This window comes from Pseudomonas kairouanensis (genome assembly GCF_004682055.1).
Classification (GTDB): domain Bacteria; phylum Pseudomonadota; class Gammaproteobacteria; order Pseudomonadales; family Pseudomonadaceae; genus Aquipseudomonas; species Aquipseudomonas kairouanensis.
In genome coordinates, this window is sequence record NZ_QUZU01000010.1 from 57489 (window position 1) to 172596 (window position 115108).

The window sequence follows — 115108 nt, forward strand, 5'->3', positions numbered from 1 at the left end:
AGCGGCGGGCGGCGGTGGTCTGAGCCGGGTTTTGTGGTGAGGCTGCTGGCCTCATCGGGAGCAAGCCCCCTCCCACCCTGACGGTGTTCACAAATCAAAATCTGTGAATGCCGTAAATGTGGGAGGGGGCTTGCCCCCGATAGGGCCAGCACAGCCACACAAGCATTCAAGAAGGTATGAAGATGTCCCAGCCAACAAAAATCACCATCGCCAACACCCCATTACGTTGGCAGGACGTAACCGCCGTCGCCCGCCACGGCGCCGCCCTCGAACTCTCGGGCCAAGCCTGGGCCCGCATCGACAACGCCCAGGCCATCGTGCAGCGCATCGTCACCAGCGGCGAACGCGCCTACGGCGTCAACACCGGCCTGGGTGCGCTGTGCAATGTCTCGCTTGAGGGTGAACAACTCAGCCAGCTGTCGCGCAGTACGCTGCTGAGCCACGCCTGCGGCGTCGGCCCGGTGCTGAGCGACGAGCAAACCCGCGCCATCATCTGCACCGCCATCATCAATTACAGCCAGGGCAAATCCGGCCTGCATCCCCAGGTGGTGCATGCATTGCTGGCGCTGCTCAACCACGGCATCACGCCGCAGGTGCCGTCCCAGGGTTCGGTGGGTTATTTGACCCACATGGCCCATGTCGGCGTGGCGCTGTTGGGTGTGGGCAATGTGAGTTACCGGGGCCAGATCGTTCCGGCGCAACAGGCCCTGAGCGCCGAAGGCTTGCAGCCGGTGGTGCTGGGCGCCAAGGACGGCCTGTGCCTGGTCAACGGCACGCCGTGCATGACCGGCCTGAGTTGCCTGGCCCTGGCCGACGCCCATCACTTGTTGCAATGGGCCGACGTGATCGGCGCCATGAGCTTCGAAGCCCAGCGCGGGCAAATCGACGCGTTTGACGAAGAAATCATCGCCCTCAAGCCGCACCCCGGCATGCAACACGTCGGCATCAACCTGCGCGCATTGCTCGACGGCAGCGAAGTGATTGCCAGCAGCAAGGGCATCCGTACCCAGGACGCCTTGAGCATCCGCTCGATCCCGCAGATTCACGGTGCGGCCCGCGACCAGGTGGAACATGCCACGCGCCAGGTCGAGACCGAACTCAACAGCGCCACCGACAACCCACTGCTGCTCGGCACGCCGGACAACTACCGCGTGGTGTCCCAGGCCAACCCCCACGGGCAATCGGTGGCCTTGGCAGCGGACATGCTGGCGATTGCCATGGCCGAAATCGGTTCAGTGGCCGAACGCCGCCTGGACCGCCTGATCAACCCTCACGTCAGCGGCTTGCCGGCGTTCCTGGTCAGCAACCCAGGGGTCAACTCCGGGATGATGATCGTGCAGTACGTGGCCGCGTCCCTGTGTGGGCAAAACCGCCAGTTGGCGCAACCGGCGGTACTCGACAACTTCGTCACCTCGGGCCTGCAGGAAGACCACCTGAGCATGGGTACCAACGCCGCGCTCAAGCTGCATCAGCTGTTGGCCAACGTCACCCAGATCCTCGCCATCGAGTACTTGCTGGCGGCCCAGGCCTTCGAATTCTTGAAAGACCAGCGTTTCGGCGTCGGCACCGACCGCGCCTGGCGTTTGCTGCGTGAAGTGGTGCCGGCCTATGAGCAGGACCGTTGGTTGGCGCCGGACATTGCCGCCGCCGCCCAACTGCTCAAAGACACCCCATTACCGAATTTGCACTGAACAATAATCACAAGGAGCACGAACGTGACTGCGCTTAATCTGATCCCAGGCCAACTGAGCCTCGCCCAACTGCGGGCCATCTACCAGCAGCCCGTGACCCTCCGCCTGGATAGCAGCGCCACGGCGCAGATCGACGCCAGCGTGGCCTGTGTGGAGCAGATTCTCGCCGAGAACCGCACTGCCTACGGCATCAACACCGGTTTCGGCCTGCTGGCTTCCACGCGCATCGCCAGCGAAGACCTGGAAAACCTCCAGCGCTCCCTGGTGCTGTCCCACGCCGCCGGTGTGGGTGAGCCCATCAGCGACGCGCTGGTGCGGTTGGTCATGGTGCTCAAGGTCAACAGCCTCAGCCGTGGGTTCTCCGGCATTCGTCGGCAGGTGATCGACGCATTGATCGCGCTGATCAACGCCGAGGTGTACCCGCACATTCCGTTGAAAGGTTCGGTGGGCGCTTCCGGTGACCTGGCGCCATTGGCGCACATGTCCCTGGTGCTGCTGGGCGAAGGCAAGGCGCGCTACAAAGGTGAATGGCTGGAAGCGACCGAAGCGCTGAAAGTCGCAGGCCTTGCGCCGCTGACCCTCGCCGCCAAAGAAGGCCTGGCGCTGCTCAATGGCACCCAGGTGTCCACCGCCTACGCCCTGCGTGGCCTGTTCGAAGGCGAAGATCTGTTTGCAGGTGCCCTGGCTTGCGGCGGCCTTACAGTGGAAGCCGTGCTGGGCTCGCGCTCGCCATTCGACGCACGTATTCACGCAGCACGCGGCCAGCGTGGGCAAATCGACTCGGCAGCCGCTTATCGTGACCTGCTGGGCGAGAGCAGCCAGGTGTCCCAGTCGCACCAGAATTGCGACAAGGTGCAAGACCCGTATTCCCTGCGCTGCCAGCCGCAAGTCATGGGCGCCTGCCTGACCCAGTTCCGTCAGGCCGCCGAAGTGCTGGTGGTAGAGGCCAACGCCGTGTCGGACAACCCGCTGGTATTTGCCGCCGAAGGCGATGTGATCTCCGGCGGTAACTTCCACGCCGAGCCTGTGGCCATGGCTGCCGACAACATGGCGCTGGCCATCGCTGAAATCGGCTCCCTGAGCGAGCGCCGCATCTCGCTGATGATGGATAAGCACATGTCCCAACTGCCGCCGTTTCTGGTGGGCAATGGTGGGGTCAACTCCGGCTTCATGATCGCCCAGGTCACCGCCGCCGCCCTCGCCAGCGAGAACAAGGCGCTGGCCCATCCCCATAGCGTCGACAGCCTGCCCACTTCCGCCAACCAGGAAGACCACGTGTCCATGGCCCCGGCTGCGGGCAAGCGCCTGTGGGAAATGGCCGAGAACACCCGTGGCATCCTTGCCGTGGAATGGCTGGCCGCCTGCCAGGGCCTGGACCTGCGCGAAGGCCTGAAGACCTCGCCAAAACTGGAAAAAGCCCGTGGCATCCTGCGCAGCAAAGTTGCGTTTTATGACAAAGACCGTTTCTTCGCACCGGACATCATCGCCGCCAGCGAACTGCTTGCCAGCCGCTGCCTGAGCGACCTGGTGCCAACCAACCTGCTGCCTAGCCTATAACCTTGTAGGAGCGAGCTTGCTCGCGAAAATCTCAAGACCGCCGCGGGGTGTCAGGCTCCCTGCGTCATCGTTGACGTTTTTCGCGAGCAAGCTCGCTCCTACAGGGGTTAATCATCACTAACGGAGGCGTGGATGAAAACGCTTTGGCAACACTGTCACGTCGCAACGATGGCGAGTGGTACCTACTCGATCATCGAGGATGCCGCCTTGGTTACCGCAGGTTCGCTCATCGAGTGGATCGGCCCGCGCAGCCAAGCCCCTACGGCGGATTACACCCAGGTGCATGACCTGCAAGGCGCGTGGGTCACTCCCGGCCTGATCGACTGCCACACCCACACCGTGTTCGGTGGCAACCGCAGTGGCGAGTTCGAACAACGCCTGCAAGGTGTGAGCTATGCCGAAATTGCCGCCCAGGGTGGCGGTATTGCCAGCACCGTGCGCGCCACTCGCGCAGCAACGGAAGATGAACTGTTCGCAAGCGCCCACAAGCGCCTGCGCAGTTTGCTGCGCGACGGCGTGACCACGGTGGAGATCAAATCCGGCTACGGCCTGGACCTGGCCAACGAACGCAAAATGCTGCGGGTGGCGCGCCGTCTCGGCGAAGCGCTGCCGGTGAGCGTGCGCGCCACTTGCCTGGCGGCCCACGCGTTACCGCCGGAGTACAAGGACCGTGCCGACGACTACATCGAGCACATCTGCAGCGAAATGCTCCCCGCCCTGGCGGCCGAAGGGCTGGTGGATGCGGTGGATGCGTTCTGCGAATACCTGGCGTTTTCCACCGAGCAGGTGGAGCGGGTGTTCAAGGTGGCCCAGCAGCTGGGGCTGCCGGTGAAGCTGCACGCCGAGCAACTTTCGTCGCTGCACGGCTCCAGCCTGGCGGCGCGTTACCAGGCGTTGTCGGCGGATCATCTGGAATTCATGACCGAAGAAGACGCCATCGCCATGGCCGCGTCCGGCACCGTCGCGGTGTTGCTGCCAGGGGCATTCTATTTTCTACGGGAAACCCAGCTGCCGCCGATGGATGCTTTGCGCAAGCACGGTGTAAAGATCGCCATCGCCAGCGACCTCAACCCCGGCACCTCGCCGGCCTTGTCTGTACGCCTGATGCTGAACATGGCCTGCACCCTGTTCCGCATGACCCCGGAGGAAGCCCTGGCCGGTGCCACTCAGCACGCAGCCACCGCACTGGGCATGGGTGACACCCATGGCTCGCTGGAAGTGGGCAAGGTTGCGGATTTTGTCGCCTGGCAGATCGATCGCCCGGCCGATCTGGCGTATTGGCTGGGCGGCGAGCTGGATAAACGCGTCGTGCGCCATGGCGTCGACGTCTGTGTATAAGGAGCATTGCTGTGGATAAGGTTCTGACATTCAAACAAGGCCGCGTACCGCTGCTGATCAGCATGCCCCACGCCGGCCTGCGCCTGACGCCTGCGGTGCAGGCCGGGCTGATCCCCGAGGCGCAAAGCCTGCCGGACACCGACTGGCATATCCCCACGCTATATGACTTTGCCGACGAACTCGGCGCCAGCACCTTGGCCGCCGAATACTCACGCTTTGTGATTGACCTGAATCGGCCATCCGACGACAAACCGCTGTACACCGGCGCCACCACCGGCCTGTACCCGGCCACGCTGTTCGATGGCGTGCCACTGTTCAATGAGGGCCAGGTGCCCAGCGAGACCGAACGCGCCAGCTACCTGCAAAAAATCTGGGGCCCGTACCACCGCACCCTGCAAGAAGAACTGGCACGGCTCAAGGCCGAGTTCGGCTACGCCTTGCTGTTCGATGCGCACTCGATCCGCTCAGTGATCCCGCACCTGTTTGAGGGCAAGCTGCCGGACTTCAACCTTGGCACCTTCAACGGCGCCGCGTGTGATCCGCAATTGGCCAGCCAGCTGGAAGCCATCTGCGCCCAGCATCCGCAGTACACCCATGTGCTGAACGGGCGCTTCAAGGGCGGCCATATCACCCGCCATTACGGCGACCCAGCGCAGGATATTCATGCGGTGCAGCTGGAGTTGTGCCAGAGCACGTATATGGAAGAGGTCGAGCCGTTTCGCTATCGCGAGGATTTGGCCGCGCCTACCCAGGTGGTGTTGAAGCAATTGCTGCAAGGCCTGCTTGCGTGGGCTCACCGCAGATATAGCTGACGGTATAACAATCAAAATGTGGGAGCGGGCTTGCTCGCGAATACGCAGCGTCAGCCACCGAATCTGTCGGCTGGCACACCGCATTCGCGAGCAAGCCTGCTCCCACAGGGGACTGCGGTGTTTTCAAAACTGGGGAAAGCGCTCAAGGACATGCTCATTGCACAATTCGGGTTTATAGTGCCAGACGGCAAAATAATAGACGTCCCCCCAGGGATGAACTCGACCCCCTACGGAGCGCGCAATGCAGACTTGGTACCCGCAGATCAAACCCTACGCCCGGCACGATCTGGCCGTCGATGACACCCACACCCTGTACGTCGATGAAAGTGGCTCCCCCGAAGGCTTGCCCGTTGTATTCATCCACGGTGGCCCTGGTGCCGGTTGCGACGCCCAGAGCCGCTGCTATTTTGACCCGAACCTGTACCGCATTGTCACCTTCGACCAGCGCGGCTGCGGCCGCTCCACGCCGCGCGCCAGCCTTGAGAACAACACCACCTGGGACCTGGTCGCCGACCTTGAGCGCATCCGCGAACACCTGGGCATCGACAAATGGGTGCTGTTCGGCGGCTCCTGGGGTTCCACCCTGGCCCTGGCCTATGCGCAAACCCACCCTGAGCGTGTGCATGGCCTGATTGTGCGTGGCATCTTCCTGGCGCGCCCGCAGGACATCGAATGGTTCTACCAGGCCGGCGCCAGCCGCCTGTTCCCGGACTACTGGCAAGACTACCTGGCGCCCATCCCGTTGGACGAACGCCACGACATGGTGGCGGCCTACCACAAGCGTCTGACCGGCAACGACCAGATCGCCCAGATGCATGCGGCCAAGGCTTGGTCCGGCTGGGAAGGGCGCATGTTGGGCCTGTGCCCGAGCCCGCAGCATGTGGAGCGTTTTTCCGAGCCCCAGCGTGCCCTGTCCATTGCGCGGATCGAGTGCCATTACTTCACCAATAACTCGTTCCTGGAGCCCGACCAGCTGATCCGCGACATGCACAAGATCGCCCATCTGCCTGGCGTAATCATCCACGGCCGCTACGATATGATCTGCCCATTGGATAACGCCTGGGAATTGCACCAGGCCTGGCCCAACAGTGAGCTGCAAGTGATTCGCGAAGCCGGCCATGCGGCGTCCGAACCCGGTATCACCGATGCCTTGGTGCGTGCGACCAGCCAAATGGCCCGTCGCCTGCTCGACCTGCCGCCCGAAGAAGCATGAAGGGCCTGTTGCAACGGGTGCGTGGCGCCCGGGTCGAGGTCGATGGCGAAATTGTCGGGGCCATTGACCAGGGTTTGCTGGTGCTGGTGGCCGTGGAGCCTGCGGACACCCCGCAGAGCGCCGACAAACTGCTGCACAAGCTGCTTAACTACCGGGTGTTCAGCGACGACGAGGGCAAGATGAACCTCTCGCTCAAGGACGTGGAGGGTGGTTTGTTGCTGGTGTCGCAGTTCACACTGGCGGCGGACACCAAGAGCGGGTTGCGGCCAAGCTTCACCACGGCGGCCCCGCCGGCCCTGGGAGCGGCGCTTTTCGACCATCTGTTGTTACAAGCGCAACAATCCCATGGCAAGGTGGCGTCAGGGCGTTTTGGCGCGGATATGCAGGTGCATTTGGTCAATGATGGGCCTGTCACCTTCCTCTTACAGACGTGAATGTATTAAAAACGACTTTTAATGCCTAAAAACGCAGGGTTTCGCTACAAATACTTCGTTGACCCTGATGCGTTGTCTCGCGGGCTACTAGATAATCGCGCGCTACGGGGATCAGCGTTGTTTGGTCCATTTTTGACTTAGGTAGAGTCTTGTCCGACAACCATTGGGGAATCATTTTGACCCACGGGAGTCGGAACATTGCTCGCCAACCTGGCATATAGATAGCTGGCCGTTGGTTTTTTGATCTGTTTTCGGCGAGGGTTGCTCGTGATTGTTAGTCCCTGTAATGCACCAAAATTGTCAGCCAAACGGTTACGAAACGTACTGGTGACGGGCTCCGCCCTGTTTTGCCTGTTCGGCGCGGGTCAACTGTGGGCATTCAGTCTGGATGATGTGTCGGCCAAGGCCAAAGAGCTGGCCGGGCAGAAATACGAAGCTCCGCGCAGCAATCTGCCGAACGAATTCCGCGAAATGAAGTTTGGTGACTACCAGAAGATTCGTTTCCGCACCGAAAAAGCCGAGTGGGCCGACCAGGACACGCCGTTCAAGCTGTCCTTCTATCACCAGGGTATGCACTTCGATACACCGGTGAAAATCAACGAAGTCACCGCCACCAGCGTCAACGAAATCAAGTACGACCCGACGCGTTTCGATTTCGGCGATGTGAAGTTTGATCCCAAAGCCACCGAACAGCTGGGTTATGCCGGTTTCCGTGTGCTGTACCCGATCAACAAGGCCGACAAGCAAGACGAAATCATGACCATGCTCGGCGCCAGCTACTTCCGCGTCGTCGGCAAGGGCCAGACCTACGGGCTGTCCGCCCGTGGCATGGCGATCGACACGGCACTGCCGTCGGGCGAGGAATTCCCGCGTTTCACCGAGTTCTGGATCGAGCGTCCAAAGCCGGGTGAGAAGCAACTGGTGATCTTCGCCCTGCTGGATTCGCCGCGCGCTACCGGCGCCTACCGCCTGACCCTGCGCCCTGGCTCCGACACCATTGTCGACGTCAAATCCCAGATGTACCTGCGCGACAAGGTCAGCAAACTGGGCGTTGCCCCGTTGACCAGCATGTACCTGTTCGGTGCGAACCAGCCCTCCAAGGTGCTGAACTACCGCCGTGAGCTGCACGATTCCAGCGGCCTGTCGATCCATGCCGGCAATGGCGAGTGGATCTGGCGCCCACTGAACAACCCTAAACACCTGTCGGTCAGCAACTTCACCGTGGAAAACCCGCGTGGTTTCGGCCTGCTGCAACGCGGCCGTGATTTCAGCCACTATGAGGACCTGGACGACAACTACGACAAGCGCCCAAGCGCCTGGATCGAGCCTGAAGGTGACTGGGGCAAGGGCACCGTCAACCTGGTAGAGATCCCGACCGCCGATGAAACCAACGACAACATCGTTGCGTTCTGGAGCCCGGAAACCCTGCCGGAAGTTGGCCAGCCACTGGATGTGGCCTACCGCCTGCACTGGACCATGGACGAAAAAGCCCTGCACCCGGCCGACAGCGCCTGGGTCAAGCAGACCCTGCGTTCTACCGGTGACGTGAAGCAGTCCAACCTGATCCGCCAGCCAGATGGCAGCGTGGCCTACCTGGTGGACTTCGAGGGCCCGTCCCTCAAGGGCCTGCCGACCGATGCCCCGGTTCGCAGTGAAGTCAGTGTTGGCGACAATGCCGAACTGGTCGAGAACAGCGTGCGCTACAACGAACACACCAAAGGCTGGCGCCTGACCCTGCGCATGAAGATCAAGGACGCAGGCAAACCGACCGAGATGCGTGCCGCGTTGGTCCTGGACACCACCAAGCCAGAGCCTGAGAAGGTTTCCAGCCAAGTGCTCAAGGCCGACAAAGTGCTGGCCAAGCAACACGAGAAACAGGCCAAGAAAGACGCGAAAGACAAGGACGCCAAGCAGCCAGAAGCTGCCCCAGCCACACCGGAGCCGGAAAAGACCGAACACGTCCTGACCGAAACCTGGAGCTATCAGTTGCCTGCCGATGAGTAATTCTCAAGCCACGCCCGAGACTCTGTCCGAGTACCTGGCGCATCTACCGATGACCGCTGAGCAGCGCGCCGAGTTGGCGGGCTGCACATCCTTCACCGAGCTGCACGAACGCTTGTCGTCGTCGACCTTCGATGCACCGACCGACGCCGCCCAAGCGTCGGTTGGCCGTCGGCTGACTCTCAACAGCGCCGAAGAGCTGCAGGACGCCGAGATGCTTGCGCTCGACGCCGCAGGTCGCGTGTGCCTCAAGGCCACGCCGCCGATCCGTCGTACCAAGGTGGTGCCCGAGCCTTGGCGCACCAATATCCTGGTACGCGGCTGGCGCCGGATGACCGGTCGCACCAACCCGCCCAAGCCTCCCAAGGACGAGCGTGTATTGCCGGCCGCGCGCTGGCGCACCGTGGGTTCGATCCGCCGTTACATCCTGCTGGTGCTGATGCTCGGCCAGACCATCGTTGCCGGCTGGTACATGAAAGGCATCATGCCGTACCAGGGCTGGTCGCTGGTGGACTTCGACGAAATCCGCAACCAGACCCTGCTGCAAACCGCTACCCAGGTACTGCCTTACGCCCTGCAAACCAGCATCCTCATCATGTTCGGGATCTTGTTCTGCTGGGTGTCGGCGGGTTTCTGGACGGCCTTGATGGGCTTCCTGGAACTGCTGACCGGTCACGATAAATACCGGATCTCCGGTAAAAGTGCCGGTGACGAGCCCATTCCCAAGGACGCCCGCACTGCGCTGGTGATGCCGATCTGCAACGAAGACGTGCCCCGGGTATTCGCCGGTCTGCGTGCGACGTTTGAGTCGGTTGCTGCCACGGGGGATCTGGACCGCTTCGACTTCTTCGTGCTCAGCGACAGTAATGACGCCGACATCTGCATCGCCGAACAGCAAGCCTGGCTTGACGTGTGCCGCGAAGCCGGTGGTTTCGGCAAGATCTTCTATCGCCGCCGTCGCCGTCGCGTAAAGCGCAAGAGCGGCAACCTCGACGACTTCTGCCGTCGTTGGGGCGGTGACTATAAGTACATGGTCGTCCTCGACGCCGACAGCGTGATGAGCGGTGAATGCCTGACCAGCCTGGTGCGCTTGATGGAAGCCACGCCGGATGCCGGGATTATCCAGACCGCGCCGCGTGCGTCGGGCATGGACACCCTGTATGCGCGCATGCAGCAGTTTGCCACCCGTGTGTATGGCCCGCTGTTTACCGCCGGCCTGCACTTCTGGCAGCTGGGTGAATCCCACTACTGGGGTCACAACGCAATCATCCGCATGAAGCCGTTTATCGAGCACTGCGCCCTGGCCCCGTTGCCAGGCAAAGGCGCGTTCGCCGGTGCGATTCTCTCCCACGACTTCGTTGAGGCCGCGCTGATGCGCCGTGCCGGCTGGGGCGTGTGGATTGCCTACGACCTGCCGGGCAGCTACGAAGAACTGCCGCCGAACCTGCTGGATGAACTCAAGCGCGACCGTCGCTGGTGCCACGGCAACCTGATGAACTTCCGCCTGTTCCTGGTCAAGGGCATGCACCCGGTGCACCGCGCGGTGTTCCTGACCGGCGTGATGTCCTACCTGTCGGCGCCGTTGTGGTTCCTGTTCCTGGTGCTGTCCACGGCCTTGCTGGCGGTGAACACGCTGATGGAGCCGCAGTACTTCATGGCGCCGCGCCAGTTGTACCCGCTGTGGCCACAATGGCACCCGGACAAGGCAGTGGCGCTGTTCTCCACCACCATCGTGCTGCTGTTCCTGCCTAAACTGTTGAGCATCATCCTGATCTGGGCCAAGGGCGCCAAAGAGTTCGGCGGCAAGTTCAAGGTGACCTTGTCGATGCTGCTGGAGATGCTGTTCTCCATGCTGCTGGCGCCGGTGCGGATGATTTTCCACACTCGTTTCGTACTGGCTGCATTCCTCGGCTGGGCCGCGACCTGGAACTCGCCGCAGCGTGACGACGACTCCACGCCATGGAGCGAGGCGGTCAAGCGCCACGGCCCGCAAACCCTGCTGGGCTTCCTGTGGGCACTGCTGGTGGTGTGGTTGAACCCGAGCTTCCTATGGTGGCTGGTGCCTATCGTCGGTTCGCTGATGCTGTCGATCCCGGTATCGGTGATCTCCAGTCGGGTCAAGTTGGGCCTCAAGTCCCGCGACGAGAGCCTGTTCCTGATCCCCGAGGAATACAACCCGCCGCAGGCATTGCTGTCCACCGAGAAGTACACCCACGAAAACCGTTGGCATGCGCTCAATGACGGCTTCGTGCGTGCGGTGGTCGACCCGCAGCAGAACGCATTAGCCTGCGCCCTGGCGACCTCGCGTCACCGTGAAGCGGAGCCGATCGAGTACCTGCGTGTGGAGCGTGTGCGCCATGCCTTGAAGGTCGGCCCTGCCGGGCTCAACAACAACGAACGCGTGGCCTTGCTCAGCGACCCGGTGGCCTTGGCGCGCCTGCACGAGGCAGTCTGGAACGAAGGGCATCCTGAGTGGCTCGCCGCTTGGCGTGACTCGATCAAGTCCGACCCGCACGCGCCTTTGCTGCCGTTGCAACCGTTGACGTCCCAGGCCCAACTGGCCTGATTCAGATGCCTCCGAAGGTTCTCTTCGGGGGCATTTTGAACGCTGGTCCTACAGCGTTTTCTACCCCTTCCTGTAAGACTTAACTCATTGTTATTTCGAAACAAAAGACCTTTGTTCGAAGCGTTTTGCCGTGCCTGCGGCTGGGTTAGCATCGCCCCCCAAATCTGACTCGCCACGGGGGTATTCATGATCAAAAGGTGTTGTTTGGCACTGCTGCTGGGCGCTGTCCCATGGCTGCATGGCGCATCGGCCCATGCGGGTGCACTCGACGATGCGGTCCAGCGCGGCGTGCTCAAAGTCGGCACCACACCGACCTACGTGCCCTTTGAGATGACTGACAAGCAAGGCCGCATCGTCGGCTTTGAAGTCGACCTGCTGCACGCCATGAGCCGCGCGCTGGGGGTGGAGCTGGAATTGGTGGCGGTGCCCTACACCGAGCTGTTGCCTGGGTTGAGGGCGAACAAGTTCGACCTCATCGGCAGCGGCATGACGGTTACACAGGAACGCAACCTCAAGCTGAATTTCAGCGACTCCTTTATCGTGGTTGGCCAGACCGCGTTGCTGCATCCGAGCCTGGCCGGTAAGGTCGCCAGCATCGAGGACCTGGATAACGCCGGCTACCGGGTTGCCACCATCGAAGGCACCACCGGCCAGGCAGCGGCGCAGCGGTTTCTGGGGGCCGCCCGGCTGAGCAGCTTCGCCACGCCGGAAGAGGGCGTGCGCCAGGTGGCGAGCGGCAAGGTCGACGCGTTTATCCATGACGCGCCCTACAACCTGATCGCCGCAAGCCGGCCGGAAAACAGCCAATTGCTGGCACTTGAGCAGCCCTTCACCTACGAACCCCTGGCGTTCGGCCTTAAAAAAGGCGATTACGACAGCCTCAACTGGATCAACCACTTCCTCAACCAGGTGGCCCAGGACGGTACCTACGATCGGCTCTATGACAAGTGGTTCAAGGACACCGCCTGGTTGGCGGAGGTGGACTGAAATTCATAACTTCTTACACATCAGTCAATTGGCGGCTCGGGCTGCCCAGGTGTCTACGGCTGCGCTTTGCTGCACAGTTGTAGGGCTTTTCCGACATACGCTGATAACAAATACCCGTGAAACCTTTGTGACCGGCAACGAGTGGGTTAGGATCGCACCCCGAAATGGTGCAGCCCTAATGCGCGCCGACCTCATAAGAATCGTTCAGGGGACTTGATGATGAAAAAGTATCTTTCGATGCTGCTGCTAGGCGTCACTGCACTGGTCGCTGCCAATGCGGCCCAGGCCGGTGCCATCGACGATGCGGTCAAGCGCGGCACGCTCAAAGTCGGCATGGATCCGACCTACATGCCGTTTGAAATGACCGACAAGCGCGGCGAAATCATCGGTTTCGAAGTCGACATCCTCAAGGCCATGGCCAAGTCCATGGGCGTCAAGCTGGAGCTGGTGTCCACCGGCTACGACGGCATCATCCCGGCCTTCCTCACCGGCAAGTTCGACATGATCGGCAGCGGCATGACCCTGACCCAGGAACGCAACCTGCGCCTGAACTTCAGTGAACCCTTCATCGTGGTTGGCCAGACCCTGCTGATCCGCAAGGACCTGGAAGGCACCATCAAGTCCTACAAAGACCTGAACGACGAGAAGTACCGTCTGACCTCCAAGCTGGGCACCACCGGCGAGATGGTCGCCAAGAAACTCATCTCCAAAGCCAAGTACCACGGCTACGACAACGAACAGGAAGGCGTGCTGGACGTGGTCAACGGCAAGGCCGATGCCTTTGTGTACGACGCCCCTTATAACGTGGTCGCCGAGAAGAAAGTCGGCAACGGCAAGCTGGTGTTCCTCGAAGAACCCTTCACCTTCGAACCCCTGGCGTTCGGTTTGAAGAAGGGCGACTACGACAGCATCAACTTCATCAACAACTTCCTGCACCAGATCCGCAACGACGGCACCTACGATCGTATCCATGACAAGTGGTTCAAGAGCTCCGAGTGGCTCAAGGACATGGAATAAGGCTGATCAAAACCTGTAGGAGCGAGCTTGCTCGCGAAGATCGTCAACGATAACGCGGGACATCTGACACTGCGTGGCGTTCTCAGGTTTTTCGCGAGCAAGCTCGCTCCTACAAGGGCGACACATTCCGAGAGTTGAAATGAAACAGAAAAAAGCCCAATGGCCCTGGCACCTGCTGACCGTGGTCGTGCTGGTCGGCCTGGCTGGCGCCTTGTACTACGCCACCTCGTTGATGTCCTACGAGTGGCGCTGGAACCGTGTGCCGCAGTACTTCGCCTATCAGGCCGAAGTGTCCCAGCGGGCCGAGGATATCTCCACCGTTGTTGAGCTGGTGCGCAAAGGCGACGTGGCCGAAGTGACCTTGCGCAACGACGCAGGCGCCGAGCAGAAGCTGGTCGTTGCCGACAACAGCCTGCAAGTGGCTCGCGGCGACGATGTGGCCGAGGGCGATGTAGTAGGCGTGACCCGGCATTGGGCGCTGGGGCCGTTGATGTGGGGCTTGTGGACCACGCTGTGGTTGTCGGTGGTGTCGGGCATCCTGGGGTTGGTGATCGGTCTGGCAACGGGTCTGTGCCGTCTGTCCAGCAACCCGACGCTGCGGGACCTGTCGACGATCTACGTCGAACTGGTGCGCGGGACGCCGCTGCTGGTGCAAATCTTCATTTTCTATTTCTTCATCGGTACGGTGCTCAACCTGTCCCGGGAATTCGCCGGGATCGCCGCGCTGTCGCTGTTCACGGGTGCCTATGTAGCGGAAATCGTACGTGCCGGTGTGCAGTCCATCACCCGTGGCCAGAACGAGGCAGCCCGCTCCCTGGGCCTGAGTGCCAGCCAGTCGATGCGCCATGTGGTGTTGCCGCAAGCGTTCAAGCGTGTGCTGCCGCCCCTGGCCGGGCAATTTATCAGCCTGGTCAAAGACACCTCGCTGGTGTCGGTGATCGCGATTACCGAACTGCTCAAAAGCGGTCGCGAAGTGATCACCACCTCGTTCTCGCCCTTTGAGATCCTGTTCTGTGTGGCAGGCCTGTATCTATTGATCAACCTGCCGCTGTCGAAAATGGCCAGCCGGCTTGAGCGGAGGCTCGCACAAAGTGATTGAAGTCCGCGATCTGGTAAAAGTCTTCGACACCCGTGGCCACGTGGTGCGCGCGGTCGACCATGTGACCACTCAGGTGGCCAAGGGCGAAGTGCTGGTGGTGATCGGCCCGTCGGGCTCTGGCAAATCGACCTTCCTGCGCTGTCTTAATGGCCTGGAAGAGTTCGATTCGGGCTCGGTGAGCATCGACGGCCTGCAACTGGCCGACCCGAAAACCGATGTGAACGCCTATCGCCGTGAAGTCGGCATGGTGTTCCAGCACTTCAACCTGTTCCCCCACATGACCGTGCTGGAAAACCTGTGCCTGGCGCAAAAAGTCGTGCGCAAGCGCGCCAAGAAAGAACGCGAGGCCAAGGCCCTGGCACTGCTGGAAAAGGTTGGCATTGCACAGAAGGCCAATGAGTTTCCGTCACGGCTCTCCGGCGGCCAGCAGCAACGGGTGGCGATTGCCCGTGCCCTGGCGATGGAGCCCAAGGTGATGCTGTTCGATGAGCCCACCTCGGCGCTGGACCCGGAAATGGTCGGCGAAGTCCTGGACGTGATGAAGACCCTGGCCCTGGAAGGCATGACCATGGTGTGCGTCACCCACGAAATGGGTTTTGCCCGTGAAGTGGCCGACCGGGTGCTGTTCTTCGATCACGGCAAACTGCTTGAAGACGCGGCCCCGGCCGAGTTCTTCGATGCGCCCAAAGACCCACGGGCCCAGGCCTTCTTGCGCCAGGTTCTGTAACCCTCCCTCGCAGCCGGTACAGCGTTTGAGCTGACCGGCACCAGGCACGCCCACGCCTCAGAGCCGGAACTTACCCACCAGCGCCTGCAGGTCGGCGCTCAACCGGGTCAGTTGCGCACTCGCCGCCGCCGTCTCCTCACTGGCGGCGGCGGTCTGCTCGGACACATCGCGCACCTTCAACACACTGCGATTGATCTCTTCGGCCACCGCGCTTTGCTCTTCGGCGGCAGCGGCGATCTGCGGGTTCATTTCCTGGATGATCGATACGGTGCGGGCGATCTCGGCCAGTGCGTCGCCTGCATCGCGGCTCAGGCTTACGCTGTTGTCGGTGAGGTTGCGACTGCTGTCCAGGCTGCCCGCCACCTGGCGCGTGCCGTTGTGCAGGCGCTGGATCAGCCCCTCGATCTCCTCGGCGGACTCCTGGGTTCGTTGCGCCAGGCTGCGTACCTCGTCGGCCACCACGGCGAACCCCTCGCCGGCGCTACCGGCACGCGCGGCTTCGATGGCGGCGTTCAACGCCAGCAGATTGGTTTGCTGGGACACTGACTTGATCACGTCCAATACACTGCCGATCTGCTCGGTCTCCAACTGCAACGCCGCCATGGCCCGGCTGGACAGCGCCATTTCATTGGCCAACTGGCCGATCTGCTCTACCGCACGCGTCACCACCTTTTCCCCTGCGTCCGCTTGTCGATCCGCTTCAGTGGCGGCGGTCGAGGCCTGTTCGGCGTGCTGCGCCACTTCCTGGGCGGTGGCGAGCATTTCATTCATCGCCGTGGCCACTTGATCGGTTTCTTCCTTTTGCCTGTTGATGCCACTGCGGGTTTGTTCGGTGACGGTGGATAACTGTGTGGCCGCACTGGCGATCTGTCGGGCACTGTCGCCAATGCCGCTGATGAGTGTGCGCAGGTTGCCGGTCATTTGCCCGATGCTCTGTTGCAGCCGGCCCAACTCGTCGCGGCGTTCAACCTGGAGGTCGTGGCTCAGGTCGCCTTTGGCGATGCGATTGGCGGCTGCCAGCGCTTCGCGCAGGGGCACGGCGATTTGCCGGGCGATCCACCAGGCCGCCAGTATGCCCAGCAGCAGTGCGCAGACAGTAACGCTGACGAGCAGCGTACGTGTGTGGCTTGATTCATCCGCGCGCTTCTGCGCTTGGCCCTGGCTTAGCAGATCGCTGTGGTCCAGCAGCTCGTCCAACTGTCGTTCAAAAAGGTTTTGCACGGTTTCGGTATTGAGTTGGGCGTCCTTGAGTTTCACCAGCTGTTCGCGGAACTTCGACAAGTCGGTGTTGAGCAAGGTCGCATCCACCGGTAACTGTGCGACCAGTGCCTGTGTGCTTTGCAGACCTGCCAACGTCTTGTCGACTGCATCGGCATAGTCTTGCAGTGACTGAGCCGCCCATGCGGGGTTCTGGGCGCCCTCATCGGCACGCTCCATGGCATGGCGCAGGTCTTCGATGGCATCCAGGGCTTTATGATCGTCTTGGTCAGGCAATTCGCTGGCAAGTTGCGACAGGGTATCGCTGGCCTGCAGGAACAGTTTCTTGATTGGCCTGCGGATGTTTTCCCGTTGCTCGATCAGGGGGGGCAGCTGCGCGAGTGCGGACCTGAAGCCTGCGACCAAACGGATTGAATCCTGCACGCGCTGCAAGTCGACCGGGTCTCTGAGGTGGCTCGCAAGGTAGGCCAGTTGGCCGTCTATCGTCTCGACGTGCTTGCCGATCTTGCCCAGGCTGGCGGTGTCCGCCAGCGTGCGATACACGATACGGTCGGCCCGCATGGCCTCGGCCCCTACTGCGAGGGATCCAAGGATTGTCAGGTTGCTTGATCTAAAAAGCGCTGCATTCAAAGCTTGCCAGCCAGTCACTGCGATGGCGAGGCTGAGTATCAGTACCTGGCCGAATCCCAGGGCAAGCTTGAAGCGTACGCTGACGTTGTCCAGCAGGCGGGTCAGCCGAGCAAACATGATTAACCTCCAAATCTGAATTAGCGTTTCGCAACGAAGGAAACGTTAATTCGATTTGGCGCCATGCCGGGCTGATAACTACGTAGGAAATTTCACATCTTGCTGGTTAGATGCGGAAGCGTCCTACCAGTGTTTGTAGGTAAACTCCCAGGCGCGCCAGTTCGGCGCTGGACGCGGCGGTCTCCTCACTGGCCGAGGAGGTCTGTTCCGACACATCACGTACGTTCAGCACGCTGCGGTTGATCTCTTCGGCCACGGCGCTTTGCTGCTCGGCGGCGGTGGCGATCTGCGAGTTCATGGCCTGGATCGTCGAGACCGTACGGGTGATATTGCCCAGCGCGGCTCCGGCGCGACGGGTCAGCTCCACGCTGCTGTCAGTGAGGCCGCGACTGTTGTCCATGATGGTCGCCACCTGCTGGGTACCGCTTTGCAGGCCGACGATCAGTTCTTCGATCTCTTCGGTGGACTTCTGGGTGCGCTGGGCCAGGCTGCGTACCTCGTCCGCCACTACCGCGAAGCCGCGCCCGGCCTCACCGGCGCGTGCCGCTTCGATGGCGGCGTTCAGGGCCAGCAGGTTGGTTTGTTGAGCCACGGACTTGATCACATCCAGCACGCTGCCAATCTTGTCGCTCTCGCGCTTGAGGTCGCCCATGGCCACCGTGGAGTTGCCCACTTCCGTGGCCAGGCGTTCAATCTGGGCGATGGCCTCACCCACCACCTTGTCGCCTTCACGGGCTTGCTGGTCGGCGGCGACTGCTGCTTCAGAGGCTTCCTCGGCGTTGCGCGCCACTTCCTGCACCGTCGCGGCCATCTCGTTCATGGCGGTGGCCACCTGGTCGGTCTCGACCTTCTGGCTGTTCACGCCGGCACTGGTTTGCTCGGTGACGGCCGACAACTGCTCGGCGGCGCTGGCGATCTGGGTGACGCCGTCGCTGATGCCCCCGATCAGTTCGCGCAGGCCCACGCTCATGCTTTGCATGGCTCGCTGCAATTGGCCCAGTTCGTCCTGGCGCGTGGAGTTGAGGTTGTGGCTCAGGTCGCCCGAGGCGACGCGTTCGGCTACTTGCAGCGTCTGGTTCAGCGGAATGATGATCTGGCGCGTGATGGCCCACGCGGCCACCAGGCCGAAAACCAGCGCCAGCACGGTGGCCAGTAGCAAAAGTTGCTTGGCCTGGGCGGCATCGGTGTCGCGAACCACGGTCTGGGAGAGGGTCAGTTTTTTACTGCGATCGAGCAAAATATCGCCCTGCGCGGCCATGATCTTCAAGGCGGCGGCACTGGCCACCTGGGAGTCACGGTATTGGCTGACGGCCGCACGATAGGCCTGTAGCGAAACGCTGGCCTGCTGCAGGTTGGCGGCGTATTGCTCCGGCAGTTGGCCGCCCAGCTCGGCAGTCTTTTTCAGGGCGTTGTCGATGGCGTCCAAGGCTGGTTGCTCAGCCTCGGCCCTGCCGCTGTAGGTGTAGCCGCGCACCTGGAAGCGCGCTTGCTGGATCAGCTTGCTCAGATCGACCACGTTGTTGAACGCAGTGACGCTGTCCCCTTGCAGCAGCGATTTTTCGACTTCACCCACCTTCAACACCGCGTTGTCGGCGGTATCGCCCAGCTTGCTGCGCGCGTTTTCACGGTTGGCGCCGGCCTGGACCATGGCCTCGAATGCCCGTCGGTATTGGTCGATGGCGACCAGTTGGTCATCCACCAGGCGGTTACCGTCGGGTTGCTCGATCATGGCATCGGCGGTTTTCAGGCCGTTTTCAAGTTGCGCCAGCAGCGCATTGACCGCCGTCGGGCCCTGTTCGCCTCGGCGCATTTCGTAGTCCAGGCGTGCGATGCGCAGGTCTTTGGTCAGTTCGTTGACGCTGGAGATGAACCCCAGTTTGTCACCTCGGCTGATGACGCCGCTCAGGCCGCTCCAGCCGGTGAAGGTGATCATGAGTGTGAGCAGCAATACCAAGCCAAAACCCACGCCCAGCTTGGATTTGACGCTGACATTCCCCAGCTTTTCGGCTAACCAACGATACATGCTGCAAACTCCCCTGGAACAAGGCTTGGACTTATTCAGAGCTTATCGGCAGCGTAGGTTGGTTCTGTAGGAATCAGGGCGAAAAGTGGGGGTGATGTGCCCTGTCTCCCGACCTGGCACAGCTCCCACACAAGCGAGTTCCCACATGGGGTTTGGATTGGTGTTAGAAGAGGCGGGCGAGCAGGGCGGTGACGGCGGTCTCGACTCGCAAGATACGTGCGCCCAGTTGCACCGGCTGCATGCCGGCCTTGGCCAGCAGGTCCACTTCGTAGGGAATCCAGCCTCCCTCTGGGCCAATCGCCAAGGTCACCGGTTCATCCAGCCCACGGGGGCAGGCCGGGTAATCGCCGGGATGGCCGATCAAACCGAGGGTCCCTTCGACCATGGCCGGTAGGCGGTCTTCTACGAAAGGCTTGAAGCGTTTTTCGATCACGATCTCGGGCAGTACCGTGTCCCGCGCCTGTTCCAGGCCCAGGATCAGTTGCTCGCGAATGGCGTCAGGCTCCAGGAACGGGGTTTGCCAGAAGCTTTTCTCGACCCGGTAGCTGTTGACCAGTACCACTTTGGGCACGCCCATGGCGGCCACAGTTTGCAGCACCCGGCGCAACATTTTCGGGCGGGGCAGGGCCAGCAGCAGGGTCAGGGGCAATTTGGCCGGTGGAGGCTGGTCGAAGCTCACTTGCAGTTCGGCCTCACCGCTCTCCAGGCGCAGCAGGTGGGCATTACCCATCAGCCCGCCGAGGCGCCCGACCCGCAGGCTGTCACCTACGGCGGCGCGGTGGACTTCCTGCATGTGCACCAGGCGCCGGTCGCGCAGCACCACACGGTCGGCCGCGATGAAATCGGCCTCCTCCAGCAGCAGCAGGTTCACGGCTGGGTCGCTGGCGGCTGGTCGTCGTCGGCGGGTTGGTCATCCGGGTGTTCGCCGCGCTTGCTGATCAGGCCGCTGAACAGGATGCCAATCTCGAACAGCATCCACATCGGCACGGCCAGCAGGGTCTGGGAGAAGATGTCCGGCGGTGTGAGGATCATGCCCACCACAAAGCAGCCGATGATCACGTACGGGCGGATCTTCTTCAGGTACGCCACGTTGACCACGCCGATCCACACCAGCAGCACCACGGCCACCGGGATTTCGAAGGCCACGCCAAAGGCGAAGAACAGCGTCATCACGAAGTCGAGGTAGCTGGTGATGTCGGTCATCATCTCCACGCCGGCCGGGGTGGCGGCGGCGAAGAACTTGAAGATCAGCGGGAACACCAGGAAGTAGGCGAACGCCATGCCGGTGTAGAACAGCAAGATGCTCGACACCAGCAACGGCACCGCGATGCGCTTTTCATGCTTGTACAGGCCCGGTGCAATAAAGCCCCAGATCTGGTGCAGGATCACCGGAATCGCCAGGAACAGCGACACCATCATGGTCAGCTTCAGCGGCGTGAGGAACGGTGACGACACATCGGTGGCGATCATCGTCGCGCCGGCCGGCAGGTACTGGCGCAGGGGCGTGGAGACGAAGGTATAGATCTGCTGGGTAAAGGCGAACAGCCCGGCAAAGATGATGAAGATGGCCGCTACGCAACGCAGCAGGCGGGTACGCAACTCGGTGAGGTGCGAGACCAGCGGCATATGCTGGTCGTTTTCCGGTTTATCAGCGCTCATGGGGCTCGCGGCGGCAAAGTAGGGTCATGGGGAGCAGGCGGCGCGACGGGCGCCGGTGCTGGCTCGGTAGGCGCGGCGGGCGTGGCTTCGACGACGGGCGCCGGTGCGATGCTGTGCTCGGCCACGGGCGCCGCCGGTTTTTCCGGTTCTTGCACCGGCGACAGAATCTTCCGGGCTTCCTGCTCCAACGACAGAATGTGTTCGTTGTGCAGTTGCCGGCGAATCTCGTCGGCGCCGATTTCCCGTTCAACTTCCTGTTTGATGGCGTTGAAACTGCGTTTCAGGCGCCCGATCCACAGGCCGGCCGTGCGCGCGGCACCGGGCAGGCGTTCCGGCCCCAGTACCAACAGGGCCACGAGGCCGACGAGCAGCAGTTCAGAGAAGCTGATACCAAACATTAGTCAGTGCTCACGAGTCTTTGCGGGTCGGCTCTTCGACTTTTTCAGCCTGCACGTCGAAGGTGCGACGCTCAGTGATCGGCTGGGCGGCCTGCGGGTGCACCGGTTGAGCCGGTGGTACTGGGCTGGCGGCAGGGTCGGCCGGTTTTTCATCATCGTTCATGGCTTTGCGAAAGCCCTTGATGGACTCGCCCACGTCAGTGCCCAGGTTCTTGAGTTTCTTGGTGCCGAACACCAGTACCACCACTACCAGAATGACGATCCAGTGTTTCCAGTCAAAAATGCCCATGCTGCAATTCCTCTGTGAAAGTTAGTCAGGTAGTCGGGCGCGAGGCCTTTTCGGCGTGCCCGGACAGGCCAAAGCGACGGTCCAGTTCATCCAGCACTGCCTGTGGATGCTGCCCCAGTTGGGCGAGCATGACCAGGCTGTGGAACCAAAGGTCTGCAGTTTCGTAGATCACGTCGCTGCAATCGCCGCTGATTTGCGCGTCCTTGGCGGCGATGATCGTCTCGACGGATTCTTCGCCGAGCTTTTCCAGAATCTTGTTCAAGCCCTTGTGGTAGAGGCTTGCGACGTAGGAGCTGTCGGCATCCGCGCCCTTGCGCTCTTCCAGCACCTGGGCCACGCGGTTGAGGGTATCGCTCATGTTCAGTGTCCTGCCGAGTAGATGGCGTGCGGGTCTTTGAGCACCGGCTCCACAATCTTCCATTCGCCGTTTTCGAATACGCGATAGAAGCAGCTGTGACGGCCAGTGTGGCAGGCGATGCCGCCGATCTGCTCGACCTTGAGGATCACGACATCGCCGTCGCAGTCCAGGCGCAGTTCGTGCAGGGTCTGTACGTGCCCGGACTCTTCGCCCTTGCGCCACAGTTTGCCACGCGAACGTGACCAGTAAATGGCGCGCTGCTCAGCGGCAGTCAGGCTCAGGGCCTCGCGGTTCATCCAGGCCATCATCAGCACGCGCCCGGTCTTGTAGTCCTGGGCAATGGCTGGCACCAGGCCGTCACTGTCCCACTTGATTTCGTCCAGCCAGTCTTTCATGTTCGGCTCCGGCAAATTGCGACAGTGTATAACCGGATTGGCTATCGACGCACGATCAGATAAACACCCACGGCGACCATGATGCCCGCCGGCCAATGGCCCAGTTGATTCAACGGCCCGCCAATCGCCAGCATCACGCCACCCACCAGGTGCGCGGCACCCAGCAGGCGCAGGAACCAGTCGTCCTTGCGCCTGTGCCACGGCGGTGGCGGATCCTTGGCATGGGGTTGGGACATACGCTCCAGCAAGTCGCGGGTCATATTGGCCAGGTGCGGCAATTGTTCGAACTGGCTGTGCAGGTTGCCGATCAGGGTTTTCGGGCTGACCCGCTCGCGCATCCAGCGTTCCAGGAACGGCTGGGCGGTGTTCCACAGGTCCAGGTCCGGGTACAGCTGACGGCCCAGGCCTTCGATGTTCAGCAGGGTTTTTTGCAGCAGCACCAACTGCGGCTGTACTTCCATGTTGAAGCGGCGCGCGGTCTGGAACAGGCGCATCAGTACCTGGCCGAAGGAAATGTCTTTCAGTGGTTTTTCAAAGATCGGCTCGCACACCGTACGAATCGCCGCTTCGAATTCATTGAGCTTGGTCTCGGCCGGTACCCAGCCCGAATCGATGTGCAACTGCGCCACGCGGCGATAATCGCGCTTGAAGAAGGCGAACAGGTTGCGTGCCAGGTAGTCCTGGTCTTCCGGGGTCAGGCTGCCGACGATGCCGCAGTCAATGGCAATGTACTGCGGGCTCCAAGGGGTCACGGTGCTGACAAAAATGTTGCCCGGGTGCATGTCGGCGTGGAAGAAGCTGTCGCGGAACACCTGGGTGAAGAAGATCTCTACGCCGCGCTCGGCCAGCATCTTCATGTCGGTACGCTGGTCGGCCAGGGTGGCGAGGTCGGTGACCTGCACGCCGTAGATGCGCTCCATCACCAGCACCTTGGGGCGGCACCAGTCCCAGTAAACCTGGGGTACATACAGCAACGGTGACCCTTCGAAGTTGCGCTTGAGCTGGCTGGCGTTGGCGGCTTCGCGCAGCAGGTCGAGTTCGTCGTAGATGGTTTTTTCGTAGTCGGCGACCACGTCCACCGGGTGCAGTAAACGCGCATCGGCGCTGAAGCGCTCGGCGGCGCGGGCGAGGATGAACAGCCACGCCAGGTCCTGGCCGATGATTGGCTTGAGGCCAGGGCGAATCACTTTCACCACCACTTCTTCGCCGGTCTTCAGCTGTGCCGCGTGTACCTGCGCTACCGAGGCCGAGGCCAGCGGGTCCACGTCGAAACGGCTGAACACCTCGCTGATCTTCCGGCCCAGTTGCTCCTCGATCAGTTTCATCGATTGTTGGGAGTCGAACGGCGGCACGCGATCCTGCAGCAGCATCAACTCGTCGGCAATGTCCTCAGGCAGCAAGTCGCGGCGCGTGGAGAGGATTTGCCCGAACTTGATGAAGATCGGCCCCAGGTCCTGCAGTGCCAGGCGCAAGCGCGCGCCACGGCTCAGCTCCAGCTTCTTGCGCGGGAACCAGCGCCACGGCAGCACATAGCGCACCGCCAGCAGGAACCAGGGCAACGGCAGGGCGAACAGCAGGTCATCGAGTTGGTAGCGGATTACGACGCGCTGGATACGAAACAAACGGCGGACGGCAAGCAGCTTCATGCGTTATCGCTTGGATCAAGGGAACGGCTCAGGCGCTCGAAGCGTGCCTCAAGGCGTTCCAGGTCGATTTTGGCCTTGTCGAGTTCACGAAAGCGCGCTTGCGCTTCCCGTTGCCCGACCAGGGTGCGCGATTCTTCGCTCAGGTATTCGGCAAGGTTCTGGTTGAGGCTGGCGAACCCTTGCTGGTACCAGCGTTTGCGGCTGTGCAGGTGCCCGCTGATCAACTGGGTGGCCACCGGGCCGATCCAGCGTGACAGCTCGTATTCCCAGTCCAGCTCCAGGTCTTGCAGCACGGCGGCCAGGTCCATCAGCACCGAGCTGTCGCCTTCCAGCTCCACTTCGGCGCTGTGCAAGATTGCAGTCTTGTTGCGGCTCAGTGCCAGGTGCAGCAGGCTCGATGCCGGCGCACGCAAGGTGCAGTCGGCCTCGGCGGCCCATTCGCTGGCCAGTAGCAGGCCTTCATCGCTGGGCAGGATAAACAGCTGCAAGGCGGGGCTGCGGCAGTCCACGGCAATGATTTTGCCGTTGAGGTGCGCAAGCCGCGCCAAGGCCGTGCTGTCCAGGCGCAGTACACGGTTGAGGCCGTGCTCAACGCTGGCGAGAAGACCGGCGAGCAGCATCAGGGCTTGATGCCGCGGTGCAGGGCGACGATGCCGGAGGTCATGTTGTGGTAGGTCACGCGGTCAAAACCGGCGTCTACCATCATGGACTTGAGGGTTTCCTGATCGGGGTGCATGCGGATCGATTCGGCCAGGTAGCGATAGCTCTCGGCGTCATTGGTGATCAGCTTGCCCATCAACGGCATGAAGGCAAAGGAGTAGGTGTCGTAGACCTTGGACATCAGTGCGTTGGTCGGCTTGGAGAACTCCAGCACCAACAGGCGGCCACCCGGCTTGAGTACGCGCAGCATGGAGCGGATCGCGTCTTCCTTGTGGGTGACGTTGCGCAGGCCGAAGGCAATGGTGACGCAGTCGAAATGGTTGTCGGGGAACGGCAGCTTTTCAGCGTCGGCCTGGACGAATTCGATATTGCCGGCCACGCCTTTATCCAACAGGCGGTCGCGACCGACCTTGAGCATGGAGCCGTTGATATCCGCCAGCACCACCTGGCCGGTAGGGCCGACGAGCTTGGAGAACTTGGCCGCCAGGTCGCCGGTGCCGCCGGCGATGTCTAGCACGCGGTTGCCGGTGCGTACGCCTGACAGTTCGATGGTGAACCGCTTCCACAGGCGGTGCATGCCGCCGGAGAGCACGTCGTTCATCAGGTCGTACTTGGCGGCTACGGAGTGGAACACCTCAGCGACTTTTTCCGCCTTTTGGCTTTCCGGGACGTTCTTGAAGCCGAAGTGAGTGGTGGGTTCGGCATCGCTGCCTTTGCGCTGATCAGTCATATCGCTGTCACCAAAAGAGAATGCGGGACATGATAATCCCCAAGGCCTGCTTTGTCTTGGCAAGGCTGCAGGTAAGATGGACGGCCACCGAGACCTTTTGCCGCATCGAAGGTATCCAAACCGCTATAAAGAGGAGTCATTGCAATGGCCCGTATAACCGTTGAGCGTGCGCATTCGCTGGGTAAGGAAGGTGCACGGGAAAAGGCCGACAAGTTGGCCGATAAACTCAAAAGCCAATATGGCCTGGAGTCGTCGTGGTCTGGCGATACCTTGAACCTCAAGCGTTCAGGAGTTAAAGGCACGGTACTAGTGGCCGATGATTCGCTGCGCATCGATGTGGAACTGGGGCTGTTGATGTCGGCCATGAGTGGCACTATCAAGTCCGAAATCGAGAAGGCCCTGGATAAAGCGCTGGCTTGATCGTTGTGTTCTAGGGTGCCGATTCTAATTTTTCCTCCTACTTTGTGCCCAAGCCCTCAACTCCTGTGGGCCGTTCCTCCCCCCTTTCCTGTGTGAGGTGCACCATGGCTAAAGTTATCCTGAAGAAAAAAATCGACGCCCAGACCACTGCCCTGAGTGACGTTAAATCCTACGCCCGCAAGATCTGGCTCGCGGGCCTGGGGGCTTACGCCAAGGTTGGCAGCGAGGGCAGCGACTACTTCAAAGAACTGGTTAAAGCTGGTCAACATGTTGAAAGTAAAGGTAAAAAAGTTGCAGTTGAACAACTTGATGCCGCCAACAGTCAGATTGACCAAGTAAAGAGTAATGTCTCCTCCGTCAAAGGTCTGGTAGAAGTTCAGCTGGATAAAGTTGAAAAAGCTTTTGATACTCGCGTTGCAAGTGCCTTGAATCGAATCGGCATTGCGTCTAAACATGACGTGGAGACACTCTCTGCTAAGCTCGAAGAGCTGACGGCATTGCTCGAACGTGTCGCGCGTAAACACTAAGGAGACATCGGGATGGCTGTTAAAAAGACTACTCAGAAAGAAGGCAGCTCGTGGGTCGGGGAAGTTGAAAAATATTCCCGTAAAATCTGGCTTGCTGGTTTAGGCGTGTACTCGAAGGTTAGCAGTGACGGCGGCAAGTACTTCGAGACCTTGGTCAAGGACGGTGAGAAGGCCGAGAAGTTGACCAAGAGCACAGTCGGTAAAAAAGTCGAAGCGGCCAAGGCAACTGCCGGCTCCGCCAAGTCGAGCGTTTCTGACGCTTGGGGCAAGTTGGAAGAGACGTTCGACAAGCGCCTCAACAGTGCTATTTCGCGACTGGGCGTGCCTAGCAAAGCCGAACTGAAGACATTGCACAGCAAGGTCGACACCCTGACCAAGCAAATCGAAAAACTCACCGGCGCCAAAGTGACTGCTGTGAAAACCGCCGTTGCCAAACCGGCTGCCAAGCCTGCCGCTAAAACCGCAGCCGCCAAACCAGCGGCCAAAACCGCCGCCAAGCCACTGGTAAAAGCCGCCGCCAAACCGGCTGCAAAAGCAGCGGCCAAGGCCCCGGCTAAGGCTGCCGCCAAGCCTGCTGCCAAAACCGCAGCGGCCAAACCGGCCACCAAGCCTGCCGCAAAACCTGTGGCCGCTAAAAAAGCTGCCGCCAAGCCGGCGGCTAAACCTGCTGCCAAGCCAGCAGCCAAGGCCGCCGCTAAACCTGCTGCCAAGCCGGCAGCCAAAACTGCAGCGGCCAAACCCGCTGCCAAGCCTGTCGCCGCGAAACCGGCTGCCAAACCCGCCGCCGCGAAGAAGCCTGCGGTAGCGAAGAAGCCTGCGGTAGCCAAGCCAGCCACCGAGCCAACGCCAAGCGCTTCCACCGCCAACTCGGTGTCCGCGCCGACGCCAGCGGCTGTGACCCCGACTGTTACGCCGGTAACCCCGACGCCATCCAGTCAGTCCTGATTTTTTCGGGATACAAAAATGCCCGGCCTGTAGAGGTTGGGCATTTTTTTGCCTATGCGCTGCAGGACCATATCAGTTGTATGTGATGGAAACAGTAACAGCGCTGGCCAGCGTACCCTGGGTAACTGCGCCTTCGGATTTATGGTAGGCAGCTTGCAACGGTAGAACAGCTCTGTTGCCGCTTGTGGCAACCGTGCGACTGCGTTCTTCGGTAGTACCATTGGCGGGGATGGTTGCGCCAGATCTTAGCCAAAGCGCCGTACCGTCTGAAGTGCCCGTATTGGTGAACAGCAAGCCGTTGCCAGGCGAGGGCGTTCCGGCGAACAGGAAAATCACGTTTCGGATGTCCGACTCGCAATCGGCCGATATGTTGAAATCCAGCTCGCCCGCATAGACGGTTTTGTCGAAGTCTGAAACTTTAACCGTTGGTAATGTGATGGTGCGGTTCTCGTCTCCGGCGGCCAGATTGCAGGTGCCTGCATTGACCTGGCCGACAAAACGCAAAGTGCCTGTCGTAGCAGCCTGGACTGCTGTGCTGGCAAGGCCCGCAGTCATCGCGAGCAACAGTGGCAGGTGTTGTAGTTTCATCAGGTTTTCCTCGCGGTTTCAGTTGTAGGTGATGTTGACCGTGGCGGTACTGGCCAATGTGCCTTGGCTGACCGTGCCGTTCTTGTGATAGGCCGCGCCGAGTGGCAATACCGCGCGGTTGCCGGAAACAGCGACTGTCCGTGTGCCGTTGTTACTGAGGGTTTGTGAGGTACCGCCGATGCGTGAGTAGAGCCAAAGACCCAACCCTCTCGCCGAGCCGGTATTGGCAAAAAGTGAGGTGTTGCCTGTAGCGGGAGTGCCGGTAAACCGGAACGTCACATTGGTGGCGTCGCTGCAGTTCGCTGTGAGCTCGAAATTGCGCGCACCTGCGCTGACGGCATTGTTGAAAGCGCTGACTTTCACCGTGGATAGCGTAATGGTGCGGTTGACGTCGCCGGTAGCTAAGTCACAGGTGGCTACCGGGTTGACGAAGCGTATCGAATTATTGAGCCGTTTCTGAATACGACCCCTGCTTCCATCCAAGGAAGAGTCCTGCAAGTTTCCAGCAGACAATGTCCCAGTGGTTACCTGCCCCATCTTAAAAAATTCCGCCCGCATTGTGGTGATGTGGTGTGTGTAGGTGCTGTTTGAAGGCCATGTCTTGCTTCCATTTCGCAGTGACACGCTATAGGGCGACTCGTAGTTGTCGGCTTGTATGATCCTCATCCCGATGCCAGGCACATTGGTGTGATAAATCTCCCCTCCTGGCGCCGATGAGCTTGATGAAAACCGCCCGGTCCACGTTTGGAACATGCCGGTGCCGCAGCGAAATACCAGGCGTGGAAAAGGGCCGTCAAATGTCCTGCTGGTGATCATCCCTCCAACAGGGAGGGATTTTGGAACAGTGATGGTGCTTGGGAAGGTGACGCCATATTGAACATTCGGATAAGAAGAGCACAGGGCCTGAGCGGTGATTGGCAGTCCAAGACCTAGCAGTGTCGAACTGAACTTTATTGTCGGTTTCATTGTTCATATCCATTGTGTGACATGTATGGCCCTCACTCGCAGGAGGCTGCGGCGCCCTGCCATCAGCCCTGTGTTGTCAGTTGTAGGTAATGTTGACTGTGGCGGTACTGACCAACGTGCCTTGGCTGACCGTGCCGTTCTTGTGATACGCGGCGCTGAGCGGCAGCACGGCTCGGTTGCCGGAAACCACCAGGGTGCGAGTGCCGCCATTGCTGATCGTGGCGGGCACACCGTTGATACGTGAGTACATCCACAGCGCCACGCCGCCCGCCGAGCCAGTGTTGGCGAAGAGCAAGGCGTTGCCGGGGGCTGGCGTGCCGGAGATGCGGAAGGTTACGTTGGATGCTTTGGCACAGTTCGCCGTCAAGTCGAAGTCGCGCACACCTGAGTAAACATCGCTGTTGAATGCGCTGACCTGTACATCGGGTAGCGTAATCGTTCGGTTGACGTCGCCCGCGGCCAGGTCGCAAGTGGTAGCCGGGTTGACGAAATTGACCGAGTTGTTCAGCAGTATGCGTTGAACGTTATTTCCCGAATACTTGTTGTCCCAGAGGTTGCCTGCAGGGATCGTCCCACTTTGGACGGGCCCGATTTTGTAGAACTCCGCCTGCATGTCGACCACGTTATGGATATGAGCCCCTGGGGCGAGTGGCGTATTAGAGCTCTGCAGCGAGAAAACATGCTTGGCTCCACCCTGGAAATGGCCAGAAACCCGCATGCCGATCCCCGGTACATTGGTGATGTAAACGCCGTTGATGCCCGGTAGGGATATGTGTGAGGTATACCGCCCAATACTCGTGTTCCAGGTGGTGCCGCTGCAGTTCATTATTACGATTGGAAAGTTGCCGCCAAAGGGCCGACTGGTGATCAACGCACCCACTGGCAAACTGTCGGCCACGCTGATGGTGGCTGGAAAGGACACGTTATTGACTGCGTTGGGGTATCGGTCACAGGCCGCTTGCGCCGCGATCGGCAGGCTCAGTACCAGCAGTGTCGATATAAGTTTTATTGAACGTTTCATCTTCAGTCCTGCAAACGTAAGTCACTGTCGCAACGACCTGCATCCAGAAGGCGCAGGCGCTCGGCGGTTTCAGAGGCGGGCTTCTCACCCACGTCATAGCTCAACCGGCATGTGGCGCTGGCTCCGCCGCCCCACTTGACGGTCAACTCTCCCTGCGGTCGCGCCACGCGCACAAACGCCTTGCCGCCCTGGCCGACGATGCCCACGCTGTTGCCGTCTTCATCGAACACATCCGAGCCAAACGGCATAGGGCTGCCATCCTCACGCAGTGCTGTGACCAGGAGGGCCTGGCCGCTGACGGTGTCGAATTGCAGCTTCACCACCGAGCCCGCGCGCGGTGCGACGTTTTGCGAGGCGGTCTTGAGCTCCACGTCAACGGAGAGGTCTTTGGGGTCTAGCTCAACCACGTTCTGGCGATAGGGCGTCAGGTATGGCACTACGGCATAGCCGCTCTTGCCCACCTGGGCGCTGTGATTGCCATTGATCCGTGCACCCTGGGCATCAGGCGCCTGGACGATGCCGATGGTGTCGCCCAGTTCCGGGGCAAAGGTCACACCGCCGGCGTGGGCCACGATACCTCCAGTGATGCCAAGGGAAGTCGCCCGGTAGTCACTGCTCTGCCCGTAGCCTGCGGACAGCACGCCAAGACTGGCCTGGTACTTCATATCGGCGCTCATTGCATTTCCGCTGCCTTGGGTACGGCTGCCCCCCAGCCCGTAGCTGAATTCGCTGCGCTCGCCCAGGGTGCCACCGAGGCTCAGGCGTTCGCCGCTGATTTGGCTGCCGCGAAAGGCCGTGGTGGTCAGGGTTGGAGAGCGTGCATCGGTGCCCAGCGGCAGGCTCACGCTCAGTTCCACTTGCTTGTCGACCCTGTCGCTCAGCAGATCCGTGGTGCGCTGGGCGCTGAGGGTGTAGTTCATGCCTTTCCAACTGCTGGTATAGCCTGCGGTGAAGGTCACGTTGCCGCTCGCACGGTTCCAGTAGTTTTGTGAGGAGCCGGTGAGGTACACCGAACCGTTGCCAAGGCTCTGGTTGAGGCTGATGTCCATCCTGTCGCGGATGCGCGACAGGTTGTCCAGGCTGCGTCCCTCGATGGCCAGGTCCCGAACCCGCGCCGCATCGCCGATGCTCAGGAAGCCTTCGGTGGAGTAGCGATAGGCACCAAGGGCAAAGTGGGTGCCGGTATCGGTGAAGTTCTTGCTGTAGCGCAACTGCACGCTTTGTCCCTGGCGGGAACCGTAGCCCGGCAGGTAGGCGTTGGAGTTGGTCAGGTCAAAAGACAGTGCGCCATACGGGGTATTGAATGCGGTGCCCAGTAACTGCGAGCGATAGTCTTCGCCCACCACCGCTCCGGTGTAGCCGGTCAGCAAGTTGCTCAGACCGTGCTGGTAAGTGGCTTGCATCAGCTTGGGCGGATTGCTCAGGCCAATTTCGTCCAATAGGCCGAAGCTCATCGAGTAACGGCTATGGCCTGCACGCAACAGGTTGGCGTTGGCGGCAAACGGCACGATGAATTCGCGTTGGCGGCCATCGGCTTCGGTTACTGTGACGGTCAGGTCGCCGCCGTAGCCCGTGGGGAACAGGTCGTTGAGTACAAACGGGCCGGGCGCCACGTTGACTTCATCCAGCAATACGCCACGCTGGCGCACGGTGACCCGAGCATTGGTTTCGGCGATGCCACGCACGACAGGGGCAAACCCGGTCTGGGAATCCGGCAGCATCCGGTCATCACTGAACAGGCTGGCTCCGCGTAGGCGCACGCTGTCGAACAGCTCGCCGGGGGTGTAGATCTCGCCCATCACCAGTTGTGAGCGCAGCGGGCTTATTTCGCGTTGTAGATAGGTGCTGCTGCTTTGATAGCCCGAGCCGACTTCTGTCTGGCTGAAGCTGCCGTTGTGGCGCCAGTGCCAGTCACCCAGGTTGAGGCCGGTGTTCAGGCCCAGATAATGGGAGTTGCTGGCGCGGCCGCTGGTGCGGGTTGCGAAGGTGTTGGCGTTATAGCGCACGAAGGCGGCATCAACTCCGCTATCCCAGTACTTCGGGTCGACATAGCCACGCGCCTTGCGTGTGAGGTAGATCTGCGGCACCTGGAGGTCCAAGCGGTTTTCGCCTGAGTCAAATTGGCTGCTGGCACCTGGTAGATAGGTGGCTATATCGGCGCAGCTCTCAAACGGCGATGAAAGCGGCCCGCCTGTGTCGGCGGCTTGCTGTTGCGCCGCGTCCAGGTCAACGCCAACCCGCAGCAACGCCTCGCGCTCAAGGCACATTTGCGCGGAGTCCTTGCCTTGCACGGCAATGAAGGACAGGGTTTCGCGGCCAAGCCACTGGCCGTTGAGGTAGACCTCGGAGCGATAACTGCCGGGTAGCACAATGTTGCCTTTGCTGAATTTTGAAACATCGACCTGCTGGCCCCCTTCACCATCCGGGAAGAAGGCTGGGTTGAACTCGACGTTTTCGACCGCATGGGCACTCATGGCCTGGGCGCCGCCTAGCAGCAATAGGCAACGCGCCGTAAGCGTCAATCGAGGACGTGTCAGGGACCAATTTCTTACGCTGGCGGGCGTGTTCGGACTCATGTTTACCATTTCCAAAAAAGGTGCTGTCGGAATTCGGGCAAAGGGAAGCCCTGCCCTGAAAAATGGGCATCAACTGAACGTGTGAAATAAGCGCGTAACGGGTGGGCGGCGGTTGTCCGTCAGGTCTCGTCGGCTATGTCGAAAGCTTTGTGCTGTGAGACGTCTTTACTCCAAAGTCATCGAGTGTTTCGAACTCCACGGTGGCTTCCTTACTGGGTGGCGATTTAAGACTGGGCAGTTCAAATCGGCTGCGCCCGCCGGGTACCACCATGTTTTCAGCGCTGGAGCTTGCGGCCTTGCGGGCGTGACGCTGTTTTGAGTCCAGGACTTCGACCTGCTCGAACGTTACGTGATAAGGCGTGGGGTTATAGACTTCCAGCACTTGACCCTGCGCGGCGGATTCGCGACGCCACTGTAATTTCTCGGGGGCTGTTTCGATTCCGTAAGGCAGATTCGACGGCCGGAAGAACAGCTTTATTCGGGAGCGGAAGGCCAGTTGCAACTGATTGCTCTGTTGGGCGTCCTGCGCTTGTGCCGGCACTTCCAGCAGATTGAACCAGAACAGGCTTTCTTGTTTCGACGGCAAGGTTTCGCCTGTATACGCCAGGCGCACGACCTGTTGCTTGCCCGGTTCCATGCGGAAGATCGGCGGCGTGGCGATAAAAGGGGGGCCGACCACGTCCGGTGTTGAGTGCTCGTCGCCACTGTCCAGCCATGTCTGGATCAGCACCGGGGCCTGGTTTTTGCTTTCAAGCCTGACCGTCACCTCCTTGTCGTTTTGCGGGTAAATAATCCGCGTGCTGTTGATCACAACGCTCGCATGCGCCGCAACGGCACCCAACAGCGCAAGCGCCAACGTCATGAACTTGATTGATTGATGTGAAATGTAATTGGCGTTCATACGACGGTCATCGCTCGGCGGGAGGGGTTAAGTCAGCCGAGTGGCGCACACGGGCACCGTAGTCGCTGACGGTGGTGAACTCGACTTGGGGCTTGCCGTTGGGACGATTACGCAGTTGGGGTAATGCAAACAGCTTTACGTCACCCGCCGGCATCATCAGGCTGTCATTGGGCTCCTGGTTTGCGGCTTTGCTGAACCGTTTACCGTCGCTCAGCAAGTCCACCGACGTCAGGGAAATGTGGTATGGCGTGGGGTTGGTCGCTTGCAAGGCAAACCCTTGGTTGTGACTCACTAGCGCCCACTGCAGTTTTGCCGGGGCGCTGCCCACGGGGTAAGGCAGTTTGGACGGACGTAGGTACACCCGTATGCGGGTCCGAAATGCCAGTTCGATCAGGTTGTTTTGCTCGCTGCCGGCAGTAACCGGTGGTATTTCCAGCACGTTGAGCCAATACAGGCTTTCGCGGTCGGCTGGCACGGGCTCGTCGGAATAGCGCAGGCGCATCGCTTGTTGCTGGTAGGGCTCAATGCGGAAGATCGGCGGCGAAAGGGTAAACGGCGTTTGCGCTGTTGCTGGCGTCGAACGTATGTCACCCGTATCCAGCCAGGTTTGTACCAATGCCGGGCGGTCGCCTTTGTTCTCCAGTCGCACGACGACCTCCTGCTGGTCGGCAGGGTAGATCACTCGGGTGCCGTAGATGATGACGCCTGCATGGGCGGGAAGCGCTTGCAGCAACAACAGTCCTAAGCCACAGGTCGCAAGCGCGAGGCAGGCCAATTTTTTCATAGTCGCGAGATCTCATCGAATCTGGGGAAGGGCCCGCGCAGTTCGCGCAGGCCCCATGCAGGCTAGGCCTGCTGGTGCAGGCCGGCTTGCCCCTTAATCGGCGTATACGACGGTGAAGCCGACGCGGGTTTTGATCAACCCTTCGGTGGCTGGCGCAGTTGCGTAAAACTGTGCAGCCAGTGGGATGACGGCCTGGTTGTCGGCGATCACTACCCCTTCGGATTTTTCGGTGTAGACGTGAATCGGCGAGCCGTCACGGTTAGTCACCTCTACCTGGACGTTCTTGGCGTTGGTGGTATCGGACGGATCATCGTAGCCATCGATGTTCAAGCGGCCGGTTGCCACGTCAATGGCCGGGCTGGTTGGGTCGAACAGAACCATAGCGGTTCGGCCGTTGGTGCAACTGCCTTGGCCTGGCCCACCCACACGAATGGTGAAACCGGTCAGGTTGGCGCGATCACCTGGGTTTGCCAGGCGCGAGGCGGAGACGCTCGCCAGGTTGACGTCCTTGACCACTGCACCCGTGCCTGGTGCAACGCCTTCGACGGTGCAAGTCGTATCGTTTACCTGTCCGGAAAAGTTGATGTTGCCGTCAATCGCTGCATGTGCCGATTGCGATACAGCAGCGGCCAAGGTAAGAGCTGCCGCAACAGTGGAAAGCGCATTGAATTTCATAGTATTTCCAGTCGTGAGTTATCGGTATGACCCGCTCCGGCTTGTGATAGGCCCTGGCTCGATAATTACATCGAGGGCCTCAGCCAGGCGGGAAGGCATATTTGTCTATGTGCGTGTTTATTGCCTATAGAGAAGTGACGAGGTTTATCTCGTGATTACTCGAAAATTGCTCATTTTATAAAAATAGTTGCATTGACTTTGAGGTGTAAGATGTTGCTGTAAGACTCTCCTGAAAGAGTCAAGCTTGTTGTTTTTCTGTATTGATACTCGGGATTGGCTGGGATATACCGTGTTCATAACTATTAGAGGTTGCTTGGGTTAAGCGGCATTCACTTGTGCGGGTCTATTGATGCTTACTTCAATTTCTAATGTGCACACGGTCATGTTGTTGGACGACCATGAAATGGTTCGGCAGGGGATCGAGTTGGGCCTGAGCAAAGAGGCGGACCTGAGCGTGGTCGGCTCATTCGGCACGGCCAGGGAGTTGTTGACGGCACTGGCCAGGCAGCCTGCGGACGTCGTGGTGATGGACTTTGTGCTTGGGCCGTCCGACATCGATGGTCTGAGCTTGATCCAGGCGCTCAACAGACGGTTCAGCACTTGCAAGTCTGTGGTTGTCTCCTCCCATTACACCCCTGCAACAGTTTCGCTGGCACTGAAGGCTGGAAGTTGGGGCGTTTTGGGCAAGACCCAGAACCTGACTGAGTTGATCACGGCGATTCGGACGGTAGCCCAGGGCAGAATTTACCTGCAGCCTTGTATGTTGCCGGGGTTGCAGGCCTCGCAGCCAATGTTTGATGTGGCCACTGTCCAGTCGAGGGTGCAGCTTTCCTCCCCCGTGCGTTTGAATGCCAGCTTGACGCCAAAAGAGCAGGAAGTGTTGCGCTGCTTTCTCGATGGCATGTCCGTCAACTCAATTGCGGCAAAGTTCTCCCGCAGTGCAAGTACGATCAGTACCCAGAAACAATCGGCTTATCGAAAGTTGGGTATAAAGTCTGACAGCGAGCTGTTCAAATTCACTCAGCAGTTCGGTGATCCGGGATGAGGTTACACCTGTAAGACATTTTTCTTGGTGTTGTAGGTTAAGTAGGATTATCTAAATAGCGCAATGCTAAACGCTCAGTTGCCTGCCGTGCAGGCAGCAGTAGATGCGGCGCGACCAGCATCATGATCTGGTAGACCACCACCTGCACTTCGCCTTCGCGGTCGAGGATCCGCTGGTAATCCAGGGAGAACAGCAGGGTCAGGGTGATCTGCTCCACCAACTGCCCAAGCGCTTGAGTGTCGCTGACCAACTGACCCGCAGCCTTGAGGCGTGCCAACAGTGACGCCAGGGTGCGCTTGAGCGCCGTGAGCAGGTTGCGAATGCCCTTGGCCAGCTTCGGCAGGCGCCCCGCCAGGTTGGACAGGTCCTGGAACAGAAAGCGGTAATGGGCCATGCGCTCGACGATCAGGTGCAGGAACAACCAGTAGTCCTGTGCCTCCAGTTGAGCATCCGCCGGTGGATCGAGCAGCGGTGCCAGTTCGTTCTGGAACCGCTCGAACAGCCCAAGCACCAGTGGTTCCTTGCCATGGAAGTGATAGTAGAGGTTGCCGGGGCTGATCCCCATTTCATTGGCCACCTCCATGGTCGACACGTTGGGTTCGCCCTTCTGGTTGAACAACTGCAGGGCACATTCAAGGATACGGTCGCGGGTCTTCATCCAGTCTTCTTAAAGTGATCGTTGAGCTCAACGCACCCGCACGTAGGTGCCGGGCGCCGCTTCCATCGGTGGGTAATTCTGGTTGCCCAGGGCGGTGAGGGTTTCGCGCTGTACGCCCGAGCGTTGCTGGATCCACTCCAGCCACTGCGGCCACCAGCTGCCCTCGACGTGATTGGCGTCGTAGTACCAGGCGCGCGGGTCGCTGCTCAGCTTGGGGTTTTCGACGTAGTTGGCCTTGGGGTTGCCCGGCGGGTTAAGGATGCTCTGGATATGCCCGCTGTTGGACAGCACGAAGCGCTTGTCCCCGCCCAAAAGTTGTGTGGAGCGGTACACCGCATCCCACGGCGTAATGTGATCGTTGATCCCGGCCACGCTGAAGCTGTCCACCGTGACCTTCTGCAGGTCGATGGGCGTGCCGCACACTTCCAGGCCGCCAGGATGGCTGAGGGGGTTGTGCTTGAAGAAGTCCAGCAGGTCGCCGTGCAGCGCGGCGGGCAGGCGCGTGTTGTCGTTGTTCCAGTACAGGATGTCGAAGGCCGGCGGTTCCTTGCCCAGCAGGTAGTTGTTGATCCAGTAGTTCCAGATCAGGTCATTGGGGCGCATCCAGGCGAATACCTTGGCCATGTCGCGACCGTCCAACACGCCCTGCTGGTAGGAGCGGCGCTTGGCGGCTTCCAGGGTCTGCTCGTCGGCAAACAGGGTGGCGGGGCTGTCGATCTGGCTGTCCAGCAGGCTGACGAGGTAACTGGCACTGGAAATACGTCGCAGCTGACGCTTGGCCTGCAAGTGGCCTTGCAGCGCGGCGATGGTCAGGCCGCCGGCGCAGGCGCCCATCAAGTTGACCTCGCGCGCCCCGGTGATCGCACGGCACACGTTAAGCGCTTCTTCCAGTGCCGCAACGTAGGTGGACAGGCCCCACTCGCGGTGGCGCACATCCGGGTTGCGCCAACTGACCATGAACGTCTGCAGGCCGTTTTTAAGGGCAAACTGTACAAAGCTGTTGGCGGGGCTCAAGTCGAAAATGTAGTACTTGTTGATTTGCGGTGGCACCACCAGCAGCGGCTTGGCGTACTGCTTTTCGCTCATGGGCTTGTACTGGATCAGCTCCAGCAACTCATTGCGAAACACCACCGAGCCGGGGGTGGTGGCAACGGTCTTGCCCACTTCGAAGGCGTGCTTGCTCACTTGACGCGGCAGGCCGTTGTTGTGCAGCAGGTCTTCGACCAGGTTGCTCACGCCGCGGACCACACTGTTGCCCCCGGAGTTGAGCAGCTCCTTGATGGCCAGCGGGTTGAGCAGGGTGTTGGAAGGCGAGACCGCATCATTGAGCAGAGAGAAGGCGAAGTGCGCACGGGCGCGGTCATCGGCGTTCAAGGAGAGATCGTCGATCCAGTGACGGGTCTGTTTTTGCCAGCTCAAGTAGGCTTGCAGGCTGCGCCGGTAAAACGGGTTGAGCGTCCAGGTGGGGTCGATGAAGCGGCTGTCCTTGGGATTGGGCTCATGCACGGTTTCACCCAGCAGAACGCGGCCCAGTTGGCCGCTCAACGCCCACGCATGGCGCGCGGTATGCACCGGGTTGCGCAGGCCGTGAACCGCCACACTGCGCAGGGTCGAGAGCAAATCCCTTCCTCTGAGGCCGGTGATTGCGTTTTGCGCATTGATGAACACAGCCGGGGCGGGCGCCGGGTTCGTCACGGGTCTTTCTCGCATGAGCCAACACTCCTTCGTCAAGCCATCAAACAGGCACGCCAATTCAGAACCATAGTCGGTTCCTGGCAAGTTGCGCGGCGGTGTGGTCCTTACACGGCCGGGCGCGGATGAATCACCGCACGCATACGCTCCTCTTCCAAAAACTTCATGATGATCGGCGCCACGGCTTCGGCCCGTGTAATCAGGAACAGATGGCCGTCATCGATGATGTGCAACTGCGCATTGGGAATGCGCCAGGCCAGCATGCGCATGTTGATCAGCGGGATCAGCGGGTCGTCGTCCCCCGCCAGCACCAGGGTGGGCTGGCGGATCTTGTGCAGCCAATGGATGCTGGTCCAGCCAAGCCCTGCGAACAGTTGCCAGTAGTAACCCAGCTTGCCGGCCGAACGCACTTTGCTGGCGTGGTCGGCGGCAAGGTTGGAATCGCGACGGAACGAGCCGCCATAAATCATCGGCGCAATGCGCACCACATGGGACGGTTGGATATAGCGGCGTGGGCTTGCCATCAGCCACAGCACTTTTGGTTTGCCCGGCACCATCACCGCGCCTGCCGCCGTGGCAGCCAGGATCAGTTTTTTGCAGCGCTCCGGGTAGTCGTAGGCAAATTGCTGCGCCAGGGCGCCGCCCCAGGACACTCCCACAGCGTTGACCTGGCCGTAGTCCAGGTAATCGAGCATGCGCGCAGTGAGCTTGGCCAAACCGGGGAAGCGATAGGGCCGTTTGGGCGTGGACGAGCCACCCACGCCCGGCACGTCGAAGGCAATGACCTCCAGGTCCGGATCCAGGGCCTGGACGAACGGAAACACCAACTCAAGGTTGGCGCCGATGCCGTTGAAGATCAGCAGCGGCGTCAAGTGAGGCTTGCCCGGGCGCACCGCCGTGCGGATGGTCTGGCCATCCAGGTCGATGGTACGGAAGATGAACGGTTGCGGCATGGGCCTACCCTGCAAAATGGCGCACTAATTCCCTGTAGGAACTCGGTCAGTGTGGGAGCGGCGGTGCGACGATTCGACTTGCTCGCGAAGGCGGTCTGTCAGCAACAGATGTACTGACTGACCCAGCGCTTTCGCGAGCAAGCCCGCTCCCACATTTGACCGCATTCCAACTACAAAGCTGTGTTTCGCTTAGCGTTCGTGTACATAGGTGCCGGGTGCCGCTTCGGCTGCGGCGTAAGTCTTGTTACCCAGACTCGTCGGCGCCTTCTTCAGCTTACCGGCCCGCTCCGCCTGCCACGCTTGCCAATGCAGCCACCACGAATCGGTGTGCTTGGTGGCATTTTCCTGCCATTCCAGCGGTTTCGCCGTCAGGCTGTCACTGGTCTGATAGCGCGCCTTGGGGTTGCCCGGCGGGTTGAGGATGCTCTGGATATGCCCGCTGCTGGACAACACGAACTCCACCTTGCCCCCAAACAATTGCGCCGATTTGTAGCAAGACTGCCATGGCGTGATGTGGTCGTTGGTGCCCGCCAGGGAATAAATGTCTGCGGTAACCTGCTTGAGGTCGATGGGCGTGCCGCACACTTCCAGGGCATTGGCGCGCACCAGCGGGTTGTTCTTGAACAGTTCAATCAGGTCGCCGTGGAACGCGGCGGGCAAGCGGGTGGTGTCATTGTTCCAGAACAGGATGTCGAACACCGGGGGTTCATTGCCCAGCAGGTAGTTGTTGACCCAGTAGTTCCAGATCAAGTCGTTGGGGCGCATCCACGCGAATACCTTGGCCATGTCGCGGCCTTCCAGCACACCGGCCTGGTAGGAGTGGCGCTTGGCCGCCTCCAGGGTCTGCTCATCGACGAACAGCGCCACCTGGGTGTCCAGGGTGGTGTCCAGCACGCTCACCAACAGGGTCAGGGCGTTGACCTTCTTTTCCCCCAGCGCGGCATAGTGGCCGAGCAGGGCGGTGCAGGTAATACCGCCGGAGCAGGCGCCGAGCATGTTGATGTCTTTGCTGCCGGTGATGGCGGTCACTACATCCACCGCTTCCTTGAGCGCCTCGATGTAGGTCGACAACCCCCACTCGCGCTGGGCCTTGGTCGGGTTGCGCCAACTGACGATAAAGGTCTGCTGGCCATTGCGCAGGCAAAAGCGCGCCAGGCTCTTATCCGGGCTCAGGTCGAAGACATAGAATTTATTGATCTGCGGCGGCACCACCAGCAGGGGGCGCTCGTGCACCTGTTCGGTGATCGGCTTGTACTGGATAAGCTCCAGCACGTCGTTGCGAAACACCACCGCGCCTTCGCTGGTGCCCAGGGTCTTGCCCACTTCGAAGGCGCCCATGTTGACCTGGCTGGGCATGCCGCCGTTGTGCACCATGTCCTTGGCCAGGTGGGACAGGCCGTCCAGCAGGCTCTTGCCGCCGGTTTCAAAGAAGCGTTTGACCGCCGCCGGGTTGGCCGCGCTGTTGGTGGGGGCCATGGCTTCGGTCATCAGGTTGATCACGAAGTGGCCGCGGCTGATGTCCTGGTCAGACAGGTTGCTGTCGCCGATCCAGTCATGCAGTTCCTTGCGCCACGCCAGGTAGGTTTGCAGGTAGCGCTTGTAGAGCGGGTTCTGGCTCCAGGCCGGGTCATGGAAGCGGCGGTCGTCGCTCTCGGGCACCAGTTGGGATTTGCCGAACATCACGTTCTTCAATTCGACGCCAAAGTGGGCGACGTGCTTGACGCTGTGCAACGGTTGCTTGATGGCTTGGGTCAGCACCATCTTCGCCGAGGCGAGTAAATCCTTTTTCCGTAACGCGATGATCGGGTTGAGCCCCAGGGTGTTTTCCGAGGCTTGGCGTTTCAAGTCATCGTTGTTCTTGTTACTCATCTACGACGCTCCATTGTCCGAAAGACGAGTACCCGTTACCGCTGTGCATCAAATCTCGATACACAACACAAGCCAGGTACTGCGACTCGGGTGACCGTTGATACCGCATCGTCAAATGCAGGGAACTTGCCAGTTCCATTGGTTACCCGAGTTTAATTTTTTTCGCAAGCGGGCCAATCGTTGGCCACGAGACTGGGCATTCAAGCAGATGAAATTAGAAAATGCCCTCTAAAGAGCAAGACGCCTGGGCTAGAGCATCAGCCGCACGACCGACTCGCTCGGATCGCGGGTTTTACCAGCGGCTTTGAGTTCGGCCAGATAATCGGCCCACAGCGCATCCTGACGCACGGCCAGCTGGTAGAGGTAGTCCCAGGTGAACAGTCCGCTGTCATGACCATCGTCAAAGGTCAATTTCAGTGCGTACTGGCCAGCGGGCTCGATCTTGGTGAGCCGGACGTTGAGCTTGCCGAATTGCAGGATAGGCTTGCCGTGGCCCTGTACCTCAGCGGAAGGCGAGTGGGTGCGCAGCAGTTCAGCGGGGAGTTGGTACACCTCGTCGGGCCCGTAGGTGAGGCCGAGGGTGTTGGAGGTTTTGTGCAGGTTTACAGCAGTAGGAAATTTGGACATTGGAGATAACCCTGAAGAAACCGGCGTAAAAATGTGGGAGGGGGCTTGCCCCCGATAGCAGTGTGTCAGTCAGCATATCTCTATCTGACAGACCGCCATCGGGAGCAAGCCCCCTCCCACATTAGAGCAAAGCAGTTCTGCGTGTGGCTTACAGAATGTAGCGCGACAGATCTTCGTTCTGCGCCAATTCGCCCAAGTGGCTGTTGACGTATTCTGCGTCGATCTTGATCACTTCGCCATTTTGCGCCCCAGCCAAATCGCCAGCACTGAAGGACACTTCCTCCAGCAACCGCTCCAGCAAGGTGTGCAAACGACGCGCACCGATGTTCTCGGTCTTCTCGTTGACCTGCCAGGCAATCTCCGCCAAACGCTTGATGCCGTCCGGCTGGAACTCGATCCCCAAGCCTTCGGTTTTCAGCAGCTCACGGTATTGCTCGGTAAGCGAAGCATGCGGCTCGCTGAGGATGCGCTCGAAGTCGCCTGGGGTCAGCGCCTTGAGCTCAACACGAATCGGCAGGCGGCCTTGCAGCTCCGGCACCAGGTCGCTTGGCTTGCTCAGGTGGAACGCGCCGGAGGCGATAAACAGGATGTGGTCGGTCTTGACCATACCCAGCTTGGTGTTCACCGTGCAGCCTTCGATCAGCGGCAGCAAGTCGCGCTGTACGCCTTCGCGGGACACATCGACGCCACCGGAGTTGCCACGCTTGGCCACCTTGTCGATCTCGTCGATAAACACGATGCCGTGCTGCTCGACCGCTTCGAGGGCCTTGGCCTTGAGTTCTTCCTCGTTCACCAGGCGCCCGGCTTCTTCGTCGCGCACCAGCTTCAGCGCGTCTTTGACCTTGAGCTTGCGGCTTTTCTTCTTGCCCTTGCCCATGTTGGCGAACAGGTTCTGCAACTGGCTGGTCATTTCTTCCATGCCAGGCGGGGCAGAGATATCGACGCCGGACACTTCGGCAACTTCGATTTCGATTTCCTTGTCATCCAGCTGGCCTTCACGCAGGCGCTTGCGGAACAGCTGACGGGTGTTGGAGTCGGAGGCCGGTGCGGCGTCTTCGTTGAAGCCCATGCGCGCCGGTGGCAGCAGGGCATCGAGGATGCGTTCTTCGGCAGCGTCTTCGGCGCGGTGGCTGACCTTGGTCATTTCCTGCTCGCGCAACAGCTTCAGCGCGGCGTCGGCCAGGTCACGGATGATCGATTCGACATCGCGGCCCACATAGCCCACCTCAGTGAACTTGGTGGCCTCGACCTTGATGAACGGTGCGTTGGCCAGCTTGGCCAAGCGACGGGCGATTTCGGTTTTACCGACGCCTGTAGGGCCGATCATCAGGATGTTCTTGGGCGTCACTTCAACGCGCAGTTCTTCGGGCAGTTGCATCCGGCGCCAGCGGTTACGCAGCGCAATGGCAACGGCGCGCTTGGCATCGTCCTGGCCGATGATATGGCGGTTGAGTTCGTGGACGATTTCGCGGGGAGTCATGGACATAGTGTTTGGCGGCCTCAAGCGGGAATAAGCCTACGGCTTACTCGGCGAGGTCCTGCTCCTCAATGGTGAAGTTGTGGTTGGTGAACACGCAGATATCGCCGGCGATGCCCAGGGCAGTCTCGACGATCTCACGGGCCGACAGGTCGGTTTTCTTCAACAGTGCGCTGGCGGCCGCCTGGGCGTAGCCACCGCCGGAACCCATGGCGATCAGGCCATGTTCAGGCTCAACCACATCGCCGTTACCGGTGATGATCAGGGATGCGTCTTTGTTGGCTACGGCCAGCATGGCTTCCAGGCGGCTGAGGGAGCGGTCGGTGCGCCATTCTTTGGCGAGCTCGACGGCGGCACGTACGAGGTGGCCCTGGTGTTTTTCCAGTTGGCCTTCAAAGCGCTCGAACAGGGTGAAGGCGTCGGCGGTAGCGCCGGCAAAGCCCGCGAGAACCTGGCCGTGGTACAGGCGACGCACTTTCTTGGCGTTGCCTTTCATCACGGTATTGCCAAGGGAAACCTGGCCGTCGCCGCCCATGACGACTTTGCCGTGGCGACGTACTGAAACGATGGTGGTCAAGGGGAGAGTCTCCACGCAGCGGGGCGAAAATGCCCTGATGAAAACTCATATGGGGGTGGCGGGGGGGATTTCAACCGTAGGGGCAGTATGCGGACGAGTGGTGTTTATAGGTCTTACACCTTTTCAAGAGCACCACAAAACCAAATGTGGGAGGGGGCTTGCTCCCGATGGCAGTGGATCAATCAGCACATGTATTGGCTGACACACTGCTATCGGGAGCAAGCCCCCTCCCACATTTGATCCAGGTTGGCTGAAGGTCAGCGGCTCTGGCGTTGTTGTAACAACAGGTTGCTAAAGCCCGCGCCGGCCAATTGCTTCTGCGCCACGGTCAACTGTTCACGGTTGCTGAACGGCCCCACCAACACGCGATACCAGGTCGCGTCCTTTACCGTGCCAGACTCCACCGTCACCGCCTGGCCCAGCAAAATAATCTGCGCCCGTACACGATCCGCATCTGCCTGTTTGGGGAACGAGCCCGCTTGCAGGAAGAACTTGGTCACCGGAGCTGCCTTGGTTTCTGCAACAGGCGGTGCTGGCGGTGGGGTGATGCCGGCCAGCGCGGCCTGCGCACGTGCCGTGTCGATCTTCGCCGCTTCCGCAGGGGTAACCGGTGTGGTTGGCACTTGCGGCGTCGGCAGGGTTTTCTCCGGCACGGCGTCAGGCGGCACGATCACTTCCGACTCCGGCAGCAGCGTGTAGAAGTCGTATTTGGGCTTCACCGGCGCTGTCGGGCTTGGCGTGGTCTTGTTGGCTTCGGCCATTTTCGTGGCTTTCTGCTGCTCCTGTTTGACCCGTTTGACGTCATCGCCCTTACCTGGGTCCAGCTTCATCAAGAACACGATAAATGCACCGACCGTAAGGCCGATGGCCATCCACAACCAGCCCGGAATCGGTTTCTTCGCTGGGGCCTGGTAGCGGCTGGCGCCGCGCTTGGGTGCAGGTTTTTTCTTGGCAGCCAACTTACATACGCTCCAGGGTTTCCAGGCCCAACAGTTCCAGGCCTTGCTTGAGGGTGCGACCCGCCAGTGCGGCAAGGCGCAGGCGGCTTTGCTTCTGGGCTTCGTCGTCTGCGGTCAGGATCGGGCAGTTCTCATAGAAGCTGGAGAACAGGCCAGCGACTTCGTACAGGTAGGTGCACAGGATGTGCGGCGTGCCTTTCTCGCCGACGCTGTTGAGCACTTCGCCAAATTGCGCCAGCTTGGCCGCCAGTTCCTGTTCGTGCGGGGCATCCAGCACGATCTGGCCCTGGACCTCGCTGAAGTCCTTGCCCAGCTTGCGGAACACGCCGGCCACACGGGTGTAGGCGTAGAGCAGGTACGGCGCGGTGTTGCCTTCGAAGTTGAGCATCAGCTCGAAGTTGAAGCTGTAGTCGCTGGTGCGGTGCTTGGACAGGTCGGCGTATTTCACCGCGCCAATGCCCACCACGCGGGCGATGTTGCGCAGGTCGGCTTCGGCCAGTTCCGGGTTCTTTTCCTTCACCAGGTTGTAGGCACGGTCCTGGGCTTCATTGAGCAGGTCGATCAATTTGACGGTGCCGCCGTCGCGGGTTTTGAACGGGCGGCCATCCGCGCCGTTCATGGTGCCAAAGCCCATGTGTTCCATGTGCATCGGGTGGGTGATAAAGCCCGCGCGACGCGCCACTTCGAACACTTGCTGGAAGTGCAGGGCCTGGCGCTGGTCCACGAAGTACAGCGCACGATCAGCCTTGAGCACGCCACTGCGGTAGCGAACGGCCGCCAGGTCGGTGGTGGCGTACAGGTAGCCGCCATCGGCCTTGACGATGATCACCGGCAGCGGCTCGCCGTCGGCGGTCTTGAATTCTTCGAGGAACACGCACTGGGCGCCGTTGCTTTCCACCAGCAGGCCTTTGGCCTTGAGGTCGTTGACCACGTTGATCAGGTCGTCGTTGTAGGCGCTTTCGCCCATCACATCGGCCATGGTCAATTTGACGTTGAGCAGCTCGTAGATTTCCTGGCAGTGGGACAGGGAGATATCACGGAAGCGGCTCCACAACTCCAGGCATTCCTTGTCGCCGGCCTGCAGCTTGACCACCAGGCCACGGGAGCGGTCGGCGAATTCTTCGGATTCGTCGAAGCGCTTCTTGGCGGCGCGGTAGAAGTTTTCCAGGTCTGACAGCTCATTGCTGGTGATCGGGTTTTCTTGCAGGTAGGCCATCAGCATGCCGAACTGGGTACCCCAGTCGCCCACATGGTTTTGGCGGATCACGGTGTCGCCGAGAAACTCCAGCACGCGCGCTACGCCGTCGCCAATGATGGTCGAACGCAGATGGCCGACGTGCATTTCCTTGGCCAGGTTCGGTGCCGATAGATCGATGACCACGCGCTGGGTGCCGCCGGCCTTGCGTGCGCCAATGTTCGGGTCGGCCAGGGCCGCATCCAGGCGCGAAGCCAGGGCCTGGGTGTTCTGGAAGAAGTTGATAAAGCCTGGGCCGGCGATTTCAGCCTTGGTGACGCTCTCGTCGGCCGGCAGGGCGGCAATGATTTTTTCCGCCAGGTCGCGCGGCTTCATGCCCGCAGGCTTGGACAGCATCATCGCGATGTTGCTGGCGAAGTCGCCGTGGGTCTTGTCGCGGGTGTTTTCCACCTGGATCGCCGGCGTCAGGCCTTCAGGCAACACACCTTCGTTGACGAGTTGGGTGAGGGCTTGTTGGATCAGCTGGCGAATGGTGTCTTTCATGGTGTTCTCTTTGTGCCGCAAGCGGCGGCGCGCGATGCGCAGGTGGAAAAACTGGGCATTATCCGTGGCGAGGGCGGGCTTGCCAACCGTTCCGGACCTGCGGGGCTCATGTAGGAGCGAGCTTGCCCGCGAAAATCGTCAACGATGACGCGGGTTTGCGGGTGATACGTGGCGCTCTCGGGTTTTTCGCGAGCAAGCTCGCTCCTACAGTGTGGGGTTTAGTACAAATCTACCGGGTCCACATCCAACGACCATCGCACCTGCCGGCCGCTGGGCATTTGCTCCAGGGCAAGCAACCAGCTACTTAATAGCCGATGCAATGGTGCGCGGGACGTCGCCTGCAAGAGTAGCTGAGCGCGGTAGCGGCCAGCGCGACGTTCCATGGGGGCAGGCACCGGGCCGAGCAATTCGATGCCGGTGAGGCCCAGTTCGCCGAGTAACCCTTCGGCAGCGCTGCATGCCTCGTCGAGAAAACCTTCCGCTTGCCCCGGTTTGTGGGCTTCGGCCCGTAGCAGCGCCAAATGGGAAAACGGCGGCAAACCGGCGGCGCGACGCTCACTCAACGCCTGTTCGGCGAAGGCAAAGTAGCCTTGTTCTGTCAGTTGGATCAGCAGCGGGTGGTCGGCCAGGTGGGTCTGGATAATCACTTTGCCTGGCTCTTCGGCGCGGCCTGCGCGGCCAGCAACCTGCACGATCAGTTGCGCCATGCGCTCGCTGGCGCGGAAGTCGCCGGAGAACAGGCCGCCGTCGGCATCCAGGATCGACACCAGGGTGACCCGTGGAAAGTGGTGCCCCTTGGCGAGCATCTGCGTGCCGATCAGGATGCACGGTTGGCCTTTCTGGATGGTGGCGAACAGTTGGTTCATCGCGTCTTTGCGCGAGGTGCTGTCACGGTCGACCCGCAGCACCGGATAGTCCGGGAACAAAATGCCCAGGCGTTCTTCCGCCCGTTCGGTGCCCGCGCCCACCGGTCGCAGGTCCACTTTGCCGCATTGCGGACAGTGCCGCGGCACCCGTTCCACATGGCCGCAGTGATGGCAACGCAGTTCGCCGTAGCGTTGGTGCACGGTCATGCGCGCGTCGCAGCGCTCGCATTCGGACATCCAGCCGCAGTCATGGCACAAGAGCGTCGGCGCAAAGCCGCGGCGGTTGAGGAACACCAGCACTTGCTGGCCAGCGGCGAGGGTCTGGCCGATGGCTTGTTGCATCGGGCCGGAAATGCCGCTGTCCAGCGGGCGGCTTTTTACGTCCAGGCGCAGGAAGCGCGGTTGTTTGGCGCCACCGGCTCGCTCGTTGAGACGTAGGAGGCCGTAACGGCCGGTGTAGGCGTTGTGCAAGCTCTCCAAGGACGGCGTGGCCGACCCCAGCACGATCGGGATGTCTTCTTGGCGTGCGCGCACCAGCGCCAAATCGCGGGCGTGGTAGCGCAGGCCTTCCTGCTGTTTGTAGGAGCCGTCGTGCTCCTCGTCGATGATGATCAGTCCGGGGTTTTTCATCGGGGTGAACAGCGCCGAACGGGTGCCGATAATAATGTCGGCCTCGCCGTCCCGTGCCGCCAGCCAGGACTCCAGGCGCTCACGGTCATTGACCGCCGAGTGCACCAGGGCGATGCGCGCATTGAAACGCTGCTCGAAGCGCGCCAGGGTCTGCGGGCCCAGGTTGATCTCGGGGATCAGCACCAGCGCCTGTTTGCCAGCCTGGAGCGTTTCGCGGATCAACTGCAAATACACTTCGGTCTTGCCGCTGCCGGTGACGCCGGCCAGCAGGAACGCGTGGAAGCTGTCGAAGCCTGCGCGTATCGCCTCATAGGCGGCGCGTTGCTCGGGGTTGAGCGGCAACTCCGGTTGGGCCAGCCAGTGTTCGTGGCGTGGGTCGGGGGCGTGCTTGCGGATTTCCACCTGCACCAGGCCCTTGGCGAGCAGCAGGTCGAGGCTGTCTTTGCTCAGCATCAGCTTGCTTAGCAGCTGATGGGCCACGCCGTGGGGGTGCTGGGCGAGCGTGGCCAGGGCTTCACGCTGGCGCGGGGCACGGGCGATGCGCGGGTCGTCCAGGCGTGCATCGGGGGCCATCGACCAGAAACGTTCCTGGCGTGCTTCGGCCAGCTCGCCCTGGCGCAGCAGCACCGGCAGCGCCCAGCTCAGGGTGTCGCCCAGGCTGTGCTGGTAATACTGGGCGGTCCACAGGCACAGCTTGAACAGCGCCGGTGGTAGCGGCGGGGTGGCATCGAGCATGGCCAGGGCGGGCTTGAGCTTCTCGGCCGGCACTTCGCTGTGGTCGGCGACTTCCACCAGGATGCCGATCATTTCCCGTCGCCCAAACGGCACCCGCACACGCATGCCCGGCTGCAACTGCGCCCGCAGCACGCCGGCCGGGGCCCGGTAGTCGAACAGGCGGCGCAGGGGCGAGGGCAAGGCTAGGCGCAAAATGGCGTCGGGCACGCGGGGGGTCTCATCTATAAAGGCAGGCGGTGGCGCAGGGGCGGGAGCCTAGCAGACAGGGGAGGGCTTGGGGTAGCCGATGGTTTTCTGATGAAAGGACGGTTCGCACCCTTAGCGCCGCTTGCGTGATTAAAAAGGTCTGGTAGAATCCGCGGCCTAATTACGTGCGGTATTCGACAATAGTGTCGAGTGGCGGCACGCTAGCCCGAGGAAGTGCCATGAAAGCCGATATCCATCCAGCGTACGAAACCATCGAAGTAACCTGCAGCTGCGGCAACAAGTTCGAAACCCGTTCGAACCTGTGCAAGCCACTGGGTACTGACGTATGCAACGAGTGCCACCCGTTCTACACCGGTAAGCAGAAGACTCTGGACACCGGCGGCCGCGTACAGCGCTTCGCAGATCGCTTTGGTGCTTTCGGCAAGAAGCCTGCTGCTACTCCAGCAGAGTAAGGCTCAAAGGCCTTATGGGCTTTTGCAAGCTGTTGAAAAAGGCGTCCCTTTGGGGCGCCTTTTTTGTGCCTGGGATTTGGCTCGCGCCAGCCCAGGCCCACGTGTTTTGCCCGGCACCGCCGTCCCTGGCCCAGGTGGAGGTGCAGCGCGTGGTGGATGGCGACACGGTGCGCCTCAAGGATGGCCGCAGCGTGCGCATGATCGGCCTTAATGCCCCGGAAACCGCCAAGAAAGATCGGACGGATGAACCCTATGCCGTCGCCGCCCGCCAGCGCCTGCAGGCGTTGATTACGGCCAGCGGCAGCCGCGTTGGCGTGGTGCCGGGTCGTGAGAGCAAGGACCGTTATGGTCGAACATTGGCCCATCTCTACGGTGCCGACGGCGAGAATCTTGAAGCGCGGCTCTTGGCCGAAGGCTTGGGGTTCCAGGTGGGCGTGGCGCCCAATGTCGATCTTGTCACTTGCCAACAGGCTGCCGAAAACAGTGCCCGTAAGGCGCGGTTGGGTCTGTGGCGGCAGTCGCCGGTGCAAAACGTGGCGCAGCTCAAGCAGTCCGGCTTTGCCCTGGTCAGCGGCCAAGTGAGCAAGGTTGAGCGCAATCGCGGTGGGATCTGGATCGAATTGCAGGGTTCACTGGTATTGCGCATCGCTCCCGACTTGGCCCGTAAATTCGACAGCGATTTGTTGAATGGCCTGCAAGGCAAGACCATCGAGGCGCGTGGCTGGCTACAGGATCGCGCCAAACGTGGCGGCATAAAAAACGGCCAGGCACGCTGGTTGCTGCCAATCACCGACCCCAGCATGCTCAAATCGACGAATTAATAAAAAATTGTAGACATTTTTTTATTCGATTGTGAACAGTTGAGCCCTTGTATCCCGTGGCCTTAGACCAAAGTACGTCGCTTTGGGGCCTTGACACCGGTGACTACCCAGTCTTGTAGGGACTTTGCGACACGCGTATCCTCGGCGGTCCGTCGACCAACAGTAAAAGCGGAATGCCGATATGTCTGATTTGAAAACTGCCGCTCTCGAATATCATGCCAATCCTCGTCCAGGAAAGCTGAGTGTAGAGCTCACCAAAGCCACCGCCACCGCCCGCGACCTGTCGCTGGCCTACAGCCCTGGCGTGGCCGAGCCCGTACGTGAAATCGCCCGCGACCCTGAGCTGGCGTACAAGTACACCGGCAAAGGCAACCTGGTTGCAGTGATTTCCGATGGCACCGCGATTCTCGGCCTGGGTAACCTCGGCCCATTGGCTTCCAAGCCAGTCATGGAAGGTAAAGGCGTGCTGTTCAAGCGCTTTGCCGGCATCGACGTTTTCGACATCGAAGTCGACTCCGAGAGCCCGCAGGCTTTCATCGACACCGTCAAGCGCATTTCCATCACCTTCGGTGGCATCAACCTGGAAGACATCAAGGCACCTGAGTGCTTCGAGATCGAAAAGGCCCTGATCGAGCAGTGCGACATTCCGGTATTCCACGATGACCAGCACGGCACCGCGATCGTTACCGCTGCCGGCATGATCAACGCCCTGGAAATCGCTGGCAAAACCCTGTCTGACGCCAAGATCGTCTGCCTGGGCGCCGGCGCTGCGGCCATCTCCTGCATGAAGCTGATCGTGAGCATGGGTGCCAAGCTCGAGAACATCTACATGGTCGACAGCAAGGGCGTGATCCAGTCCGAGCGTACCGACCTGAACCAGTACAAGGCGATGTTTGCCCACCCGTCCTCCAAGCGCACCCTGGCTGACGCCCTGGACGGTGCAGACGTGTTCGTTGGCCTGTCCGGCCCGAACCTGCTGAGCGCTGAAGGCCTCAAATCCATGGCGGCCAACCCGATCGTGTTTGCCTGCTCCAACCCGGACCCAGAAATCTCGCCGGAACTGGCTCACGCCACCCGCAGCGACGTGATCATGGCCACCGGCCGTTCGGACTACCCGAACCAGGTCAACAACGTACTGGGCTTCCCGTTCATCTTCCGTGGTGCCCTGGACGTTCGCGCCAAGCGCATCAACGAAGAGATGAAAGTGGCTGCCGCCAACGCCCTGCGTGAACTGGCCAAGCTGCCGGTGCCTCAGGACGTGTGCGACGCCTACGGTGGCGCCAAGCTGGAATTCGGTCGTGAGTACATTATTCCGAAGCCAATGGACAAGCGCCTGATCACCCTGATCTCCGATGCCGTGGCCAAGGCCGCTATCGAAACCGGCGTGGCCACCCTGCCGTATCCGAAGAACTACCCGCTGCAAAGCGTGGATGATGTGTTCAACGGCTAAGCCGTTGTAGCGCACCAACAAAAAGCCCCGGCTCTTGCGAGTCGGGGCTTTTTGCTGTGGGGCCATTTACTTGGGCTTGGCGTAGATCCAAATGTGGGAGCGGGCTTGCTCGCGAAAGCGGTGTATCAGTCGCCAGTTACGCTGACTGACACTCCTCTTTCGCGAGCAAGCCCGCTCCCACACTGGATCTGCATTCAGGCGCAGATCGCGTTAGAACAAATCAATCGGCGCTGCCTCGTCTGCCGGTAGCGGGCTGCCCGGTGCCACGCCATTGCCCAGCTCATTGACCGACGGCGGGGTGTCTTCGCTCTTGAACAGTTCGAAGTACGCATTCGGTGTGCTTGGCGAGGCTGCACGGCCGCTGACCGGGTCGATCCGCAGGCTGAGGATGCCTTCGGGCTCAGGTTGGGTGTGCAGGGGCTTGTCCTTCAAGGCTGCGCCCATGTAGCTCATCCAGATCGGCAGCGCGACGGTGCCACCAAACTCGCGACGGCCAAGGCTTTCTGGCTGGTCGTAGCCGGTCCAGACGGTGGTCACGTAATCGGCGTTGTAGCCGGAGAACCAGGCGTCCTTGGACTCGTTGGTGGTACCGGTCTTGCCGGCGATGTCTGCGCGGCCCAGGGCCAGAGCGCGGCGGCCGGTACCCTTCTTGATCACATCCTCAAGGATGCTGTTGAGAATGTAAGTGGTGCGGCCATCCACCACGCGTTCGGCAACGGCCGGTGCCTGGGGTTCGGTTGGCGTGGTGGTGTTCGCGGTTGGCGCTGCACCCGGCGTCGGCTCGATGGTGATCCCCCCATTGCTCGGTGCGGCCAGGCCGTCGGTGGCGGCTACGCCGTTGACCACATCGCCCGGTACCCGTGGCGGGTTGGCGGTGAAGAGGGTATCGCCATTGCGGCTCTCGATCTTGTCGATCAGGTACGGCGCGATCTTATAACCGCCGTTGGCAAAGGTGCTCCAGCCCGTGGCGATCTCCATCGGCGTCAGGGTCGCGGTGCCCAGGGCCAGGGACAGGTTGGGCGGCAGGTCTGACTTGTTGAAGCCAAAGCGGGTGATGTAGTCGATGGTCTTGCCCACGCCCATGGCCTGCAGCAGACGGATCGACACCAGGTTGCGCGACTTGTACAGCGCCTCGCGGATGCGGATCGGGCCGAGGAAGGTGTTGGTGTCGTTCTTAGGTCGCCAGACTTTATCCAGGTACTCATCGACAAACACGATCGGCGCATCGTTGACCAGGCTGGCGGCGGTGTAGCCGTTGTCCAGTGCGGCACTGTAGATGAATGGCTTGAAGCTCGAACCCGGCTGGCGCTTGGCCTGGGTGGCGCGGTTGTAGTTGCTCTGCTCGAAGGCAAAGCCGCCCACCAGCGCGCGGATTGCACCGTTCTGCGGGTCGAGGGAAACCAGCGCGCCCTGGGCCAGCGGCACCTGGCTGAACTTGAGGCTGTCGTCCTTCTGGCGTTGCACGCGGATCAAGTCACCCACCTGTGCCACATCCGACGGCTGCTTGGGCATGGGGCCCATGCTGTTGGTGTTCAGGAACGGGCGCGCCCATTTCATGCTGTCCCAGCTCACACGGGCTTCACCGGTGCGGGTCAGGACCTGCACCCCATCTTTGCTCACCTGGGTGACGATGGCTGGCTCCAGGCCGCTGATGGTGCGTTGCTTGCTCAGTTCTGTGGTCCATGCGCTCAGGGTCTTGCCCGGCAGGCGCGATTCAGGGCCGCGATAGCCGTGACGCTGGTCGTAGGTGACCAGGCCTGAATGCACTGCGTTATTGGCGAAGTCCTGCAAGTCGCTTGGCACCGTGGTGGTCACGCGGAAGCCCTCTGTGTAGGCCTCGCTGCCATAGCGGCCGACCATCTCGGCGCGAGCCATTTCGGCAATGTAGGGCGCGTTCACTTCCGGCGTCGGTACGTGGTAGCTGGCGTTCAGCGGCTCGGCCACTGCACTTTCATAGGCGGCCTGGTCGATCTTGCCCAGCTTGTACATGCGCCCCAGGATCCAGTCGCGACGCTCTTTGCTGCGCGCGGGATTGGCCAGGGGGTTGAAGCGCGAAGGGGCCTTGGGCAGGCCGGCAATCATGGCCATCTGCGCCAGGCTGGCGTCACGGATGGACTTGCCGTAGTACACCTGGGAAGCGGCCTCGATACCGTAGGCGCGGTTGCCCAGGTAGATCTTGTTCACGTACAGCTCAAGGATCTCGTCCTTGGTCAGCTGGCGTTCGATCTGCAGGGCCAGCAGGATTTCGGTGGCTTTGCGCGAAAAACTGCGCTCGCTGGTGAGGAAGAAGTTCTTCGCCACCTGCATGGTGATGGTGCTGCCGCCCGATTGAATGTGGCCACTTTTTACCAGTTGTGTAGCTGCGCGCACCAGGCTGCTGGGGTCCACGCCATAGTGGTTGGCAAAATTATCGTCTTCGGCCGACAGCAGGGCACTGATGAAATTAGGCGGAATATCGGCAAAACGGATCGGTGTGCGGCGCATTTCGCCGAACTCCGCGATCAGTTTTTCGTCGCTGCTGTAGACCCGCAAAGGAATCTGCAACTGGATACTTCTGAGGGCCTCTACGGAAGGTAAACCCGGACTAAGGTAGAGGTAGGCACCGCTGAGTACGAGCAGCAGCCCGCAGAAAATCGCGACAATGGAGTACCCGAAAAACTTCAGCAGACGAATCAAGGCTTTTGGATTTCCAGAGAAAAGAATGAGTTAGGCGTCGGGGCATGCATGGCAAACGATGGATCAACCCGAGCGGCAGATAAAAAGCGGGAAAAAACGCTGGGCATTAAAGCATTTTTCGACTTGGGGCGTCATTCGCGGCTCTCCAACATGTCGACCGAATGCATGGCGCCCAGCGGCAATCAGGCGGTATGACAGGCAAAGTTTTAGGGAGTTTTATGAGAAAGGGATTTTTCACGGGAAAAACCGACACCGTCGTGGGTGTCGATATCAGTGACACGGCCATCCGGTTGGTGGAGTTGGGCCGTTGCGGCAGTCGTTACAGCATCCAGGGTTTCGCCTCCCAGGCGCTGCCCGCCCACGCAGTGGTCGATGGTGCGTTGCTGGATCTCGACAGCATAGGGCGCACCCTGCACACAGCATGGCCTCGGCTGCAGACGTCGGCCCGTGGCGCGGCGGTTGCGGTGTCCGGGCCTTCGGTTATTACGCGGGTTATCGAGATGTCGGCTGGGCTCAGCGATGATGAAATGGCCTGGATGATCCAGTCTGAGGCGGACCAGTACATTCCTTACCCGCTGGACGAAGTCGCCATCGACTTTCAGGTTCAAGGGCATTCGGCTCAGGACCCGACGCGAGTCGAGGTGTTGCTGGCGGCTTGCCTGAAGGCGCATGTGGAATCCAGGGAGGCGGTTTTGGCCTTGGCGGGGCTGGTGCCGAAGGTGGTCGACATCGAAGCGTTTGCATTGGCGCGTGCTTGCCGTCAGGATTTCGCCAGCTTCACGCCGAGCCATCGTGTCGATGGTGCACAATGGGCAGTGAATGTCCAAGGGATGGGAGTTGCTTGCGGGTTGGCCCTGAGGAGTTTCGCTTGATGACACGAATCAACCTTTTGCCTTGGCGCCAGGCGCTGGCGCAGCGGCGGCGCAAGTATTTCCTCGCGTTCTTGCTGGCGTTCGCTGGTGTGGCGCTGGCTGCCGTGTGGCTGGCGGATCAGGTGATCGACCAGGCGATCGATCGGCAAGTCACGCGTAACAGTCATCTGGATAAAGAAGTCGCCGTTCAGGATGCGCGGATCAGGACCATTGACGATCTGCAGGTGCAAAGCCAGCAACTGGCGGAGCGCATGAAGGTTGTGCAGGACCTGCACGATGGCCGTTCGTCCGGCGCACAGCTGCTGGATCAGCTGGCGCGCACCGTGCCTGAAGGTGTGCATTTGCACGAAGTGGTTGCCAAGGGCGATACGGTGAGCATCAGCGGCAGTGCCGAATCCAGCCAGGACATCGCCCAGCTGATGCGCCGCCTGGAAGCCTCCGAAGGTACCCGCGCCACTCGGCTGCAGCATGTGCGTACCGACAGTGTTCGCGGTAACAATGAATTTCAATTGACGGTGCGCCAGGGAGAGTCCTCCGAGGTTCAGCCGTGAGCCTGCCCGGGCTCACACTTCGCACACTCATTCACCGCGCTGCAAAATGGCCGCTACCTGGCAAGGCCTTGCTGGGTTGTGCGCTGGCGGGGGCGGTGTGGGTGGTCGGTGAGGGGGTGTATCTGAGCCCTTCACGGGAACGGTTGCAGCAGGCCGAAGCGCGCGAAGCTGCCTTGCAGCAGCAAATTGCGCAAAAGGCAGCCCAGTCTGCCGGCCTTGAAGCGCGTCACCACCAGTTACTGGTGATGCGGGAGAAGGTCGACGCGCTGTTGCAGCAATTGCCGGGCGAATCCGAAATGCCGGGCTTGCTGGAAGATATTGCACGCCTGGCTCTGGCCAATGGTTTGCTGGTCGAGAGCGTCACACCCCTGCAGGAACAGCCTCAGCCGCTCTATACCGAGCAATCGGTGCAGATTGGCGTGGCAGGTGCGTATCACGACCTGGCGATGTTCGTGAGTGCGCTGGGTGGCCTTGCACGAATCACCACGACACACGATGTTGCCCTGCGGCCAGATGGCAAGCTGCTGCGCCTGGATTTACTGGCCAAGGTCTATTGGCATGGGCGGCAGGACAGTGGGAGGCGCAAGCGCTCTGTGCAGCCTCTCTCCTTCACCTACGATTCGTCCGGCCTGCGGGACCCGTTCCTGCTGCATGCCTTGCAACCCGACCATACGCCTGGCCGCCCGGCCACTGCGCCAGACCTCAGCAGGCCGCGTGGCGTGCTGGAAAGCCTGGCGGTGGAGCAATTTGAAATGGTCGGCACGCTGTCCCGTGGCCTGCACACTTTCGCCCTGTTGCGCGCCGCCTCCCAAGTGCATCGCCTGGCAGTCGGTGACTACTTGGGGCTGGACCACGGTCGGGTCACGGCCATCCATGATGGCTATGTGGAACTGGTCGAACTGTTCCCCGATGAACAGGGCGCGTGGCTGGAGCGCCCGCGGACCCTTGTGTTGAACGTCAACTCATAACGGAAGCAAAACAATGAAAAGGACTTTCTCGTCCTTCGGTGTAGCGCTATGGATAGCGCTTTCGGCACCGATGGCTGCTGCTGTGCCCAATCGCGTCGACCTGATCCATCTGCCGCCGCCCGACACTACGGTGGCGGGCGTCTATGCCGGTGGCCCGATGAACCTCAATTTCCAGAACATCGAGTTGCGCACGGCGTTGCAGCAAATCGCCGATGTGGCAGGGCTCAATCTGGTCGCCGGTGACGATGTACAGGGTTCAGTCACCCTGCGCCTGAAAAACGTGCCCTGGGACCAGGCGCTGGACCTGGTGCTTCAAGCCAAGGGCCTGGATAAGCGGGTCAAGGCCGGCGTGTTGCTGGTGGCGCCCGCCGAGGAGTTGGCGGCGCGTGAGTTGTTGCTGTTGGAGTCGCGCAAACAGGTGGCCGAACTGGCGCCCCTGCGCCGGGAACTACTGCAGGTCAACTACGCCAAGGCGGCGGACCTGGCCAAGCTGTTCCAGTCCGTGACCGGCCTGGAGGGCACCACCGATGAGCGCGGTTCGGTGGCCGTGGATGACCGCACCAACAACATCATTGCCTACCAAACCACTGAGCGGCTGGAAGAACTGCGGCGCATCGTGGCGCAATTGGATATCCCGGTGCGCCAAGTGATGATCGAGGCGCGGATTGTGGAGGCCAATGTCGATTATGACAAAAGCCTGGGGGCACGCTGGGGTGGACGGATCAGTCGTGGCAATTGGAGTGCGGGGGGTATCAATAAACCCGTGGCTGAGGGCACCGAACCGCCGGAAAGCCCGTCCAGTTCTCCGTTTGTCGATTTGGGGGCGATTACCGGCACGTCCGGCCTGGGCATCGCCTACATCACCGACAACCTCTTGCTGGACCTGGAACTGACCGCCATGGAAAAAACCGGCAACGGCGAAATCGTCTCGCAGCCCAAGGTGGTGACGTCCGACAAAGAAACGGCGCGGATACTCAAGGGCACCGAGATTCCCTATCAGGAATCCAGCTCCAGTGGCGCCACTTCGGTGTCGTTCAAGGAGGCTTCGTTGTCCCTGGAAGTCACCCCGCAGATCACCCCGGACGACCGGGTGATCATGGAGGTCAAGGTCACCAAGGATGAACCCGACTACCTGAATAAACTCAACGATGTGCCGCCCATCAAGAAGAACGAAGTCAACGCCAAAGTGCTGGTCAAGGATGGCGAGACCATCGTCATTGGCGGGGTTTTCTCCAATACCCAAAGCAAAGTGGTAGATAAAGTGCCATTTTTGGGCGATGTGCCGTATCTTGGCCGCCTTTTCCGGCGCGATGTGCTGGCGGAGAAAAAATCCGAGCTGCTGGTATTCCTGACTCCGCGTATTATGAATAACCAGGCGATTGCTGTGAGTCGTTGATTCTGTGCGAAATTTGATTCTTGTAGGACCGATGGGGGCTGGAAAAAGCACCATCGGCCGTTTGCTGGCCAAAGAGCTGCGCCTGCCATTCAAAGATTCCGATAAGGAAATTGAAGTGCGCACGGGTGCCAATATCCCATGGATCTTCGATAAGGAAGGCGAGCTGGGCTTTCGTGACCGCGAGCAGGCGATGATCGCAGAGCTGTGTGGCCTCGATGGCGTGGTATTGGCCACCGGCGGCGGCGCGGTGATGCGCGAAGAAAACCGCCGGGCGCTGCATGCCGGCGGCCGCGTGGTCTATCTGCATGCCTCGGTCGAGCAGCAGGTGGGCCGCACCGCCCGCGATCGAAATCGCCCGTTGCTGCGCACGGCCAACCCGGAGAAAACCCTGCGGGACCTGCTCACACTGCGCGATCCGCTGTATCGGGAAATTGCCGATCTGGTGGTCGAAACCGATGAGCGGCCGCCCCGGATGGTGGTCCTCGACATTCTTGAGCGCCTGCAACGGCTGCCACCCCGTTAAAGCCAGGCCCGAAATGCGCTATTCTCGGCGGCGCGCCAACACCCTTTGAGGTGTGGCGTAGAGCCATCAGGCAACGCCGGTTTCTGGCGTTGCTGGTCGTCAATACATCTCTAACGCGGGGACACATGCAGACACTTAAGGTCGATCTAGGCGAGCGCAGCTACCCGATCCATATTGGCGAAGGTCTGCTGGACCAGCCCGAGTTGCTTGCACCGCACATTGCCGGGCGGCAAGTGGCGATCATCTCCAATGAGACCGTCGCGCCACTGTATCTTGAGCGTCTGAGCCGCAGCCTGGCGGCCTATTCCGTGATCTCGGTGATCCTGCCCGATGGCGAAGCCCACAAGAACTGGGAAACCCTGCAACTGATCTTTGATGGTCTGTTGACTGCCCGCCATGATCGCCGCACCACTGTGATTGCCCTGGGTGGCGGTGTGATCGGCGATATGGCCGGTTTTGCGGCGGCCTGCTACCAGCGTGGCGTGGACTTTATCCAGGTGCCCACCACCTTGTTGTCCCAGGTCGATTCGTCGGTGGGTGGCAAGACCGGTATCAATCATCCGCTGGGCAAGAACATGGTCGGCGCGTTCTATCAGCCCCAGGCTGTACTGATCGACACTGCAACCCTCAACACCCTGCCACCGCGTGAACTGTCTGCGGGCCTGGCGGAGGTCATCAAGTACGGTCTGATCTGCGACGAGCCGTTTCTCACCTGGCTCGAAGAGCATGTAGATGCCCTGCGCGGTCTGGACCAGGCAGCGCTTACCGAAGCCATTTCCCGCTCGTGCGCCGCCAAGGCGCTGGTGGTGAATGCCGACGAACGGGAGTCCGGTGTACGGGCTACCTTGAACTTGGGGCACACCTTCGGCCATGCGATCGAAACCCACATGGGCTATGGTGTGTGGCTGCATGGGGAGGCCGTAGCGGCTGGCACAGTGATGGCTTTGGAGATGTCGCAACGCCTGGGCTGGATCAGCGCCCAGGAGCGCGATCGTGGTATCCGCCTGTTCCAGCGCGCCGGTTTGCCGGTTATCCCGCCGCAAGAGATGACCGAGGCGGACTTCCTCGAACATATGGCGATAGACAAGAAAGTGATCGACGGTCGACTGCGACTGGTGCTGCTGCGCCACATGGGCGAAGCGGTGGTGACCGACGATTATCCAAAAGAGATTCTACAAGCCACGCTGGGCGCGGATTACCGTGCCCTGGCTCAGCTGAAAGGTTAATCAGATCCCGATGACTAGTTTGCATGCCGACGAGGCGTTCCTCGGCCATTACCAGTTAAGCCACGACCCTTTTGCTCCACGGGTACCTGGTTTCAAATTTTTCCCGGCCCAGCGCAAGCCAGTGCTCGGCCAGCTGCACCATCTGGCGCGTTACAGCCAGTTGCTGCTGGTGGTGACCGGCCCGTTGGGCAGCGGCAAGACCTTGCTGCGCCAGGCCCTGGTGGCCAGCACCAACAAGCAGTCGGTGCAGAGCGTGGTGGTGTCGGCCCGTGGCAACGGCGATGCGGCGGGCGTGCTGCGCCAAGTCGCGCAGTCGCTGGACGTGGCCACCGCCGAGCCGAACGCGATCCTCAAGCAGGTTGTGCAACTGGGCCTGACCGGCCAGGAAGTCTACCTGCTGGTGGATGACGCCGAGCAGCTCGACGAATCTGCCCTTGAAGCCCTGCTGGCGCTGGCGGCAGGTACGCCGGAAGGTCGCCCTCATGTGTTCCTGTTTGGTGAGTCGTCGCTGATCGCCGATCTGGAGCAGATCAGCGGTGAGCAAGAGCTGTTCCACGTTATCGAGTTGCAGCCGTACGAAGAAGAAGAAACCCGGGAGTACCTGGCTCAACGCCTGGAGGGCGCAGGCGCGGGTATCGAACTTTTCTCCGCCCAACAGATCTCTGATATTCACGAAAGCTCTGACGGCTGGCCTGGCACCATCAATCAGGTCGCCCGCGATGCGATGATCGAAGCCATGATTGCCAGCCGCTCTGCGGTCAAGCGTCCAAAGATGGGGTTCACTATGCCTAAGAAGCACGTATTGGCTATTTCCGCCGTTGTCGTGGTCGCCGTTGCCGCCGCCTGGTTGATCCCGGGTCGCAACAAGGCGCCCACCACTGCCGGCGCGCCAACAGAGCAGGCGCAGTTGCCACTGGGCAAGCCTACTCCAAACGTCGAGTTCGCCAATTCCGGCCAACCCACCAACCTGCCGATGGTCGGCCAGCCCGTGATGCGCGGCCCACTCGCCGAAGAAGCCGGTGGTATCTCCGAAGGCGACGACGGCGTACCGGTGGAAGGCTCCAGCGCCACACCGCCGACGGTGACCACTACCGCGCCACCTGCGGGCGTGCCAGCGGGTCAGCCAGCGGCCAAGCCAACGCCTGCGCCTACGGTGGCTACTGCCAAGCCTGCACCGGTGACCAAGCCGGTTGCACCTGCGCCAGCAGCCAAGCCAGCTCCGGCCCCAGCGGCCAAGCCTGTTGAAAAACCCGTCACTGTCGCCAAGGCCGGTACTGCTGGCAGCGGTTGGTACGGCAGCCAGCCCGCGAGCAACTTCGTGGTGCAGATCCTGGGCACCAGCTCCGAAGCCAACGCCCAGGCGTTCGTGAAAGAGCAGGGCGGCGAGTACCGTTATTTCAAGAAAGTGCTCAACGGCAAGCCTCTGTACGTGATCACCTACGGCAACTTCGCAAGCCGTGCCGCAGCTGATTCTGCGATCAAAACCTTGCCAGCGAAGGTTCAGGCTGGTAAACCTTGGCCTCGCACTGTCGCCAGCGTTCAACAAGAACTGGCAGCAACTCGCTGAAGATCCGGCGGCCTTACCCAGGCCGCCCTCCCGGCACCTCAAAAAAAATCGCATGGCGTGCAGCTTCCCAGAAGCCGCGCGCTTTGTGGTGTCTGCGTCACAGTGGCTTTTGAGTCGTAGCGGTCAAAATTAAAAAAGTTTTGACTAGCACAGCATATCGCTTTAAACCTTTCATAAATGCGACATAGATTTGCGACATCTCGTCGCTAAATTTGTGAGCGTCTGTGTCGGTGTGTACAATGACCTCCCTTTTGCCCCCCGCTAAGCCGGCGTACGTTCGGCGTGGAAGGTAACCGGTTGAATTGAAAAGAAATTTGCCTCGGTATAAGAGGCAGCCTGGTGAGAAAGTGTCTATGAAAGCAGGTCTGTACCAACCCGATGAATTCAAGGATAACTGCGGTTTCGGCCTGATAGCCCATATGCAGGGCGAGCCCAGTCATACCCTTTTGCAAACGGCCATCGAGGCCCTGACCTGCATGACCCACCGCGGTGGGATCAACGCCGACGGCAAGACCGGTGACGGTTGTGGCCTGCTGATCCAAAAGCCCGACCTGTTCCTGCGCGCCGTCGCCAAAGAGCAATTTGCGGTCGAACTGCCCAAGCAGTACGCCGTGGGCATGGTGTTCTTCAACCAGGACCCGGTCAAAGCCGAGGCCGCTCGCGAGAACATGAACCGCGAAATCGTCGCTGCCGGCCTGCAACTCGTCGGCTGGCGCAAAGTGCCGATCGACACCAGCGTGCTCGGCCGCCTGGCCTTGGAGCGCCTGCCGCAGATCGAACAAGTGTTCATCGCAGGCGACGGCCTGAGCGACCAGGCCATGGCGATCAAGCTGTTCACCTCCCGCCGCCGTTCGTCGGTTGCCAACGCTGCTGACGCTGACCACTACATCTGCAGCTTTTCCCACAAGACCATCATTTATAAAGGCCTGATGATGCCGGCGGACCTCACCGCCTTCTATCCAGACCTGAGCGACGAGCGCCTGCAAACCGCAATCTGCGTGTTCCACCAGCGCTTCTCCACCAACACCCTGCCGAAATGGCCGCTGGCCCAGCCATTCCGCTTCCTCGCCCACAACGGCGAGATCAACACCATCACCGGCAACCGCAACTGGGCTGTGGCCCGTCGCACCAAGTTCGCCAACGACCTGATGGACCTCGAAGAGCTCGGCCCGCTGGTCAACCGCGTCGGCTCCGACTCCTCCAGCATGGACAACATGCTCGAACTGATGGTCACCGGCGGCATCGACCTGTTCCGTGGCGTGCGCATGATCATTCCGCCAGCGTGGCAGAACGTCGAAACCATGGACCCGGACCTGCGTGCGTTCTACGAGTACAACTCGATGCACATGGAACCGTGGGACGGCCCGGCCGGTGTGGTCATGACCGACGGCCGCTACGCGGTGTGCCTGCTCGACCGTAACGGTCTGCGCCCGGCGCGTTGGGTCACCACCACCAATGGTTTCATCACCCTGGCGTCGGAAATCGGCGTGTGGAACTACCAGCCGCAAGACGTGATTGCCAAAGGCCGCGTAGGCCCTGGCCAGATCCTGGCCGTGGACACCGAAACCGGGCAGATCCTTGACACCGACGCCATCGACAACCGTTTGAAGTCCCGTCACCCGTACAAGCAGTGGCTGCGCAAGAACGCCCTGCGTATCCAGGCGACCATGGAAGACAACGACCACGGTTCGGCTTTCTACGACGTTGACCAGCTCAAGCAGTACATGAAGATGTACCAGGTCACCTTCGAAGAACGTGACCAGGTGCTGCGCCCCCTCGGCGAGCAAGGCTACGAGGCTGTCGGCTCCATGGGCGATGACACGCCAATGGCCGTGCTGTCCCAGCGCGTGCGCACGCCATACGACTACTTCCGCCAGCAGTTCGCCCAGGTGACCAACCCACCGATCGACCCGCTGCGCGAAGCCATCGTGATGTCGTTGGAAGTGTGCCTCGGTGCCGAGCGCAACATCTTCCAGGAATCGCCTGAGCACGCCTCCCGCGTGATCCTCAGCTCGCCTGTGATTTCGCCGGCCAAGTGGCGCTCGTTGATGACCCTGGATCGCCCAGGCTTCGACCGCCAGATCATCGACCTGAACTACGACGAGAGCCTGGGCCTGGAAGCCGCTGTGCGCAACGTCGCCGACCAGGCCGAAGAAGCCGTGCGCGCCGGTCGCACCCAGATCGTTTTGACCGACCGCCACATTGCTCCGGGCAAGCTGCCGATCCACGCATCCTTGGCCACCGGCGCGGTGCATCACCGCCTGACCGAAAAAGGCCTGCGCTGCGATTCCAACATCCTGGTGGAAACCGCCACCGCCCGTGACCCGCACCACTTTGCGGTGTTGATCGGTTTCGGCGCCTCGGCGGTGTACCCGTTCCTGGCCTACGAAGTGCTGGGCGACCTGATCCGCACCGGTGAAGTGCTGGGCGACCTCTATGAGGTGTTCAAGAACTACCGTAAGGGCATCACCAAGGGCCTGCTGAAGATCCTGTCGAAGATGGGCATCTCCACCGTCACGTCCTACCGTGGCGCGCAACTGTTCGAAGCCATCGGCCTGTCGGAAGAAGTCTGCGACCTGAGCTTCCGTGGCGTGCCAAGCCGCATCAAGGGCGCGCGTTTCGTCGACATCGAAGCCGAACAAAAAGCCCTGGCAGCCGAAGCCTGGAGCGCGCGCAAGCCGATCCAGCAGGGCGGCCTGCTCAAGTTCGTGCACGGTGGCGAATACCACGCGTACAACCCGGACGTGGTCAACACCCTGCAAGCCGCCGTGCAGCAGGGCGACTACGCCAAGTTCAAGGAATACACCTCGCTGGTGGACAACCGCCCGGTGTCGATGATCCGCGACCTGTTCAAGGTGAAAACCCTGGACACCGCCATGGACATCAGCGAAGTCGAGCCGCTGGAATCGATCCTCAAGCGCTTCGACTCCGCTGGTATTTCCCTGGGCGCGTTGTCGCCTGAGGCTCACGAAGCCCTGGCCGAAGCCATGAACCGCCTGGGTGCGCGTTCCAACTCCGGCGAAGGCGGTGAAGACCCGGCGCGCTACGGCACCATCAAGAGCTCGAAAATCAAGCAAGTGGCCACGGGTCGTTTCGGTGTAACCCCGGAATACCTGGTCAACGCCGAAGTGCTGCAGATCAAGGTGGCCCAGGGCGCCAAGCCCGGTGAGGGCGGCCAACTGCCAGGCGGCAAGGTCAACGGTTTGATCGCCAAACTGCGTTATGCAGTACCCGGCGTGACCCTGATCTCGCCTCCGCCGCACCACGACATCTACTCGATTGAGGACTTGTCGCAGCTGATTTTCGACTTGAAACAAGTCAACCCGCAGGCCCTGGTCTCGGTGAAACTGGTAGCTGAAGCCGGCGTGGGCACCATTGCCGCCGGTGTGGCCAAGGCCTATGCCGACCTGATCACCATCTCCGGCTATGACGGCGGCACCGGCGCTTCGCCTTTGACCTCCATCAAGTACGCTGGCGCTCCGTGGGAGCTGGGCCTGGCAGAAACCCACCAGACCCTGCGCGGCAACGACCTGCGCGGCAAGGTGCGTGTACAAACCGACGGCGGCCTGAAAACCGGCCTCGACGTGATCAAGGCCGCCATCCTCGGCGCCGAAAGCTTCGGCTTCGGCACCGCGCCGATGATCGCCCTGGGCTGTAAATACCTGCGCATCTGCCACCTGAACAACTGCGCCACCGGCGTCGCCACTCAGAACGAAAAACTGCGCAAGGATCACTACATCGGCACCGTCGACATGGTGGTGAACTTCTTCACCTACGTCGCCGAAGAGACCCGTGAGTGGCTGGCCAAGCTGGGCGTGCGCTCCCTCGAAGAACTGATCGGTCGTACCGACCTGTTGGAAATCCTCGAAGGCCAGACCGCCAAGCAGCACCACCTGGACCTCACGCCGCTGTTGGGCAGCGATCACATCCCGGCCGACAAGCCGCAGTTCTGTGGTGTTGAGCGCAACCCGCCGTTCGACAAAGGCCTGCTGGCCGAGAAGATGGTGGAAATTGCCGGCTCGTCGATCAATGACGCCAGCGGTGGCGAATTTGAACTGGATATCTGCAACTGCGACCGTTCCATCGGCGCACGCATCTCCGGCGAAATCGCGCGCAAGCACGGCAACCAAGGCATGGCCAAGGCGCCAATCACCTTCCGTTTCAAGGGCACTGCGGGCCAAAGCTTTGGCGTGTGGAACGCCGGCGGCCTGCACATGTACCTCGAAGGCGACGCCAACGACTACGTGGGCAAGGGCATGACCGGCGGCAAGCTGGTGATCGTTCCGCCTAAAGGCAGCGTCTACAAGACCCAGGACAGTGCCATCATCGGCAACACCTGCTTGTACGGTGCCACCGGTGGCAAGCTGTTCGCTGCCGGTACTGCTGGTGAGCGTTTCGCCGTGCGCAACTCCGGTGCCCACACCGTGGTGGAAGGCACGGGCGATCACTGCTGCGAGTACATGACCGGGGGCTTTGTCGCGGTATTGGGCAAGACCGGTTACAACTTCGGTTCGGGCATGACCGGCGGTTTCGCCTACGTGCTCGACCAGGACAACACCTTCGTCGACAAGGTCAACCACGAGTTGGTCGAGATCCAGCGCATCAGCGGCGAAGCCATGGAGTCCTACCGGAACCACTTGCAGCATGTGCTGGACGAGTACGTCGAGGAGACCGGCAGCGAATGGGGTCGTAACCTCGCCGAAAACCTCGATGATTACCTGCGTCGTTTCTGGCTGGTCAAGCCCAAGGCTGCCAACCTGAAATCGTTGCTTTCCAGCATCCGTGCCAACCCGCAGTGATATGCGCCTGAAGAGTTTGATGAGGTTTTAACATGGCTGAACGTCTGAATAACGACTTCCAGTTCATCGATGTCGGGCGCAAAGATCCGAAGAAGAAACTGTTGCGTCAACGCAAGAAAGAGTTCGTGGAAATCTACGAACCCTTCAAACCCCAGCACTCGGCCGACCAGGCCCACCGCTGCCTGGGTTGCGGTAACCCGTATTGCGAATGGAAGTGCCCAGTGCACAACTTCATTCCCAACTGGCTCAAATTGGTGGCCGAGGGCAACATCCTCGCCGCCGCCGAGCTGTCGCACCAGACCAACACCCTGCCGGAAGTGTGCGGCCGGGTGTGCCCGCAGGACCGTCTGTGCGAGGGTGCCTGCACCCTTAACGACGGCTTCGGCGCGGTGACCATTGGCTCGGTGGAGAAGTACATCACCGACACCGCCTTCGCCATGGGCTGGCGCCCGGACATGTCCAAGGTCAAGCCGACCGGCAAGCGCGTCGCCATCATCGGCGCCGGCCCTGCGGGCCTGGGCTGCGCCGACGTACTGGTGCGTGGCGGCGTGACCCCGGTGGTGTTCGACAAGAACCCGGAAATCGGCGGCCTGCTGACCTTCGGTATTCCCGAGTTCAAGCTGGAAAAAACCGTACTGAGCCACCGTCGTGAAGTCTTTACCGGCATGGGTATCGAGTTCCGTCTCAATACCGAGATCGGCAAAGACATCACCATGGAGCAACTGCTCGAAGAATACGATGCCGTGTTCATGGGCATGGGCACCTACACCTACATGAAGGGCGGTTTTGCCGGTGAGGACCTGCCGGGCGTGTACGACGCGCTCGACTTCCTGATCGCCAACGTCAATCGCAACCTGTGCTTTGAAAAGTCGCCGGAAGATTTCGTCGACATGAAGGGCAAGAAGGTCGTGGTGCTCGGCGGTGGCGACACCGCGATGGACTGCAACCGTACCTCGATCCGCCAGGGCGCCAAGTCGGTGACCTGTGCTTATCGTCGTGACGAAGCCAACATGCCCGGCTCGCGCAAAGAGGTGAAGAACGCCAAGGAAGAAGGCGTGAAGTTCCTCTACAACCGCCAGCCGATTGCCATCGTCGGTGAAGACCGCGTCGAAGGTGTGAAGGTGGTCGAGACCCGTCTCGGCGAACCGGACGCCCGTGGCCGTCGCAGCCCTGAGCCGATCCCGGGTTCCGAAGAGATCATCCCGGCGGATGCCGTGGTGATCGCCTTCGGCTTCCGCCCAAGCCCGGCGCCGTGGTTCGAGCAGTTCCAGATCCAGACCGACAGCCAGGGCCGCGTCGTGGCCCCGGAACAAGGCCAGTACAAGCACCAGACCAGCAACCCGAAGATCTTCGCCGGTGGCGATATGGTGCGTGGTTCTGACCTGGTGGTAACCGCGATTTTCGAAGGCCGTAACGCCGCCGAAGGCATCCTGGATTACCTGCAAGTCTGAGCCCTGATCCCGGGTTGAAATGGGATCAAATTGTGGGAGGGGGCTTGCTCCCGATAGCGGTGTATCAGTCACCCAATTCATTGGCTGACACACTGCAATCGGGAGCAAGCCCCCTCCCACATTTGTTTTGAGTGCATTCAAGACATTGCCGCAAATCAACCCAATAGATAAAAGGCGCGGCCCATTCCGTGCCTTTTGCGTCCGGCTCTGAGAAAATGCCCGCACTTTTTTTGCGGATGCCGACATGACTGCCCTCAAGAACGACCGTTTCCTTCGTGCCCTGCTCAAGCAACCCGTGGACGTCACCCCCGTGTGGATGATGCGCCAGGCCGGTCGCTACCTGCCGGAATACCGCGCCAGCCGCGCCAACGCCGGTGACTTCATGAGCCTGTGCATGAATCCTGCGTTCGCCTGCGAAGTCACGATGCAGCCCCTGGACCGCTACCCACAACTGGACGCGGCCATCCTCTTCTCCGACATCCTCACCATCCCTGACGCCATGGGCCAAGGCCTGTACTTCGAAACCGGCGAAGGCCCGCGTTTCAAGAAAGTGGTCAGTACCCTGGCCGACATCGAAGCCCTGCCGATCCCCGATCCGCACAAAGACCTGGGCTACGTGATGGACGCCGTCAGCACCATCCGTCGCGAGCTTAACGGCCGCGTGCCACTGATCGGCTTCTCCGGCAGCCCATGGACCCTGGCCACCTACATGGTCGAAGGCGGCTCGTCGAAAGACTTCCGCAAGACCAAGGCCATGCTCTACGACAATCCACAAGCGATGCACCTGCTGTTGGACAAGCTGGCGCAGTCGGTCACCTCTTACCTCAACGGCCAGATCATGGCCGGTGCGCAAGCGGTGCAGATTTTCGACACCTGGGGCGGCAACCTGTCGTCGGCGGCGTACCAGGAGTTCTCCCTGGCCTACATGCGCAAGATCGTCAGCGGCCTGATCCGCGAGCACGAAGGCCGCAAGGTGCCGGTGATCATGTTCACCAAGGGCGGCGGCTTGTGGTTGGAAAGCATTGCCGACGCCGGTGCCGATGCACTGGGCCTGGATTGGACCTGTGACCTGGGCGAAGCCCGTCGGCGCGTGGGTAACCGCGTTGCGCTGCAAGGCAACATGGACCCCACCGTGCTGTACGCAAAACCGGAAGCGATCCGCACCGAAGTCGGCCGCATCCTGGCCAGCTATGGCAAGGGCACCGGGCACGTGTTCAACCTGGGGCATGGCATTACGCCGGAAGTGAATCCGGAGCATGCAGGCGCATTCTTGCAAGCCGTGCATGAGTTGTCCGCGCAATACCATCAGTAACACCCCCGCGATTGAACTTCATCACCCTCTGTCCAAGAGGGTGATGTCGGCGCTTGTGGCTCAATGATTATTGTTTTTTCATTGTGTTTGGCGCGTGCCTGATTTTGTTTAAATAAATAATTAGTTGTAGGAATAGTCTTAAGGTTTTGTGCGCCATAATTATTATTGGGAAGTTTCTATGTTAATAATTCAATTTATCCTACATACGGGTTTCTTGTAATCTATAAAACTTCGTCCCGCTTGTGCTACAGCAACCGTAGAACGTCGTCCATATCGTCGATATGGGTTTGTCAGGTCGTTAAGTTGGGTCGAAATTATGATCAAGAAAGAGTTGTCCCGTTGGGGCGGTGCGTCTTCGCTCGCCTTGTTAAGTGCTTTGTTGCTGCCCGCCCAAGGGGTCCAGGCGCACGGTTATCTGAATGACCCTCCCTCCCGCGCATTGCAGTGCCAGAAAGGCCTGAACAAGGATTGCGGTGGTGCGCAGTACGAGCCGCAAAGCGTCGGTGAAACCTTCAAGGGGTTCCCGGCAGGCGTGGGCGGTGCTCCGTTGCAAGGGCCGGTTGACGGCAAGATCGCCAGTGGCGGTATCGGCCTGTTTTCGGCCATGGACGCCCAGTCGGCCGTACGCTGGCACCAGACCGAGATCAAGGACCGAAATATCAATTTCGAGTGGAAGTACACGGCGGCACACCCTGCCACCAAGCATGAGTACTTCATCACTCGCAATGGCTGGAACCCCAACAAGCCGCTGGAGCGTGCCTCGTTTGACAGCACGCCGTTCTGTGCGGTGGATGGCGGTAACGTCCTGCCTGTCGAAGGGAAGAAGCATGCCTGTGTGCTTCCTCAAGACAAGAATGGCGCCCACATCATTCTCGGTGTCTGGACCGTCGGTGATACCGATGCGGCGTTTTACAACGTCGTCGATGTGAACATTCTTGCCGAGGCTGACCTGCCTGGCGGATGGAGTGCTGTCGGCAGTATCACCCCTTCCACCACGCTGTTGGTGGGTGACAAGGTCAAGGCGCGCGCCTTTACCGCAGCAGGCGAAAGCGCGGCCCATACGGTGCAAATCAGCATCGACAAAGCCGAAGACGGCCAGCCCCAGAATTGGGGCTTCAAACTGGCTGAGAAAATCAACCAGACCCAGACCCTGATTCAAGCAGGTATCCGTGGTGAGGACGGCGCCATTGTTCCGGTCAAGGGCAACAACAACCTCTTCGCCCAGAAAGACAGTGGCGTGGTTCGGTATGAACTGAGCCTGGACGTCAAGGAGGACACGCAAGCGCGTATGGCGTTGGCGGCGTTCGCCAGCGAGTACGTATTGGAGAAGGGCCGTTCAACCCTCGACTTTCCGATGGTCGCCAACCGCGACATGAACATCGAAGCCACACTGTTCAACGCCAGCCACAAGCCGGTCGGCACCGTGAAGGCGTCGGCGCAGAGTGGCAACACCTGGCTCAAAATGGATGTGCGTACCGAGCCGGGTACACACCATATGACGTTGGTGGGTACCACCACAGATGGTCGCACCACACGCCAGGATACTCAGCCGGTAAACCTCACGGGTGAGGGCGGCGCCAAGGACTATCACTTTGTGTTCCCGGATGGCCTGGCCAGTTACGACGCGGGTACTCGTGTCTTGCATCCGAAGACCGGTGAAGTCTATGAGTGCAAACCGTTCCCTGTGTCGGGCTACTGCAAACAATACATCCCGACTGCCAACGGCTATGAGCCGGGTGTCGGTCACCACTGGCAAGACGCCTGGGACCAGCTCTGACCGTTAGTTGAATAAGCCTGGGCAAGTTCATGTGAACTTGCCCAGATGCTGGTGTGTTGTGTATGTCTACAGTTTGGAATATCAGTTGGAAAAGTGCATGCGCTATACGCCGGCCCAAGTTGTGCTGCATTGGGTGTCGGCGGTTGTTATTTTATGGACGCTGGTGTCCGGCTTTTATGTAGCTGTTTTTGATGTTGTGGCTACAACTAAGGAGTGGGTGGGGTTTGTCAATGTATCGTTGACGTCGCTTTATATTCCGGTGTTTATCCTCAGGGTCTATTACTCATTCATGCATGGGTTTACTACGTTTAATCGAAGGCGGTCAATCAACGAGTACATGGCGTTGTTTGTTCATAAAGCGATTTATTTGGTATTGGGCGTTGTGTTGGTGTCGGGCGTATTGATGATGGATCGCCCTATCAACCTATTTGACGTCTTGGCGATTGCTCAACCGTTAACCGATCCGATGGCCATTGAGTGGTTCATGCGGCTGCATATCCAGGCCTGCATCGCTTTATTGGTTCTGGTTGCCGTGCATGTGGGGGCCGTTATCAAACATGAAATGTGTGGCCGCAGGGTCCTCAAAAATATGTCTTTCTCCCAAGGGGCGGACCTCCCGTGAAGCCGACAGGTTGGCGGGTGCTCCTTCTGATGCTGCCCATGAGCTACGGGCTGGTGCTTGGGTGGCAGGAATGGCAGTTGCGGCGGACGCAATGGGCCCCCGTGCAACCGCTACCGGCACCGTTGCCCACGCTGACACCCGTCTTCGCGCTCAACACCCAGGCGGTGGCGACGGTGCTTGGCCTGAGCAGTCACGGCAGTGTCATGGACAGTGCTGAACCGCTGACCCTGCTGGCCACAGTGGTCGCCGGCAACAGCGAGTCGCGAGCCTTGCTGGCGGGGCCTGAAGGCGAGCGCTTTTACCGTGCAGGCGAACGCCTGCCGGGAGGCAGCTTGTTGCGTCGTATCGAGCCTGCACACGTGGTGTTGTGGCGCCAGGGGCGTGAAGAGCGGTTGAGCCTGTACCCCACAGGCGAGCGTTTTCTCCAGCCTGCCGACACCCTTCGGCAGGCTGGCGCGACGCGCCATCTACGGCCCACCGTCGAATCATCGAGGAGTGAGTAGGTTGATGAACAGCATGATCGTGCAGCGTGCCCTGGTGGTCGCCGTTGCAGCGTTCGCCTTTTATGGCGGGCCCTCGTCAGGCACGGAGCAGCGCTGGCAACTGACGATGAACAACGCCGAGCTGCGTGATGTCGTCGAGGAGATGTCGAGCATCCTCGACACCACGGTAATTCTTGATCCGAAAATCCAGGGGCGCATCACGGTCATGTCCCGCCAGGCGCTGGATCGCGAAGGCGTGCGGCGCCTGTTCTACAGCGTGCTGGATGCGCATGATTTCAGCGTCATCGACCAAGGCGACCAGATCCTTATCGTTCCGGTTGCCCAAGCCAAGTCCCAGGCCAGCGCCATGGCTGAACGCCCGCCGGCTGCGCAGCAGTTCGTGACCCAAGTCTATGCGTTAGGCGCCAGCAGTGCGCCGGACCTGGCGGGCCTGGTGCGGCCACTGATCTCGCCCAACGGGTATGTCGGCCCCTCGGTGTCTGCCAATGCCTTGGTGATTACGGACACTGCGCGCAACGTTGGCCGAATTGGCGAGGTTATCCGGCAGTTGGATTCCGGCGCCAAAAACACCCATGAATTGATCGAACTGCACCACGGCGTGGCGGCTGATATTGCGCGCCTGATGGAGGCTTCCCTAGGCAAGCAGAATCCCGACAGCGCCATTCAGGTCCTGGCCGACTCGCGCAGCAACCGATTGGTCATCGTCGGTACGCCAGAGGTGCGCCAGCGCCTGGTGCAACTGGCCCGCAGCCTGGACACGGCCACGCCTGCGCGACTGGACAATGCCCGCGTGATGCGCCTGCGCTACAGCGATGCCAAGCAATTGGCCGAGGTGCTGGACACCATGGGGCAGGGCACGAAGACAACCTCGATATCCACGGGCCTGAAAGACGCTGCAACCAGCCAGCCATTCATGGTGCGGGCAGATGAAAGCCAGAACGCCCTGGTGATCGTGGCCGAAGCCGCCCAGCTCGCCACGCTGGAAGGGATCGTCAAGGAGCTGGATCAGCCACGGGCCCAAGTGCTGATCCACGCGGCGATTGTCGAGGTCAGCGGCGACATCAGCGAGGCGCTCGGCGTGCAATGGGCGTTCAATGGCGGCCGCGCCCAGGGGGTCGTCAATTTTCCAGGTACCGGCATCCCGATTCTTGGCGCTCTCAAGTTTGACGAAAGTACCGTCGCCCCCGAAGGCGCGCTGCTGAAACTTGGCACTGATCGCTTTGGTGCGTTGATCTCGGCCCTGGCCAGCAACACCCACAGCAACCTGTTGTCGACTCCGAGCCTGTTGACCCTGGACAACCAGGAGGCAGAAATCATCGTTGGTCAGAACGTGCCGTTCAAGACCGGTTCCTACGCCACCACAGGCAGTGGCGCAGACAATCCCTTCACGACCGTGGAGCGCAAGGACGTCGGGATCAGCCTCAAGATCAAACCCTATATCAATGAAGGCTCGACCTTGCGCCTGGAGGTGGAGCAGGAGGTTTCGGACATTGCGCCGGCAGTATCCGGCGTCGACTCCTCGGACCTGATCACCAATAAGCGTGCGCTGAAAAGCACGATCCTGGCCGATGATGGCCAGATCATCGTCATCGGCGGCCTGATCAAAGACAGCGTACGCAGCCAGAAAAGCGGTGTGCCGTTGCTGCGCGATATTCCCTACCTGGGCGCATTGTTTCGCTGGAGCCGTGATACCCAGACCAAAAGCAACCTGATGGTGTTCCTGCGGCCAACCATCGTACGCAGTGGCCAGGACCTCTCCGGTATCAGCCAGCAGCGCTACCAGGACCTGCGCGAGCAAAGCCAACCGCGTCTGCCCGATGAGGCGGCGCAGTTGTTCGACGCGCGCCGACCGGCGTCGGAGGCGCAATGAAGCCATTGCCCTTTGGTTTTGCCCGACGCTTTGGCGTGTTGCTCGATGATGGCCAACTGTTGGTGCGCAGTGACACGCCCTTGAGCGCGATTGCCGAAGCACGGCGACTGAGCGATCACGAGTTGCCGTTGCAAGTGCTGGCCGGCGATGCCTTTGCCGAGCGCTTGGCCCAGGCGTACAGCGACGGGCAAAGCGCCGCCGAGCAAGTGGCCCAGGGGTTGGACGATGAGCTGGACCTGCTCAGCCTGGTGGACCAGGTGCCGCAGGCCGCCGATTTGCTGGAGCAGCAAGGTGACGCACCGATCATTCGGCTGATCAACGCCTTGCTCAGTGAAGCCGTACGGGAAAAGGCCTCCGATGTGCACCTGGAAACCTTTGAACATACGCTGACGGTGCGCATGCGGGTGGACGGCCAGTTGCGCGAAATGCTCAAGCCACGGCGAGAACTGGCGACGCTGCTGGTGTCGCGCATCAAGGTCATGGCGCGCCTGGATATCGCCGAAAAGCGCGTGCCCCAGGATGGCCGCATGGCCCTGCGCCTGGCCGGCCACGAAGTGGATGTACGCGTTTCTACATTGCCCTCGGCCCACGGTGAAAGGGTGGTGCTGCGCCTGCTCGACAAACAGGCCGGGCGCCTGCAACTGGCACGCTTGGGCATGGCGCCGCACACCCTCGCCGGCTTGCAACAACTGCTGGGCAAACCCCACGGAATCTTCCTGGTGACCGGCCCCACCGGGTCGGGCAAGACCACCAGCCTTTACGCCGCGCTGACCCACCTCAATGACCAGACCCGCAACATCCTCACCGTTGAAGACCCGATTGAATATCACCTGCCGGGTATCGGCCAGACACCGGTCAATCCCAAGGTCGACATGACCTTTGCGCGAAGTTTGCGGGCGATCCTGCGCCAGGACCCTGATGTGGTGATGGTGGGCGAGATTCGTGACGGTGAAACCGCCGAGATCGCGGTGCAGGCCTCCCTCACCGGGCACTTGGTGCTGTCGACGTTGCACACCAACAGCGCCATCGGTGCCATCACCCGGTTGGTGGATATGGGGGTGGACGCTTATCTGCTCGCATCATCCCTGGTCGGCGTGCTGGCTCAGCGTTTGTTGCGCACGCTCTGCCCGGCCTGCAAGGCCGCCGGTGTAGCGGATGCCGAGGTGTGTCGGCGGTTGGGCCTGGACCCTGAGCGAGCGCCCCAGGTGTTCAGGGCCGCTGGCTGTGAGCAATGTCGCCAGGGCTATCGCGGGCGTATTGGCATCTACGAGTTGGTCAGCATCACGCCTGCACTGTCGGCGTTGATACATCAAGGTGCCAACGAACAGGTGCTGTTGGCCCAGGCGCGGCGCTCTTCCCCCAGCTTGTTCGAAGATGGTCGTCGCCTGGTGCTCGAAGGGCTGACCAGTGTGGACGAACTGCTGCGCGTCACCCAGGAGGACTAGCCATGCCCACCTACGACTATCGAGCCCAGGACCGCGATGGGCGGGCGTGCAGAGGCCGGCAAGAGGCCGACAGCCCACGACATGCCCGGCAGTTATTGCGTGAGCGAGGGTTGTTGCCCAACCAAGTGCAGGCTGCCAGCGAGCGCGCCGCCCGGGGGCCGGTGCGGGTGGCAGGGTTGAGTGCGGCAGACCTGGCGCTGCTCACCTTGCAGTTATCGACCCTGGTCCAGGCCGGTTTGCCTTTGGAGCAGGCGCTGCAAGCCGTCGCCCAGCAAAGCCAAAAGCTGCGGGTCAGCAGCTTGCTTGCACAGGTGCGTGACCGGGTGATGGAAGGGCAGTCCCTGGCGTCGGCGCTTGGCGTATTTCCCCGTGCATTTCCCGAGGTGTTCCGCGCCACCATCGCGGCGGGTGAACGCTCCGGCCACCTGGGGCATGTGCTTGAGCAACTGGCCTGTTACACCGAGGCCCGCCAGGCCTCCCGGCAAAAAATCCAACTGGCCTTGGTGTACCCGGCGCTGTTGATGTTCGCCTGCGTGGCCATCGTCGGCTTCCTGCTCGGGTATGTGGTGCCGGATGTGGTGAGGATCTTTATCGACAGTGGCCAGCCGCTGCCTTGGCTGACCCAGGCCATGATCGCCTTCAGCCAGGGCCTGCGCACCTATGGCCTGGTGTTGTTGGCGTTGCTGCTGGGGGCCGGGGCGGCGTTGCGCTGGAGCTTGAGCCAGCCACGCTGGCGCTGGCAGTGGCACCGCCTGGCGCTGCACCTACCGTTGCTGGGCGGCGTCTTTCGCGCCATGGAGGCGGCGCGGTTTGCCAGCACCCTGGCGATCCTGGGCAAAAGCGCGGTGCCCTTGGTGGACGCCCTGGAGATTGCGGCCGCCGTGATCGGCAACGTCACCATCCGCGCGCGCATGAGCGATGTCGCCCGCTCGGTCCGCGAGGGCGGCACGCTCACCCGTGGGCTTGAACTCGGGGGCGACATCCCACCGCTGATGCTGCACATGATCGCCAGCGGTGAACGTGCCGGTGAACTCGACACGATGCTGGCCCGTGCCGCCGAGCAACAGGAAAAAAGCCTCGCCGCCCGTATTGCGCTGGTGGTGAGTTTGTTCGAGCCGGCGATGCTGGTGGTGATGGGCGGCGTGGTGTTGCTGATCGTCATGGCCATTCTGTTGCCGATCCTCAGCCTTAACCAACTGGTGAACTGAATGCAGGAAATGACCAAGGGCCAGCGGGGTTTTACCCTGATCGAAATCATGGTGGTGGTGGTGATCATCGGTGTACTGGGGGCCATTGTGGTGCCGCAATTCATGGGCCGCCCCGACCAGGCCAAGGCCACGGCCGCCAGGACCGATATCCAGGCCATCGCCACCAGCCTGGAAATGTACCGCCTCGACAACAGTCATTACCCCTCCACCCTGCAAGGCCTGGAGGCCCTGAGCAAGCGGCCCGCCGGTACGCCGCCTGCACGGAACTGGAACCCCCAGGGCTATCTGAAAAGTATCCCGATAGACCCGTGGGGCACGCCCTATCAATACCTGAACCCTGGGGTGCGTTCTGCCAACGGCGGCTATGACCTGTATTCCCTGGGTGCCGATGGTGTGAGCGGCGGCGAAGGCCTCGCGGCCGACATCGGCAACTGGGGTGAGTGAGCCCATGCGCAGGCAGAGCCGCGGCTTTACCTTGCTGGAACTGATGGTGGTGATCGCCCTGGTCGGCATTGTGCTCGGCGCGGTGAGCCTGGCAACGGGTAACAGCCCGGCACGCCAGGCACGGCAGGAGGCAGGCTTGATGCTGCAATTGCTCCAGCAACTGCGCGAACAGGCCGTGATCGAGGGGCGTGAATACGGGGTGCGCCTACAGCCGGGTGAGTACCAGGTATTTCGCCTGGAACCACAGGGGTGGCGGCCGTCAGGTGCAGCCCATCGGGTGGCCCAGGGCGTGCAGATGCATCTGCAACTGGAAGGGTTGCGCGTGGGCCTGGACCGGCCCGGGCCACAGTTGCTGGCCCTCAGCAGCGATGAAGTCAGTGCGTTTGTGCTGTCCTTTACGTTCGCGGAGCAGGTGTTGACCCGCATCGTCAGCGATGGCATCGGGGAGACATGGATTGAAAGCTAGACAGCGTCGGCGCCGGGCCCGACCGAAACACCGTGGGTTCACCCTGCTGGAGGTGATGATCGCCCTGGCCATTTTCGCCACGTTGGCCGCTGCGGTGATTGCCGCCAGCCATTACTCTTTGCGCCAGAATGCCCGGCTCAAAGAGCAAGTGCAGTGCGCCTGGGTGGCAGACAACCAACTGAGCGAGCTACGCCTGCAGTCGGCAACGCCTGGGCGCCAGCAACTGCTGCGGCATTTTGATGGGCGTGACTGGATTGTCGAGCAAACCCTCGCGCCGGCAACGGACCCACGCTTGCTTGAAGTGGATATCAGCGTCAGCCCTGCCGACGGCGGGCCGGCGGTCTACCACACCCGTGGCTGGATACCCACCGTGCATGAATAGACAGTCGGGTTTCACCCTGTTGGAACTGGTCGTCGCATTGGCCATCTTTGCCGTGCTGGGCCTTGCCAGTGCACGCCTGTTCGACACAGTAGTGCGTGCCCAACAGGCAACCGCCAGCCATGGGCAGGACCTGCGGCGTCTGCAGCGGGCCCTTGGGGTCATCGAACGGGATGGGTTGCAATTGGCGTCATCGGTCATTGTCCTGGGCCCCACGACCCTGCAACTGCTGCGTGAAAACTGGCGTAACCCACAGGACCTGCCGCGCAGTGAGCGCCAGCAAGTCCTGTACCGCCTGGATAACCGAGTGCTGTGGCGCGAAAGCCGCAGCCCGGAGTCCACAACGGTCGAGCGCCAGAAATTGCTCGACGATGTCGGCCTGTTGAGCTGGCGCTTGTTCGGCCCTGAAACGGGTTGGAGTGAGGTTTGGCCCGTGGGTAAAGACGCCGCCGCCAACCCTCCGCAAGCGCTGGAGGTGGTGGTGTCGGTTGGCCGTTTTGATCAGATTCGTCGCGTCGTGTCATTGCCGCAGGCGCGCCCATGAAGGGGCGCCAGCGCGGAGTAGCCTTGCTCAGCGTGTTGCTGGTGATGAGCCTGGCGCTGCTGCTGACGGCGGGCATGCTGCGCAGCCACCAGTTGATGGTGCAGGGCAGTGCCCGGCAGATCCATCAGTTGCAGCTTCGCCAACTGGCGTTGTCGGCAGAAGCGTGGGCAATGCTGGCCTTGAGGGCGGCTGGCGACGATGAGCCCCTGGCGGTGCACCGGGGGCAACCGTGGGCACATGTCACCTGGCCTTTCGACGCGCAGGGTGCCCGCGTTGCACTGGAGATCGAAGACCTGTCCGGCCGCTTGAACCTCAACGCGTTACTCGGTGCGGGCCAAGTCGATCAGGTCCCCCAGCAGCGCTGGTCGCGCCTGCTCGATTCCCTGGGGTTAAAACCGTTGGACCTGCAGGCAGCAGGCGAGCGCCAGGCGTTGAGCCAATTGCGCGTGCTGCCGGGCGTTGACGGCGAGACCTTGCGCCAGTTGGAACCTTGGGTGGCCCTGTTGCCCCGTGACGCAGGCTTGAACATCAACACTGCGTCACCGCAGGTGCTGTCGACGCTTGAGGGCCTCTCCCTGCCGACCGCTGAAGCCGTGGTGCGCCTACGGCCGGCCGACGGCTACCGCAGCGTCCAGGCCTTCACCCTCGACCCTTTGATTGCCGGGCTTGGGGTTACAGGCCACGGGTTGGGGGTCGGCAGCCGCTGGTTTCGCATCACCGTTGACGTGAGCGTGGGTACCAGCCACTTGCGCCTGGCCAGCGAGGTCGAGCGTGAACGTAAATCCGGGCGCTGGCGTGTGGTACAGCGACGTCTATTACCCGCCCCCCTGAGTGAGATCTAGCGATGAATACCTGGCTGCATTTGAGTGCCGAAGGCCTGGCCACGCCGTCGGGGCAATGGCCGTGTTGCGTCCGGCAGGCAGGCGTTGATAGCTGCCAGATGGCCCTGATCGATGCGTCCCTGTTATTGAGGGGGCAGAAGGTTGACCTGCTGTTGCCGATGGAAATGTGCAGTGGCCTGCGCAGCGAACCCTGGCCTTCAAGGCGTCGTCCCAGCGCCCAGGCGATTGCCTTCGCCATCGAGGAGCAACTGGGCGAAGAGCTCGACGGCCTGCATGTCTGTGCCGGGCGGCGGGACGCGGCAGGGTGTTACACGGTGCTGGTGACGCACAAGGCGCGCTTCAAGGCGCTGCTGCAACTGCTGGCCTCGCTGGGCATCGACGTTTGCAGCGTGCATGTGGATGCCGATGTGCTGCCTGCCGACGGCCACGCGGCGGTGAGTTGGCAGGGGCGCCGGGTACTGGGCGCTCCGGTGCGCCTGGCGTTGTCCGAGTCGGCACTCAAAGCGCTGGAACCTTTGTTGGGGGAGCCCTTGCAGTGGTTGGACGACGCCCAGAGCCGTGAGGTGATCGAGCAAGCGTTGTGGGGCCAGGGGCCGTCGATCAACCTGCTGCAAGGCGAGTTTGCCCGCACCCGCCAGCCTTGGCCCTGGCCAACGGCCGCGCTGGCAGCTGCCATGATGTTCACGTTGGGTTGGGGGTTTATGCAGATGCGTATCCAGCACGTTGAAACCCAGGCGCAACAGCTTTATGCGCAAAGCGTCGAGCACTTCCAGGCGCTGTACCCGGAGCAGGCTCGAATTGTCGATCTCGCCGCACAGTTCAAGGCCTTGCAAGGCACGCGTGCCCACTCACCTGAAACACCGTTGGCACGCCTGGTCAGCCTTACCGAGCAGGTGGTGGGAGGGGGGGATGTGAATGTCGAGCGTATTGAGTTTCGTCGCGGTGAAGGCTGGAAAATCCAATTGACCACCCACGGTTTCAGCGAGCTGGAACAGTTGCGTGAACGCGGGCAATTGAGTGGCATGCCCGTGCGTGTGGGCAATGCCAGCAAGGAAGGCAGCCGGGTGCAGGCGGTGTTGATGCTGGAGGACGCATCATGAGGGCCAAGGTGATGCAAGGCCTTCACGCCTGGAAAGCGCTGGCCCCTCGCGAGCGTTTTTTATTGGGCGCCCTGGCGTGGTTTTTGATCGCCCTGCTGTTGTACCTGATGGCGTGGCAGCCCAGCCAGCAGCGGCTGGTCAGCGCCGAGCAGCGCTACCAGCGACAGTTGGCATTGGCGCAGCAGTTGAAGCAGGCCCAACCAGGCTCGGCATTGCAGGCTCAAGGGGCGCCGCAGGCCTCGAAGATCAGCCAGAGCGCAGAGGCGGCAGGGCTGAGCCTGCAGCAGATTGAAGTTGAAAGCGATCAGTTGCGCCTGACCCTCAGCGGCGATGCACAAGCCCTGCTGACGTGGCTGGCGCAACTGGAGCGAGAGGCCGGGGCCTTCCAGATGCTGACCCTGGAGAAACGCGACAACCTGCTGGAAGCGCGACTGGTGCTCTAGACCTTGGCCAATGGCGGTAATTTTGCCAGCTTCAAGGCCACCAGTAACGCACCCAGCAACAGCGCCACGATAAATGCGCCGATGCCGTTCCAGCCTGCGAAGTGCCAGAAGAACCCACCCGCTGTCCCCGCAACGCTTGAGCCCACGTAATAGCTGAACAGGTACAGCGACGACGCCTGCCCCTTGGCTTTCACCGCACGGCGGCCGATCCAGCTGCTGGCCACCGAGTGGGCGCCGAAGAAACCGAAGGTGAAGATCAGCATGCCCGGCACTATCAGCCAGAGCGGGGTGAACAGGGTCAGCACCATGCCAGAGAGCATCAGCACGATGGTGGCCCACAGCACACGACGACGGCCGAGGCGGTCGGCCAGGGAGCCGATCTTCGCCGAGCTGTAGATGCCCGAGAGGTACACCAGCGACAGCAGGCCCACCACGGCCTGGCTCAAGTCATACGGATCGGCCAACAGGCGATAACCGATGTAGTTGAACAGGGTCACGAACGCGCCCATCAGCAGGAAGGCCTCAAGAAACAGCCAGGGCAGGCCCGCGTCCTTGAAGTGCATGACAAAACCGTCCAGCAGGTTGCGTGGCTTGAGGCTGCTGGCGCGGAAGTTGCGCGATTCGGGGAGGATTTTCCAGAACACCGTGGCCGCGATCAGCGCCAGGGCGCCGATGATCAATGTGGCGGTGTGCCAACTGACGAAGTCGATCAGCACGCCCATGATCAAGCGCCCGCTCATGCCGCCAATCGCATTGCCGCCGATGTACAGGCCCATGGCCAGGCCGATGTGCTGCGGGTGGATCTCTTCACTCAGGTAGGTCATCGCTACGGCGGCCAGCCCGCTGAGCGACAGGCCCACCAATGCGCGCATCAGCAAAATCCCTTCCCAGTTCGGCATCAGGCCGCTGGCGATGGTGGCCAGCGCTGCGCAGAACAGTGCGCAGACCATCACCGGCTTGCGCCCCAGGCGGTCGGAGATCGGCCCGGTGATCAGCAGGCCCAGCGCCAGCATCGCCGTGGCCACCGACAGGATCAGGCTGCTTTGCGCCGCGTTGATCGAAAACTCATGGGACAGCGCCGGCATCATCGGCTGCACGCAATACAACAGGGCAAACGTCGCGAAACCACCGCAGAACAGCGCCAGCACCGTGCGCATAAACATCGGCGTGCCTTTTTCGATGAACGCGTCGTTGAGCTGGGCGACGACTTCATCCAGGGCGGTGGGCGGGACTTCTTGTGCGAGTGGAGCGACAGCAGGATTCACGGGGGACCTCGGGAGGTAAGAGCGTGCCAGGACCGGCAATGCAAAAAAGAATATAGCTGGCTAATGATTCTTTCCAATATATTGTTCGACCTGTTTAAGAGCTTTTACGACCTAATGAGGTTTGCATGGAATTGCGTCACTTGCGGTACTTCATCGCGGTCGCCGAAGAACTGCATTTCGGCCGGGCCGCGCAGGTGCTGGGCATCTCGCAGCCGCCGTTGAGCCAGCAGATCCAGGCCCTGGAGCAGGAGGTGGGCGCGCGGTTATTCGAGCGTACCAATCGTCGGGTCGAGCTGAGTGAGGCGGGGCGTTTGTTCCTGCACGAGGCGCGGCTGGTGCTGGCCCAGGTGGATAAGGCTGCGGATGTAGCACGACGGGCGCAGTTGGGGGAACTGGGGGAATTGAAGATCGGCTTCACCTCGTCGGCGCCGTTCAACGCCAGTATCCCCAAGGCAATCTTTGCGTTTCGCCAGGCGTTCCCTGCGGTGCACTTGAATTTGCAGGAAATGAGCAGCACCGAAGTGGCTGAATCGTTGGTGGATGAGTCGATCCAAGTGGGCTTGATGCGGCCATTGCCGTTGCCCGATTCCTTGAGCGTCGTTGAGCTGATGCGCGAACCGCTGGTTGCCGTGTTGAGCGCCGGGCACCCGTTGGTACACGGCACTGAACGCGGCCTGCACCTGGCGCAGTTGGCGGAGGAGCCCTTCGTGTTTTTTCCGCGCAGCTATGGCAGTGGGCTCTACGCGCAGTTACTCAGCCTGTGCCGCGACGCCGGCTTCAGCCCGCACTTCGCCCAGGAGGCGGGCGAGGCGATGACCATCATCGGCCTGGTAGCGGCGGGGTTGGGGGTGTCGGTGCTGCCGGCGTCTTACCAGCGCATCCGGATTGATGGCGTGGTGTATCGCACCTTGCTGGACCCGGAGGCGATGACGGCGGTGTGGTTGGTGCAGCGCAAGGGGGGGCAAACGCCGATGGCAGAGGCGTTTGTGGAGTTGTTGACGCGTGAGGCGGCGGTGTAGGTTCGGTCACATATCAGGTAACGCACCCGCCTTAGTGGTTCGCCGAAAAATTGCGCAAAATCGCTTTTTATCAAGCGAGTGGTATGGATGGCACTTCTCTATCAGCCCAAGGAGGGCAGTGTTTTGATTTGTGACTTTCGGGGTTATGAAATCCCTGAAATCATCAAGATCAGGCCCGTGATTGTGATACGCAAGCACCGAACCAATAAGTTGCTGGTGACAGTGGTGCCGCTGAGCACTACTGCACCAAAGACGGTTCTGGAGCATCATTTACAGCTCGACAGTCATCTTCAAGGCGCGAGCCCGATCTGTTGGGCGAAATGTGACATTGTGGCAACGGTGAGCCTGGGGCGACTCGATAGGATCAAAAGCAAAGACCGCCAGGGCAAACGAACTTACAAAATCGCAGAACTCACCAGCGAGCAGTTTCATTTAATAAAAGCGGCGGTGCGCAGTGCACTTGGGTTGTGATGAGCTTGGTGACAGACGAGCGGCGTTTAGCCACCGATTGCAGGCGAAGTGTTTTCAGGCATACTGCCCACGTTCCCGCAAGGGGCTTGTGAGACTCTTAGGATCCTGGGCAACCAGCCATCGCAGAGCCAGGCAGGAAGCGGCGATGACAAGCCAACCTGTTTGTGAAGAGGGCGCCGAAAGGCGCCCTTTGTCGTTTCTGAAGGTATGACAGTATCAGTTCTGCCCCGACGTATCCGACACATTCACCCCATTGCTACGCAACGCCGCCATGATGTCGCGGTCCAGCATGCTGATCCAGCGGTTGTAGTTGCGATGGATCTTGCCGTCCTTGTAGCCCAGGTCGCGGCTGTCGCGGTAGGTGATGGCGTAGCTGTTGCGGGTGTAGCGGATGTCGATGGCGGCGTAGAACTGGTTACGCACGTTGATCTCGGCCTGTACCAGCTGCGGGCTGAGGCGTTGCACCGTCCAATTGCGCTTTTGCAGGGCGTTGACGATGATCGTTTTGACCTTTTCTTCGCTGACCTGGGTGTTGGCCGGCAGTTCGTGCTGGGTGTTGAGGATCGGCTTGTTGGTACAGCCGGCGGTGGTCAACAGGGCCAGGGTGATCAGGGTAGCGCGTAGCAAGGAAGACATTCCGTATTCTCCAATCGATTCAAAAGTCAGGACCAGCGGCGAAAGATCAGCGACGTGTTCACGCCGCCAAAGGCAAAGTTGTTGTTCATCACGTAGTCGTGGTGCATCTCGCGGAATTCACCTTGCAGGTAGTCCAGCTCGCCGCATTGCGGGTCGACGGACGCCAGGTTGAAGGTGTGCACGTACTGATTGCGGTTCATCATCTCGATGCTGAACCACGACTCCAACGCCCCGCAGGCCCCCAGGGTGTGGCCCAGGAAGCTCTTTTGCGAGCTGATGGGCATGCGGCTGCCGAACAGGCTGCTGGTGGCCAGGGTTTCGGCGATGTCGCCCTGGTCGGTGGCCGTGCCATGACCATTCACGTAGCCAATGGCATCTGGGGTCAGCCCCGCATCTTCGAGCGCCAGTTCCATCGCCCGGCGCATGGTTTTCTGCTCTGGGCGCGTGGTGTGCTGGCCGTCGGCGTTGCTGCCAAAACCCACCAGCTCGGCATGGATATGCGCGCCACGGGCCAGGGCGTGTTCCAGTTCTTCGAGCACCAGCATGCCGCCGCCTTCACCGATCACCAGGCCATCGCGGCCGGCGTCATAGGGGCGGGGGCTGGTTTGTGGCGCATCGTTTTTCAGGCTGGTGGCGTACAGCGCATCGAACACCATGGCTTCGGTGGGGCACAGTTCTTCCGCGCCACCGGCCAGCATCAAGGGCAGGCGGCCGAACTTGATCGCCTCATAGGCGTATCCAATGCCCTGGCTGCCGCTGGTGCAGGCGCTGGAGGTGGGAATCAGCCGCCCGGTCAGGCCAAAGAAGATGCTGATATTCGCCGCCGTGGTGTGGGGCATCATGCGCACATAGGAGTTGGCGTTCAGCCCCTCGGCCACCGAGTTCAGCAGCATATTGCCGAAGGCCTTGATCTCGTCGGTGCTGCCGGTGGACGAGCCGCAGGCCACGCCCATACGCCCGTCCTTGATCGACTCATCGCCCAGCAGACCCGCGTCTTGCAACGCCTGCTCCGCCGCCCACACCGCCAGGCGCGAGACCCGGCCCATGCTGCGCAGCTGTTTGCGGGTCCAGTGGGCCGGCACTGCAAAGTCGTCGATCGGCCCGGCCAGGCGTGTGTTCAATTCGGTAAAACGATCCCACTCGTCCATGCGGCGAATGCCGCTGCGATTGGCGCGAAAGTTCGCCGAGATGGTGTCCCAATCGCCGCCCAGGGAGGTCATGCCGGCCATGCCGGTGACTACGACGCGCTTCATCAGCACAGGCCTCCGTTCACAGCCAGAACCTGGCGGGTGATGTAGCCAGCCTCGGCCGACATCAGGAAATTCACCGCCCCGGCGACTTCCTCCGGGGTGCCCATGCGTTGCGCCGGGATCATCTTCATCAATTCTTCCACCGGCACGTTTTCATCCAGCATCGCGGTATCGATCAAGCCCGGCGCCACGCAGTTAACGGTGATCTTGCGCTTGCCCAGCTCAATCGCCAGCGCCTTCGCCGCACCGATCAACCCGGCTTTGGAAGCACTGTAGTTGACCTGCCCACGGTTGCCGATCAAACCCGACACCGAGGTGATGCACACGATGCGTCCGGCGGCGCGACGACGAATCATCGGCATCATTACCGGGTGCAGCACGTTGTAGAAACCGTCGAGATTGGTGCGCATCACCACGTCCCAGTCGTCTTCGGACAAGGCCGGGAACGCACCGTCGCGGGTCAGCCCGGCGTTGAGCACCACGCCGTAATAGGCGCCGTGTTGCTCAACATCCGCTTCCAGGATTTGCTTGCACACAGCCCGGTCCGCCACATCGAATTGCAGCACCCGTGCCTTGCGGCCCAACGCTTGAACTTCGACTTGCACCGCGTCCGCTTCGGCACGGCCACTGCGGCAATGCAGCACAATGTCATGGCCGGCCTGGGCCAGGCGCAGGGCAATGGCGCGGCCGATACCACGGCTGGAGCCGGTGACCAGTACGGATTCAGTCATGGCGTTTCGTCCTTCGATTCATCTAAATAGTTGGCCGCCTGGGGCGGTCGGAATACGTTCAAGCGGGCGCTGGCCTGGATACCTTCACCAGTGAGGTGGCATTCGAACACACCCATGCCGTTGTCGTCTTCCAGCGAACGCAGGCCGTGGATGGTCAGCTCGGCGCCTGCGGGAAAGTGCTCCACATTGCATTCGAATTTGCGTGTGCCCAACAGGAAGCCCAGCTCCACCGCTTCGCCTTTCTGGCGCGCACGGCACCCCGCGTAGGCAGCGACGCTTTGCGCCATCAGCTCGATGCCGACCCAGGCTGGCAGGCTGCCGTCCGGGCGGTTGAACAGGCCGCCGGGCTTGACGGTCAGGCGGGTGTGGATCTGCTCGTCATCGAACGACAGCACCTGGTCGATCAGGATCATGTCGCCGGCATGGGGCAGTAATTCGGCGAGTGGCCAAGGGGTCATGGGGCCTCTCCGATAATCAGGCTGACGTTATTGCCGCCGAAGGCAAACGAGTTGCTCATCAAGCGGCGTTTTTCCAGGGGGGCGCCGTTACGTGCCCATTGCAGGGCGGGCAAGGCCGGGTCGGCCTGGCCGTCCCATACATGGGGCGGCACCACGCCGTGGGCCAGGCTCAGCCAGCAGAACGCGGCTTCCAGTGCGCCGGCAGCACCGAGGGTGTGGCCGCTCATGGGTTTGGTCGACGAACAGGTCACCCCTTGCGGGAACAGGCTGGCGACGGCCAGGCTTTCCATGGCGTCGTTGTGCTGGGTGGCGGTGCCGTGCAGGTTCAGGTAGCCGATCTGCTCGGGTGCAAGCTTGGCGCTCGCCAGGGCCTTGCGCATCGACTGCAACGCGCCTTTGCCACTGGGCTCGGGCGCGGAAATATGGTGTGCATCGCAACTGGCGCCGCTGCCCAGCAGGGCGATAGGCGCCGGTTGCCGCGTCATCAGGAACAACACCGCCGCCTCGCCGATATTGATGCCATTGCGGTTTGCCGAAAACGGGTTGCAGCGCTCGTTCGACACCGCTTCCAGCGCACTGAACCCGTTGAGGGTCAGCTTGCATAAACTGTCGACGCCGCCGCAGATCACCGCATCGCACACCCCCAGGTCCAGCAGGCGCTGGGCGCTCATCAGCGCGCGGGCGCTGGAGGTGCAGGCGGTGGAAATCACATAGGCCGGGCCACTCAGTTGCAGCCAGTCGGCCAGGAAGTTGGCCGGCGCGCTGAGTTCCTGTTGCTGGTAGTCGTAGTCACCGGGGAACTGGCTTTCGCGCAGGTAATGGGCGATGCCGCGACTGGCTTCGTCGATGCCCGAGGTGCTGGTACCCAGGACAACGCCGATGCGTGAGGTGCCGTAGGTGCTGATCGCTTGGCGAATTTGACCTTCGATCTGCAGCGCCGCTTCCAGCAGCAACTGGTTATTGCGGCTGCTTTGCTGGCCCAGCTCTGACGGGATGGTCGCCAGTTCGCCTGGCACGCTACCCACCGGCAGTACGCGCTCCGGCACCCAGCCGCTTTCGGCGCGCATGCCTGAGCAGTCACCGGCAAACAGGCTGCGGCCAACGTCGGCCTGGCCACGGCCGAGGGCGCAGATCACGCCCAGGGCGTTGAGGTAGGCAGTCATCGTGCGGCCCCAAGCGGTGTAATGCGGTAGCTCAGGGCCTGCCCGCTCATGTTTACGCTGAACACCTCGGATGACTGGTACACGATCTGCCAATGGCCGGGCAGGGTGCGCGTCAGGTCCCTGGCTTGTGCGTCTGGGTAAAGCGCGCGCAGGTCATCGGCCGAGGCCAGCGCAAACAGCAGCGCTGCAAACAGCTCGCGGGCCTGGGGGTTGGGCGGCAGCAAGCCGTCGGCCTGCCATTGGCCATCGATCAGCTTTTGTCGGGCCTGGGGGATGCCCAGCGGGTCCATCATCGACCAACGGATGCCGCCGCCTTCGCGCTGGATCACCAGCAGCCAGTCCTGGCGTTGGCCGTCGGCCAGGCGCTGCACATGCAATTGCATCGGCAGGGCCAGGGCCGCAGGTTTCTGGGGCAGCGGTGGTTGGCTGGCGCAGGCGCTCAGCAGCAACAGGCAGCCGATCAGCAGCAGGCGCATCATGGGGTAGCGCTCGCCAAGGGTTTGCGTGCCACGCAATTGACCAAGGTCTCTTCACGCTGGCCCACCGGCGGTGCCTTGCGCAGGCCCCAGCGTTCCAGCAGGCCGAAGTCGCTGGAACGGCTCCACCACAGGTACGGGTACGACACGTTCTGTGGGCCGAACTCAAAGCCCTGCTCGCGCAGCATCTGCAGGTACTCTTCGGCGCTTTTCTGCACATGCATGGGGTGGCGGAACAACCAGCGGATCACCCAGGTGTCGATATAGGCTTCGGTGGACTCGGCAAACAGCAGGTAGCCCCCGGGCTTGAGCACGCGGTAGAACTCCTTGAGGGCGCGATGCTGTTCAACCAGATGGTGGAAGGTCTGGTGGCAGAACAGGATATCCACACTGGCATCCGGCACATCGAGGGTGGCGCAGTCGCTGCCGATCAGTTCCACGGCCATGCCCTGGCGCGCGGCTTCGGCCTTGCTCAGTTCTAGGCTATGGGGGTCGGCATCCAGGCCGATCAGGTGCTGGGGGGCGAACACCTGCTGCAGATACTGGAACGACTTGCCCTGGCCGCAACCGGCGTCCAGCAACACCGGCGCGTCTGGCAGCGGGTCGGTGAACAAGCTGCGCAGGTCGTTGATCGCCACGCGCAATACATGGTGCTGCCAAGTGTGGCTGCGCAGGAACCAGAAGCCGAACCTGGTCTCTTCGACGTAGTTTTTACTCAAGTACTGACTGCTCATACCGACTCACCCGCACAAATCTCTGACAGCATCCGCAACCGCCGCTTAGGCTCGCTGACGAACGGGTTGCGTTCATCCCACGCATAGCCTGCCAGGATCGAGCAGATCATCCGGCGGATCTCCGGCGAGCTGTCGGGGTGATAAATCACATCCTGGAAGGTCCCTGCGTACCAGCCTTCGACGTAGCAGCGGAAGGTGTCGACACCGCGCTTGAGGGGCTCTGCAAATTCGGTTTGCCAGTCCACCGTTTCGCCCGTGAGTTGGCGATGCAAGAGACCGGCGGCCATGCTCGCCGAACGCATGGCGATGGTCACGCCCGAAGAAAACACCGGGTCGAGGAATTCCGCCGCATTGCCCAGCAGCGCAAAGCCCGGACCGTGCAGGGTTTTGACGTTGGCAGCAAAGCCGCCGATGGTGCGCGCCGGGGTGTCCCACACGGCGTTTTGCAGCACGCTGGACAGGCTTGGGGTTTCGTCGATAAAACTGCGCAGGCACGCGTCGAGGTCGCTGTCGCGGCCATCGAAGTGCTCCTTGGCGGCGACCACGCCCACCGAGCAGCGGCCATTGCTGAACGGGATGGTCCAGAACCAGATATCACGCTGGGTCGGGTGGGTGCTGACCAGGATCTTGGTGCGGTCGAAGCCTGGGTGTTCGATGCGGTCTTCAACGTGAGTGAACACGGCCTGGCGCACCGGGAAATCCGAAGGCAAATCCAGCTCCAGCAGGCGCGGCAACACGCGGCCATAGCCGCTGGCATCGAGCACGAACTTGGCCTTGAGGTGGTATTCGCTGCCGTTTTCGCGGCGTACGTGCAGGTAGCGGCACTCGCCCTTGAAGTCCACGCCGACGATGGTTTCGCCGTAGCGGATCTCCACGCCTTGCAGCGCCGCCTGGTCGGCCAGCAACTTGTCGAAATCGCCGCGCTGCACCTGAAAGGTGGTGGGTTTGCCGTTGCTGAACGTATCGCTGAAATCAAATGCGCTGTAGCGCTCGCCCCAGGCAAACGCCGCTCCCGTCTTCAGTTGGAAACCGGCGGCCTGCACCGCGTCGAGCATGCCGGCTTCTTCGATAAAGTCGATGCAGTGCGACAGCAGGCTTTCGCCAATCGAGAACCGCGGAAAGTGCTGGCGCTCGATGATCAATACATCATGCCCTTTGCGCTTCAACAGCGCGGCGGCGATAGCCCCGGACGGACCGGCACCGATCACCACCACCTGGCGACGTTCCATTTCAACTGTGGGCACGAGGGCTCCTTGCCGCATTGGCGATAATCCGATTCATATGGCGTGTTTCTGTTGGCCAGCCCAGGGCGCCAGCATAAAGCTGAATGCCAGGCCCAGGCTGACCGATAAGCCGAAATTGCTCACGGCGGCGGTGCTGGACACCGCCAGCAGGCCGAACGACAACCAGGTCGTCAGCGCCGCCAGCAGCGTGCCGAGAAGACTGACCGCCGGGCCGCCGATCTGCTCGCGCATCAAGATGGCGTAATCGACGCTGATGGCCGTGACCAGCAGCAAACCGAACAGGCTGAACAGGGTCAGCGGCTGGCCCAGCCAACCCAGGCTGGCCAGGCTGCACAGCGCCGCCAGCAACGGCAGGGCGACGATGCGCAGGGCACCGCCGAAACCAAACGGCATGATCAGCAGCAGCACGATCAATACGCACGACATCAACTTCAATTCGGCCGCGCTGATCTGCGTGTCGGCAAACACCCGGTTCAAATCCCCCAGGCGATCCACCAATTGGACCCCTGGCAAATCCAATGCTTGCACCCGCAGCAGCGCTGGGTTGTTCAAGCCTTGCAGGCTGACCATCGCTGCGACGCCGCCGTCTACCGGGCCCAGCCACAGCGTGCGCCAGGGTTCGGCCATCGGCCCTGCCAACGCAGCATCAATGTCTTGGGTGGGCAGCGCTTGCAGTTGGGCGACCTCCGCCTGCAGGGCGCTGGCGGGCACGCCGAGGTCCAGCAGCGGTTGCCAGTGTTGCGGTAAAACGTTCAACGCATCGCGCAGCTGTTGTTGCTCGGCGGGCAGGCTGACCAGTTGGTGGAGCGCCAGGTAACCCTGCAGCTTGTCCATGTTCACCAGTTGATCCAGGCGTTGGCCCAGGGCACTTTCGCGCTCCAGCAACTGCTGCTGGTTCTCGGCGCGCACCAGGAAGAACTGGCTGGTGGGTTGGAACCCGGTAATACGTGCCACGGCTTGCGCTTCTTGCAGCAGTTGCGGCGGCGCGCCGATCCATTGGCGAATATCGTTCTTGCTGTTCAAGTGCCACAGGCCGCCGGCGCAAAACAGCAGCAGCAACACCAGCAGCACCGGGCTTGGCACGCGCTTGAGCAACGACAAGCGCGCCTGCCAAAAACATTCAGCAATGCGCAGTGGCCATTGCGCCGGGCGCAACTGGACACCCTTGAGCAGCGCCGGCAGCAGGCACACGGCGCACAGGTAGGCGCCCACCAGGCCAGCGGCGGAGAACACGGCGATCTGAGTCAGCGCCGGGAACGGCGTCCACGCCAGCGCCAGGTAGCCGATGCAACTGGTGGCCAGGCTCAGGCTCAACCCTGGCAAGGTGATGCGCAACGCCGGCCAACTGCGCCAGGGCTGCAGGCTCCAGCTTTTGGACAGGTAGTGCAGCGGGTAATCCACCGCCACCCCGATCAGGCTGGACCCCAGCACCAGGGTCATCACATGCATATGGCCGAACAGCGCCACGCAGGCCACCGCGCCGAACAGCATGCCCACCAGCACGGGCACGAAGGCCAGCAACACACGCCAACGGCGGAACGCCAACAACAGCAACAGCAGGATGCCGACGGTCGCGCCGCCGCCCACCCAGGTCATTTCCCGCGTGGCTTGCTGCTGGCCATTGGCGGCGTACAGCAGGCCGCTGGCGGCGAGCAATTGCGCGCCTTGTTGCGCCGCCTGCGCGCGGCTGGCCTGGAGCAGGTCCGCCACTTGCAGCGGCAGTTTCATGTCGAAGGCATTGCCGGTGGTGCGCGCCCGCAGCAGCACCCAGCTTTTGCCATCGGCATCGGCAATCAACGCGCCGCTGCCAATGTCCAACTGCACCGAGCCATGTTGCGGCTGGCTGTTCTGGATGCGTCCGGTCAGGCCCAGCCAATCGTCCTGGCTGGGCACCAGGCTGAAGCCGGTAAAGGGGTCGAACAGGGCTTGCACGCGCTGTTGGATAAATGCGTCGGGCTGCGCGATCAGTTGCTCACGGTCCTTGGCCGACAGCATCGCCAGGCGCCCGCGCAGCAGTTGTTCGCGCAGTGCCGGCAGGTCGGCTTGCAGGTTCCACTGCACTTTTTCAAACAGGCCGCTGGCTTGCCATTGCTCGCCCAATTGCTGCGCCACCGCTACCGCTTGCTGGCGGTCGGTGTGGCCGACGAGTACCAGCATCTCGCGGTTGAGCGGCTCCTGCATGCGCTGTTCGGCTTGCAGTTCAAGGGCATCCGGCGTGTTGCCCGGCACCAGTTCCATCAGGTTGGCCGACAGTGGTGCGCCATGGCGCCACTGCCAGCCGGCCAGGGCCAGCACGGCCACCAGCAGGATCAGGAACAGGCGCGGCAGCAGGCGTTCACTGGGCAAAGTCGTGTTGCTCCGCGTCGCTCAGGGGCAGGTCGGCGTGGCTGTCCTGCATGCGCAGCAGGGTGCTGTCACCCTGGGTTTCCAGCAGTTCGATGGTGTGCACCAGGTCGCCACCGTCGATATTGATTTGGGTGAACACCTGCTTGAGCAACAGAGAGCGGGGAATCAGCGTGAGCTTCCACTGCTTGGCTTCGCCTTGCAGTTGCAGTTCGAAGTCGCGCTGCAAGCCGCTACTGTCGCCCTGGAGCACGGCAAGGAACAGGCGATTCTGCTCGGCGCCGGCGCTCTTGTTGGGCAGCAATTGCCAGCCAGTGGCATCACGGCGGGCGATGCCCTGGGCGCTGATGCGGTAGTCCTGTTGCAGTGGGGTTTTGAGCAGCCACAGCAGGCCGTGGTCTTTGGCCAGCACGAAGGTGCCTTTGCTGACCAGGGGCTGGGGCAGGGCACGCAGGTGTTTTTCCTGGGTGAAGCTGCCGTGGATGACCGAGGGTTTTGCAAGCTGGTCGCTGAGTTGCTGCAAATCAAAAGCGTGCGCACTGAAACTCAGCAACAACCCGACCCCTGTAGGAGCGAGCTTGCTCGCGAAAAACCTTAGGGCGCTGCGGAGTGCCAGGCAACCCGCGTTATCGTTGGCGATTTTCGCGAGCAAGCTCGCTCCTACAGGGGGGCTCATGTCAGGGCCTTTTCTACGGCGTCGGTGAAGACTTTGGGGGAGGCCAGTTGCATCTCGCGGCTGGCGATTTCTACCGCCACTTGCACGGTGCTGGCACGGGTCAACCGCTCGCCGCTGGCCAGGTCGGTGATCAGGTAGTTGACCTTCAAGCGGTTCTCCCACTCCACCAGGCTGGCGCGCACGTTGATGGTCTGGCCGAACACCGCGCCGCGCACGTAGCGCAGTTGCATGTCGATCACCGGCCACGCGTAGCCCGCTTCGAGCATGGCCGTGTAGTTGTGCCCGATCTGGTCCAGCAGCGCGCAGCGGGCTACTTCCAGGTATTTCACGTAATGCCCGTGCCACACCACGTTCATGGTGTCGACGTCAAAAAACGGCACGAGGATTTCGGTGTCGCAATGCAGTACGCCGGGGCTACGCATGCAGCCTCCAGTGTTGCGCGGCGATGCGTTGCAGGCACAGGCGCAGTTCGCCTTCCAGGGCGCGGTCTTCGATCACCGGCGGGAAGTCCTCGGCCAGTTGCTCATGCATGGCCGCCAACGCTGGCGGCAGTGGCCGTGCATCCTCGGCCTGGGCCCGCAGCCACACGCCCTGGTTAGCGGCCAGCAGCGTGGCGGCGGCGACCTGTTCGGTCAGCTCCAGCACGCGGATCGCATCGCGGGCGGCGATGGTGCCCATGCTCACCTTGTCCTGGTTATGGCATTCGGTGGAACGCGAGAACACGCTGGCGGGCATGGTGTTTTTCAGCGCTTCGGCGGTCCAGGCGCTGGTGCCGATCTGCACGGCCTTGAAGCCGTGGTTGATCATCGCGCGATCGGCAGGGGCGCCGGACAGGTTGCTCGGCAAGCCGTGGTTGTAGCGCACATCCACCAGCAGTGCGAGCTGGCGGTCGAGCAGGTCGGCGACGTTGGCCACCAGGGTCTTGAGGCTGTCCATGGCAAACGCGATGTGGCCGCCGTAGAAGTGGCCGCCGTGCAGTACGCGTTCTTCCTCGGCGTCGATGATCGGGTTGTCGTTGGCGCTGTTCAGTTCGATCTCGATGAACGAACGCAGCCAGTTCAGGCTGTCGGCCAGCACGCCGAGGACGTGGGGCGCGCAACGCAGCGAGTAGCGGTCTTGCAGGCGATGCAGCGGCGCGGTGGGCGCATCGATGGCCAAGTCCTTGCGCAGCCAGGCGGCGACTTGCATCTGCCCTGGGTGCGGCTTGGCGGCGAACAGGCGCTCGTCGAAGTGTTCCGGGTTGCCTTGCAGCGCCACCACGTTCAGTGCGGTGATGCGCGTGGCCAGTTGCAGCAGGTAGTCGGCGCGGGCGAACGCCAGGCAGGCAAGGCCGGTCATCACGGCGGTGCCGTTCATCAGGGCCAGGGCTTCCTTGGGGCGCAAGATCAGCGGGTCCCAACCCAGCTCACGGTGCACATCGGCGGCCTGGCGACGTTCGCCACGGAACATCACTTCGCGTTCGCCGGACAAGGTGGCGGCCACGTAGGACAGCGGCGTCAGGTCGCCGCTGGCGCCCACCGAGCCTTCTTCCGGGATCAGCGGCAGCACGTCGTGTTCGAGGAACGCGTGCAGGCGCTCCAGCAGCTCCACGCGCACGCCGGACACGCCGTGGCACAGCGACTGCAAACGCGCCGCCAGCACCGCACGGGTGGCTTGGGCGTCGAGCAACTTGCCCAAGCCGCAACCGTGGAAGGTGTACAGATGACAGGGCAGCGCTTCAACGTGCTGCAACGGCACCGCCACCACGCAGGAGTCGCCGTAGCCGGTGGTCACGCCGTAGATCACGCCTTCCTTGTCCAGCAGCGAGTCGAGGAACTGCGCGCCCTTGGCGATGCGCTGGCGATAGGCGGCATCGTCCTGCAATTGGGTAGGCGCCTGACGGTTGGCCAGGGCCAGCACGTCTTCGATGCGCAAAGGGCGTTCGCCAAAGGTTACCGGCTCAAGATGCGTCGTCATCGGTCTTCCAGAAAGGGTAAAAGTTGAACCATTGTTGGGGCGCTTCCAGGCAGAACTGGCCCAGGCGTGCGGCGTAGCGCGCGGTCCACAGGGCTATGACCTGCTCGCGGGTATTACGTTTCCACTCGATCAGCGGCGTGAACGGCTCGATGGTCAGGCGATAGCGGCTTTTGTGCTTGAGGCACATCAGCAGGTTCACCGGGCACTTGAGCAGACCGGCCAGCAGCCATGGGCCTTGGGGAAAGGCCGCGTCATGGCCGAGAAAATCCACTCGCACCGTGCGCCCGCCATGCAGCGGCACGCGGTCACCGGCAATGGCCAGCCACTCGCCGTCGTCCAGGCGCTGGCTGAGCAGCAGCATGGTGGCCGGGTCCAGTTCGCTGACCTGAATCAGGCGCAAGTGGGTCGCCCCGGCTTCGCCCAGCAGGCGGTTGAATTGCTCGGCGTGCTTGGTGTGCACCAGCACGTTCATGGTGACCTGCTCGCCAATCTCGGCGAGGGCACGGCACACTTCCAGGTTGCCCAGGTGCGCGCCCACCAGCATCTGCCCGCGTTCGCCGCGCAGTTGCCCGCGCAGCTTCGCCGGGTCGTTGATTTCGATCTGTTCCAGGCGCAGCTTGCCGTTCCACACGTCGAGCTTGTCGAGCAGGGAGTCGGCAAAGGCCATGAACTGGCCGAAGACCCTGCGGTGGGAGGGGCGCAGTTCATCGCGCCCGCTCCAGTCGGCCAGGCGCTGCTGGTATTGCCAGGCGCTCTGGCGTGCCGTGCGGCCGAACAGGAAAAAGTACAGCACGATGCCATACAGCACCGGGCTCAACAGGCGTCGGCCAAGCACCTTGGCGGCGAACGCGGTGAGTTTCATCAGCCAATAACTGCCGCGCTCCTCGCGGTCGGCCCAGTGCTTGGTGCTGTCGCTCATGCCTGCCACCGTCGCCACAGGATCATGGGCGCACGCACCAGCATGCCGAAGAACAACCGGGTGTGCATGGCCGAGATGCGTACGTTGTCGCGAAACAGACGAAAGTGCGACAGGCCATCGGCAGGGTAATGCACCCGCGTCGGCAGCCAGCGCATCGGCTGGTTGCGCCAGGCCAGGCGCACGAGGATGTCGGAGTCGAAATCCATGCGTGTGCCGATATAAGCCGAGTCCATCAGTGCCAGCACCGGTGCCAGTGGGTACACGCGAAAGCCGCACATCGAGTCGCGGATCTGCAGCGACAGGGTGTTGATCCACACCCATACGTGGGTCAGGTAGCGGGCGTACAGGCGGCCCTTGGGCACGCTGTCGTCGTATTCGGGGTAGCCGCAGATGATCGCATTGGGGTGCGTGCGGGACGCGGCGAGGAAACTGGCGACGTCGCGCAGGTCATGCTGGCCGTCGGCGTCCACTTGCAGGGCGTGGGTAAACCCCAGGCGTGCGGCTTCGCGAAAACCGGCCATCACGGCCCCGCCCTTGCCCTGGTTGGTGGGCAGGGTGAGCAGGGTGACGTTGTCTTGGGTAGCCAGTTGCGCCAGCACCGCTGCGCAGGCCGGGCTGCTGCCGTCGTCTACCAACAGGCACGGCAGGCCGCTGTTAAGCAGGCTTTGCACCACGGCGGGCACGGCCGCTTCGTGGTTGTAGACCGGGATCAGGGCGCAGGGGTTATGCATGCGCCTGCTCCAACAGGATGCGACCGCTGGAGCACGCCGCGACGCCATTGCGATAGGCAAAGTACAGCTTGCCGCGCTCCTGGTCGAAACGCAGGTGCAGTTCGACCCGATCGCCCGGTCTTACCAGTTGTTGGAACTTGAGGACTTCCATCCCGGCAAAAGTGGCGGGCAAATCGAGCAACTGTTGGCCCAGGTTGAACGCCCATTCCACTTGCACCACCCCCGGCAGCACCGGCGTGACGGGGAAGTGGCCGCTGAAGTAGGCCAGGTCCGGCGGGATGCTCAGTTGCAACGTCCACTCGCCATCGGCTTCAACCTGTTCCAGTACTTCCGCAGCTTTGGGTCGTGGTGCCAACAACAGCGCCTCGACTTGGGCCTGGGGCAGTTTGCCTTGGCTGTTCAGGGGCAGTTGCCGCAGCAAACGCCAGCGACGGGGCAGGGCCAGGGCTTCGCAGTGTTGGCTCAGGTGCTGGCGCAGGGTTTGGGTCAGCGTGCGTCGGCCCTGGTTGCGCAAGGCATGCAGGCCATCGGCGCTCAGCACCACCAGGGCGCCGAGGGACGCGCGGTTTTCCTGTACCACTCCCAGGCGGGTTTCGGCGACCCAGGGGTGGGCCATCAGGGCTTGTTCCAGCATGGGCAGGGAGATGCGTTTTTCTTCGAGCTTGACGATGCGGTCGAGACGGCCGAGCAGTTCGAAGCGGCCATCGGCATGGATACGCGCCGCGTCGGCGGTTTGTTCGATATGGCCGGCAGGCAGGTACGGCGAGGCGATGCGCAGGGCGCCGTCGGCGTCTTGGCTGAGCACCACATCGGCAAACGGCTGCCAAGGCTGCGCACCCTGGCGCCAGGCGATGCCGCCGGTTTCCGAACTGCCGAGAATTTCTGTGGGCCATTGTTGCAGACGATCGTAAAGCTCCCCGGCGGCCTCGATGGGCAGGGCGCCACCGGAAGAAAACACTCGGGATACCTGGCTCAGTGCGGGCCAGTCGAGGTTGTCACCCATGCGCTTGAGCAGCGCCGGGCTGGCGACCCAGGCGAACTGCCCATGCTCGCGGCTGGCGCGCTGCAAGTCTTCGGGAAAGGCCAGTTGCTTGCGCACAAAGGTGCGTCCGGCGCACAGCGGCCACAGTACGCGGAACAGCAAGCCGTAGATGTGTTGGGTGGCGACGCTGCCGATGATGCAGGCGTCGTTGAGGTCCGGGCCCCACAAGGTTTCCAGGGCCTCGACTTCGTTGGCCAACTGGCGCAGGGTCTTGTCGATACGCTTGGGCTCGCCGCTGGAGCCGGAGGTGCACAGGCTCAGTTGGCAGGCGTCCAGGTCCAGCGCGGCAGCGCTCAACGGCGACTGATACAACGCGTCAAGGTCCGCCGCCTCGGTCAACCAGGCGTCAACGGCAGCGTCCCAGCGTTGACGGGTCTGGGGTTGCAGGTCGGCGGGCAGCAGCACGCCCACCCCGGCCCGCCAGGCGCCCAGCAAGGCAATCGCCAGCAGGCCTGCGTCTTCCAGGTGCACCGCCAGGCGCTGGATGCCGCGCGCTTGCAGGCCTGCCGCCAGGCTCAGGGATTGCTCCCACATCTGTGGGTGGTTCATCTCAGGTTCAGTGGTGACCAAACGCTGTTGCAGCGGCTCAAGCAGCAAGTGCTCAAGTTTCAACCCTTTCATACGCGGCCTCGAACCCTTTGTCGTACCAGCCATTCCACGGCAAACAACAGCCCCATCAGCCCGTAGGCGATCAGGCCGTTGTACAACGTCCACCAGCTCAGCGGCGCCCACAGCGTGAGGGCGGCGGCGAGCAGGCCATTACATAGAAAAAACACACTCCACACCACGGTCACCCGGCGGGTATACACAATGGCGTGGGGTGGCAATACGGGGTCGGTCATGCGCGCCAGGCGCTCCACCATCGGCGGGCCATATTTGAGGCTCAAGCCGAACAGCGACAGCATGAACGCACTGACCAGGCTCGGGTACCAACGCAGCAAATGCGGGTTGTCGAACCAGGCCAGCAGCAGGCAGAACACGATCACCGCCAACGCCATCCAACGGCTACCGGGGCGGCGTGCGCCGGTGAGTGCGCGCAACAGCCAAAGGCTGCCCAGCAGCAGGCCGAATTGCCAGGGAGCGAAGTGCTCGGTGCCGTAATACACCGCAAAGGGGTACAGCAGCCCCGCCAACAACAGGCCAAGGCCGATCAGCCGGCTCATGCGGCAGGCTGGACCAGACGGTACACCGCCTCAACCACGTCGTTGACGGTGCGCACGGCCTTGAATTCTTCGGCGGCGATCTTCTTGCCGGTCTGGCGCTTGATATGGTCGATCAGGTCCACGGCATCGATGCTGTCGATTTCCAGGTCCTGGTACAGGTTGGCGTCAAGGGTGACGCGTTCCGGCGGCAATTCAAACAGTTCCACCAAGGCGTCGCGCAGGGTGTTGAAAATATCGTCACGAGTTTGCATGGTACGGTCTCAGGCTGCCTGTCGGGCCGTGACGAACGCCGCAAGGCTGGCCACGTTGGTGAAGTGATTGCGGGTGTCCTTGGCGTCGGCATCTATCTTGATGCCGTACTTTTTCTGGATCGCCAGGCCCAATTCCAGGGCGTCTACCGAATCCAGGCCGAGGCCTTCGCCGAACAGGGTCTGGTCGCTGCCAATGTCGTCGGCACTGATGTCTTCCAGGCCCAGGGCCTCGATGATCAGTGCCTTTATGTCGTGCTCAAGGCGGTGTTGGTCGCTCATCTTCGGCGAGCTCCTTAATAAAATAGTGGTGCAGGTAATCGTTGAGCTTGCGTGAGGCCTGGGGTGCGGGCCCCAATGTTGCGAACGCCTGTGGTTCTATATCGGCACCCACGCGCAAACTGAAGTGAAAGCGGCATTTTGGGATGCGATACCAGGGCTCGGCTTTGGTCAGTGTGGTCGGACTGACCTTGATCACTACCGGGGTCAGGATTGTCGCACCCCGCAGTGCAATGGCGGCGCCCCCGCGATGAAAGGCAGGCGCAGCGCCCGGAGTGGTGCGGGTGCCTTCGGGAAAGATGATCAGGGTCTGGCCTTCGCGCAGGGCGTTGGCGGCGGCGTCGAGCATGTCGGCGCTGCCGTCGTTGCTGATATAGCCCGCATCACGCACAGGCCCGCGCATGAACGGGTTCTGGAACAGGCTCTGCTTGACCACGCAGTTGGTCTGGCGCATCAGGCCGATCAAAAACACCACGTCGATCAGCGACGGGTGGTTGGCAACGATCATCTGGCCAGGGCGCCCGAGTTTCTCGGCGCCTTCGACGCTGTAGGTGAGCACGCCAAAGCGTTGCATCAGGCGGATAAAGAACCAGAACAGCTTGCTGATGGTGTGGCGCGCACGGCGCCGGTGTGCGTCGGCACTGCCCGGCAGGCAGCTGAGCAGCGGAAACACCAGCAAACGCAGGCACAGCCCGCCCACACCGAACACGAAGAAGCTGGCGGCGGTGGCGAACAGGCGCCAGTAGTAGGCGTCCCGAGGCTTGTCGGTCACGGCTTGCGTTGCCAGTTCCATACGCGATTCTTCCAGGCATGTTGGCAGGTAGCCTGCTGGCTGAGCAGGGCGCGCAGCAGGTTCAGGGCGTGGGGCCATTGGGTTTGAGAGGGTTGGACAGTGCCCGCGCTCAATTCCAGCTGCCACTCGTCGCCCGGTGTCAGCAACAGGCCGAGGGCATAAGGGAACGGCACATCATGGATCCAGCTGGCGTAGGCCTCGGGCGGCTGTTCTTCGGTGATCACCAGCAACACGGCCGGCGCGCCTTCGTTCAACAATGCGGCCGCTTCGAGCATGCCGTGTTCCAGGCCGTCGCCGGCAGCTGCGAGGGCGGTCATTTCGGCGGTTTCATTGCGCAGGATCGACCACAGGCCGATCACGGCGTTGTGCACCGACAGGCTGAACTGGGTTGGCGACAGGGGCTGGTCGTTGGCCAGGTCGCTGAGGATGTCGAGGGTGCGCGGGGTTTCGCCATGCCGGGAGATAAACACCAGCGGCAGGTCCTCAAGGCCTTCGGCCAGCGGCCAGCCCACACTGAACGCCATGCGCGCCAGGCGGCTGAGGCGGCGGCGTTGCATGGCGGGCAAAAAGGAGACGTCGGGGGCGGCTTCGCTTGCAGGCGGCAACACCGGGTCCTGGCACCAGGCCTGCCAGTCGTCCGCGCTTTCGAGCCCAGGGGCCCAGGCACGCCATTGGGCGATGTTGAAAGTGATCACTGAGAAGTTATCCCGCCCCTGCGGGCTTCCATGTGCGGCTGTTGGCCCCGAATACCGGGACAGGGAGCAACCGCCGAATGGCGCGCATTATCCCGGTGCCGTGGGCTTCTAGCAAACTTTGGTAAAGAATTGTTCACGGCTGATTACAAAATGGTTGCGAAGGGAGAGGGATTGTCGGTTACACAGGCCTGAATTGGATTGTCGGACCGTTCTGTTTAATTTGTCGGTGGCGTACGACAGCCAAAGCGCCGACGGCTTGTGATGCAGCAATGCATGGATGAACGAGGTAGCTAACAGGCGCTTTTGCCCTCTACACTCGGACATTCATTGATACACGGAGGTTTTTCCATGCGGCGTGTGGTGTTCAATCAGAAAGGCGGCGTGGGCAAGTCCAGCATCGCCTGCAACCTGGCGGCGGTCAGCGCCAGCGAAGGCTATCGAACCCTGTTGGTGGACCTCGATGCACAAGCCAACTCAACCCAGTACCTCACGGGGTTGACCGGCGACGATATCCCCATGGGGATTGCAGACTTTTTCAAGCAAACCCTGTCTTCCGGGCCGTTTTCCAAGAAGAACAAGGTGGATATCTACGAAACACCGTTCGACAACCTGCATGTCATCACCGCCACGCCGGAACTGGCAGACCTGCAACCCAAGCTTGAGGCCAAGCACAAGATCAACAAGTTGCGAAAGCTGTTGGATGATTTGAGCGAGGATTACGACCGGATCTACTTGGATACCCCGCCAGCGTTGAATTTTTACGCGGTTTCGGCGTTGATTGCCGCTGATCGCGTATTGATCCCCTTCGATTGCGACAGTTTCTCGCGCCAAGCGCTGTACGGCCTGCTGGCTGAAATTGAAGAATTGAAGGAAGACCACAACGAAGGCCTGGAAGTGGAAGGCATCGTGGTCAACCAGTTCCAGGCCCGGGCGAGCCTGCCGCAACAGATGCTCGACGAGTTGATTGCCGAGGGTTTGCCGGTATTGCCGGTGTACCTGGCCAGTTCGGTGCGCATGCGCGAGTCGCACCAGGAGAGCAAGCCGCTGATCCACCTGGACCCACGGCATAAGTTGACGCAGCAGTTTGTGGAATTGCATAACCTGCTGGAAAACGCATAGCCCAAGGTACAACTCAAATCCAATGTGGGAGCGGGCAAGCCCGCTCCCACATTTTTTATTGCGTTCCGGCAGGGGGATATGGATTTGTCCCACAGAGGCTGTAGGACGGGTCTGGCAATAGGGGTTGAGCCTTGTATCGTTGCCTACAGCTGCGCCAGAATCCGCCGGCTTGTGCGTCTGGAGGGGTGTCTCTTAAGGTTCTCGGGCCGCTGAATTCTCAGTGGTCGGGTTTAGTAGCCCAATCAGACGACAGCATGTGCAAGGCTCCAAAATCTTATGGTAGCTGTGCGCAGGGCACCTTCGGGTGCGCCGGTTTTGCTTTCGTTCCCGGTCTACTAACCTGCGTACAGCTGCCGCCCTCGTTTAGTAGCGAATAGGTGGCGGTCCTATCAGAGAACGAAAAGCATGCTATTCACCGTTACCCCCAACCTCCCCACCGAAACCCTCGTGCTCAACAGCTACGAAACCTTCTCCTCTGTGCGCACCTTATTGCTCAACCTGTCCAACGACCTCAGCGGCGAACAGCGTGACGTGGCGCTGGCGATCCATCAATTAAGCGAACTGGGCGTCATGCTGGTCGGCCAAATGATGGACCGCGAAGCCCCGCTGGCCTGAGGTTAAACGCGGTCAAAAAATGTGGGAGCGGGTAGGTGTTGTTCTCAGGGGTGGGTTACACGCCCTGGCTGCGTAACCAGGCCATCAACTGCGGCAATGGAAACGCCCCACTCTGGCGCGCCACTTCGCGGCCATTCTTGAACAGGATCAAGCTGGGGATCGAGCGAATCCCCAACTGCGCCGACAACTGCTGATTGGCCTCGCTGTCCAGCTTGGCCAACCGGCACTTGCCTTCCAACTGCCCAGCCGCTTGCTCAAACACCGGCGCGAACGATTTACACGGCCCGCACCACTCGGCCCACACGTCCACCAGCAACGGCAAGTCGCCCTTGATCTGGCTGGCGTAGTCGCCTTGTTTCAGCTCAAAAGGCTTGCCCAACAAAACCGGCTGCTTGCAGCGCCCGCATTTGGGCGCATCGCCCAGGCGTTCACCGGGGATGCGGTTGAGGCCGTTGCAGTGTGGGCAGGGAATGACGACAGGTTCGGACATGGCGGGCTCCAACAAAACAGACCAGAAAGGTCTTATTTGGAGTCGTTTTCGAGCGTTATCAAGTTCAAGTTGGCGTTGCATATACTCACAGATTTTTCGGTGGCGATCGCGCCTGTCTATCTAGGCTGTAAAGGCGTGGTCGACAAAGCACCATTGGTCCGTTCGAGGCTATAGCAAATTGCGATAGTCAGCGTTCGGGTTTAACCTTCATAGCAAGATGCGATAGGGACGTTGCATGCGATTAATCAGTGCGAAGCAAATCCGAAATGCCAAGGAAAAATGGCCATATTCAGCCAGTGCATTAGATGAGTGGTATCGGAAGGTCAAAGTCATCAGCCCTGAAGATTTTGCCGCGTTGAGATCGGTTTTTCCCGCAGTGGATAAGGTGGGCGCGTTGCACGTCTTCAATGTCGGTGGCAACAAGTTGCGGCTCATTGCGGTTGTGCGTTATCGAATGCAACGCCTCTATATCCGGCATGTGCTGGACCATCGGGAATATGACAAGGGTAAATGGAAGGAGTGAGTGCAGTGACAGCATTGATCGAGCAAGTAGCTGAGCATTGGCAATTTGTGGCGCCTCTGCTGCGCAAGCCTAAAACGGAGGCTGACTACGATGTTCTGGTGGCAGCGCTGGATGAACTGTTGGACATCGTTGGCGAGGACGAAGCTCATCCGCTGATGGGGCTGGTCGATATCATCGGTGATTGGGTTGAGGCCTATGACTTAGAGCATTGGCCAATGCCCGAGGCGAGCGGTGTCGACGTATTACGGTCAATGATGCAGGAGCATGGTTTGACACAAAGTGATTTGCCTGGAGTCGGCGCTCAATCGGTTGTCTCGGAAATACTGAGTGGAAAACGCCAGCTCAACGTTCGGCAGATTCGTTGGCTGGCGGAGTTCTTCAAGGTGCCGGTGGACATGTTCATCTGACTGCGGTCAAGGCGCTGGGTGAGCGTCGTCTTAGGACGAACAACTAATCTCCAAATGCTTGCCCCAATCCGGCGGCCGCTGCGCGTATTGCTCCATCCCCGATTGCTCCTCAAACGGCTTGGAAAGCACCTCATGCAGTCGCCGCACTTCGCTGTAATCGCCGGATTCTGCAGCGCTGATCGCATTCTGCGCCAGGTAGTTGCGCAGGATGTACAGCGGGTTCACCGCATGCATGCGCTCCCGACGTTGTTCCTGGCTGTAATCACCGTCTCGTTCAACGCGGGCCTTGTACAGCTCAGCCCAGGCATCAAACCCGGCCATGTCGACAAAGTCATCCCGCAGCCGCGCTACCGCCAACGCTGCCGATTCATCCCCCAAGCGGCGGAAGAACAGGGTGTAATCCACGCCGCTGTTCTGCATCAGCTTCAATAACCGCTCCACCAGCTGTTGGTCATCGTCTTCGGCGGTGGTCAGCCCCAACCGACGGCGCATCAAGTCCAGGTAGTTGGCCTGATACAACGGCAGGTACAGGCCCAGCGCTTCTTTTAACGCATCTACGCTGATAAACGGCGTCAACGCCTGCGCCAATGCGCTCAGGTTCCACTGCCCGATCGGCACCTGGTTGCTGAAGGAATAACGCCCTTCATGGTCCGAATGGTTGCAGATGAAATGCGCGTCGAAGTCATCCAGGAACGCAAACGGCCCGAAGTCAAAGGTGATGCCCAAAATCGACATGTTGTCGGTGTTCATCACCCCATGGCAGAACCCATAGGCCTGCCACTTGGCGATCAGCTCGGCGTTGCGTTCAACGATTTCGCGGAACATCGCCAGGTAGGGCTCGGGCTGTTCCCGGCATTCCGGGTAGTGAAGGTTCAGTATGTGCTCGGCCAACAGCGCCTGCTGCTCAGGCTTCTTGGTGTAGTAGAAGTATTCGAAATGCCCGAAGCGGATATGGCTGGGGGCCATGCGCAAGACCATGGCGCCACGTTCCTGCTTCTCACGCCACACCGGAGTGTCGGAACCGATCACGCACAGCGCGCGGCTGCTGGGGATGCCCAGTGCGTGCAGCGCTTCAGAGGCCAGAAATTCACGAATCGAAGAGCGCAACACGGCGCGACCATCGCCCATGCGTGAGTAAGGCGTCATCCCGGCGCCCTTGAGGTGCAAGTCCCAGTGCTCGCCGGCCGCGTTGTACACCTCGCCCAGCAACAACCCACGGCCATCCCCCAACTGCGGGGTGTAGCCGCCAAACTGGTGCCCGGAATAGACCATCGCCCGTGGCTCGGCCTCGGCCCACAGTTTGTGCCCGCCAAACAGCTCGGCAAACACCGGCGTCTCGGCCACCGCCGGGTCGAGGTCGAGCAGTGCCATGGCGGCATTGCTGGCCACCACCAGACGCGGTGCGTCGAGGGGTTCGGGCAGTACGTGGGTTGAGAACGCGTCGCCCAAGCGTGCGAAGCGGTTGTCGAAGGTCAGTTCGTCGAGGGCTTTCACCGGCCATCTCCAGCAGAATGTCCGAGCATTCTGCTGGGGATAGCGCGGTTAGTCGAGTTTGCTCGGTGGCGGCTCTTGCACGCCGCCGTCGTTGGCGGGCTTGGCGGGGGAGTCGACTTCCACCAGTTTGTATTCCTGGCCGTGCATGTTCTTGAGGTACACCTCCATCTGCCGGAACGAGATGTTGATGTGCTGCTTCTTGAATTCACGGTTGATGTAGCGGTTGACCTCGTCGAGCACTGGGTTGCGGTCACCCAGGTCGCGTACGTGCATGCGCAGTTCGTGGTCCAGGGTGCTTTCGCCGAAGTTGAGGAAGTACACATGGGGCTCGGGCTCCTTGAGCACCCTTGGGTTTTCTCGCGCGGCCTTGAGCAACAGTTCCTTCACCAGGTCCAGGTCGGAGCCGTAGTCCACGCCAAGTTTGAGCGTGACGCGGGTGATGGTGTCGGTCAGCGACCAGTTGATCAGTTGCCCGGTGATAAACGTTTTGTTCGGGACAATGATGTCCTTGCGGTCAAAGTCGGTGATGGTGGTGGCGCGGATGCGGATCTTGCTCACCGTGCCCGACAGGTTGCCGATGGTGATGGTGTCGCCGATGCGCACCGGACGTTCGAACAGGATCATGATGCCGGAGATGAAGTTGGCGAATATCTCCTGCATCCCGAAGCCAATACCCAGCGACAACGCCGCCACCAGCCACTGCAACTTGTCCCAGCTGACCCCCAGGGTCGAAAGCGTCGAGACAATCCCGAACCCGGCAATCACGTAAGACAGCAAGGTCGTGATGGCATAGGCGCTGCCCTGGGCCAGCTCCAGCTTGGACAGCACCAACACCTCCAGCAAACCCGGCAGGTTGCGCGCCAGGGCAAAGGTGATGCCGACGATGATCAGCGCCCCCAGCAAGTCGCCGATGCTGATGGGCACCATGCTGATATTGGCGCCGGTGCCGCTGGTGTATTCGTAGAGGGTGACGTTGTCGAGGTAGGAAAATACCGAGATCAGGTCCGACCACACCCAGTACAGCGCTGCGATAAAGCCGCCGAGCAAGGCCAGGCGGATCAGGCGCATGGATTGCTCGTTGACCTGTTCGATGTCCAAAGTCGGTTCCTCGATCACCGTCTCGCCTTCACCGGCCTCCTTGGCCGCCTGGCGTTTGGCCAGGGCCCGCGAATAAGCCAGGCGCCGTGCGGCTACCCCTAGGCCGCGCACGAAGGTGGCTTCGATCACCAGCCAGAACATCAGCAGGTACAGGGTGTTGATCAGCCGGTCGCTGAGCTTGAGCGCGGTGTAGTAATAGCCAAAGCACACGGCGATAAACAGTGCGATGGGCAGAGCGGTAAACACCAGGCCCACGAATTTGCGGAACAGCGAGGCTTTTTCATGGGTGGGGCTGTTGAGCAGCAATCGGCCCAGCAGCCAAGCCATCAGCGCGTAGCACAGCAACACCACACCGATGCCCAGCACGTCATCGGCCAGCGCCGCCGGTTGGTGCTCGGCGATCGCCACCACGGCCACCAGGGCCAGTACCACCAGGCCGAGCTTGCGCACCCAGCCTTGCAGGAATTCGACCTGGGGTTTTTCCCAGCGAAAGTGCAGTTCCGCCACGCCGCCGGGCGCCAGGATGCGATAGGCGGTGTAGAACACCATCCACGCCTGGGCGATTTGCAGCAGCGCCGCCCCCAGGTTGGCGTTTTGCCCGCGGGCGTCGATCTGCAGCGCGTAGCCGCACAGCGCCAGGCCCAGGGCCACAGGCATTGCCAGCAGGATGTTGATCAGGATGGCCTGGGGTGTGTGCCACTGGCTGTCGCGCTTGAAGTGGCCGATGTCCTGGTGAACCTTGTTCAGGCGCTGATACAGGTGCTTGCGCCGCCACAACAGCGCACCGATCAACAGCAGCAAAGGCAGGAACAGCAGTGGGCGCTGGGTCAGGCCGTCATACAGTTCGCTGACGCTGGAGGCCCAGGGCAGGGTAGTGATCTGCTTGCTCAGGTGCGCCGGCACGGTTTCCAGCCACTCGGTGTCCAGTGGTTTGTTGCTGGGGATCCAGAACATCTGCTCATCCAACGTTGCGCGCAACGTGGTGGCGGTGCTCAGCAGTTGTTTCTGGTTCAGTTGCAGGGTGATGGATTCATTGAGCAGCGCGCTCAACTCACGGCTCAGGCGCTCAAGCAGGTCGCTGCGGGTGATCGCCAGTTCCAGCAGGGTGCGGCGCAGTTGCGGGGTGACGTCTTGCGGCGACTGGTTGGCCAGCAGGTTATCTACATAGGTGCTGGGTGAGCTGATCAACTCGCGTTGCTGGTTGACCTCGAACTGGTACAGGCGAATGTTGGCGATATCGTCCGCCAGGTCGCGGTCCACCGTCAGGCGCGGCAGGGCCTGCTTCTGTTTGTAGAGGATCTTGGACAGCAACAGGCTGCCCTTGAGCACGTTGATCTGTTCGTCCAGGGCGGCATCGCTCTGGGTTACGGTGTCCAGTTGCTGCTTGGTCTGCAGGTTTTTCTGGGTCAGGTCGTTGAGGCGGTCGGTGCTTTTGAGCAGGTAGTCGGAGAGCTTCAGGTTGGCTGCGCTCTCGGTGGCCAGGATGCTGCTGCCGCCAGCCTTCTGCGCTTCGATGGACTGTTGCGTCACCGTTTGTTGGGACTGGGCCAGGCGCTTCTGGTTGATCAGGGTTTGCAGGTCCTGAATCTCTTGTTCAAGGCGCGCGGTTTTTTCCAGCACCAGGTCGTGCTGGCTGTTGCCCAGGTCTTGCAGTTGGCTGTTGCCGGCCAGTTCCTGGCGGCGCAGGGGGATCAGCGCGTTGAGGGCGGCCAGTTCGGCGTTCAGTTGGTTGCGCTGGTCGCCGCTGAGGGCCTTGCCGTTGTCTTTGCCGGCCTTGAGGATCGAATTGATCTGCAGGATGCGCGACTGGCTGCTGCTGATTTCGGTCTGGGCGCGCTCGGGGCGGGTCTGGGCGGCGATGCTCAGGCTGTTGGCGTCGGCCAGTTCCTTTTGCAGGTCGCCTTGCTGGGTGGTGCGCTGAACAAGCAGTTGTTCAAGCTGCGGGACCGGCAGGGTGGCATAGCGTTGAGCCACTGGGATGATCTTGGTGGCCTTGAGTCGGGTCAGTTCGCGCTGGTTGTCGGCGGTCTGGCGCGGGGCGTCTTCCAGCTGGCGCTTGAGGTCCACCAGGCGTTGCTCGTAATCCTGCTTGTTGCCCAGGTACGTGAGGGTCTGCTGCAGGATGGTCTGCAAGGCCTTCATGTCGGCATCGGGCAGCTTGCGGTCGGGCAGCTTGTCCAGGGTTTGCTGGATGGCGTCGGCGCTGGGCGGGTCGGCGGCGTGAACGGTGCCGACACAAAGGGTCAGGCCCAGCAGGGCAGTGGCGAGAAACGTGCGCAGGGTTGGCATAGAGACCGGTCTTGCAAGGTGAAGAATCGGGGCGTCGTCGCCCCGCAGTTTAGAGGAAGAGTCCGGGGCCCGGGCGACTTCCTTCGGGGAATCTGACGCCCACTTTGCCAATCTTGTTCCCGTCCATGACCGCGACGGTCCAGATGGTGTTGTTCCACTCCACCTGGTCGCCGACGATAGGTGCGCCGCCGACCTTTTGGGTGATGAAGCTGCTCAGTGGCATGTCCGGGTCGATGCCTTCGAGCTTGAGGCCGTACAGGGCCGACACCGCGCCCAGCTGGGCGTCGCCTTCCAGTACGAAGTCGCCGAAAAAGCGCAGGTCCAGGCCGCGTTGCGGTGCCTGGCTGAACAGTTTGCCCAGGGCCGGCAGGTTGTGTTCGTGGCCGATCACGCAGAGCAGATCGTCCACTTCCAGCACCGTACTACCCGACGGATGGAGCAGTTGCTGGCCACGAAACAGTGCGGCAATGCGCGTGCCCTCGGGCATTTTCAGCTCGCGCAGGGCGGCGCCGATGCACCATTTTTCCGCGCCGAGGCGGTAGACGAACAGCTCCCACTCGCTGGTGACGTGCACTTCCAGGGCTGCGCGGGAGATCGGCGCCGGGTCCGGCGGTACGGTCACCTTGAGCAGCTTGGCCACCCACGGCAGGCTGGTGCCCTGCACCAGCAGCGAGACCAGCACGATAAAGAACGCCAGGTTGAAGTACAGCTGCGCATGGGGCAGGCCGGCCATCAGCGGGAACACCGCGAGGATGATCGGTACCGCGCCGCGCAGGCCAACCCAAGCGATAAAGGCTTTTTCGCGACCGTGGAACGCTTTGAACGGCAGCAGCCCGACCACCACCGACAGCGGCCGCGCAAACAGGATCATCCACAGCGCCAGGCCCAGGGCTGGCAAGGCAATCGGCAGCAAATCATGGGGCGTGACCAACAGGCCCAGCACCAGGAACATGCCGATCTGCGCCAGCCAGGCCATGCCGTCGAGCATATGCAAAATGCCATGACGGCTGCGCACCGGGCGGTTGCCGATCACCAGGCCGCACAGGTACACGGCGAGGAAGCCGCTGCCGTGCAGGGCGTTGGTCACGGCGAACACGAACAGGCCGCCGGCGATCACCAGGATGGGGTACAGGCCGGTGGCCAGGTTGATACGGTTGACCATCTGCAGCATCAACCAACCACCACCCAGGCCGACCACGCCGCCGATGCCGAACTCGCGCACCAGGTGGGTCAGCAGGCTCCAGTGCAGGCCGGTCTGGCCGCTGGCGAGCATGTCGATCAGGGTGACGGTGAGGAACACCGCCATCGGGTCGTTGCTGCCGGATTCGATTTCCAGGCTGGCAGTGACCCGTTCGTTCAGGCCCTTGCCGCCCAGCAGCGAGAACACCGCTGCGGCGTCGGTGGAGCCGACAATCGCGCCAATCAGCAAACCTTGGATGATATTGAGGTCAAACAGCCAGGCCGCCGCCATGCCGGTGAGGCCGGTGGTAATCAACACCCCCACCGTGGCCAGCGACAACGCCGGCCACAGTGCCACGCGGAAACTCGCCACCCGTGTGCGCAAGCCGCCGTCCAGCAGGATCACCGCCAGTGCGAGGTTGCCCACCAGGTAGGCGGTCGGGTAGTTATCGAAGATGATGCCGCCGCCATCGACGCCGGCAACCATGCCCACGGCCAGGATGATCACCAGGATCGGGATGCCAAGGCGGGACGAAAGGGAACTCACCAGAATGCTCGCACTCACCAGCAACGCGCCGATCAAGAACAGGCTGTTGATGGTCGTCGCATTCAAAGGCAGTACTCCATGAGCAAACAAGACGGGGCGCAAACTGACCATGCAGTCTGCGTGCCAGCGATTCTAACCTGTTGAATTGCTGTGCTGTCAAAAAGCTTTTGCAGGTTGGCATAGATCTAATGTGGGAGCGGGCTTGCTCGCGAAAGCGGTATGAAGCCAATACACTTGGCGACTGATACACCGCATTCGCGAGCAAGCCCGCTCCCACATTTTTGACCGAGGTGTGTCAGTTAGAGGCGGAAACGGCCGACCATCCCATTCAAATCCACCGCCAAGCGCGACAGCTCATTGCTTGCCACACTGGTCTGGCTGGCACCCGTCGCCGATTGCACCGACAGATCCCGAATGTTCACCAGGTTGCGGTCCACTTCCCGCGCCACTTGCGCCTGCTCTTCCGCTGCGCTGGCGATCACCAGGTTGCGTTCGTTGATTTCCACAATCGCGGTGTTGATGGTGTCCAGCGACAATCCTGCACCTTTGGCGATGTTCAACGTCGATTCCGCCCGCTCGGTGCTGTTGCGCATCGAATCCACTGCATGCTCGGTGCCTGCCTGGATGCTGCCGATCATCCGCTCGATCTCGCTGGTGGACTGCTGGGTACGGTGGGCCAGGGCCCGCACCTCGTCGGCCACCACGGCAAAGCCACGGCCGGCCTCACCGGCACGCGCGGCTTCAATGGCCGCGTTGAGGGCCAGCAGGTTGGTCTGGTCAGCCAGGCCGCGAATCACATCCAGCACCTTGCCGATGTCACGGGACTCAGTGGCCAGGTCGCCAATCAAGGTGGCAGTGGCCTGCACGTCACCGCTCATGCGTTCGATGGCGCTGACGGTTTCCTGTACCAAATCGCGGCCGTCACCGGCAGAGGTGGTGGCGTTGCGCGAGGCTTCGGACGTGCTCACGGCATTGCGCGCCACTTCTTCCACGGCGCTGGTCATCTCGTTGACGGCGGTGGCGGCTTGTTCGATTTCGTTGTTTTGCTGGGTCAGGCCCCGAGCGCTTTCGTCGGTGACGGCATTCAGCTCTTCGGCGGCCGAGGCCAACTGAGTGGCGGAGCCGGCGATGCGTTGCAGGGTATCGCGCAGCTTGTCCTGCATCTTGGCCATGGCGGCCAGCAGGCGCCCGGCTTCATCGTTGCCATCAACCTTGATCGGACGCGTCAGGTTGCCTTCGGCGACTTCCTCGGCGGCTTCCAGGGCCTGGGAAATCGGCACAGTGATGCTGCGGGTCAGCAACCAGGCGAACAGCACCGTCAGTGCGGTGGCGACTATCAGCAGGCCCACCACCAGCTTGAAGGCCAGGTCATATTGGTCCTTGGCCTCTTGGTTGGTCACCAGGGCCATTTTGTTGTTGATGTCCAGCAGGCGTGCCAGCACCGCATTGACCTGCTCGGAATTGCTCAGCAGTTCGGTATTGACCAGCGCACGCAAGGCTTCCACCTGGTTGGCCTGGGACAGGCTCTTCATGCGCGCTTCAATCTGGCGGTACTGGCCGAGCAGGCTGACGTATTCGTCGTAGGCAGCGCGCTCTTCGCGGCTGTCGATCAGCTTCTCGTAGATGGCCTGGGCGGCACGGATCTGCTGGTCGCGCAGTTCGAAGGTTTCCAGGGTCTTTTGCTGTACGTCCGGTTCGCGGTTGGTCAGCAGGCGGTACGACAACACGCGCAGGCGCAGGGTCAGCTGGGTGAACTCGTCCAGGGCACGGATGCTGGGCACGCTGGACAGGGTGATGTCTTCGGCGGCGCCACGGATCTTGCTCATCTGGTTCAGGGCGAACACACCGAGAAACAACATGAGCGCGCCGATAAACGCGAAGCCAAGAAAGGCGCGCGGCGCGATATTCATATTACGAAGGGACATGCGGGAAACCTTGGGAGAAGCGCGATCCGTGCGGTCAGGAGACGGGGTGTGCCTCTCTATCGGTCGTACGACTAAAGTCTAAAGGGGCCTGTGCGTTTTTGTCGCATCTGACGAGGGGTTTAACGGATTCAGGAACCAGATCGGGGAATTGCAGTCACTAAGGCTCGAAAGTGCGGCTCGGCCCTTAAAAAACGGGCTGCGCGCCGGGGATAACCCTGGCATCCGAGGTGAATTTTCTTTATCGTCACCGCCCTTTGAAAAAGCCCGAGAAATCAAAATGTTAGAAGCATCCCTCAGCCAATTGGAACAACTGGTCAGCGACCTGGTACAGCAGAATCAAGACCTATTGGGCAGCAATGAATCCCTCAAGGTCGAACTGGCTCGCGCCAAGGATGAGAACGACAGCCTGCAACTGAACCTCATGGAACAGGAAGAAAAGAACGGCGCCACCGCTGCTCGCATTCAAGCGTTGGTTGAGCGTGTGAGCGCAGGTCCTGTCGGCGCATGAATGAAGGGATAAAGGTCGTTTCGATTCTCGGAGAGGATTACTCGATCAAGGCGCCAGCCGGGGAAGACAAGACCCTGATGCACGCCGTGACCATGCTCAAGGCCTCCCTGGCCACCACCAAGAAAAAGTACCCGACGCTGATTGGGGACAAGCTACTGGTGCTGGCGGCGCTGAACCTGTGCGCCGAGCAGATCGAAATGCAGCAGGCGCACCAAGAGGAACTCGACCGTTACCAAGAGCAAGTCAGCGCCACGGTCGAGGTGATTTCCAAGGTGATGGGGCAGGGGGATTGATACCTCACGACGCGGGCATGCTACTCGTATACAACATGAAGTTCGTATTGGTTGTTGCTTTTATAGACCAGGTCTTTTCTGACCACGGTGCTCGTCTGGCCTAGTACATGCAATTGATCGCCTTTGTTCAAATGAAGGACGCCTTCGTCAAGCGTCACATCAGTACGTGGCTGGCCGTTCTTGTTGACTAGTAGGATTTTCGCTGCGGTTTTCATGTCGAAGCCTTTTGGGTAGGGAGAGTTTGCAAGTCTGGAAGCGGTTGAATTGATCGCTTTCCAAGCTTTGAACACTACCCACACAAAAGGCCTTCCATAACTGTGAAAAGTCACAGTTATGTAGCGCGTTACATCATTGTGATTGCTTCGTTTATAACCAAACTCGATTAGAACCACTCATCCTGCATCCCCAGGCACGTATCATCGCGTGCCTCCAGAATCGCAAGTTCATGATGGCAGCTCGGTACTTCCCAGGTCAGGAAGTAGCGGGCGGCCTGGAGCTTGCCCTTATAGAAGGCCACATCGGCCGCTGCCCCTTTGGCCAGCCCTTCTTCGGCGCGAATCGCCTGTTCCAGCCAGCGCCAGCCAATCACCGTATGCCCGAATACCTTCAGGTACAGCGCCGAGTTCGCCAGGCTGCTGTTGACCTTGCCTTGGGCCAGATCCGTCAGCAGGCCAATGGTGACGGTTTGCAGACGGTTGACCAGCTGTTCCAGCGGTTCCCTCAGCGCGGTAAGGCTCGGGTATGGCTGCGCGCGGGCGCCGGTTTCGGCGATGAGTCTGATGAGTTGCTTCAAGCCTGCGCCGCCATTCTGCGCCAGTTTGCGCCCGAGCAAATCCAGGGACTGGATGCCGTGGGTGCCTTCATGGATCGGGTTGAGGCGGTTGTCGCGGTAGTACTGCTCCACCGGGTATTCGCGGGTATAGCCATGGCCGCCGAGGATCTGGATGGCCAATTCGTTCGCCTTGAGGCAAAACTCCGAGGGCCAGGATTTGACGATGGGGGTGAGCAGGTCCAGCAGTTCGTGGGCTTGCTTGCGCTGGGCTTCGTCTTCCAGGGTGGTGGTGTCGTCGAACAAGCGTGCGGCGTACAGGCCGAGGTCAAAGGCACCTTCGACGTAGGATTTCTGCGTGAGCAGCATGCGCTTGATGTCGGCGTGCTGGATGATCGAGACCGGTGCAGTTGTGGGATCTTTGCTATCGGGCAGGCGGCCTTGAGGGCGTTCGCGGGCGTACTCCAGCGAATACAGATAACCGGTGTAACCCAGCATCACCGCGCCCATGCCCACACCGATGCGCGCTTCGTTCATCATCTGGAACATGCAACTCAGGCCTTGGTGCGGTTTGCCGACCAGATAGCCCACACAGTTGCCGTTATCGCCGAAGTTCAAGGCTGTGGACGTGGTGCCGCGCCAGCCCATCTTGTGGAACAGCCCGGCCAGCAACACGTCGTTGCGCTCGCCCAGGCTGCCATCGTCGTTGACCAGGAACTTGGGCACGATAAACAGCGAGATGCCCTTCACGCCAGCGGGGGCGTCCGGCAGCTTGGCCAGCACCATGTGCACGATGTTTTCCGACAGTGGGTGGTCGCCGCCAGAGATGAAGATCTTGTTGCCCTTGAGTCG

General features: G+C 61.3%; 106 protein-coding genes and 4 pseudogenes (2 of these 110 only partly in view). 52 read left to right on the forward strand and 58 right to left on the reverse strand.

Features of this window, described 5'->3' with window-relative positions; all coding sequences use genetic code 11:
• From DYL59_RS10635 to DYL59_RS10700, 14 genes and pseudogenes are all read left to right on the forward strand, one after another.
• Positions 1–23, forward strand: partial view of a quaternary amine ABC transporter ATP-binding protein gene (locus tag DYL59_RS10635; RefSeq protein ID WP_135289145.1) — the final stretch only. 802 nt of this gene lie to the left of the window's left edge; only the last 23 of its 825 coding nucleotides appear in the window; its start codon lies off the left edge, out of view; it ends in the stop codon at positions 21–23.
• Between the two features lie 159 nt (positions 24–182).
• Positions 183–1691, forward strand: coding sequence for a histidine ammonia-lyase (hutH, locus tag DYL59_RS10640; protein ID WP_135289146.1), 1509 nt, complete (start codon positions 183–185; stop codon positions 1689–1691).
• A gap of 24 nt (positions 1692–1715) precedes the next feature.
• Positions 1716–3248, forward strand: coding sequence for a histidine ammonia-lyase (hutH, locus tag DYL59_RS10645; protein ID WP_135289147.1), 1533 nt, complete (start codon positions 1716–1718; stop codon positions 3246–3248).
• Between the two features lie 132 nt (positions 3249–3380).
• Positions 3381–4586, forward strand: coding sequence for an imidazolonepropionase (gene hutI / locus DYL59_RS10650; RefSeq protein WP_135289148.1), 1206 nt, complete (start codon positions 3381–3383; stop codon positions 4584–4586).
• A gap of 11 nt (positions 4587–4597) precedes the next feature.
• Entirely contained in the window at positions 4598–5398 is an 801-nt protein-coding gene (gene hutG / locus DYL59_RS10655; RefSeq protein WP_135289149.1) for an N-formylglutamate deformylase, read from the forward strand.
• Between the two features lie 241 nt (positions 5399–5639).
• Positions 5640–6611 (forward strand): prolyl aminopeptidase, encoded by a 972-nt coding sequence (gene pip, locus DYL59_RS10665; protein ID WP_135289151.1) that lies wholly within the window; start codon positions 5640–5642, stop codon positions 6609–6611.
• Entirely contained in the window at positions 6608–7045 is a 438-nt protein-coding gene (gene dtd / locus DYL59_RS10670; RefSeq protein WP_135289152.1) for a D-aminoacyl-tRNA deacylase, read from the forward strand. Before pip ends, dtd begins: the two co-directional genes overlap by 4 nt.
• A 324-nt stretch (positions 7046–7369) precedes the next feature.
• Complete coding sequence (locus DYL59_RS10675; protein WP_238340667.1) at positions 7370–9049, forward strand: glucan biosynthesis protein G; 1680 nt, start codon at positions 7370–7372, stop codon at positions 9047–9049.
• Positions 9042–11614, forward strand: a pseudogene (mdoH, locus tag DYL59_RS10680) (glucans biosynthesis glucosyltransferase MdoH); the annotation flags it as partial. The gene DYL59_RS10675 and the pseudogene mdoH, both read left to right, overlap by 8 nt.
• A gap of 184 nt (positions 11615–11798) precedes the next feature.
• Positions 11799–12599, forward strand: coding sequence for a transporter substrate-binding domain-containing protein (locus tag DYL59_RS10685; protein ID WP_135289155.1), 801 nt, complete (start codon positions 11799–11801; stop codon positions 12597–12599).
• Positions 12600–12818: 219 nt separating this feature from the next.
• Positions 12819–13616 carry a transporter substrate-binding domain-containing protein gene (locus DYL59_RS10690; RefSeq protein WP_026137058.1) on the forward strand — a complete coding sequence of 266 codons (798 nt, stop codon included), beginning with the start codon at positions 12819–12821 and terminating at the stop codon, positions 13614–13616.
• A 27-nt stretch (positions 13617–13643) separates the two neighbouring features.
• Positions 13644–13730: pseudogene (locus tag DYL59_RS31615) on the forward strand (outer membrane lipoprotein carrier protein LolA); the annotation flags it as partial.
• Positions 13731–13755: 25 nt separating this feature from the next.
• Positions 13756–14715, forward strand: coding sequence for an amino acid ABC transporter permease (locus tag DYL59_RS10695; RefSeq protein WP_135289156.1), 960 nt, complete (start codon positions 13756–13758; stop codon positions 14713–14715).
• Entirely contained in the window at positions 14708–15442 is a 735-nt protein-coding gene (locus tag DYL59_RS10700; RefSeq protein WP_135289157.1) for an amino acid ABC transporter ATP-binding protein, read from the forward strand. Before DYL59_RS10695 ends, DYL59_RS10700 begins: the two co-directional genes overlap by 8 nt.
• Positions 15443–15499: 57 nt before the next feature.
• Here DYL59_RS10700 and DYL59_RS10705 read toward each other — a convergent pair whose 3' ends face one another.
• From DYL59_RS10705 to ubiE, 12 genes and pseudogenes are all read right to left on the reverse strand, one after another.
• The gene (locus tag DYL59_RS10705; RefSeq protein ID WP_135289158.1) at positions 15500–17407 is read right to left on the reverse strand and encodes a methyl-accepting chemotaxis protein; all 1908 of its coding nucleotides are present in this window, start codon (positions 17405–17407) and stop codon (positions 15500–15502) included.
• Between the two features lie 106 nt (positions 17408–17513).
• Positions 17514–18386, reverse strand: a complete 873-nt coding sequence (locus DYL59_RS32020) for a methyl-accepting chemotaxis protein (RefSeq protein ID WP_420359277.1) — start codon at positions 18384–18386, stop codon at positions 17514–17516.
• Positions 18372–19430: pseudogene (locus DYL59_RS32025) on the reverse strand (methyl-accepting chemotaxis protein); the annotation flags it as partial. The gene DYL59_RS32020 and the pseudogene DYL59_RS32025, both read right to left, overlap by 15 nt.
• Before the next feature lie 163 nt (positions 19431–19593).
• On the reverse strand, positions 19594–20301 hold the full coding sequence (locus tag DYL59_RS10715; protein ID WP_135289160.1) for a 16S rRNA (uracil(1498)-N(3))-methyltransferase: 708 nt from the start codon (positions 20299–20301) through the stop codon (positions 19594–19596).
• Entirely contained in the window at positions 20298–21089 is a 792-nt protein-coding gene (gene tatC / locus DYL59_RS10720) for a twin-arginine translocase subunit TatC (RefSeq protein WP_049710428.1), read from the reverse strand. Before tatC ends, DYL59_RS10715 begins: the two co-directional genes overlap by 4 nt.
• On the reverse strand, positions 21086–21487 hold the full coding sequence (tatB, locus tag DYL59_RS10725) for a Sec-independent protein translocase protein TatB (RefSeq protein ID WP_135289161.1): 402 nt from the start codon (positions 21485–21487) through the stop codon (positions 21086–21088). The genes tatC and tatB overlap by 4 nt, the downstream gene beginning before the upstream one ends.
• 10 nt (positions 21488–21497) lie before the next feature.
• Entirely contained in the window at positions 21498–21776 is a 279-nt protein-coding gene (locus tag DYL59_RS10730; protein ID WP_135289162.1) for a twin-arginine translocase TatA/TatE family subunit, read from the reverse strand.
• Between the two features lie 25 nt (positions 21777–21801).
• Positions 21802–22134, reverse strand: coding sequence for a phosphoribosyl-ATP diphosphatase (locus DYL59_RS10735; protein WP_105522127.1), 333 nt, complete (start codon positions 22132–22134; stop codon positions 21802–21804).
• 2 nt (positions 22135–22136) lie between these two features.
• Positions 22137–22529, reverse strand: coding sequence for a phosphoribosyl-AMP cyclohydrolase (gene hisI, locus DYL59_RS10740; RefSeq protein WP_135289163.1), 393 nt, complete (start codon positions 22527–22529; stop codon positions 22137–22139).
• A 41-nt stretch (positions 22530–22570) separates the two neighbouring features.
• Positions 22571–24175 carry a ubiquinone biosynthesis regulatory protein kinase UbiB gene (ubiB, locus tag DYL59_RS10745; protein ID WP_135289164.1) on the reverse strand — a complete coding sequence of 535 codons (1605 nt, stop codon included), beginning with the start codon at positions 24173–24175 and terminating at the stop codon, positions 22571–22573.
• Complete coding sequence (locus DYL59_RS10750; RefSeq protein ID WP_135289165.1) at positions 24172–24795, reverse strand: ubiquinone biosynthesis accessory factor UbiJ; 624 nt, start codon at positions 24793–24795, stop codon at positions 24172–24174. Before DYL59_RS10750 ends, ubiB begins: the two co-directional genes overlap by 4 nt.
• Positions 24795–25565: a bifunctional demethylmenaquinone methyltransferase/2-methoxy-6-polyprenyl-1,4-benzoquinol methylase UbiE gene (gene ubiE, locus DYL59_RS10755; RefSeq protein WP_106577513.1), complete on the reverse strand. Its 771-nt coding sequence runs from the start codon at positions 25563–25565 to the stop codon at positions 24795–24797. The genes DYL59_RS10750 and ubiE overlap by 1 nt, the downstream gene beginning before the upstream one ends.
• Before the next feature lie 144 nt (positions 25566–25709).
• Here ubiE and DYL59_RS10760 point away from each other — a divergent pair, with 144 nt between their 5' ends.
• The 3 genes from DYL59_RS10760 (at position 25710) to DYL59_RS10770 (ending at position 27457) form a co-directional block, all read left to right on the forward strand.
• Positions 25710–25985, forward strand: a complete 276-nt coding sequence (locus tag DYL59_RS10760; RefSeq protein WP_135289166.1) for a polyhydroxyalkanoic acid system family protein — start codon at positions 25710–25712, stop codon at positions 25983–25985.
• Positions 25986–26089: 104 nt separating this feature from the next.
• Complete coding sequence (locus tag DYL59_RS10765; RefSeq protein WP_135289167.1) at positions 26090–26512, forward strand: phasin family protein; 423 nt, start codon at positions 26090–26092, stop codon at positions 26510–26512.
• Positions 26513–26524: 12 nt separating this feature from the next.
• On the forward strand, positions 26525–27457 hold the full coding sequence (locus DYL59_RS10770; protein ID WP_135289168.1) for a phasin family protein: 933 nt from the start codon (positions 26525–26527) through the stop codon (positions 27455–27457).
• A 72-nt stretch (positions 27458–27529) separates the two neighbouring features.
• On the opposite strand, the gene DYL59_RS10775 is transcribed toward DYL59_RS10770, so the two are convergent.
• The 7 genes from DYL59_RS10775 to DYL59_RS10805 form a co-directional block, all read right to left on the reverse strand.
• Entirely contained in the window at positions 27530–28045 is a 516-nt protein-coding gene (locus DYL59_RS10775) for a fimbrial protein (protein ID WP_135289169.1), read from the reverse strand.
• Positions 28046–28063: 18 nt separating this feature from the next.
• Positions 28064–29011, reverse strand: coding sequence for a fimbrial protein (locus tag DYL59_RS10780; RefSeq protein WP_135289170.1), 948 nt, complete (start codon positions 29009–29011; stop codon positions 28064–28066).
• A 76-nt stretch (positions 29012–29087) separates the two neighbouring features.
• Positions 29088–30032, reverse strand: coding sequence for a fimbrial protein (locus DYL59_RS10785; protein ID WP_135289171.1), 945 nt, complete (start codon positions 30030–30032; stop codon positions 29088–29090).
• Between the two features lie 2 nt (positions 30033–30034).
• Positions 30035–32608, reverse strand: coding sequence for a fimbria/pilus outer membrane usher protein (locus tag DYL59_RS10790; RefSeq protein WP_135289172.1), 2574 nt, complete (start codon positions 32606–32608; stop codon positions 30035–30037).
• A gap of 133 nt (positions 32609–32741) precedes the next feature.
• Positions 32742–33509, reverse strand: a complete 768-nt coding sequence (locus tag DYL59_RS10795; protein ID WP_238340660.1) for a fimbrial biogenesis chaperone — start codon at positions 33507–33509, stop codon at positions 32742–32744.
• Positions 33510–33516: 7 nt separating this feature from the next.
• Positions 33517–34293 carry a fimbria/pilus periplasmic chaperone gene (locus tag DYL59_RS10800; RefSeq protein ID WP_135289173.1) on the reverse strand — a complete coding sequence of 259 codons (777 nt, stop codon included), beginning with the start codon at positions 34291–34293 and terminating at the stop codon, positions 33517–33519.
• Between the two features lie 93 nt (positions 34294–34386).
• Positions 34387–34968, reverse strand: coding sequence for a fimbrial protein (locus DYL59_RS10805; RefSeq protein ID WP_135289174.1), 582 nt, complete (start codon positions 34966–34968; stop codon positions 34387–34389).
• Positions 34969–35350: 382 nt separating this feature from the next.
• Between DYL59_RS10805 and DYL59_RS10810 the strand changes: the two genes are divergently transcribed.
• Positions 35351–36013 (forward strand): response regulator transcription factor, encoded by a 663-nt coding sequence (locus DYL59_RS10810; RefSeq protein WP_135289175.1) that lies wholly within the window; start codon positions 35351–35353, stop codon positions 36011–36013.
• A 37-nt stretch (positions 36014–36050) separates the two neighbouring features.
• Here the strand turns inward: DYL59_RS10810 and DYL59_RS10815 are convergent, their stop codons facing one another.
• The 10 genes from DYL59_RS10815 to DYL59_RS10865 all read right to left on the reverse strand — a co-directional run bounded on the left by DYL59_RS10815 (position 36051) and on the right by DYL59_RS10865 (position 49001).
• Positions 36051–36671, reverse strand: coding sequence for a TetR/AcrR family transcriptional regulator (locus DYL59_RS10815; RefSeq protein WP_135289176.1), 621 nt, complete (start codon positions 36669–36671; stop codon positions 36051–36053).
• A gap of 27 nt (positions 36672–36698) precedes the next feature.
• A complete protein-coding gene (gene phaC, locus DYL59_RS10820) occupies positions 36699–38381 on the reverse strand; it encodes a class II poly(R)-hydroxyalkanoic acid synthase (RefSeq protein ID WP_135289177.1) in 1683 nt (560 codons plus the stop codon).
• An 89-nt stretch (positions 38382–38470) separates the two neighbouring features.
• Entirely contained in the window at positions 38471–39316 is an 846-nt protein-coding gene (gene phaZ / locus DYL59_RS10825) for a poly(3-hydroxyalkanoate) depolymerase (RefSeq protein WP_135289178.1), read from the reverse strand.
• A gap of 189 nt (positions 39317–39505) precedes the next feature.
• Complete coding sequence (gene phaC, locus DYL59_RS10830; protein WP_135289179.1) at positions 39506–41185, reverse strand: class II poly(R)-hydroxyalkanoic acid synthase; 1680 nt, start codon at positions 41183–41185, stop codon at positions 39506–39508.
• Between the two features lie 249 nt (positions 41186–41434).
• Positions 41435–41812 (reverse strand): gamma-butyrobetaine hydroxylase family protein, encoded by a 378-nt coding sequence (locus tag DYL59_RS10835; protein WP_012721806.1) that lies wholly within the window; start codon positions 41810–41812, stop codon positions 41435–41437.
• A 148-nt stretch (positions 41813–41960) separates the two neighbouring features.
• Positions 41961–43298, reverse strand: coding sequence for an ATP-dependent protease ATPase subunit HslU (gene hslU, locus DYL59_RS10840; protein ID WP_135289180.1), 1338 nt, complete (start codon positions 43296–43298; stop codon positions 41961–41963).
• A gap of 37 nt (positions 43299–43335) precedes the next feature.
• On the reverse strand, positions 43336–43866 hold the full coding sequence (gene hslV, locus DYL59_RS10845; RefSeq protein WP_010563201.1) for an ATP-dependent protease subunit HslV: 531 nt from the start codon (positions 43864–43866) through the stop codon (positions 43336–43338).
• A gap of 257 nt (positions 43867–44123) precedes the next feature.
• Entirely contained in the window at positions 44124–44825 is a 702-nt protein-coding gene (locus DYL59_RS10850) for an SPOR domain-containing protein (RefSeq protein WP_135289181.1), read from the reverse strand.
• 1 nt (position 44826) lies between these two features.
• The gene (gene argS / locus DYL59_RS10855; protein WP_135289182.1) at positions 44827–46563 is read right to left on the reverse strand and encodes an arginine--tRNA ligase; all 1737 of its coding nucleotides are present in this window, start codon (positions 46561–46563) and stop codon (positions 44827–44829) included.
• Between the two features lie 218 nt (positions 46564–46781).
• A complete protein-coding gene (locus DYL59_RS10865) occupies positions 46782–49001 on the reverse strand; it encodes a primosomal protein N' (protein WP_135289183.1) in 2220 nt (739 codons plus the stop codon).
• Positions 49002–49219: 218 nt separating this feature from the next.
• Between DYL59_RS10865 and rpmE the strand changes: the two genes are divergently transcribed.
• From rpmE to DYL59_RS10880, 3 genes are all read left to right on the forward strand, one after another.
• A complete protein-coding gene (gene rpmE, locus DYL59_RS10870) occupies positions 49220–49453 on the forward strand; it encodes a 50S ribosomal protein L31 (RefSeq protein WP_005784030.1) in 234 nt (77 codons plus the stop codon).
• A 14-nt stretch (positions 49454–49467) separates the two neighbouring features.
• The gene (locus DYL59_RS10875) at positions 49468–50274 is read left to right on the forward strand and encodes a thermonuclease family protein (protein ID WP_135289184.1); all 807 of its coding nucleotides are present in this window, start codon (positions 49468–49470) and stop codon (positions 50272–50274) included.
• Between the two features lie 181 nt (positions 50275–50455).
• Positions 50456–51724 carry a malic enzyme-like NAD(P)-binding protein gene (locus tag DYL59_RS10880; protein ID WP_135289185.1) on the forward strand — a complete coding sequence of 423 codons (1269 nt, stop codon included), beginning with the start codon at positions 50456–50458 and terminating at the stop codon, positions 51722–51724.
• A 210-nt stretch (positions 51725–51934) separates the two neighbouring features.
• Here the strand turns inward: DYL59_RS10880 and DYL59_RS10885 are convergent, their stop codons facing one another.
• Positions 51935–54397 carry a penicillin-binding protein 1A gene (locus DYL59_RS10885; RefSeq protein ID WP_420359278.1) on the reverse strand — a complete coding sequence of 821 codons (2463 nt, stop codon included), beginning with the start codon at positions 54395–54397 and terminating at the stop codon, positions 51935–51937.
• 221 nt (positions 54398–54618) lie between these two features.
• Here DYL59_RS10885 and pilM point away from each other — a divergent pair, with 221 nt between their 5' ends.
• The 23 genes from pilM (at position 54619) to gspM (ending at position 80708) form a co-directional block, all read left to right on the forward strand.
• Positions 54619–55272, forward strand: a complete 654-nt coding sequence (gene pilM / locus DYL59_RS10890; protein ID WP_135289187.1) for a type IV pilus biogenesis protein PilM — start codon at positions 54619–54621, stop codon at positions 55270–55272.
• Complete coding sequence (locus DYL59_RS10895) at positions 55272–55823, forward strand: PilN domain-containing protein (RefSeq protein WP_135289188.1); 552 nt, start codon at positions 55272–55274, stop codon at positions 55821–55823. Before pilM ends, DYL59_RS10895 begins: the two co-directional genes overlap by 1 nt.
• A complete protein-coding gene (locus tag DYL59_RS10900; RefSeq protein ID WP_135289189.1) occupies positions 55820–56791 on the forward strand; it encodes a pilus assembly protein PilP in 972 nt (323 codons plus the stop codon). Before DYL59_RS10895 ends, DYL59_RS10900 begins: the two co-directional genes overlap by 4 nt.
• A gap of 70 nt (positions 56792–56861) precedes the next feature.
• Positions 56862–58187 carry a type IV pilus secretin PilQ gene (locus DYL59_RS10905; RefSeq protein ID WP_135289239.1) on the forward strand — a complete coding sequence of 442 codons (1326 nt, stop codon included), beginning with the start codon at positions 56862–56864 and terminating at the stop codon, positions 58185–58187.
• A gap of 4 nt (positions 58188–58191) precedes the next feature.
• The gene (gene aroK / locus DYL59_RS10910; protein ID WP_105695062.1) at positions 58192–58710 is read left to right on the forward strand and encodes a shikimate kinase AroK; all 519 of its coding nucleotides are present in this window, start codon (positions 58192–58194) and stop codon (positions 58708–58710) included.
• A 125-nt stretch (positions 58711–58835) separates the two neighbouring features.
• Positions 58836–59936, forward strand: coding sequence for a 3-dehydroquinate synthase (gene aroB / locus DYL59_RS10915; RefSeq protein ID WP_135289190.1), 1101 nt, complete (start codon positions 58836–58838; stop codon positions 59934–59936).
• Between the two features lie 10 nt (positions 59937–59946).
• On the forward strand, positions 59947–61503 hold the full coding sequence (locus DYL59_RS10920; protein WP_135289191.1) for an SPOR domain-containing protein: 1557 nt from the start codon (positions 59947–59949) through the stop codon (positions 61501–61503).
• 353 nt (positions 61504–61856) lie between these two features.
• Positions 61857–66302, forward strand: a complete 4446-nt coding sequence (gene gltB / locus DYL59_RS10930; protein WP_135289192.1) for a glutamate synthase large subunit — start codon at positions 61857–61859, stop codon at positions 66300–66302.
• A 32-nt stretch (positions 66303–66334) separates the two neighbouring features.
• Entirely contained in the window at positions 66335–67753 is a 1419-nt protein-coding gene (locus tag DYL59_RS10935) for an FAD-dependent oxidoreductase (RefSeq protein WP_135289193.1), read from the forward strand.
• A gap of 244 nt (positions 67754–67997) precedes the next feature.
• Positions 67998–69065, forward strand: a complete 1068-nt coding sequence (gene hemE, locus DYL59_RS10940) for a uroporphyrinogen decarboxylase (RefSeq protein ID WP_135289194.1) — start codon at positions 67998–68000, stop codon at positions 69063–69065.
• A gap of 316 nt (positions 69066–69381) precedes the next feature.
• Positions 69382–70842: an N-acetylglucosamine-binding protein GbpA gene (gene gbpA, locus DYL59_RS10945; protein ID WP_135289195.1), complete on the forward strand. Its 1461-nt coding sequence runs from the start codon at positions 69382–69384 to the stop codon at positions 70840–70842.
• A gap of 97 nt (positions 70843–70939) precedes the next feature.
• Positions 70940–71464, forward strand: coding sequence for a cytochrome b (locus tag DYL59_RS10950; RefSeq protein ID WP_135289196.1), 525 nt, complete (start codon positions 70940–70942; stop codon positions 71462–71464).
• Between the two features lie 17 nt (positions 71465–71481).
• Positions 71482–71967 carry a type II secretion system protein N gene (locus tag DYL59_RS10955; RefSeq protein WP_238340662.1) on the forward strand — a complete coding sequence of 162 codons (486 nt, stop codon included), beginning with the start codon at positions 71482–71484 and terminating at the stop codon, positions 71965–71967.
• A gap of 4 nt (positions 71968–71971) precedes the next feature.
• Positions 71972–73837 (forward strand): type II secretion system secretin GspD, encoded by a 1866-nt coding sequence (gene gspD, locus DYL59_RS10960; RefSeq protein ID WP_135289197.1) that lies wholly within the window; start codon positions 71972–71974, stop codon positions 73835–73837.
• Entirely contained in the window at positions 73834–75282 is a 1449-nt protein-coding gene (gene gspE / locus DYL59_RS10965) for a type II secretion system ATPase GspE (RefSeq protein ID WP_135289198.1), read from the forward strand. Before gspD ends, gspE begins: the two co-directional genes overlap by 4 nt.
• Before the next feature lie 2 nt (positions 75283–75284).
• Positions 75285–76490 carry a type II secretion system inner membrane protein GspF gene (gspF, locus tag DYL59_RS10970; RefSeq protein WP_135289199.1) on the forward strand — a complete coding sequence of 402 codons (1206 nt, stop codon included), beginning with the start codon at positions 75285–75287 and terminating at the stop codon, positions 76488–76490.
• Positions 76491–76934 (forward strand): type II secretion system major pseudopilin GspG, encoded by a 444-nt coding sequence (gspG, locus tag DYL59_RS10975; RefSeq protein WP_135289200.1) that lies wholly within the window; start codon positions 76491–76493, stop codon positions 76932–76934. It abuts the gene before it with no gap.
• Between the two features lie 4 nt (positions 76935–76938).
• The gene (gspH, locus tag DYL59_RS10980) at positions 76939–77400 is read left to right on the forward strand and encodes a type II secretion system minor pseudopilin GspH (protein ID WP_135289201.1); all 462 of its coding nucleotides are present in this window, start codon (positions 76939–76941) and stop codon (positions 77398–77400) included.
• On the forward strand, positions 77390–77782 hold the full coding sequence (gspI, locus tag DYL59_RS10985; RefSeq protein ID WP_272948849.1) for a type II secretion system minor pseudopilin GspI: 393 nt from the start codon (positions 77390–77392) through the stop codon (positions 77780–77782). The genes gspH and gspI overlap by 11 nt, the downstream gene beginning before the upstream one ends.
• Positions 77775–78323, forward strand: coding sequence for a type II secretion system protein GspJ (locus DYL59_RS10990; RefSeq protein WP_135289203.1), 549 nt, complete (start codon positions 77775–77777; stop codon positions 78321–78323). The genes gspI and DYL59_RS10990 overlap by 8 nt, the downstream gene beginning before the upstream one ends.
• Entirely contained in the window at positions 78320–79165 is an 846-nt protein-coding gene (locus DYL59_RS10995) for a type II secretion system protein GspK (protein ID WP_135289204.1), read from the forward strand. Before DYL59_RS10990 ends, DYL59_RS10995 begins: the two co-directional genes overlap by 4 nt.
• A gap of 2 nt (positions 79166–79167) precedes the next feature.
• Entirely contained in the window at positions 79168–80265 is a 1098-nt protein-coding gene (gene gspL, locus DYL59_RS11000) for a type II secretion system protein GspL (RefSeq protein WP_135289205.1), read from the forward strand.
• Entirely contained in the window at positions 80262–80708 is a 447-nt protein-coding gene (gspM, locus tag DYL59_RS11005; RefSeq protein ID WP_238340663.1) for a type II secretion system protein GspM, read from the forward strand. The genes gspL and gspM overlap by 4 nt, the downstream gene beginning before the upstream one ends.
• Here the strand turns inward: gspM and DYL59_RS11010 are convergent.
• A complete protein-coding gene (locus tag DYL59_RS11010; RefSeq protein ID WP_420359279.1) occupies positions 80705–81925 on the reverse strand; it encodes an MFS transporter in 1221 nt (406 codons plus the stop codon). The two genes, gspM and DYL59_RS11010, sit on opposite strands and share 4 nt — an antisense overlap.
• A 173-nt stretch (positions 81926–82098) precedes the next feature.
• On the opposite strand from DYL59_RS11010, the gene DYL59_RS11015 reads away from it, so the two are divergent.
• Positions 82099–82992 (forward strand): LysR family transcriptional regulator, encoded by an 894-nt coding sequence (locus DYL59_RS11015; protein WP_135289207.1) that lies wholly within the window; start codon positions 82099–82101, stop codon positions 82990–82992.
• Between the two features lie 87 nt (positions 82993–83079).
• Positions 83080–83463: a type II toxin-antitoxin system PemK/MazF family toxin gene (locus tag DYL59_RS11020; protein WP_135289208.1), complete on the forward strand. Its 384-nt coding sequence runs from the start codon at positions 83080–83082 to the stop codon at positions 83461–83463.
• Between the two features lie 216 nt (positions 83464–83679).
• On the opposite strand, the gene DYL59_RS11025 is transcribed toward DYL59_RS11020, so the two are convergent.
• Genes DYL59_RS11025 through DYL59_RS11120 form a run of 20 tightly spaced genes read right to left on the reverse strand, consistent with a single transcriptional unit; the run spans position 83680 to position 101000 of the window.
• Positions 83680–84099, reverse strand: coding sequence for a hypothetical protein (locus DYL59_RS11025; protein ID WP_135289209.1), 420 nt, complete (start codon positions 84097–84099; stop codon positions 83680–83682).
• 26 nt (positions 84100–84125) lie between these two features.
• Positions 84126–85352 (reverse strand): beta-ketoacyl-ACP synthase, encoded by a 1227-nt coding sequence (locus DYL59_RS11030; RefSeq protein ID WP_135289210.1) that lies wholly within the window; start codon positions 85350–85352, stop codon positions 84126–84128.
• Positions 85352–86080, reverse strand: coding sequence for a 3-oxoacyl-ACP reductase FabG (gene fabG, locus DYL59_RS11035; protein ID WP_135289211.1), 729 nt, complete (start codon positions 86078–86080; stop codon positions 85352–85354). Before fabG ends, DYL59_RS11030 begins: the two co-directional genes overlap by 1 nt.
• Positions 86077–86538, reverse strand: coding sequence for a hotdog family protein (locus tag DYL59_RS11040; RefSeq protein ID WP_135289212.1), 462 nt, complete (start codon positions 86536–86538; stop codon positions 86077–86079). The genes fabG and DYL59_RS11040 overlap by 4 nt, the downstream gene beginning before the upstream one ends.
• Positions 86535–87701 carry a beta-ketoacyl-[acyl-carrier-protein] synthase family protein gene (locus DYL59_RS11045; RefSeq protein WP_135289213.1) on the reverse strand — a complete coding sequence of 389 codons (1167 nt, stop codon included), beginning with the start codon at positions 87699–87701 and terminating at the stop codon, positions 86535–86537. Before DYL59_RS11045 ends, DYL59_RS11040 begins: the two co-directional genes overlap by 4 nt.
• Complete coding sequence (locus DYL59_RS11050; protein WP_135289242.1) at positions 87698–88180, reverse strand: hypothetical protein; 483 nt, start codon at positions 88178–88180, stop codon at positions 87698–87700. Before DYL59_RS11050 ends, DYL59_RS11045 begins: the two co-directional genes overlap by 4 nt.
• Positions 88177–88911, reverse strand: a complete 735-nt coding sequence (locus DYL59_RS11055) for a class I SAM-dependent methyltransferase (protein ID WP_135289214.1) — start codon at positions 88909–88911, stop codon at positions 88177–88179. Before DYL59_RS11055 ends, DYL59_RS11050 begins: the two co-directional genes overlap by 4 nt.
• Positions 88908–90155: an NAD(P)/FAD-dependent oxidoreductase gene (locus DYL59_RS11060; RefSeq protein WP_238340664.1), complete on the reverse strand. Its 1248-nt coding sequence runs from the start codon at positions 90153–90155 to the stop codon at positions 88908–88910. The genes DYL59_RS11055 and DYL59_RS11060 overlap by 4 nt, the downstream gene beginning before the upstream one ends.
• A 33-nt stretch (positions 90156–90188) precedes the next feature.
• Entirely contained in the window at positions 90189–92501 is a 2313-nt protein-coding gene (locus DYL59_RS11065) for an MMPL family transporter (RefSeq protein ID WP_135289215.1), read from the reverse strand.
• Positions 92491–93174, reverse strand: coding sequence for an outer membrane lipoprotein carrier protein LolA (locus tag DYL59_RS11070; RefSeq protein WP_135289216.1), 684 nt, complete (start codon positions 93172–93174; stop codon positions 92491–92493). The genes DYL59_RS11065 and DYL59_RS11070 overlap by 11 nt, the downstream gene beginning before the upstream one ends.
• Positions 93171–93596, reverse strand: coding sequence for an acyl-CoA thioesterase (locus DYL59_RS11075; RefSeq protein ID WP_135289217.1), 426 nt, complete (start codon positions 93594–93596; stop codon positions 93171–93173). Before DYL59_RS11075 ends, DYL59_RS11070 begins: the two co-directional genes overlap by 4 nt.
• The gene (locus tag DYL59_RS11080) at positions 93589–95130 is read right to left on the reverse strand and encodes an HAL/PAL/TAL family ammonia-lyase (RefSeq protein WP_135289218.1); all 1542 of its coding nucleotides are present in this window, start codon (positions 95128–95130) and stop codon (positions 93589–93591) included. Before DYL59_RS11080 ends, DYL59_RS11075 begins: the two co-directional genes overlap by 8 nt.
• The gene (locus tag DYL59_RS11085; RefSeq protein ID WP_135289219.1) at positions 95114–96049 is read right to left on the reverse strand and encodes an LpxL/LpxP family acyltransferase; all 936 of its coding nucleotides are present in this window, start codon (positions 96047–96049) and stop codon (positions 95114–95116) included. The genes DYL59_RS11080 and DYL59_RS11085 overlap by 17 nt, the downstream gene beginning before the upstream one ends.
• Positions 96046–96780 (reverse strand): glycosyltransferase family 2 protein, encoded by a 735-nt coding sequence (locus tag DYL59_RS11090; protein WP_135289220.1) that lies wholly within the window; start codon positions 96778–96780, stop codon positions 96046–96048. The genes DYL59_RS11085 and DYL59_RS11090 overlap by 4 nt, the downstream gene beginning before the upstream one ends.
• Entirely contained in the window at positions 96773–98443 is a 1671-nt protein-coding gene (locus DYL59_RS11095) for an acyl-CoA synthetase family protein (RefSeq protein ID WP_135289221.1), read from the reverse strand. The genes DYL59_RS11090 and DYL59_RS11095 overlap by 8 nt, the downstream gene beginning before the upstream one ends.
• Entirely contained in the window at positions 98440–98985 is a 546-nt protein-coding gene (locus tag DYL59_RS11100) for a COG4648 family protein (protein ID WP_135289222.1), read from the reverse strand. Before DYL59_RS11100 ends, DYL59_RS11095 begins: the two co-directional genes overlap by 4 nt.
• A complete protein-coding gene (locus DYL59_RS11105; protein ID WP_003187949.1) occupies positions 98982–99236 on the reverse strand; it encodes an acyl carrier protein in 255 nt (84 codons plus the stop codon). The genes DYL59_RS11100 and DYL59_RS11105 overlap by 4 nt, the downstream gene beginning before the upstream one ends.
• A 9-nt stretch (positions 99237–99245) precedes the next feature.
• A complete protein-coding gene (locus tag DYL59_RS11110; RefSeq protein ID WP_135289223.1) occupies positions 99246–99515 on the reverse strand; it encodes a phosphopantetheine-binding protein in 270 nt (89 codons plus the stop codon).
• Positions 99493–100305, reverse strand: a complete 813-nt coding sequence (locus DYL59_RS11115; RefSeq protein ID WP_135289224.1) for a lysophospholipid acyltransferase family protein — start codon at positions 100303–100305, stop codon at positions 99493–99495. The genes DYL59_RS11110 and DYL59_RS11115 overlap by 23 nt, the downstream gene beginning before the upstream one ends.
• Positions 100281–101000, reverse strand: a complete 720-nt coding sequence (locus DYL59_RS11120; RefSeq protein ID WP_135289225.1) for a beta-ketoacyl synthase chain length factor — start codon at positions 100998–101000, stop codon at positions 100281–100283. Before DYL59_RS11120 ends, DYL59_RS11115 begins: the two co-directional genes overlap by 25 nt.
• A 348-nt stretch (positions 101001–101348) precedes the next feature.
• Between DYL59_RS11120 and DYL59_RS11125 the strand changes: the two genes are divergently transcribed.
• Together DYL59_RS11125 and DYL59_RS11130 are read left to right on the forward strand one after the other, a co-directional pair.
• Positions 101349–102119: a ParA family protein gene (locus DYL59_RS11125; RefSeq protein ID WP_028615448.1), complete on the forward strand. Its 771-nt coding sequence runs from the start codon at positions 101349–101351 to the stop codon at positions 102117–102119.
• A gap of 405 nt (positions 102120–102524) precedes the next feature.
• Entirely contained in the window at positions 102525–102734 is a 210-nt protein-coding gene (locus DYL59_RS11130) for a DUF6124 family protein (RefSeq protein WP_135289226.1), read from the forward strand.
• A gap of 55 nt (positions 102735–102789) precedes the next feature.
• On the opposite strand, the gene trxC is transcribed toward DYL59_RS11130, so the two are convergent.
• Complete coding sequence (trxC, locus tag DYL59_RS11135; protein ID WP_135289227.1) at positions 102790–103224, reverse strand: thioredoxin TrxC; 435 nt, start codon at positions 103222–103224, stop codon at positions 102790–102792.
• A 235-nt stretch (positions 103225–103459) separates the two neighbouring features.
• On the opposite strand from trxC, the gene DYL59_RS11140 reads away from it, so the two are divergent.
• Together DYL59_RS11140 and DYL59_RS11145 are read left to right on the forward strand one after the other, a co-directional pair.
• Entirely contained in the window at positions 103460–103747 is a 288-nt protein-coding gene (locus tag DYL59_RS11140; protein ID WP_135289228.1) for a type II toxin-antitoxin system HigB family toxin, read from the forward strand.
• Positions 103748–103752: 5 nt separating this feature from the next.
• On the forward strand, positions 103753–104154 hold the full coding sequence (locus DYL59_RS11145) for a helix-turn-helix domain-containing protein (RefSeq protein ID WP_135289229.1): 402 nt from the start codon (positions 103753–103755) through the stop codon (positions 104152–104154).
• A 30-nt stretch (positions 104155–104184) separates the two neighbouring features.
• On the opposite strand, the gene selO is transcribed toward DYL59_RS11145, so the two are convergent.
• The 5 genes and pseudogenes from selO to DYL59_RS32035 form a co-directional block, all read right to left on the reverse strand.
• Positions 104185–105648 carry a protein adenylyltransferase SelO gene (gene selO / locus DYL59_RS11150; protein ID WP_135289230.1) on the reverse strand — a complete coding sequence of 488 codons (1464 nt, stop codon included), beginning with the start codon at positions 105646–105648 and terminating at the stop codon, positions 104185–104187.
• A gap of 48 nt (positions 105649–105696) precedes the next feature.
• Complete coding sequence (gene mscK / locus DYL59_RS11155; RefSeq protein WP_135289231.1) at positions 105697–109035, reverse strand: mechanosensitive channel MscK; 3339 nt, start codon at positions 109033–109035, stop codon at positions 105697–105699.
• Between the two features lie 49 nt (positions 109036–109084).
• Positions 109085–110827, reverse strand: coding sequence for a potassium/proton antiporter (locus DYL59_RS11160; protein WP_135289232.1), 1743 nt, complete (start codon positions 110825–110827; stop codon positions 109085–109087).
• A 233-nt stretch (positions 110828–111060) separates the two neighbouring features.
• Entirely contained in the window at positions 111061–111933 is an 873-nt protein-coding gene (locus tag DYL59_RS32030) for a methyl-accepting chemotaxis protein (RefSeq protein ID WP_420359280.1), read from the reverse strand.
• Between the two features lie 30 nt (positions 111934–111963).
• Positions 111964–112686: pseudogene (locus tag DYL59_RS32035) on the reverse strand (MCP four helix bundle domain-containing protein); the annotation flags it as partial.
• Positions 112687–112963: 277 nt separating this feature from the next.
• Here DYL59_RS32035 and DYL59_RS11170 point away from each other — a divergent pair.
• Together DYL59_RS11170 and DYL59_RS11175 are read left to right on the forward strand one after the other, a co-directional pair.
• Positions 112964–113194: a hypothetical protein gene (locus DYL59_RS11170; RefSeq protein ID WP_135289234.1), complete on the forward strand. Its 231-nt coding sequence runs from the start codon at positions 112964–112966 to the stop codon at positions 113192–113194.
• Complete coding sequence (locus tag DYL59_RS11175; protein ID WP_135289235.1) at positions 113191–113487, forward strand: cell division protein ZapA; 297 nt, start codon at positions 113191–113193, stop codon at positions 113485–113487. Before DYL59_RS11170 ends, DYL59_RS11175 begins: the two co-directional genes overlap by 4 nt.
• A gap of 382 nt (positions 113488–113869) precedes the next feature.
• Here the strand turns inward: DYL59_RS11175 and DYL59_RS11180 are convergent.
• Positions 113870–115108, reverse strand: part of the annotated coding region (locus DYL59_RS11180; RefSeq protein ID WP_135289236.1) for an acyl-CoA dehydrogenase family protein (this coding region is incomplete at its 5' end). Its footprint extends 323 nt past the window's final position; 1239 of its 1562 annotated nt are in view.

Coding starts and splice junctions, on each gene's coding strand:
- DYL59_RS11015 (WP_135289207.1), top strand. CDS start 82,099: ATGGAATTGCGTCACTTGCGGTACTTCATCGCGGTCGCCGAAGAACTG.
- phaC (WP_135289177.1), bottom strand. CDS start 38,381: ATGCGAGAAAGACCCGTGACGAACCCGGCGCCCGCCCCGGCTGTGTTC.
- gspD (WP_135289197.1), top strand. CDS start 71,972: ATGAACAGCATGATCGTGCAGCGTGCCCTGGTGGTCGCCGTTGCAGCG.
- pip (WP_135289151.1), top strand. CDS start 5,640: ATGCAGACTTGGTACCCGCAGATCAAACCCTACGCCCGGCACGATCTG.
- DYL59_RS10775 (WP_135289169.1), bottom strand. CDS start 28,045: ATGAAACTACAACACCTGCCACTGTTGCTCGCGATGACTGCGGGCCTT.
- DYL59_RS11095 (WP_135289221.1), bottom strand. CDS start 98,443: ATGAAAGGGTTGAAACTTGAGCACTTGCTGCTTGAGCCGCTGCAACAG.
- gspM (WP_238340663.1), top strand. CDS start 80,262: ATGAGGGCCAAGGTGATGCAAGGCCTTCACGCCTGGAAAGCGCTGGCC.
- DYL59_RS11170 (WP_135289234.1), top strand. CDS start 112,964: ATGTTAGAAGCATCCCTCAGCCAATTGGAACAACTGGTCAGCGACCTG.
- DYL59_RS11105 (WP_003187949.1), bottom strand. CDS start 99,236: ATGCAAACTCGTGACGATATTTTCAACACCCTGCGCGACGCCTTGGTG.
- gspF (WP_135289199.1), top strand. CDS start 75,285: ATGCCCACCTACGACTATCGAGCCCAGGACCGCGATGGGCGGGCGTGC.
- DYL59_RS10990 (WP_135289203.1), top strand. CDS start 77,775: ATGAATAGACAGTCGGGTTTCACCCTGTTGGAACTGGTCGTCGCATTG.
- DYL59_RS11110 (WP_135289223.1), bottom strand. CDS start 99,515: ATGAGCGACCAACACCGCCTTGAGCACGACATAAAGGCACTGATCATC.
- DYL59_RS10705 (WP_135289158.1), bottom strand. CDS start 17,407: ATGTTTGCTCGGCTGACCCGCCTGCTGGACAACGTCAGCGTACGCTTC.
- DYL59_RS10690 (WP_026137058.1), top strand. CDS start 12,819: ATGAAAAAGTATCTTTCGATGCTGCTGCTAGGCGTCACTGCACTGGTC.
- gspE (WP_135289198.1), top strand. CDS start 73,834: ATGAAGCCATTGCCCTTTGGTTTTGCCCGACGCTTTGGCGTGTTGCTC.
- DYL59_RS11030 (WP_135289210.1), bottom strand. CDS start 85,352: ATGAAGCGCGTCGTAGTCACCGGCATGGCCGGCATGACCTCCCTGGGC.
- DYL59_RS10950 (WP_135289196.1), top strand. CDS start 70,940: ATGCGCTATACGCCGGCCCAAGTTGTGCTGCATTGGGTGTCGGCGGTT.
- mscK (WP_135289231.1), bottom strand. CDS start 109,035: ATGCCAACCCTGCGCACGTTTCTCGCCACTGCCCTGCTGGGCCTGACC.
- DYL59_RS10905 (WP_135289239.1), top strand. CDS start 56,862: ATGGCTGCTGCTGTGCCCAATCGCGTCGACCTGATCCATCTGCCGCCG.
- DYL59_RS10995 (WP_135289204.1), top strand. CDS start 78,320: ATGAAGGGGCGCCAGCGCGGAGTAGCCTTGCTCAGCGTGTTGCTGGTG.
- hutH (WP_135289146.1), top strand. CDS start 183: ATGTCCCAGCCAACAAAAATCACCATCGCCAACACCCCATTACGTTGG.
- DYL59_RS10685 (WP_135289155.1), top strand. CDS start 11,799: ATGATCAAAAGGTGTTGTTTGGCACTGCTGCTGGGCGCTGTCCCATGG.
- DYL59_RS11020 (WP_135289208.1), top strand. CDS start 83,080: ATGGCACTTCTCTATCAGCCCAAGGAGGGCAGTGTTTTGATTTGTGAC.
- DYL59_RS10765 (WP_135289167.1), top strand. CDS start 26,090: ATGGCTAAAGTTATCCTGAAGAAAAAAATCGACGCCCAGACCACTGCC.
- DYL59_RS10730 (WP_135289162.1), bottom strand. CDS start 21,776: ATGGGCATTTTTGACTGGAAACACTGGATCGTCATTCTGGTAGTGGTG.
- hemE (WP_135289194.1), top strand. CDS start 67,998: ATGACTGCCCTCAAGAACGACCGTTTCCTTCGTGCCCTGCTCAAGCAA.
- gspH (WP_135289201.1), top strand. CDS start 76,939: ATGCGCAGGCAGAGCCGCGGCTTTACCTTGCTGGAACTGATGGTGGTG.
- dtd (WP_135289152.1), top strand. CDS start 6,608: ATGAAGGGCCTGTTGCAACGGGTGCGTGGCGCCCGGGTCGAGGTCGAT.
- ubiB (WP_135289164.1), bottom strand. CDS start 24,175: ATGAAGCTGCTTGCCGTCCGCCGTTTGTTTCGTATCCAGCGCGTCGTA.
- phaC (WP_135289179.1), bottom strand. CDS start 41,185: ATGAGTAACAAGAACAACGATGACTTGAAACGCCAAGCCTCGGAAAAC.
- DYL59_RS10920 (WP_135289191.1), top strand. CDS start 59,947: ATGACTAGTTTGCATGCCGACGAGGCGTTCCTCGGCCATTACCAGTTA.
- DYL59_RS10795 (WP_238340660.1), bottom strand. CDS start 33,509: ATGAACGCCAATTACATTTCACATCAATCAATCAAGTTCATGACGTTG.
- tatB (WP_135289161.1), bottom strand. CDS start 21,487: ATGTTTGGTATCAGCTTCTCTGAACTGCTGCTCGTCGGCCTCGTGGCC.
- DYL59_RS10695 (WP_135289156.1), top strand. CDS start 13,756: ATGAAACAGAAAAAAGCCCAATGGCCCTGGCACCTGCTGACCGTGGTC.
- DYL59_RS10735 (WP_105522127.1), bottom strand. CDS start 22,134: ATGAGCGATACCCTCAACCGCGTGGCCCAGGTGCTGGAAGAGCGCAAG.
- DYL59_RS11040 (WP_135289212.1), bottom strand. CDS start 86,538: ATGACCCCTTGGCCACTCGCCGAATTACTGCCCCATGCCGGCGACATG.
- DYL59_RS11085 (WP_135289219.1), bottom strand. CDS start 96,049: ATGAGCGACAGCACCAAGCACTGGGCCGACCGCGAGGAGCGCGGCAGT.
- DYL59_RS11090 (WP_135289220.1), bottom strand. CDS start 96,780: ATGCATAACCCCTGCGCCCTGATCCCGGTCTACAACCACGAAGCGGCC.
- fabG (WP_135289211.1), bottom strand. CDS start 86,080: ATGACTGAATCCGTACTGGTCACCGGCTCCAGCCGTGGTATCGGCCGC.
- DYL59_RS10935 (WP_135289193.1), top strand. CDS start 66,335: ATGGCTGAACGTCTGAATAACGACTTCCAGTTCATCGATGTCGGGCGC.
- DYL59_RS10875 (WP_135289184.1), top strand. CDS start 49,468: ATGGGCTTTTGCAAGCTGTTGAAAAAGGCGTCCCTTTGGGGCGCCTTT.
- DYL59_RS10815 (WP_135289176.1), bottom strand. CDS start 36,671: ATGAAGACCCGCGACCGTATCCTTGAATGTGCCCTGCAGTTGTTCAAC.
- DYL59_RS11045 (WP_135289213.1), bottom strand. CDS start 87,701: ATGACTGCCTACCTCAACGCCCTGGGCGTGATCTGCGCCCTCGGCCGT.
- hslU (WP_135289180.1), bottom strand. CDS start 43,298: ATGTCCATGACTCCCCGCGAAATCGTCCACGAACTCAACCGCCATATC.
- DYL59_RS11130 (WP_135289226.1), top strand. CDS start 102,525: ATGCTATTCACCGTTACCCCCAACCTCCCCACCGAAACCCTCGTGCTC.
- DYL59_RS11140 (WP_135289228.1), top strand. CDS start 103,460: ATGCGATTAATCAGTGCGAAGCAAATCCGAAATGCCAAGGAAAAATGG.
- trxC (WP_135289227.1), bottom strand. CDS start 103,224: ATGTCCGAACCTGTCGTCATTCCCTGCCCACACTGCAACGGCCTCAAC.
- pilM (WP_135289187.1), top strand. CDS start 54,619: ATGAGAAAGGGATTTTTCACGGGAAAAACCGACACCGTCGTGGGTGTC.
- phaZ (WP_135289178.1), bottom strand. CDS start 39,316: ATGCCGCAACCGTTCATCTTCCGTACCATCGACCTGGATGGCCAGACC.
- DYL59_RS10880 (WP_135289185.1), top strand. CDS start 50,456: ATGTCTGATTTGAAAACTGCCGCTCTCGAATATCATGCCAATCCTCGT.
- gspG (WP_135289200.1), top strand. CDS start 76,491: ATGCAGGAAATGACCAAGGGCCAGCGGGGTTTTACCCTGATCGAAATC.
- rpmE (WP_005784030.1), top strand. CDS start 49,220: ATGAAAGCCGATATCCATCCAGCGTACGAAACCATCGAAGTAACCTGC.
- argS (WP_135289182.1), bottom strand. CDS start 46,563: ATGAAAGACACCATTCGCCAGCTGATCCAACAAGCCCTCACCCAACTC.
- DYL59_RS11125 (WP_028615448.1), top strand. CDS start 101,349: ATGCGGCGTGTGGTGTTCAATCAGAAAGGCGGCGTGGGCAAGTCCAGC.
- DYL59_RS10790 (WP_135289172.1), bottom strand. CDS start 32,608: ATGAGTCCGAACACGCCCGCCAGCGTAAGAAATTGGTCCCTGACACGT.
- DYL59_RS11100 (WP_135289222.1), bottom strand. CDS start 98,985: ATGAGCCGGCTGATCGGCCTTGGCCTGTTGTTGGCGGGGCTGCTGTAC.
- aroB (WP_135289190.1), top strand. CDS start 58,836: ATGCAGACACTTAAGGTCGATCTAGGCGAGCGCAGCTACCCGATCCAT.
- DYL59_RS11050 (WP_135289242.1), bottom strand. CDS start 88,180: ATGATGCGCCTGCTGCTGATCGGCTGCCTGTTGCTGCTGAGCGCCTGC.
- DYL59_RS11115 (WP_135289224.1), bottom strand. CDS start 100,305: ATGGAACTGGCAACGCAAGCCGTGACCGACAAGCCTCGGGACGCCTAC.
- DYL59_RS10750 (WP_135289165.1), bottom strand. CDS start 24,795: ATGCTGCTCGCCGGTCTTCTCGCCAGCGTTGAGCACGGCCTCAACCGT.
- tatC (WP_049710428.1), bottom strand. CDS start 21,089: ATGAGCGCTGATAAACCGGAAAACGACCAGCATATGCCGCTGGTCTCG.
- DYL59_RS11055 (WP_135289214.1), bottom strand. CDS start 88,911: ATGAGCAGTCAGTACTTGAGTAAAAACTACGTCGAAGAGACCAGGTTC.
- gltB (WP_135289192.1), top strand. CDS start 61,857: ATGAAAGCAGGTCTGTACCAACCCGATGAATTCAAGGATAACTGCGGT.
- DYL59_RS10780 (WP_135289170.1), bottom strand. CDS start 29,011: ATGAAACCGACAATAAAGTTCAGTTCGACACTGCTAGGTCTTGGACTG.
- hutI (WP_135289148.1), top strand. CDS start 3,381: ATGAAAACGCTTTGGCAACACTGTCACGTCGCAACGATGGCGAGTGGT.
- gspL (WP_135289205.1), top strand. CDS start 79,168: ATGAATACCTGGCTGCATTTGAGTGCCGAAGGCCTGGCCACGCCGTCG.
- DYL59_RS10805 (WP_135289174.1), bottom strand. CDS start 34,968: ATGAAATTCAATGCGCTTTCCACTGTTGCGGCAGCTCTTACCTTGGCC.
- DYL59_RS10760 (WP_135289166.1), top strand. CDS start 25,710: ATGGCCCGTATAACCGTTGAGCGTGCGCATTCGCTGGGTAAGGAAGGT.
- DYL59_RS10835 (WP_012721806.1), bottom strand. CDS start 41,812: ATGTCCAAATTTCCTACTGCTGTAAACCTGCACAAAACCTCCAACACC.
- ubiE (WP_106577513.1), bottom strand. CDS start 25,565: ATGACTGATCAGCGCAAAGGCAGCGATGCCGAACCCACCACTCACTTC.
- DYL59_RS10895 (WP_135289188.1), top strand. CDS start 55,272: ATGACACGAATCAACCTTTTGCCTTGGCGCCAGGCGCTGGCGCAGCGG.
- DYL59_RS11025 (WP_135289209.1), bottom strand. CDS start 84,099: ATGTCTTCCTTGCTACGCGCTACCCTGATCACCCTGGCCCTGTTGACC.
- hisI (WP_135289163.1), bottom strand. CDS start 22,529: ATGAAAGACTGGCTGGACGAAATCAAGTGGGACAGTGACGGCCTGGTG.
- DYL59_RS32030 (WP_420359280.1), bottom strand. CDS start 111,933: ATGGCCAAGATGCAGGACAAGCTGCGCGATACCCTGCAACGCATCGCC.
- DYL59_RS10785 (WP_135289171.1), bottom strand. CDS start 30,032: ATGAAACGTTCAATAAAACTTATATCGACACTGCTGGTACTGAGCCTG.
- DYL59_RS10800 (WP_135289173.1), bottom strand. CDS start 34,293: ATGAAAAAATTGGCCTGCCTCGCGCTTGCGACCTGTGGCTTAGGACTG.
- gbpA (WP_135289195.1), top strand. CDS start 69,382: ATGATCAAGAAAGAGTTGTCCCGTTGGGGCGGTGCGTCTTCGCTCGCC.
- DYL59_RS11075 (WP_135289217.1), bottom strand. CDS start 93,596: ATGCGTAGCCCCGGCGTACTGCATTGCGACACCGAAATCCTCGTGCCG.
- DYL59_RS10810 (WP_135289175.1), top strand. CDS start 35,351: ATGTTGTTGGACGACCATGAAATGGTTCGGCAGGGGATCGAGTTGGGC.
- DYL59_RS11175 (WP_135289235.1), top strand. CDS start 113,191: ATGAATGAAGGGATAAAGGTCGTTTCGATTCTCGGAGAGGATTACTCG.
- DYL59_RS32020 (WP_420359277.1), bottom strand. CDS start 18,386: ATGCAAAGCATGAGCGTGGGCCTGCGCGAACTGATCGGGGGCATCAGC.
- DYL59_RS11080 (WP_135289218.1), bottom strand. CDS start 95,130: ATGACGACGCATCTTGAGCCGGTAACCTTTGGCGAACGCCCTTTGCGC.
- DYL59_RS10770 (WP_135289168.1), top strand. CDS start 26,525: ATGGCTGTTAAAAAGACTACTCAGAAAGAAGGCAGCTCGTGGGTCGGG.
- DYL59_RS11070 (WP_135289216.1), bottom strand. CDS start 93,174: ATGAGCCCCCCTGTAGGAGCGAGCTTGCTCGCGAAAATCGCCAACGAT.